Raw genomic sequence first — 115,343 nt, forward strand, 5'->3', positions numbered from 1 at the left:
CCGTTGATACAGAAATGCCTAGAGAATTTGAATGTACGGCGAAGTTCCGCTATCGTCAAGAGGATATACCCGTTAAAGTTGTGTTAACGGGTGACGGAACGACAGCTAAAGTGATTTTTTCTGAACCTGTACGTGCAATTACTCCAGGACAAGCCGTTGTCTTTTATGATGGTATGGAATGTCTTGGTGGTGGCTTGATTGATCAAGCTTACCAAGAAGAAAAAGTACTACAATATATCTAAAAAAAGGAGTAGGGAGAAATTCCTACTCCTTTTTTTGCTTACTGTTTTGAATATAAGCTCTAGATTCTGGTGAAATAACCAGATAAAGCATCGAAACAAATTCAAACACACGAAATGCTAACATAATCATTTTAGGAAACATGCTGACCATTATCGGTGGGTAAAAATACATTAGAAAGATGAATGGGATAAAGAGCACTGAGGCGATGTATCCTTTTTTACCACCTATCATTAATCCGGCAATCACAATAATATAAATGAGAAAAACAAAAATCTGATACCAAACATCCGCTCCAAAAGATCCATGTCCTTCCACTATCGCTTTTAACGACATGATCAACGCAATAATGAGCAAAATATTATTATATAATAGTAAATAAATAGCAATTGAGTTCCAAAATACAGGTTTTTTCATAATAAGAAACGTTCCTTTCTATTCTTTCCATATTTTAGCAAAAGGCTATTCTATACGCAATGAAATAAAGATCAATTTAAATTTATTCTTCTGTTTATTTCAACTTATGGTAAAATTAGAAATAATGAAGGTTTGAACAAAAAACTATTTCACAAGCACTTAAGTTGAAAGTTTCACGCTAAGTGACTAGAATAGCTCTTGTAGAAAGAATTGGAGTGATCGATCAATGTACCAAGTTGTTATCATGTACGGCGATAATGAGCCATGGTGGTTTTTTGAAGACTGGCAAGAAGATATTGAGGAAGAAAAGTCATTTGACCGTCTAGAAGATGCAGAACGTTATTACATAAAAAAATGGCAAGAACTTTCTTCAACATATGAATACATAAATACAAAAGTGAATTACTTAGCAGCGTTCTGGAATGCTGGGGATGAACGCTGGTGTGAAGAATGTGATGAAGATCTGCAGCAATATAAGGGACTTGCTTTACTGAAAGACCAAAAAGCAGTGACGTTTGAAAGTGGCGATGATTTTCATGAACGGCACAACGATTGTGCGAAGCCGAAATGCTGTAAATCGAGTTTGGTTTAGAAGGATAGAAAAAAGTCAGAGTCGCTTAGCTCTGACTTTTCTTTGTCTTATCTTTTTTTTCATGCACGTATATATTTTTGGGTAGGATGATTTCAGTATTATTATCTTTCGTTAAAAAGACGAAATCACTTTTTTCTTTAAAAGTTTCTTGAGTAATAGTGGTATTATTTTCAGGTGGTGTTGGTGATGGAGTATTATATTCATTAGTCATGTAAAACGACCTCCTTTTTATAATTATACCCTAAATAATCATAAAAAAGAATAACTGCTTCTTTTCAGCAAACTTGGAACAAAAAATTTAGATAAAGGATGAGAGTAGAAGCAACTCCTGCAGTAGCGTCTTGGCTTTCCAAAAAGATTACTTACTCTTTGCAGACCCACTTACCGTCTTCCATATTACAAGAGCCATCCCCAGAATCATTGTTTTTAATAATTTCAATAACTGGGCTTTCTTTTTCCTTGATTATCTGAATCGCTTGGATGATTTGCTCCATTGGCTGTGCACCGTTGATGAGATATTTTCCATTCACAATCAAGGCAGGTACACCAGTGAGTTGGTAAGCATTCGCTAAATTAAAATCCTCTTCAACTAATGCTAAAGTTGCTGGATCTGTAAAAGCGGATTGCCATTTTTCAAAGTCAATTGAGCAATTTTTTATAATTGCTTCAAGCACATCAAGATCATCAATATTACGGCTATCCATAAATAGTGCTGCTTGTAAAGCATCAAAGACATCCCAATAGCTATCCTCACCGACGACTATACCTGCAGCTTTTGCGGCAAGTAAACCGTTCATAGAAGTCGGAAAAAGAAAATCGGTTTCGCGCATTCCTTCAATATTAAAACGATGAAGCTCATCATTTTGGTTAGCATGAAACCAATGGGATAAAATTTCTTTTTTAGCATTTTCTCGAGAACCAAACATTCGATCGTGGTCTTGTGATTCTCTTGCCAAAGCAAAAGAGCGGTGGATAACCTTGATTTCAGGCATTTCTTTTTTGACTTGTCTCATTCTATAAGACATAGGAAAACAAAAACTGCAAATAACATCGTGAAAAAATTCAATTGTGATCATAGTTTCTCCTTAATAATGAGTGTTTTTTAACTTACTATTAGTAAGGATACAGTTCTTCTGTTTACATTTCAATTAAAATGCTTGAATAAGAGGCGAAAACAGTATGCAGAGTGTGGTAAAATCAACCTATTGACGTTTTGGAGATGAATTCAATTTACATAAGAAATTCAGAAAGTGAGTGAAGTAAATGGGGAAACAACTAATTATTGCTGAAAAACCTAGTGTTGCTAAAGATTTAAGTAAAGTTCTTGGCGCAAATCAAAAAAATAAAAGTTATTACGAAGGACCTAATGTTATTGTGACATGGGCGTTAGGACACTTGTTAGGATTAAAAATGCCGGAAGACATCAATAAAGAATGGCAATCCTGGCAAATGGAGACTCTACCAATGGTACCTAAGAATTTAGGAATAAAACCGTTACCTAAAACAGGCCATCAATTAAAAGCGATCAAACAATTAGCAAATCGCAAAGATGTTACCGAAGCAGTTATTGCAACAGATGCAGGACGTGAAGGGGAACTAGTTGCTCGTTGGATCTTAGAATATGTCCATTTTAATAAGCCAGTAAAACGGTTGTGGATTTCATCCCAAACGGATAAAGCAATCAAAGATGGTTTCAAAAAGTTAAGACCAGCTAAAGAGTACGACAATTTGTATTATTCCGCTTTAGCGCGTGCAAAAGCAGATTGGTTAGTGGGATTAAACGTGACAAGAGCGTTGACTGTCAAGTACCAAGACAGCTTGTCAGCTGGACGGGTTCAAACACCAACCCTATCTTTGGTCCGTCAACAAGAAAAGAAAATAGAAAGCTTTAGACCACAAACCTATTTTTCAGTAGAGTTGCAAGTTCAAAAAGAAAAAGCCAAACTTGTTCAAAGTAATCCCTACGCTTTTAAAGAACGGAATGAGGTAGAGGCCTTTGTGAAACAATTAAGTGAAGGTAAAGGCAAAGTAACCGATATCCAAGAAAAAGTCAAAACAGAACAAGCACCACTACCGTATGATTTAACAGAAATCCAAAGAGAAGCCAATCAGCGCTATCAATTTTCTGCAAAGAAAACTTTGTCATTAGTACAAAGTCTCTATGAATTTCATAAAATCGTGACGTATCCAAGAACGGATAGTAAATATTTAACAACAGATATGAAAGCTACTATGAAAGAACGCTTGCAAGCAGTCAGCGATTTTTCACCAGAAGTTAAAACCTATATCAAAGACGGCGGTCAAGTCAAACTGACAAAAGTATTCCAAAATGAAAAAGTCACAGATCACCATGCGTTGATTCCGACTGAACAACGCCCGCGTTATGAAAAGTTAAGTGGCGATGAACAAAAAATCTATAACATGATCGTCACTCGTTTCCTAGGGATGTTTGCAGAATCTCATCGTACAAAACAAACAAAAGTAACCGTAAGTTTTGGGAAAGAACAATTTGTCTTCCGCCAAAGTAAAGTTGAAGTTACGGGGTGGAAGCAAGAAAAAGAAGCAGTAGCGCCAAGTTTTGATTGGAAATTGGGCATGATCATACCACCAAATTTCACTATTAATAAAGAACTAACTGCACCACCAAAGCCGCTGACCGAAGGAACCTTGCTAGGCTTAATGGAAAAGCATAGTTTGGGAACACCAGCTACACGAGCTGAAATCATTGAAAAGCTGATCAAGTCAGAGCTGATGGAACGGACAACAAATGGCTTAAGCGTGTCACCAAAAGGGAAGCAACTCCTTGAATTAGTCAATCCCTCGTTAGTCACACCTGAACTAACAGAAAAATGGGAAAAAACGTTAGAAGCTATCGCCAAAGGCAAGCAAAGCAGTACCGTTTTTCTAAAAGAAATCGAACAAGATACAAAAAAACTTGTCAATGAGATCAAACAAAGTGAAAGCAAATACCAAGACTTTTCTATTACGCAAAAGAAATGCCCAGAATGCGGCTCAAACTTGCGTGAGAAAAACACGAAAGACGGTAAAATCTATGTGTGCTCTAACCAAGACTGTAGTTATCGCCGCAGAAAAGACCCGAAAGTTTCTAACCACCGTTGTTCACAATGTCACCGTAAAATGGATATCATTGATGGGAAAAATGGTTCATATTTTAAATGTAAATATTGCTCGATTACTGAAAAAATGCAGGATAAAAAAGAGCGTAACAAGAAACTGACGAAACACGAAGAACGTAAATTGATGAAGAAATACTCACAAAAAGAAGAACCAGAAGAAAGTGCATTGGCACAAGCGTTAAAAGCGGCAATGAAACAAGATTGAGTTTAAATAAAGACACTGGTCATCAATAAATAAGATGATCGGTGGCTTTATTTTATTATTTGTTTGGAAGATATTAAGCGAAGAGTCAGTGGGTTTTAATTTATGGTATAATTTTGAAGATAAGAGTATCGGTTGTGAGTTAGAAAAGTATGGTAAATAATGCACCAAAGAAGAAAGGAGCATAAAAATGAGAAAAAATGAATATTTAACCTTAGTAGCAATGGAAGAATGTGCAGAAATTCAACAAGCATTATCAAAAGCAATCAGGTTTGGGTTTGATGATCATCACCCTTCTAGAGCAGATGAAACGAATGAAGAACAACTTTTGACAGAATTTTATCAATTAACTGCAATGATCGAAGAATTGCAAAATCAAGGGATCATTGAAAGCTTTATTCGAGAAAAAATAGCTGAGGTGAAACAAAATAAAATTAAGAAGGTTTATCAATACATGGATTATTCAAAGAAGCAAGGATTGTTGGACTAAAGATATTTGGCAGACGTAATTCAAATGTAGATTGGATTCGTCACGTTGTTTTAGTTTGATGAAAAAAATTTCATTTTTTTCTTTGGGGAAGTCGTCTATTGAAAAACAGAAAAAATAAAATAATATATTATAGTAGAATATGAATAACATATTCTACTATTTATGCATTAGTAAAATAATGTTCTTTTGATCTTTGAGTTTTTTTAAAGGTTCTTATTGTTATTTATTTCAATCCAATCACTTTGTTTTTTATTTTCTGACATAATCAACTTTTTTAAAATGAAGGGGAATTACATAGAATGATGAAAAAAAATTTATTAGCACACTTTTTAATACTACTAGGACTGTTTTTTTTTGCTCAAAATAGCTATGCTGAAACAACAACGCTAGAAGTTACTAGTTTGGAGCAACCAAATTGGATATTTAAAACAGGGATGTCTCGAGCCAAATATCACGATAGGCAAGATTTAGGGATTGTAGTTAATGGAGGTTCAACCATAAAAATTCGCAGGACTAGCGTGAATGATGGGTACAATAATTTAACATTATGGTTACTTGGAAATAATCGAACACAAGAGAAATCTGTGCCCATAGCGAATGAATGGAAAACAGTACCTGTCGAACATAGTGCTGTGCCATTTATCAACACGCCTTATGGGGAAAATGATGCTGAAGTTGAGTATGAAATCGATGGTGTTAGTGTAGCATTACCAGTTTACGAATCAGGCTCAAATGAACAAACCTTTTTTTCAAAGTGGAGAGACACAAATGCAGCGTTTGGTTTGGTAAAGGGGGAACAATTTCAATTATTAATCCCTAATAAAGAAAAAGAGCAAGCAGAGAGTTTAAAAGATTTTTCTGATTTAGATCAATACATTACCTATCAGAACAGTATCATTAATTACTACGATGAGCTAATGGGACTTTCAGAAACGGTGAGTGGTGTAAATAAAAAACCAGAAAACCGCTTTTTCTTAAAAGCTGATGGTGGAACAGGACCTGGAATCGCCGCATATTATCAAGATAACTATTCTTCAAATGGGAAAGACACGGTAGTGAATCGATGGATGACAAAATGGGACTGGGGGACACTCCATGAGATTGGACATGCTTATCAACCATCATATAACAATAGAGACATGTATACCGCAGAAGTTTCTAATAATGTATTAGCCGTTTTTTATACGTATGATTTTAGAGGGAAAGCGATCGTAGAGAAAAACTCATGGTTATATAATTTTGGGAATAAAGCAACTGTAGAATCAGGGTTATACAGCCGTTTAGTTGAGCAGCAAATCGGGTATCCTGACTTGGATCATAGAGGACGGCTAATTCTCTTAAACGATCTGACCCAAAGTGTTGGAAAAGAGAATTGGACAAAACTGAATGTCATGTATAGAGAGGCTGTAAATAATGGGGACGAGAACATTAAAAATATGTCATTACCTGATTTATTTAATCTATTTTACAGTAGTCAAATGCAAAAAGATTATAGTCCAGTCCTGCTTAAATGGGGCTTACCTTTAACAGAACAAAGACAACGAATAGTAAATCGTGGGAAAAGTTATTCAGCAGTTACTTCTCTCGTTGATGTCGTTCCTAAGGAAAAGTTAAAGGATGCGGTCTCTTTATTAAGTCCTTCATTGATGGTTGATTCCCAGTTTAGCCTTGTCACAAATCAAGAAATAGCTGCTTTAAATTTACCAGGAGGGGCCTTGACTATTCATCTTAATATACATGATTTTGCCCAAATAAAAGGGAAGAAAATAGGTATAAAAGATGGGGATCAGTTAGTTAAAGAAGTTGAAATAAATGAACCAGATATTGTCATTCCTAAGTTGGAAAACGGTGTTTATACCCTGCAACTTCCTAAAACGGAGGGATTTTATGAAGCGGATAATTATTATGCGTATGTTCGTGATGCACAAAATAAAACAACTGTTAATCTAACTGAGATAAAAGGAAGTAGGCTATACGATGAAACGATTCAGTTTAAAGGTCTATATGATAGGGTTTTCGGTGTCATTCAAACAGATTTTATGAATCAAAAGATGATCATTGATGTAACCTCTACTACACCTCACACTTATTTTAAAGGGCAACTTTATGCTTCAATAGAAGTTTTTGATGAATTTGATCAGTTGATTTATCACAAGGAAATGGAAGGAACAGATGTAGTAGTAGAAAAAAGTGAACTTCCACTGAAAGAAGGGTATAAAATTAAGTTATACCATGCAGAGACAACAAATCGATTAACTGCAGCTACTGAAACGTTAATTGATCCAACGCTTAAAAGCAATGTGCTGCTTGTGAAAAATGGTTACTTGGTAAACGAAAATAGAACATCTGGAATAGCAGTAGCAAAAGAAAAAATTACCTCTGCAATTGATACAATAAAATCAGATGCTGAATGGGCAAGTGTAGATAATAATCCAGAGAAAACACAAATAACTGTTGCAATTTTATCATTACCAGAAGCAGAGAGAGATGCTTTGTTAGAACGGCATCAAGATTTTTTAGAGATTCATCCTGGGACTATAACCATTCAGTATGTAGACAATAAAGGCGTAGAATTAGACAAATCAGAGATATTTACAGGTCGGTTTGGTGAAAAAATCACAGTCAATGCAAAAGAAATCAAAGGATATGAGTTAGATGTGAGTTCACCTCTAATAGAACTGAATTATCAACTTAAACCTCAAGTTGAAAAGTTTATCTATAAAAAAGATTACACCTCAATAAGTCCTGTAAACCCAGAAGATCCTGACAAGATAATGATACCGAATGAAATGAGTGTCAAGCCAAATAACAACCCACTTAAGATTTTACATGTTTCTAATTTTCATTTTGGACAGCAAGCAATGACACTTAATGCACAAACCTACAATGCAATTTTAGAAAACGGAAAAAATGAAGCGGGGCTAACGGAGAATTTTGCAAACTCAGTTCAAATCTCTGATGAGCGGGAGACAAATGCAGGTTGGAGACTTCAAGTAAGACAAGAAGAGCAGTTTACATCCGTTATCACAAAGAAAGAACTAGTGGGAGCACAAATCATTTTAAAAAATCTAACTATGAGTAAAGGGAAAAGTAATTCGGCAGGACTGGCAACTGTTTCAGAAAAAGAATTGGAGTTAATACCAGATGGCATGACAACTATAGATGTTGCTACAGCCGAAGCTAAAACGGGGATGGGGACACAAGTAGTGAGATTTGGTGATAAAGGGTCAACAGCTGAAACAAGTATACAATTAGACGTTCCAGCACAGCCACAATTAGTGGCAGAAAAATACACGACGACATTAACGTGGATTTTAACTGATTCTCCCATATGAAATCAGAGACGTATAGCATTAAGTTAGTATAGGGAGGCAGTATGACTAAAAAGATGATTAAACCATATCTACTATTATCAGTAATTGCTTTTGTAATGTGTCTGATGGGTTCATTCAACGTAGTTGGACAGGCAGATAATAATGAGCAGAATGAAGACGCCATAGCGGGATCTCTTGAAGTGAAAACAATCATCCCCGAAAATCAAAGAGACAAAACAAAAACGTATTTTGACTTACTAATGTCTGCAGGAACAGAGCAAGTTATTCAAGTAGAGTTGAAAAATACATCCCAAAAAGAAGATATAGTAGCTGTGATTCAAATTAATGATGCAACCACTAATAATAATGGCACAGTAGAATATACAAAAAGTGAAAAAAGAGATTCAACGTTAAAAGTTGGAATTTCAGATCTAGTGAGAACAGATTCAGAGGTTGTTATTCCTGCAAATCAGACTAAGACGCTTTTTATACAGATTACAATGCCAACTGAAAAGCTTGATGGAGTACTCCTTGGGGGAATAGTGATAAGCGAAGAGAAGCAAAGAGCATTAAATGAAAAAAAAAGCACTGGTACTACTGTAATTAATAAATTTGCGTATACAATTGGTCTGTTATTGACAGAAAATGAAAAAGAAGCAGAGGCAAAATTGAAATTAACAACAGTGACGATTGGCAAAGTCAACTATCGAAAGTTTATCAAGGCAAATATTCAAAATACTCAACCTGTCATTATTAAGGATATGATGATTGAAGCTAAAATCTATTTAAAAGAAGGAAAAGAAATTTTTTTCACTCAAACATCAGAGAATATTAACATGGCCCCAAACTCAAATTTTGACTACTTAATAAGTATGGAAAAAAATGAGTTTCCAGCTGGAAACTACATTTTAGAAGTGAAAGCCAAAAATGGTGAAAAAGAGTGGACTATGGAAAAAGAATTTACCATTGTAGAAAAAGAGAATAAGAAATTAAATGAAACAACGAATCAACTAGAGGCGACTTCCTCAAGGAAGCTGATTTTTTATATAGTGTTGCTACTATTTATTTTGTGGTCAATTAATTGGAAAAATAGAAATAGAAGAAAAAAGTAACGGTTTAGATAGTTAGTGAAGACCAGAGTATGAATAGAAAAGTGGGAAGCTAAAGTAGTCATCTTCTCACTTTTCTTATTTTTCCCCAAGAACAAAGGAATATTTTGATGAAAATAGGACAGAAACATTTGTATTTTGTAAATAAAAGAGTATACTTTAGATTGGAATCATTCTAAAATTAATAAAAAGAGTTTCCACGCACATATTGTATTTAGGTTTATTTTATTCTGGGTTTTGATTCATTTTGGCAGCACCAACCAACTGCGCAAATGGATAATTACAATGGATAAAATCAGCTTATTCTTTTTGTGGAAACAGTAAAAACAAGGGGGATTATTGATGTTTGATATTGTAACATTAGCAAGATTCCAATTTGCAATGACGACTGTCTTTCATTACTTCTTCGTACCGTTTTCAATAGGATTAGCACTTGTAGTCGCAGTCATGGAAACGATGTATGTTGTGAAAAAAGATGAGCGTTATCGCAAAATGGCGAAGTTTTGGGGCAACATTTTTCTATTAAGTTTTGCAGTAGGCGTTGTAACAGGAATTATTCAAGAATTCCAGTTTGGAATGAACTGGTCAGATTATTCACGCTTTGTCGGAGATATTTTTGGTGCTCCACTAGCAATTGAAGCGTTACTTGCATTCTTTTTAGAATCAACATTTTTAGGTTTATGGATATTTACTTGGGATAAAGTCAGTCCTAAACTACATTTAACATTTATTTGGTTGGTCGTATTTGGTTCAATGATGTCGGCTTTCTGGATTTTAGCGGCAAACAGCTTTATGCAACATCCAGTGGGCTATACTTTAAACAATGGTCGTGCTGAATTGATCGATTTTGGGGCCGTAATTGGCAATCCAAAAGTTTGGTATGAGTTTACACATGTTCTGTCTGGCGCAATTGTGATGGGCGGGATGATCGTTGCAGGTTTAGCTGCATTCCAAATTTTGAAAAAACGTGATATGAATTTCCACAAAACATCTATGCGTGTTGGTTTATGGATCGCTTTATTTGGGTCACTATCTGTTTTATTTACAGGGGACTTGCAAATGAAAGCCTTGATCAATGATCAACCAATGAAATTTGCGGCAATGGAAGGGGATTATGAAGATTCTGGCGATCCGGCCGCTTGGACATTGATTGCTTGGGCAGATGAAGCGCAACATAAACAAGTATTTGGGATTCAAATTCCTTATATGCTAAGTATCCTTTCTTATAACAGTTTATCTGGTTCCGTTGATGGAATGGACACTGTGAATGAACGTTTGAAAGAACAGTATGGTGATGATAAAAATTATTATCCACCAGTCAACACATTATTCTGGAGCTTTAGAGTCATGGCTGGCTTTGGTGCATTGATGCTTTTAGTTTCAGCTTTAGGATTATTCTTTAGTCGCAAGAAAAAACCTTCACTTTATGAAAAACGTTGGATGGTTTGGATATTAGCATTGTGTACATTTGCTCCATTCTTGGCAAATACAACAGGTTGGTTGATTACTGAGCTTGGTCGTTATCCTTGGACTGTTTATGGTTTATTTACGATCGAAGACAGTGTGTCGCCAAACGTATCAGTGGCTTCACTGTTAACATCGAATATTATTTACTTTATTCTCTTTGCAGGTCTAGGTTCAGTCATGGTTTACTTGATTACGGTCGAACTTAAAAAAGGCCCAGATTATGAAGAAAAGAAATTAGCAGAGGCAAACTCTACTGATGTAGATCCATTTGATAAGGAGGTCTTTGGCGAATGAGTACGTTGCAATTACTTTGGTTTGTCCTAATTGGTATTTTATTCTCAGGCTTCTTCTTCCTAGAAGGTTTTGACTTTGGCGTGGGGATGTCCGTTCAAACATTAGCGCACGACGAAGAGGAAAAAGAACAAATCATCCAAACGATTGGACCGGTTTGGGATGGTAATGAAGTCTGGTTATTAACAGCAGGTGGGGCGATGTTTGCTTCTTTCCCATACTGGTATGCTTCATTATTTAGCGGATTCTACTTGATTTTGTTTATTATTTTAGTTGGTTTGATCATTCGTGGAGTGTCATTTGAATTCCGTCACCGTATGCCAGATGGCAAACGTCGTAGAATGTGGAACTGGACATTATCGATCGGTAGTTTTATCGTGCCATTTTTCTTTGGGGTTTTATTCATTGATTTAGTTCAAGGAATGCCGCTTGATGTGAATGGCAATATGATGGCTTCATTTACTGACTACATCAATGTATTTTCTGTTGTCGGTGGGGTTGCTTTGACATTATTGTGCTACCTACATGGCTTGAATTATATTACGCTTAAAACAGAAGGTCCTGTGAGAGAGCGTGCACGTAATTATGCGTCATTCTTTTATTGGGTTTTATATGTTGGCTTAGTTGTCTTTGCCGCTTTGTTGTACTTTAAAACAGATTTCTTTGATAATAACTTTTTAGTGACATTATTACTTGTTGTAGCAATTGTAGCATTGACAGTTGTTGCCAACGTCAGTGTCTTTAAGAAAAAAGAAATGTTGGCGTTCCTTGCTAGTGGTTTGACGTTGATTCTTCTAGTGGCATTATTATTTAGTGGTTTATTCCCACGAGTGATGATCGGTAGTGAAGGGTATTATGACATCTTGATCAAAGATGCTTCAAGTTCTCCTTACACATTGAAAACAATGACATGGTTATCATTAACGATTTTACCATTTGTATTAGCCTATACAGGCTGGTCTTATTATGTCTTTAGAAAACGGATCAAACATCCAGCAATCGCTGCTGTGGGGTATGAAGGATGATCGATAAAGCCATCTTAAAAATGCCGAAAATCAAAAATATCATGATCTTGCTTGCAGGTTTTTCTTTCCTGCAAGCAGTATTTATTATAGGACAAGCATTTTATTTAGCGAAAGCCGTTGTTGGGTTATGGGAAGGTGGTCTGCTACAAGACCAGCTGTTGAATATTTTGGTGTTCTTTTTGTTTTATACTGGCAGACATGTCGTGACGTATCTTCGTGAGAAAATGTTAGACACCTTTAGCTATGAGCGATCACGTGAATTAAGGGAAGCCTTGTTGCAAAAGGTTTTCCGCCTGGGACCAACGGTGGTTCAGAAAAATGGTACGGGAAATATGATCACGATGGCACTTGAAGGAATCAGTCAGGCAGAAAATTATCTGCATCTGATTTTGATGAAAATTATGAATATGATGATCATTCCCTGGATCATTTTGATTTTTGTCTTTACATTGGATATTCGTTCTGGAGTCGTTTTATTAGTGGTGTTTCCTATGATTATTATATTTATGATCATTTTAGGATATGCGGCTCAAAGTAAAGCGGATAAACAATACAAAGCATTTCAGATTTTGTCTAACCATTTTATCGATTCATTACGAGGCTTAGACACTCTAAAGCTATTTGGGTTAAGTAAAAAGTATGCAGGCAGCATTTATAATACCAGTGAGCGTTTTAGAGAAGCAACGATGAGTACTTTGAAAATCGCGATTTTATCAACGTTTGCCTTGGACTTTTTTACAACATTATCAGTAGCTGTTGTAGCGGTATTTTTAGGTTTGAGTTTGTTAGAAGGTGGGATTTTACTATTTCCTGCATTGACGACCTTGATTTTAGCACCAGAATTTTTCTTACCAGTGCGTGATTTTGCAAGTGATTATCATGCGACTTTAGATGGTAAAAATTCATTCCAGGCAATCCAAGCTGTTTTGGATTTACCAGAAATGACTGAAACGGATCGTCTTACTTTAGGAGATTGGACAGCGTTGAGTGAATTAACTGCAGAACAATTAACATTCCAATATGAAGAAGCCACTCAGCCAGCATTAAAAGGATTAGATTTTAAAGCAAAAGGGTATCAAAAAATTGGGATCATTGGCGCAAGTGGTTCGGGAAAATCAACCTTGATCAATGTATTGAGTGGATTTTTGGAACCGAATGCTGAAATGACAAAAATCGAAGTCGATGGACAAGAGATCCCACATTTTCTGCAAAAGCAATGGCAAAGTCAAGTACTCTATATTCCGCAGTCTCCTTATATTTTCCAAGATACCTTAGCCAATAATGTCCGTTTTTATACGCCAGAAGCGTCAGATGAGCAAGTGATGGCTGCTGTTCAGTTAGTAGGACTAGAAACGCTTGTAACAGGTCTAGGGGACGGTATCAATACGGTAATTGGCGAAAGCGGGAGAATGCTAAGCGGAGGCCAAGCACAGCGTGTGGCGCTTGCTAGAGCTTTTTTAGATCAAGAACGTCGGATTTTACTATTTGATGAGCCGACTGCTCACTTAGATATTGAAACTGAGGTAGAATTGAAAGAAAGAATGTTGCCTTTAATGGAAGAACATCTTGTCTTTTTTGCCACGCATCGATTACATTGGATGGCAGAAATGGATTATATTCTAGTGATGGATAAAGGACAGTTGGTTGAAGCAGGCACCTTAGCTGAGTTGACTGAAAAAAATGGCTACTATGTAAAATTAGTCAATCAAATGAGGGGGACAGAATAATGGAAAATACCCCAACAAATAAAGAATTATATGAAAAAGATCAATGGGTTAAACCCTTCTTGAAAAAGTATAAAGGCTTATTGTACTTAGCCCTGATTTTAGGCTTTTTAACTTTCTTCAGTGCGGGTGCTTTGATGTTTAACTCGGGTTATTTAATTAGCCGAGCAGCATCACTTCCAGAAAATATTTTGATGATTTATATTCCCATTGTATTAACACGCGCCTTTGGGATTAGTCGTCCAGTTTTCCGATATATTGAGCGTCTAGTCAGTCATAATTGGGTTTTGAAAATGACATCTGATTTGCGTTTGAAACTTTACCTGGTTTTAGAGAAAGATGCGATTTTCTTTAAATCGAAATACCAAACGGGTGATATTTTAGGTTTATTATCTGAAGATATCAATCACTTGCAGAACTTGTACTTGCGTACGATTTTCCCAACTGTGATCGCTTGGTTGTTATATATCTTTATTATTATTGGACTAGGTTTGTTTTCATGGTGGTTTGGTCTGTGCATGTTATTGATGTTAGGTGTAGTGATTTTTCTTTTGCCAATGCTCTCAGTTTTAGTAAATGGTGCGAGACAAGAGAAACAAAAAGTTTCTAAAAATGAATTGTATAAAACATTGACAGATAATATCTTAGGCGTTTCTGATTGGGTGTTTAGTCAACGTGGACAAGAATTTGTTCATTCATATGAGAAAGAGGAAGCAAAATTACGCCAGTTAGATGAAAAGATCAAACGTTTCAATCGTTTTCGTGATTTTGTTTTACAAGTCGCTTTTGGGGTCATTACAGTTGCCATTTTAGCTTGGACGAGCGTTCGTTTTCCTGGCAACCATGGTGGAGCGGCTAACTGGATTGCAGCATTTACTTTAACGGTGTTTCCACTGATCGATGCATTTGCTCCCCTACCTGATGCGGCGCAAGAAACAAATATTTATAAAGATTCCATCAAACGATTGAATGATTTACCAGAGCCAGATGAGACAAATCAAGTCGTGAACGATGTAACGGTTACTGATAGTGAAATCAAGATCACGGATGTATCATTTTCTTATGAGGGAACAGCTAAGAATGTACTGGAAAATTTAAGTTTAACAATCCATTCAAAAGAAAAATTAGCAATTTTAGGCCGTAGCGGTTCAGGGAAAAGTACTTTAGCAACCTTGATTCGTGGGGATTTACGTCCAGATAAAGGTTATATTACGCTAGGCGGGATTCCTACAGCAGAATTTGGTGATCAAATTACCCAATCGATTGGTGTGATTCATCAAACACCTTACTTATTTAGAACGACGATTCTAAATAATGTTCGAATCGGACGAGAAGAAGCCTCAGAAGAAGAGGTTTGGCAAGTATTGAATAAGGTTGGTTTAAAAGAAATGATTGCAGCGTTACCGGAAGGGTTACTGACGATGGTGGATGAAGCGGGGCTGCGTTTTTCTGGCGGTGAACGCCATCGTTTGGCTTTAGCACGGATTTTACTTCAAGATACACCAGTTGTACTGTTGGATGAACCAACGACAGGACTGGATCCAATCACAGAACAACAATTATTGGAGACGTTTTTTGAGACATTGAAAGATAAAACGATTATTTGGATCACACATCATTTGCAAGGGGTTCACATGATGGACCGGGTCGTTTTTATTGAAGATGGTCAGCTAGAAATGAGTGGTTCTCCACAAGAGCTACTGGCGACAAATCCGCATTATCAACAATTATATGCAATTGATCGTGGTATGAATAAGCACTGAATGAAATAAAAAAAGCTGAGGCAAAACGCAATGAGCGTTGCCTCAAGCTTTTAAAAGGATCGTTGTAATAATAAGTGCGTTAATTGAGTTAGCTGTTCTTTACCTAAACAATCAGGTAGTCTTTCAATATCGGTCAAAGCCTTTTCTGTTACTCGTTTAGCAAATGCTTTTGCATCATTTACGCCCTCTAGTTCGTAAACAAGTTGAGCAACTTCACTTGCTTGGGTAGTTGTTATGGCCGCCCCCTTTTCTAAATAATTGTTAAAGCGCTCTGGTGATTTTTGCATCGCAAAGAGCAACGGTAATGTGTAAACACCTTGAGCGAGATCTTCTAAGACGGGCTTTTTTAAGGTTTTGACATCTGCGGTGTAATCTAAGATATCGTCATAGACTTGAAAGGCAATCCCAATATGGCGACCAATCCGTCTTGCCAGACGCTGGACCTCAGCACAAGCAAAGCCAAAATGAGCACCTTCTAAACAACTTAATGAGAATAGTTCAGCTGTTTTGCCATTAACGCTGCGTAAATAATCGGAAATCGTCATGTTCTTTTTATAACGTGTGTGCATTTGATCTAATTCACCGAGTAGTAATCGTTTCATCGCAGAAGCGTTCGTATGTAAGAAATCTGAACCATTCATTGTATCAGCAAGTAATTCAAAGAACTCTGTGAATAATAAATCTCCTGTATAAACGGCAACATCTTTGCCATAACGAGATTGAATCGTAACAGCTCCTCTTCGAAGAGGAGAATCATCGATGATATCATCGTGGACAAGTGTGGCCATGTGTAAAATTTCGATTGAAGCAGCAATTTTTATTAGTTGTTGATGGTCTTGTTTTTGTTCATCGCCAATTTGAGTAAATAAAAAAAAGAAGGCAGGGCGCAATAATTTTCCACCAGAACACGTTAGCTCGACTAAAGCTGCTTCAATTTCTTTGTTTCGTATTTTTACTTGATGTTTGATCAATTCACAAGTTTCGTTTAGTTGTTGTTGGATAATAGGAAATTCCTTCCAAAAATCATTCATAACACAATAGTCCTTTCAGTAATTCAATACTATTGATTGTATACGATGTTGGTGAAGAAATACAAGTAAATTATTCTGTGAGCATAAAACTAAATAATGTAAGGAGAGAAGAGTATAATTTGAATAGAGAAGTTTTTTTTGAATTAGTTGAACTAAAAGCAAAGACAGCCAGTGTTTTACCCTTTCTTTTAGGAATTTGTTTTAGTTGGTATCATTATGGAAGTTTACATTTAGGTTATGTTCTTATTTATTTTATTGCGATGTTTATTTTTAATATGGCTGTTGATATTTTAGATAACTATAATGACTACCACCATGCCAAAGAAGGGCATGATTATAAAGAAAAGACGAATATCATCGGGCGGGAGAACCTGTCACTATCAATGCTTCGTCAATGGATCATTTGGATGATCATCATCTCAGCATTGATGGGAATCGGTTTATCTATGATTGTCGGTTGGCCGCTATTATGGTTGGGGCTGTACTGTTATTTGATTGGAATCTTTTATTCTTCTGGACCCAAACCATTATCAAGTTTGCCTCTGGGTGAATTCTTTTCAGGATTTACGATGGGCTTTATGATCATGTTGATTTGTGTCTATATCAATACATTTGATTCTTTTCAATGGACAGCGGGCAATCTTGGCAGTATCTTCTTAGTATCACTACCCAATACTTGTTTGATCGCTAATTTAATGTTAGCAAATAATATTTGTGATTTAGAAGAAGATGAAATGAATCATCGCTTCACCTTAGTTCACTATTTAGGGAAGAAAGCATCGATTGGTTTGTTTGTCGGATTGATCGTGATTGCATTTGCATCGATTGTGTTGAGTGTTGTTTTGGGCTTAACACCGATTACGATGTTATTGACGTTACTTGTTTTGCCATTTATTTGGAAACAAACGAAGTTATTTTTAAAGGAGCAAGTCAAAACAAAGACATTTATTTGCGCTGTTAGAATTTTAGCAGTCGGAGCACTAGCACAAGTTGTATTTTTCGCCATAGGATTGTGGCTTAAATAATAAATAAAAAGGTTAAGAGGGGATTTTAAAAATGAGTAAGCATGTCGTTATTTTGGGCGCTGGCTATGCCGGATTAAGAGCGCTCCATGAATTACAAAAAGGAAACAATGAGTTGAAAATCACATTGGTTGATCAAAATGATTACCACTTTGAAGCAACAGATATCCACGAAGTTGCAGCAGGAATCCAAACGTCAGAAAGAATTACTTATCCAATCAAAGATGTTGTAAAATCAGCATGTACGACGTTTGTACAAGGTAGAGTGGAAAAAATCGATAGTGAAAATCAACTTGTTCATTTGAAAGATCAAGAAGCGATTTCTTACGATTATTTGATCGTAGCTTTAGGTTATGAATCAGAATCATTTGGTATTCCAGGTGTTGAAGAATTCTCATTAAAAATGGTCGATATTCCGACATCAGAAAAAGTCTATCAACATTTAACAGAACAAATGAAAGCATACAAAGAAACAAAAGATGAAAATTACCTAAAAATCGTGGTTTGCGGTGCAGGTTTCACTGGGATCGAATTATTAGGTTCATTGCATGAAGGCAAGAAAAAACTAGCTGAAATCGCAGGTGTTGAGCCTGACAAGATTCAATTGTATTGTGTTGAGGCTGTGACTCGTTTATTGCCAATGTTTAGTGAAAAATTAGGTGGTTACGGAATCGATCATTTGAAAAAATGGGGTGTTAATTTCTTAGTTGGAAAGCCAATCAAAGAGATCAAACAAGATACGGTTGTTTATTTAGATAATCAAGAAACAAATGAATTAAATGAATTAACAGCAAAAACAATCATTTGGACAACTGGTGTCAGTGGCAGTCATGTTGTTGGTGATTCTGGTTTTGCAGCAAAACGTGGACGTGTGATGGTTAAACCAGACTTAACAGATGCAGATCATGAGAATGTCTACATTATCGGTGACTGCTCTGCTGTGATGGATAAAGAATCAAATCGACCTTATCCGACAACTGCACAAATTTCACTTAAAATGGGTGAACACGCAGGTAAGAACATCAAAGCCCAGTTAAAAGGAGAACCTACGAAAGAGTTTACGTTTAAATCGCTAGGTTCTGTCGCTTCTATTGGCAATAGTCATGCGTTTGGTGTTGTTGGTAAAATGGAAGTCAAAGGCTACCCAGCTTCATTCATTAAAAAAGCAATCATGGATCGTTCTTTATTTGAGACAGGTGGAGTGAAAGAAGTGTTAGCTAAAGGTCGTTTTGATTTTTACCGTTAAAGAGAAAATTGTAGTATAATAAAATCAATCGAAATGCAACGAAGGGTTCCAAGTAGAAAGTTGTTTTGAAATGACAGAAAGTCAACGGCTGCTGGAAGTTGGCCAAAACAACATTTTGAATTACAAATCTGGAGCATGGTGTTTATTCGGGTGAGATCCGTTAACGTCTTTTGAGAGGAAATTATTATTTAATTTCAACTATGGGTGGTACCGCGTGTAAGGATACGTTCAAGACAAAATCATAGGATTTGTCTTGTCGTTTATTCGTCCCTGACAGTCTATTTTTGATTGTCAGGGACTTTTTTATTTTTAAAACGTCAAATTGACAGGAAAAAGGGGATTTTAGATGAACAAAGAGTTAAGCGTCAAAGAAGCATTTATTGTATTTCTATCATTATTATTGATTATTAGTATTTGTGTGATCGGCATCGGTATGAGTCCGATTTTCCCAGTGTTATGCGCTTTAGGCTTATTAATAGCTTGGAGTAAGTGGCGGCAAGCTTCCTGGGATAAGATTCATGAAGGGATCATTGAAGGGGTTAAAACAGGAATCGTTCCGATGGTCATATTTATTTTGATCGGTGCCTTGATTGCAGTTTGGATTGCTAGTGGTGTGATTCCAACCATGATGTACGCTGGATTTTCTGTGATTAGCACCACGATTTTTTTACCATCGGCCTTTGTTAGTTGTGCAGTAGTGGGGATTTCGATTGGCAGTGCCTTTACTACTGTTTCAACAATTGGCTTGGCTTTAATGGGGATGGGAATCTCAATGGGGTTCAATTCTGCGATACTAGCCGGAGCGATCATTTCAGGTGCTGTTTTTGGTGATAAAATGTCGCCGCTCTCTGATACGACCAATTTAGCTTCTGCGGTTGCCGGAGCAGATTTATTTAAACATATTCGAAATATGATGTGGACGACCGTTCCAGCCTTTATTCTTTCGTTTATGCTATATGCAATTATTGGCTTTCAAACAAAAATTGGGCAAACAATGATTGAAACAAACCAATTTTTAGAAGTCTTACAAGAAAATTTTTCGATTAGCTGGTGGGCGCTTTTACCGATTCTGCTGCTAGTTTTTTGTTCAATCAAACGGGTTCCAGCTATTGCTTCATTATTGGTCACGATTTTAGTTTCAAGTGTGATGTATTTGTTTCAAGAAAAGACGGTTGATTTAAAACAATTGAGTACGATAATCGAAAATGGGTTTGTTTCAGAAACAGGAATGGAACAAATTGATGCTTTGTTGACTAGAGGGGGGATTCAAAGTATGATGTGGTCAGTCTCATTGATTCTTTTAACATTGTCATTGGGCGGGTTATTGATGAAAATGGACGTGATCACTGTTTTGATGGCGCCGCTTGCTGCTAAGTTGAAATCAACAGGTAGTTTAGTAGCTGCGACAGTTTTCAGTGGTGCCTTGGCTAATTTAATGATCGGAGAGCAGTATCTATCCATCATTTTACCTGGCCGTGCTTTTAAAGAAAGTTATGATAAATCAGGTCTTGCCCCAGAAGTTTTGTCACGCGCCTTGGAAGATTCTGGAACAGTTCTAAATTCATTGATTCCTTGGGGAGTAAGCGGAGTATTCATGGCAAGTACACTGCAAGTGGCTACATTAGATTATGCACCATTTAGTTTCTTTATTTTATTCTGTCCGATTTTGTCGATTTTTTCTGGTATAACTGGAATTGGGATTCGTAAACAAGCATCTTTGGTAGAATAAGTAATGCGAATAAAGGCGTGTGTTTATTCAAAATCATTAAAATTTTAAGAGAAACAATGGGGGTACTTTTGTTCGGCTCTATTTTTAGGTATAATGGATACTGATTGAAAAGAGGGATGTTACATGGCACAAAAACGGAAAAGTGCAAAAAAGAAAAAAACTAAAAAGCAACTACAACAGCAGGAGCATCTTAATTTCATTTTTCTCGGTATCTTTTTTATCTTCTTTGGATTATTTGGATTATTAAAATTAGGATTCCTTGGCACATTGATTGCCAACGGTTTACGTGTGGTCATAGGAAATACTTTTTCAATAGCAGCTATTTTACTCATGCTTTATGGGCTGTCATTAGTAATCTTTGGGAAAGAATTTCCAATTAAAAAAAGTCGCCCAATCATTGGTGGGTTGATCATTTACTTAGGGGTTTTACTATTTTTACATGCTTACATGTTCCGCAATGTAGGAACTCAGTCACCTGATATTATTGGAACTACTTGGGATTTTCTTCGAATTGACTTAAAGAGAAGTACCGTGGCTGAAAATGTTGGCGGTGGAATGATCGGTGCGCTCTTGTATAGTGGGACATTTTTCTTAGTTGCTCAATTTGGTAGTTATTTAATTGCGGGATTACTTGTATTGTTTGGGGCATTTTTAATCAGTATGCTCGATTTTCAGCAAGTGATGAACGGCCTACAGATTGTCAGAGAAAAAATTAGTGGCATAACAGCTAAAAGTAGTGAAAGACAAGCAGAAAAAGAAGCCAAACGAGCAGAAAAACGTGCAGCTAAACAAGTAAAAATGGAACAAATGGCGCAAGAACGTTTAAAAAATGATGTACGAGAATTAACACCAGGTGAAAAATTAGCGCATGAAGCTCGGGAACAAGAAGAAAAAGATTTACAAGAACCGGAGCAATTAACACTCGTTCCAATCGATAGCTTCCAAAGTCAGGCACAAGAACCACTAACTCAGCCTAAAACAACGACTACTTCTGAACTAGAAGAAAGTGGCGAGTTAGATTTTGAGATTTCAGAAGAAGCCGAAGATCGTGACTATGAACTGCCACCTTCAACCTTATTAGATTCGATCCCAGCCGCCGATCAAAGCGGAGAGTATCAAAAAATCGAAAAAAATATTGGCGTATTAGAACAAACTTTCAAAAGCTTCGGCGTAGATGCAAAAGTTGTCAAAGCCAGTCTGGGACCAGCTGTAACGAAGTTTGAGATTCAACCAGCTGTAGGAGTTAAAGTCAGTAAAGTAGTTAGTTTGACGGATGATATTGCCTTAGCGCTCGCGGCAAAAGATGTCAGGATGGAAGCGCCGATCCCAGGGAAATCATTGATCGGGATCGAAGTGCCCAATAGCACAGTTAGCACAGTATCATTTAGAGATATCATCGAAGCAGCTCCCAGCCATCCAGATAAATTACTAGAAGTACCACTTGGCCGCGATATTTCTGGTATGGTGCAGTCCGCAGATTTGGCAAAAATGCCTCACTTGCTGATTGCAGGATCGACCGGAAGTGGGAAATCAGTTGCGATTAATGGGATCATCTCCAGTATTTTAATGAGAGCAAAACCTCATGAAGTGAAACTGATGATGATCGATCCAAAAATGGTAGAATTAAATGTCTACAATGGGATTCCCCACTTACTTACACCTGTTGTGACAAATCCAAGAAAAGCAGCTCAGGCTTTACAAAAAGTTGTACAGGAAATGGAATTCAGGTATGAAAAATTCGCCGCTGCAGGTGTCCGAAATATTTCTGGGTATAATGAATTAGTTATTCAAAAAAACCTTGAAGATGGCGAAAATCGTCCGATTTTACCATTCATTGTTGTAATCGTTGACGAGTTAGCCGATTTGATGATGGTAGCGAGTAATGAAGTGGAAGATGCAATCATCCGTTTAGCCCAAATGGCACGTGCGGCTGGGATCCACATGATTTTGGCAACACAAAGACCAAGTGTCGATGTCATCACAGGAATCATCAAAGCAAATGTTCCGTCAAGGATGGCATTTGCCGTTTCAAGTGGAACCGATTCTAGAACGATCATCGACAGTAATGGAGCGGAAAAACTATTAGGCCGAGGGGACATGTTGTTCCTACCAATGGGTGAGAACAAACCGATTCGTGTTCAAGGAGCGTTTATTTCAGATCATGAAGTTGAACGTGTTGTGGCATTTGTGACCGAACAGCAAGAGGCTGATTACCAAGAGAGCATGATGCCGACAGAAGAAGATACAATGAGTAACGGTTCAAGTGATACACCACAAGATGATTTGTACGAAGAGGCGAAAGCATTGGTGGTAGAAATGCAAACAGCCAGTATTTCATTATTGCAAAGAAGATTTAGAATTGGTTACAACAGAGCAGCTCGTATAGTAGATGAATTAGAAGAGCATGGTGTGATTGGACCATCAGAAGGCAGCAAACCAAGGAAAGTCTTTCTTGAACCGATGCCAGAAGATGCACCAATCGATCATGGATCAGAGTAAGAATGTTGAAAAAGTGGGGTGAGCAGAAAAGCTGACTCCATTTTTTATTTATTAAAGACGAAACAATGGATGCTATATGTACACAGTTTCTCTAAAGAGGTTTGCCATAAATGTAAACTTTGGTATAATGTACAAAATACTATAGAACAGATGGATAAATTGCTAATTAAAGTATAAATGCGATTAGAATTAAGGAATTCGCAATACAAGACGAATAAACTAAAATAAAACGATACACTAATAAATTATATAAGGATGGAGAATATGAGAAGAAAAAGCGTATTATATCTAGACGTGGCAGAACAAATCAAATCAGATATCATGAACGGCACATATCCTGTAGGTTCCTTGTTACCAACAGAAGCAGAGCTTGAACGATTATTTGATGTAAGCAAGATAACGGTTCGTCGAGCGATTGAATTATTATCTTCAGAAGAGTTAGTTGAAAAGAAAAGTGGTAAAGGAACAACTGTTTTGAGTAATCGTCCTTATAATAAATTGTCAAAAGCAGGAACATTTACAGAATATTTAAATGACTCAGGGCAAAAAGTAGCTAAGAAAATTCTGAAATTAGAGAAAGTAACTTTAGAGATTGATTCTCCAATCTATGCTTGTCTTGGAGCAGAGGCGATCAAGGTCGCTCGTCTTTACACGTTAGATGATCGTCCTTATATCTTTTTTAATTATTATCTCCCAACAATTATGGCTGATGTGCCAGTAGAAGATTTTGAACAGGAGTCCTTATATCGTTTGATGGATCAACATGGCATCGAAATCATCAAGTTTGAGGATAGTTTTCAAACAGTAGAATTGACTAGTGAACAGCAAGAAACTCTAGCAACTTCCGAAAAAAATGGACTAAAAAGAATTCGTAAATCAGTTGGTCTTTCTGGTGAAATCGTTGAGTTCTCAGAAGCAATTTATAATACAGCTCTTTATCCGTATGTTATTGAATATGAAGCTTAAAGAAATAACAGATTACTTACAAAAGTGTAAGCAATCTGTTATTTTTTTCTATGGTGTGTTCGTTGTAATTGGATTAGACTAAAACAGTAGAGAAAAGGAGCGATGATGATGTTACAAGTAGAAAATTTAACGAAAACATATGGAACTGAAATCAAATATGAAGCACTAAAAGGATTGGATTTAACGGTAAATGACAGTGAATTTATCGGAATTATGGGTCCTTCTGGAAGTGGAAAGAGTACTTTTTTGAATCTTTTAGCAACAATCGATCAGCCGACATCAGGACAGATTTTAATGAATGGCAAAGACCCTAATCAACTAAATCAAGAAGAAATTGCGAAATTCAGACGAAGAGAGCTAGGCTTTATTTTTCAAAGTTTCAATTTGATGCCAACGTTGACTGTAGAAGAGAATATTATTTTACCATTAACCTTGGATGGGGAAAAAATTTCAGTGATGAAACGACAGCTCAATCTTTTAGCGGATCGCTTAGGAATTGCACCGTTGCTGAAAAAACGCATTGCAGAAATTTCAGGAGGCCAAGCTCAACGTGTGGCTGTCGCTCGTGCAATGATCCATCAACCCCAACTATTATTGGCAGATGAGCCAACAGGAAATCTAGATACAAAATCATCAAAAGATGTCATGCAATTATTACAACAATTAAATGAAGAAGAAAAAGCTACGATTTTAATGGTAACCCATGATCCTTTAGCTGCCAGTTATTGCAAGCGAATCGTTTTTATCAAAGACGGTGAATTGATCGATGAGATCCATCACAATGGAAATCAAAAGATGTTTTACGATGAAATCATGGTGAAACTATCTGAGATTGAAGGTGTTGATAATGAGTTTTAGTCAATTTGTCATTCGAAATACTTTAAGAAATAAACATTTATACATGGCATATTTTTTAAGCACACTTTTTTCAGTGATGGTCTTCTTCACCTTTACCGTGTTTGCGTTTCACCCGTCATTAGCTGATGGCTTGAATGATAAGGCACAAATCGGTATGTTAGCAGCTGCAATCATTATTTATGGCTTTGCCTTTTTCTTTGTCCTATACTCCATGGATGTCTTCATCCAGTCTAGAAAAAAAGAATTTGGTCTATTAATGATCCAGGGAATGAGCCCGAAGCAACTAAAAAAAATGGTTTTTATTGAGAATTTAGTTATTGGTTTTTTTGCTACGATCATTGGTAGCTTGGCTGGAGTTGGCTTTTCACAGGTGATTTTATGGTTGAGTAATAAATTGATGCATGTCAGTTTCGGTTTCTATTTTCCAACACAAGCACTAGGGTTAACGATTATTTCTTTTGCAGCCTTATTTTTAGCTATTTCGTTTTTCATTCAGTTTCGTTTACCAAAGTTAAGTTTACAAGAATTGTTAAAAGCAGGTGACTTGGGTAAAGGCACGATCCAAAGCTCGCGAGTTAAAACGATGTTAGCGATCGTTTTGATCGGTGCAGGTTATGCAATTGCTCTATTAGTTAAAGGCATGTTAGTTCCCTTTGTCATGATCCCTGTGATTTTTCTAGTAGTTGCAGGTACGCGTTTTTTATTCAATCAATTAAGTGTTTCAGTTATTGAGCGTTTAAAAAAGAAACAAGCTATTTTTTGGAAAAAAACGAATATGGTGGTTTTTTCAGATTTAGCTTTCCGTATGAAAGACAATGCCCGCTCTTTTTTCTTAGTATCGATTATTTCGACAGTGGCATTTGCTGCAATCGGAACGCTATATGGGTTTCAAAATATGATCTTAGATGGAATGAAGCAAGTGCCATATGAATTTCAACTCACTGGAACAGCTGAGGAAACAGCTGGGATAAAACAGACCTTTACCCAATTGTTAGCGGATAGAGGGATACAAGTGGATGAGGGAGAAGCAACGATTTATACAAATGCTGAGCAAATTGATGTGATCAAAGAATCTGACTATAATCATCTTGCAAAATTAGCGAACAAACCAACGATTCAAACCCAAGGGAACGCTGTTCAATTGCGACTAGCGAATGAAATCGGCATACAAGAAGTAACAATAAATGAAGTGAAACTGCCAGACGAGGTAACGTTACCTGTCACTAAAACAGAAAAATCGGCGGTCGTCTCAGCCTATGCCACAACGGTCATCGTACCAGATGAGACTAAGCTACAAAGTTTGGAAAATACGATAACGACTGTTTGGCAGCCTAAAAATGCTAGTTACGATGAACTGGTTTCTGTGGGTAAGTTCCAAGAGAAAAATCCACTTTTGATGGCCAAAAGTTATTCGCAACAAACGATTACAAATGAATATGCACCAATTTTATTTGTGGGAATCTTTATCGGAATTGTCTTCTTTGTTTCTGCCGGCAGCTTCTTATATTTCAGATTATATAGTGATATGGACGCCGACGTTGAGAAATTCAAGATGATTTACAAAATGGGGTTAGCGAAAAAAGAATTGAAGAAAATGATTTATCAGCAAGTGGGAATCCTGTTCTTTACACCGATTATTGTCTCGGTGATTCACGGAGCTGTGGCTTTGACTGCGATGTATCATATGTTTAATCAAGGGATGCAAATAGCTGGTTGGCAAGTATTAGGGATGTTTATCGTGATTCAAATCATCTACTATCTAATTGCTCGTGTCTTTTATTTCAAAAAAGTTTATCGATTGGTTCAAGCTTAGAAAAAAGAAAACCTCTGCAAACGAGTGAAGCGTTTGTAGAGGTTCTTTTCAATAAGTAGTAGTTTCAAAACTATAGAAACAAAGTGCTGTATAACCTAGAGAACATATGGACAAATCGTGGACAATAAGTTATAGTATGAAGCGAATGTTTAGAAGAAATGAGGAAGAGAACTAGTGGAAAAAGCATCCATTTATGGTTTAACAAAAGAAGAACTGATCGCATGGTTCATCGAACATGACGAAAGAAAGTTCCGGGCCACTCAAGTATGGGAATGGCTATATATCAAACGTGTCATGGCATTTAATGAAATGACAAATTTGTCAAAAGAGGTTATTGATTTATTAGAAGAAAACTTTATTATCAATCCATTGCGCCAAGTAATTATTCAAGAAGCGAAAGATGGTACTGTGAAATATCTTTTTGAGTTACCCGACAAAAATATGATCGAGACAGTTTTAATGCGTCAAGAATATGGGATGTCTGTTTGTGTGACGACTCAAGTTGGGTGTAATATTGGCTGTACCTTCTGTGCCAGTGGCTTGCTAAAAAAACAACGTGATCTGACAGCAGGAGAAATCGTCGCCCAAATCATGTTAGTTCAACATTATTTTGACGAACGTGGACAAGGTGAGCGAGTTAGCCATATTGTTGTAATGGGGATCGGTGAACCGTTTGATAACTATGATAACTTAATGAATTTCCTACATACGATCAATGATCCAAAAGGCTTAGCAATTGGCGCTCGTCATATTACAGTTTCAACAAGTGGATTAGTACCAAAAATCAAAGAATTTGCGAATAATGGCTTGCAAGTCAACTTAGCAATTTCTTTACATGCGCCAAATAATGATGTTCGTACATCGATCATGCGCATCAACCGTAGTTTTCCTATCGAAAAATTGATGGATGCAGTCGATGAGTATTTGGAAAAAACAAATCGTCGAATTACGTTTGAGTATATCATGTTGAGTAATGTGAATGACCGTCCAGAACATGCCCAACAATTGGCTGATTTATTGAAGGATAAGAAGAAGTTAACCTTTGTTAACTTGATTCCATATAACCCAGTTAGTGAACATGACCAATATAGCCGTAGTGAAAAGGCAGATGTATTGAAATTCTATGATATTTTAAAGAAAAATGGTGTCAACTGTGTGATTCGAAAAGAATATGGCACAGATATCGATGCTGCGTGCGGACAATTGAGAAGTAAACAAATAAAAAAAGCTAAACGATAGAAAAAGGCCGAGACAAAACTGATTTTTAGTTTTGTCTCGGCCTTTTTTTTCTATTCGTCATTTGAAATAGTAAATCCATAATCAATAATGTGTTCTTTTAAATAACGTAAGTATTCGTTACCCATTGGTGACAGAGACATCTGAGCCGGATGGATCCAGCCGATTTCCATTGTTTCATCCACTTCTAGAGGTAAAGCAACGATATTCTCATCATTCAATTCACGGCTTAAAACACCTGAGCTAATCGTGTAGCCATCCAGCCCGATCAAGAAATTGAATAATGTTGCTCGATCGCTTACACGAATACTTTTTTTATGATAAAGAGTACTCAAAATCTCTTCAGAAAAGTGAAAAGAATTAAACTGTCCTTGTTCAAAAGAAAGATAGGGGAAGTTCTCCAAATCATTTAGAGTGACTGATTTTTTCCCGACCAAAGGATTCTTTTTGCTTACAAAAACATGAGGATGGGCAGTAAACAATGAATGAAATGTTAGCTGTTTTTCCTTTAATAGTTTACGAATCACATTTTCGTTGAAGGAATTTAAATAGAGAATACCTAATTCGCTTTGAAAAGTGCTGACATCTTCAATTATATTATTCGTTTGCGTTTCACGAAAAGTAAATTCATATTCATTCTTTTCATAAGATTTGATTAGTTGAACAAACGCATGAACCGCAAAAGCATAGTGTTGAGCAGAGACGGAAAACAATCTTCGACGTGTTTCTTGTCCCTTATATTTCCCCTCCATTAATTCCACTTGTTCTAAAATCTGTCGAGCATACGATAAAAATTCAGTTCCTTCAATTGTTAAAACCATTCCTTTTTGTGTACGCCGAAAAATTTGAATGCCCATTTCCTGTTCGAGTTCCTTAACAGCACTTGAAAGACTTGGTTGGGTAATAAAAAGATGCTTTGCAGCTTCATTTACTGAACCTAATTCAACGATTTTAACGATATAATCCAATTGTTTGATCCGCATGATATCAGACCTCCTTAATATAAAAGCGGTATGGACTGGTTTGGCTCGGTGGAGAGTAATGCCCGCCTTTTAATAGCATTAGAGTTCAACTTGAATCACTTGTACTCCTTGTTTTTCGATTGCTCGAATCACTTCAGGAGAAGCAAAAGTATCTGTAATTAAATAGTTGATATCTTTAATTTTACCACTAGTAAAATTAGAAGAAAAACCAATCTTACGATAATCGGCAACAACAATGACTAACCCATTTGTTCGCTCAATAATCAAAGAATTGATTTTAGACTCGTGTAAGACAGGCGTGGTAATACCATTTTCAATACTCAGTCCAGAACAGCCGATAATTGAAATATCAGAAGACATTTTTGAAAATGAGTCGATTGCAATATCACCAACTAAAGCTTCTTTTGGAAATCGAATTTCACCACCAGATAAAATAACGGTAGAATTTGGATTGTGGTCTAAATTAGCTACTTTTACATTGTTCGTCACGATCGTTACACGTTTATTCTCTAAGTTTTTTAAAGAAGATAAAGCAGTTGAGCCGGTATTGATAAATAAAGTATTGCCATCTTTAACAAACTCAGCCGCTTTTTTAGCAATCGCATTTTTTAAAATTTCAATTTCCTCATTGTAATCCTCGGTCCCGGTTTTTTGAACAATTTTGGCTTTACCATGAGTTCGTTGAACTAAGCCCATCTTTTCTAACGCCGTCAAATCACGACGAATGGTTATTTCTGAAACAGCAAGCTCAAGGCTGATTTCTTTCACTAATAGACTTGTTTCTGTGGTCAATAGTGCGAGTAGTTTGTCTCGCCGCTCTTTGATCATTTGATGCGAGCTTTTCATATGTGCTCCTCCTTTTTAACTCAATTGAGCTATTGCAAGTGTTTTTCCTATCTCTTTGGCTTCTTTCAATAAACGATGCCCAGTTGATTGATTGTTTAGTTTAAGTAAACATTGACCTTTTAGATATAAAAGATAGGTCAATTCACGATTATTTAGTCGATTCTGATCAACTAAATCTAATTCACTTAAGCATTTTTTAGTTCTATTTTGATGGAAATACTTGATTCCAGTAATTTCATGCCATGAAAATAATCCGCGAATTTGCTTTTTTTTACTATTTTTTAACTTGAATAGACGATCTAGGCAAAAAGTCAAATTTTCTTCCTCTTCTAAAAAAAAATAGCAGTACATTTGCGTATGATAATAAATGAAGAGGTAATCCAAAGTAGAATGGAAAAATTTTTGATTGTTCTGTAGATGTTCCAAACATGTAACGTACTTTCCAGCATCTAATAAAAGTAAACTGTCAAAAATAATAATAGACTGTTTGAAGCCATTAAACAAATCTTTTTCCTTCAATTTTTCTTTTAGGGTTATTGCTTCAGGCAAATTACACTTAACGGTCAAAGCGTAAATCATTTTTTCATAGATCGTTTTTAAATATTCAAAAAGTATCACAATACCTAATGCTACAACTCCGACAACACCAAAAAACACTTTAGCACCAAGTGCTTGGGAACTGACAACAAGAGAACTAATATAAATCGCAAATAATAAATAAACAAACCATAAGAGTACTTTTTTTCCAAAGTAAATCCCTTTCCAAACTGAATGTTTCATGTTTATCACCTCTTTATCACTATATCATACAAATGATTGAATGAACATAAAAATAAGGTTTTTATAATTTCGTGACGATAATTTTTGTTGATTCGCTCTTAAAAATGATTAAACGATCATAAAAATTGATTGAAAACGGTTTAAAATATTGTAGAATGAAAAGTGTAAATAGATTGAGAAAAGGTGGAGAGATGATATGGCGACGATTCATGATGTAACGAAAGAAAGTTGGATTTTAAGTACTTTTCCTGAATGGGGAACGTATTTAAATGAAGAAATCGAACAGGAAGTAGTAAAAGCTGGGACAGTTTCACTGTGGTGGTTAGGTTGTACAGGAATTTGGCTGAAGTCTCATGAGGGAACGAATATCCTATGTGACTTGTGGTGCGGCACAGGAAAACAAAGTCATGGTAATGGCAAGATGAAAAAAGGACATCAAATGATGCGTATGAGCGGTTGTGAGAATATGCAGCCGAATTTACGAACTCAGCCGTTTGTTATTGATCCATTTGCCATAAAAGATGTGGATGCTTTGGTTGTAACACATATCCATTCAGATCACTTAGATATCAACACAGCGGCAGCTGTTCATCAGAATTGTCCAAATGCGCGTTTTATTGGACCAAAAGAAGTCGTTGCTACGTGGTTGAGGTGGGGGATTCCGGAAGCTAAGACGATGGTTGTAAAACCGGGTGACCACGTCTCAATCAAGGATGTGGATATTGTTGCTTTGGAGGCTTTTGACCGAACTGCACTAGTGACTTGTGAAGACCCAGAAGTAACATTACGAGGGAAAGTACCACAAGATATGGATGAGATTGCGGTGAATTATTTATTTGAAACAAGTGGCGGTAATATCTATCATGCAGGAGATTCCCATTATTCTAATATGTTTGCAAAACATGGAAATGAACACAAAATTGATGTTTGTTTAGGTGCTTATGGTGAAAATCCTCGCGGGATTACTGATAAAGTGACCTCAGTTGATATGTTAAGAATGGCAGAATCATTGAATGCCCAAGTTGTGATTCCAGTTCACTACGATATTTGGGCAAACTTTATGGCAGATCCTAAAGAAATTACAGAAATTTGGAAGTTTAAAAAGGATCGCTTGAATTATCAGTTTAAGCCATTTATTTGGCAAGTTGGCGGGAAGTTTACGTATCCGAATGATAAAGATCAGCTTGAATTTAATTTTTACAGAGGGTTTGATGATGTCTTTACAAAAGATAATGACACACCGTTTCCATCATTTTTATAAGAAAGGAGTAAGTGCATGCTAAAGTATTTTTATGATAATGAATTGATTCGATTTTGTGAAGAAACGCCTTCTGATTGGAAGGCTGCAATCGCTCTTAGTTGTCAGACACTACTGGATAAAAAGATCATCACACAACAATATATAGATGAGATCATAGAATGTGTGCAAAAATATGGACCATATATCGTGATCGTTCCAGGTGTGGCGATGCCGCATTCGTCAGAGGAGAGTCAGGGAGTTTTAGGTACAGCCATTTCATTTACAAAAATGAAGCAAGATGTAGTGTTTGAAGAAGGTAATGTTGAAAAAAATGCCAGTTTATTTTTCACATTAGCTGCTAAAAATAGTGAAGAGCACGTCGAAAATATTTCAAAACTATCAGAAATGTTGATGACTGAAGGCGTGATCGAGGCATTGATGACAGTAGAAACGATGGCAGACTATCAAAGAGTGATGACTACTTTTGATCTATAGAAAGAAGGGGAGTAAATGACGCAAATATTAGATTTTTTAATGGGGGTTTGGGATTATTTTGCTGCAAATATTTTAACTCAACCAGCATTTTTGATTGGGTTTATTGTACTTTTAGGATATGTTTTATTAAAAAAACCATTATATGAAAGTATCGCCGGTTTTTTAAAGGCAACTGTTGGATATCTGATTTTAACTGTGGGATCAGGAGGATTGGTGAATAATTTTCGTCCGATTTTAGTTGGCTTAAAAGAACGATTTGATCTAGATGCGATGGTCATTGATCCTTATTTTGGCCAAAATGCTGTAACCGCAGGTATCGAAGAAACGTTTGGACGAACGTTCAGTGATACGATGATTTTACTGTTGATTGCGTTTGTCATGAATATTTTATTAGTTCGTTTTAAAAAATATACGAAGTTACGAGCAGTTTTTACAACTGGAAATGTTCAGATACAGCAAGCCGCAACAGCCTTTTGGATTTTGTTATTCTGTTTTCCTGACTTAGGACAAATTCAAATTCTATTGATCATGGGACTTATTTTAGGCTGTTATTGGGCTGTGGGCTCTAATTTGACCGTTGATATTACACAAGATTTAACGGAGGGAGCAGGTTTTGCGATTGCACATCAACAGATGTTTGGCGTATTCATTTTTGCGAAGTTAGCTGAAAAAATGAAAAAGGATAAAAACAATCGGAAACTTGAGGATGTAAAACTTCCAGGATTCCTATCTATTTTCAATGAAAATATGGTGGCAACCTCAATCCTAATGCTATTCTTTTTTGGAATTATATTAGTTGTATTAGGACCAGCATATTTGATTGAGGCAGGTTTTATGGCAGAAGGACAAAGTTTCTTTTTCTATATTTTACAGACTGCATTATATTTTGCTGTCTATCTAGCCATTTTACAATTAGGTGTTCGAACATTCGTTTCAGAATTGACAGAATCATTCCAAGGAATTTCCAATACATTGTTGCCAGGGGCAGTTCCTGGGATCGATGTCGCTGCGACATTTGGATTTGGTTCACCAAACGCAGTAACGATTGGTTTCTTATTTGGGGCGCTAGGACAATTTATAACGATTGGTCTATTGATTTTATTTAAATCGCCAGTAATTGTTATTGCAGGTTTTATTCCACTATTTTTTGATAATGCAGTAATTGCAGTTTACGCAAATAACCGAGGTGGATTTAAAGCTGCATGTATTTTCCCATTTATTTCAGGGGTGATCCAAGTTCTAGGGTCCGCTTTGATAGCAGCTTTCATTGGTTTATCTCAATATGGCGGTTATATCGGAATGTTTGACTGGGCAACTGTTTGGCCAATCATGACGGTGTTAATGAAATATTTAGGTTATTTAGGTGTAGGTTTAGTCGTTATTTTACTACTAGCAATCCCGCAATTGCAATATCGGGCAAATCCTGAAGGCTATTTCTTGATTACGGAAGACTATGATGCATATGTTAAAAACATGGCAGCTAAAGGAGCTTGATTATAGAATAGTCTCTAAAAAAGCCCAGCCGATCCTGCTTCACTTTTACATTTACTTAGCTTTAAGAGCTAGCCTTTCAGGAAAAAGTAAAAAACAGTAGAAAGAATATACTGTTTTTCTTTCTATTTTTGGCAAGGCTAAAAATGAGTTCTTTGGGCTTTAAAACTTTAGGAGGAAATAAAAATGAGAGTATTAGTATCTTGTGCAAATGGTTCAGGAACAAGTTTAATGATGAAAAAAAGTGTAGAAAAGGCATTGAAAGAACTTGGTTTTACTATTACCAATATCCATCACTGTGCGATTTCGGAAGGGAAAAGCACAGCTGGACAATACGATGTAGTTTTTTGTCCAATGAATTTTCTCAATATGTTTGATGATGCAAAGAAAAAAGGAATTACAGTTGTAGGTGTGAGGAATGTTATGTCGGCAAAAGAGATCAGTGAGCGGGTACAAGAAACAGAATTAGCCGCAAAATTTAAATAATTCTGCTTATAGGATTCAGACTAGATAGCTAGTTCGTCCTCAATCAATTGGTAAAGGAGAGAAATAAATGAGTAGACCTAATTTACAAGTAGCATTAGATCATTCAGATTTACCTAGTGCAATCAAAGATGTCGCAGCAGTCGGTGAGATTGTAGATATCGTAGAAGTTGGTACGATTTTATGTTTACAAGCTGGAGCGCAAGCTATACGCTGTATTCGTGCATTATATCCAGATAAAAAAGTAGTTGCAGATACTAAATGTGCAGATGCTGGGGGGACTGTTGCAAAAAATTGTCGAGAAGCAGGAGCAGATTGGATGACTGTTATCTGCTGTGCCACGATTCCAACCATGAAAGCTGCAGCGAAAGAAGTTGAAGAAGTTCAAGTTGAATTATATGGGGATTGGACATATGATCAGGCCCAAAGATGGTTAGAGGCTGGGATTTCTCAGGCGATTTACCATCAAAGTCGAGATGCGCTTTTGGCAGGAGAAACATGGGGCGAAGCCGATCTGACAAAAGTAAAAAAATTGATTGAGCTGGGATTCCGTGTTTCTGTTACCGGTGGGTTGGATGTTGAATCGTTAAAATTATTTGCAGGTCTTGACATCTATACATTCATTACAGGTCGAGGTATTACGGCTGCTGTAGACCCTAAAAAAGCAGCACAGGATTTTCAAGATGAAATTAAACGTATTTGGGGGTGAGACTGTTGACCACAATAGGAATTTACGAAAAAGCACTCCCAAAAAATAGTAGTTGGAAAGAACGCTTATTGCTTGCCAAGCAATTAGGCTTTGATTTTATTGAACTGTCAATCGATGAAACAGACGAACGTCTAAAAAGGTTAGATTGGTCAAACGATGAGCGTAAAGAAGTAAGAGAAGCAATTCATGAAACCGGTATAAAAATATTATCGATCTGTTTAAGTGGGCATCGGCGCTATCCTTTCGGCTCTAAGGAACAGGTGAAAAGAACAAAAGCGCTAGAGCTGATGGAAAAAGCAATCAATTTGGCATCGGATCTAGGAGTACGTACAATTCAATTAGCTGGCTATGATGTTTATTATGAATCAAAAACAGCGCATTCAAGGGAGTATTTTATTAGAAATTTAAAGAAAGCGGTAGCGATGGCAGCAGCAAAAGAAGTCGTTTTATCGGTAGAAATCATGGATGATCCTTTTATGAGTTCAATTTCTAAATTTTTAAACATCAAAAAACAGATTCCTTCACCATACTTGCAAGTGTATCCAGATATTGGAAACTTATCAGCATGGCCAGAAAATGATGTTGGCTATGAATTAGAAAAAGGGATTGATCAGATTACAGCTATTCATTTAAAAGATACTTTAGCAGTAACAGAAGACTTCAGCGGGAAATTTAAAGAAGTTCCTTTCGGTACGGGATGTGTTGATTTTTTAGGGTGTTTCAAGACATTGAAACGTTTGGATTACAGTGGTCCTTTTTTGATCGAAATGTGGAGCGAAAATAGTAAGACACCGGAGAATGAAATTGAAAAAGCAAAAGAGTTTCTATTTCCTTATTTAAAGGAGGCGGGCTTTAGTGTTAAATAAACGATTGCTACAAGAGATGAAAGAACGAGTATTTACCGCAAACTTAGCATTACCAGATTCTGGATTAGTGAAACTTACTTGGGGAAACGTTAGTGAGATCGATCGAGATGCTGGAGTCATTGTCATCAAACCCAGTGGAATCCCTTATAGCAAGATGAAAATTTGTGATATGGTGGTGACAAATTTAAATGGTGACTTGTTGGAGGCAGGATTAAAACCATCTTCTGATTTAGCAACTCACATTGAATTATATAAAGCATTTAAAGAAATTAATTCAGTTGTACACACGCATTCAAAACATGCTGTAATGTGGGCGCAGTCTGGTCGAGAAATCCCAGCGTATGGTACGACTCATGCTGATACTTTTTATGGTGGGATTCCTTGTACGCGGCAGTTGACATCAGAAGAAGTAACCTCTGCATATGAATTAGAAACAGGCAAAGTGATCATAGAAACGTTCAAAGAAAAAAGTATTGACCCTTTGGCTGTGCCAGGAGTATTGGTGTATGGACATGGACCATTTACATGGGGGGAGACACCTCAAAAAGCAGTAGAAAACAGTGTGGTTTTGGATGAAGTAGCTGAGATGGCTTGTATGACAGAAATGGTAAATAAGACTGTTCAACCAATCCCACAGTATCTTTTAGATAAACATTATTTTAGAAAACATGGTATAAGCGCTTATTATGGACAAGTATAAAAAATAGTAAAGATATTACATCGTGCAGGGAAAGTCAGTTTTAGACTTCTCTGTACTTTTTTATTTTATAAAAATACTTGAATTAAAATATAGAAAAGCTATACTAGAAAAATAACTTAAAAAAGAGAAAGAGGTTGAGCATGGGGGAGAACAGATTAAAACGGGAGATTTCTTTATTTGGTGCCTTTTCAACAGTTATGGGGACTGTTATTGGGGCGGGTGTATTTTTTAAAACAGCAAGTGTAGTTAGTTTTGCAAAATCGCCCAGTCTAACGGTTTTTGCTTGGGTACTAGGAGGGCTATTGACTTTGTGTGCTGGATTGACTAGCGCTGAGTTAGCAACAGCGATTCCAAAAACTGGTGGGGCTGTAAAATATATAGAGTACACTTATGGAAAGCTTCCAGGTTTTTTATTAGGGTGGGCACAAAGTGTTATTTATTTTCCTGCAAATATTGCGGCATTATCTATAATTTTTGGGACACAATTTATTCACTTATTTCATTTATCTACTAATTTGTTATTACCGATAGCTATCGGTACTGGCTTAAGTGTGACACTAGTCAACTTGTTAGGGACTAGAATGGCTGCGAATTTACAATCGTTTACTTTGGTGATTAAAATGATCCCAATTGCTTTGATTGTGTTGGTGGGACTTTTTATGCCAGCTAGTGTAGAAGTTTCATTATTTCCTGTAAGAACTGGAGGAGACGTTGGTTTTATTCATGCACTTAGCGGAGCTTTATTGGCGACTATGTTTGCATATGATGGATGGTTGGGCGTTGGAGCAGTAGCGGGGGAAATGAAGCAGCCAGAAAAGGATTTGCCTAAAGCGATTTTTTTAGGCTTGACGTTCATTACGATCGTCTATGTTTTAATTAATTTTGTTTTTCTTAAAACGTTATCGATCGACCAACTTTCTGGTAATCTGAATGCAGCATCAGAAGCATCTAATCAAATTTTTGGATCGATGGGCGGTAAGTTAGTAACGATTGGTATTTTGATTTCTGTCTATGGAGCATTAAATGGTTATACTATGACAGGTATTCGCGTTCCCTATGCATTGGCATTAGAGGAAATGATTCCATTCAGTCAACAATTTCAAAAATTATCGAAACGCTTTGTTGTTCCTTATATTGCTGGGATTTTTCAATTTTTAATTGCGGCTGTCATGATGTTTTTAGGTAGTTTTGATTTGTTAACAGATATGTTAGTTTTTGTGATGTGGTTGTTTAGCCTATTGATTTTTTCGGCAGTATTTATTTTAAGAAAAAAAGAACCCGAGCTTAAACGTCCATATAAGGTACCGTTTTATCCTGTAATTCCTGCAGTAGCTATTTTAGGTGGATTATTCATTTTGATTACTACGTTATTTACACAAACAGTTTTAGCAAGCATCGGTATAGGAATCACTTTGTTAGGAATTCCAGTGTATCTGCTAAATCAAAAAATAAAAGGATTAAAGAAAAAATAATTTTGCTTTATTGTTTGAAAATACTTACTTTATATTAAGAGCTTAATAAAAATATTAAGCAATTATTAGCGTAATTGGTTTTAACTAGATCTTCGTCATTAGATTTAAACGATACTATTTTCTAAGCTTTTGATTAAGAGTGGCTTTTTCTCAAAAATTTTAATAAAATTAACAATTTCTGAAAGTTATTCTGGTCAGTTCTTTAGTATAATGAATATATCAAAACGATAAACTATTTTGGGGAAGATAGTGCATCAGAACTCTTAATAAAGCTGTAAGTGTTGTTCTTTCAACATTTACGGCTTTATTTTTTGTTTTTAAGGCTAAGAATAAATGACAATCAGAAGCAGAACGGTTTTTTTATGAACATAACTAGTGTTAGATAAAGGATCTAACAACAATTAATTAAGTTCAGAAAGTCGGAATATAAGTAAGATATATTTTGATTAAACAAATGAACTCTAAATGATCTATATTTAAATCGGTTTAGTTCAATTTTTCTGAGGTGAAACCTAAAACAAAACAAAGATGTTTTGTTTTAGGTTTTTTTACATTGTTTTCTTATTTAATTGCGTATATTACTTTAAGGGGGGAAGAGTATGGATATTAAAGAACTTTCTTTGAAATTGATTGAGTGGGGTGTGGCAGAATATCTTCAAGACATCTATATTTTACCGATTGAAGATAAAGTCCGAATATTCACAAGAAAAGGCAGTCGCCAAGTTATTTTTAAAGAGTTAGATACATGTGAAGGGGAAAAGTTGATTTTTCATTTCAAATTTATTGGTAGTATGGACGTTGGTGAGAAAAGAAAAGCGCAAGTTGGTGCTGTAACTTATAAAATTAATCAAGAGGAAATCCGGTTACGCTTATCAACAGTAGGAGATTTTAGGCAAAGAGAAAGTTTAGTGATCCGCTTTTTACATGTTTTTGGAAACAGTCGCGAAAATTATTTTTTGCCGAAACAACTAACAATTATCCGAAGTCAAGTTAAACGTCGGGGGCTTCATTTATTTTGTGGACCGGTTGGATCTGGAAAAACGACCTTAATGTACAAGCTAGCAAAAGAAACAGATCAATTTCAGCAAGTGATCACGATAGAAGACCCAGTAGAAATTGAAGAAGAGGCATTCTTACAATTACAGACCAATACTAAAATTGATTTGACCTATGATGTACTGATCAAAGCTTGCTTACGTCACCGACCAGATATTTTGATCATCGGGGAAATTAGGGATGGACTTACTGCACAAGCTGCAATCAGAGCTGCACTTACAGGTCATACTGTGTTTGCAACGATTCATGCAAGGAGTATTAGTGGTGTATATGAACGTTTGGCTGAACTAGGGATTCAGTTAAGCGAGATTACTGAATGTGTAGCCAGCATTATTTATCAAAGGTTGTTGCCTTTTAGAACGAATACTAATGAAGAAATCAGCGGCTTACTTATTGACTATAGCTTCTCTAGAGAGACAACTTCAAAATGGTCGAAAGAATTAAGAAAGGTTTGGGCATATGGATTTATTGATAATCAAACATTTTATGCAGAAAAAGAAGAATAAATTATCCAATCAGCAACAGCAGTTGTTTATTCAATTACTTGCAGACTTGTTAGGTAATGGATTTACGATTCAAGAAAGTTTATTGTTTATGAAAAAATCTGGTTCAGTTTCTGGATTAATCATTGATGACTTGCTCGAGGGTATGCATCAAGGCGATTCTCTACAAAGTGGGTTAGTACAATTAGGATTTCAGTTGACGGTTATTACTCAGATTGAATTTGCTCAAACCCATGGAGATTTAACAGGAACATTATACAAAATCAAAGAACACATGATAATTGTTGCTAAACAGCGACAAAATTTTTATAAAGTAATTAGCTATCCTGTGCTGTTGCTCTTATTTTTAATGGTTGTTTTGACAAGCATTCGTCAAATTTTGCTACCACAATTGATGGCAAATGGAACAATCAGAGCAGATAATATAGGAATTCTATTTATCCAACAAAGTCCTTATTATTTACTAACAGTGATACTTATCATACTAACACTAGTTGTACTGATCAGTTGTTATTTGAAGAAGAGGACATTTTTACAAAGAGCTATATTTATTTCAAAACTACCACTTTTAGGAAATTTCTATAAAGAATATAATTCCGCTTTTTTTGCGCTAGAGTGGGGAAAGCTATTTTCTCAAGGTTTGGAAATCAAAACAGTTATCTATTTAATGAAAACGATCAATCAAAGGTCCTTAATGAGTGAACTTGCTGAACGGATCGAAGAACAATCGATGCTAGGAACCACGTTTTATGATCAATTGCCCAAATTTCCTTTCTTCTCTCCAGAACTATCTTTGATTATTCAACAAGGGCAGATCAAAGGTAATCTTGGAAAAGAGTTGATTTTGTATAGCCAACTTTGTTGGCTACGTTTTTTTAAGCGTATGGAAAAAATGATTCAATGGATTCAACCGATTATTTTTTTAGTTGTTGCGTTGCTAGTCGTTAGTATTTATGCCGCAATGTTGTTGCCGATTTATGGTGGAATGGAGGACTTTTTATGAATAGTAAAAAGAAAAAAGAACGAATAAATTATGCTGGTTTTACTCTTTTAGAAATGTTAGTTGTGTTGTTAATAATTTCGGTTTTGATTTTGTTGTTTGTTCCTAATCTATCTAAACACAAAGAGGGCGTAGATAAAAAAGGGAATGAAGCAATTGTAAAAATAGTGGAGACACAAATCGATCTTTATACTATGGAGAAAAATCAAATCCCAACCGTAGAGCAGCTAGTAAAAGAACAGTACATTACGCAAGATCAATATGATAAGTACCAAGCGAATAAGAAGTAACCATGAAGAATATGAAAGGTTTTACGCTGATAGAATCTTTGCTGGTACTATCTATCTGTATAACATTTATATTACTACCAACACTCGCCATAAAAAAATGGAAGCAGGTATTGTCAGCTGAACAATTTTTGTCATCTTTTGAGAAGAGACTATTGTTTACACAACAAATGGCGATTGTAAATAGGCTTGATACTCAGATCATATTTTATGAACAAAACCAGTCTTTTAATTTTCTGATTCCTAGAGATGGACGAAAAGCAGAGAAAACAGTATTAGAGATTCCAACGGTTTTAAGGGCTACGGGACCCCAAAAAATCATTTTCAAAAAAGGCTCAGGTAACAATGGGAACTTATCAAAATTTTCTTTTTCATGGTCCGAAAAAGAGCAATTAATTGAATTTCAATTTCAATTGGGGAGTGGGCGCTATGTTAAGAAAATTAAATAATTATAAGGCCTATATCTTATTTGAAAGTTTGATTGCACTGAGCTTATTGTGCATGATTGTTGGGAGCTATCTTTCATTGAATACATTTTTATTTAAAAAAAACAAACAAGCCATAGACAGGTTGCAACTTCATAGAGTTTTATATGAAGAAGTAAATCATTACGAAAATTATAAAGTACGCTCAGAAAATGATAACTATCAGGTACATTTTTACGAAATAAATAATCAGTTGAATGAAGTGGTGATTACAGATGGAAAAGAGACAGTTAGCGTTAAAAAGGAGTAGTTCCTATGATAAGTATTTAGGTTTCACGCTGATAGAGTGTTTACTTGCACTGCTGATCCTCTCTAGTATTTGTCTGCTCTTTTCAGCATGCATTAAGAATGTAGCGGTAGTTACGAAACAATTGAAAAGTGAGCGCGAAAAAGAGTGGCATATATTCTTGATTCAGTTGGAAAATGAATTAGTAAATTGTTATTATGAAAAAACGCAAACGAACAAAATTGTCCTTAAAAACAAAAAAAATGGAAATGTTGTTTGGATTGAATATAAGCTAGGAAAGATTGTAAAAGTGGAAAATGGTGGATATCAGCCGCTTTTAACGGAAGTCAAAACGGCAACCTTTAATGAGGAGGGGAAAACGATAGTGATAAAAGTAAGTTTTGAAAATAATTTAAATCAAACGGCAAAATGGATCATAACTCAGGAACATAAGCATGAGTAACAGATATAAAGGAGGTATTTTGCTTACAACGTTATTACTTGTCTTTTTATTCAGTTTCATTTTCATCTTGGTGCTGGAAGACTTTCAACTGACGCAACGATTTACACAAGAAACCAAAGATTATTACATCGCTAAAACAATGGTCAGCATGTTTCTCACTGATATTAGACAAGAGACACAACCACTGGGAAAAAGAGGTCAACAACATTTTTCATCAGGAACATTACAATACGAATATGATCAAAAAACAATTAACTTTGTTATTCAATTAAATCAAACTAGATATAGATTCCAAATGAACTATCAAGCAGTTGAAAAAGCCCAAATCAAAAAATAACAGATCAAGTACTACAAATAACACGAATAAATTATTTGTGAAACGTGTATCAAACTAACATAGAAAAAAACTGATACAGAGATTCATTTTAAAAAGAAAATACGTTAGAATGAGTTAATAAATTTTATGGAAATGAGAATAGTTCAGGGATTTACAAATAATATTAGGAAATTGATTGATTATTGTTAGGTTTTTCGTTAAAATAGAACAGGTATGAAAATTGTTATATTTTAGATGGAAATTGAGGTGTTTCTTTTGTTCCCAGAGAAAATAGAAAAGGCTTTCGGGTTAATGGAACAAGCCATCGGATTGCTTAAACGTTCTTTAGATACTTCTTTTTTGGATGCATATACTGAAAATGGTGAAAATATCATTGATAATTTTCAAGTACGTGTCTTAGATGGAGTACCAGATGAGCAAACCGTTCAAAGGTTAAAAACCATTTATCAACAACTACAAGCAATAGAATTGGAACCAGAAGAAATTAGGCGTTTATCTCAGTTGATTTTACTTAAAGGGAATAAAGTAGAATCCTTACAGGCAAATCATCAATTAACACCAGACAGTATCGGGTTTTTGTTTGTTTATTTGATCGAACAGTTATATAGTCCAGAGAAACCGCTAAAAATATTAGACATAGCATCAGGTATGGGAAATCTTCTTTTAACGGTAATCCTTAACTTGAATATAGCGAAGTATACTGTTCAAGGTTTTGGTGTGGATATTGATGATACGCTGCTTTCAGTATCAGCTACTAACAACGAATGGACAAAAGCCGCAATACAGCTATTCCATCAAGATGGGTTACAAGACCTACTTGTTGATCCTGTTGATGTAGCTATTAGTGATTTACCGATCGGCTATTATCCAAACGATGAAAAGGCCAAAGAATTTGCTTCAGCAGCAGATGAAGGCCATACTTACGCACATCATTTATTGCTGGAACAAGCGATGAAATTTGTTAAACCTGATGGATATGGATTGTTCTTGATTCCAACTGATATTCTAGAAACAGAGCAAAGTTCTTTTTTCAAAAATTGGCTGCAAAAAAATGTTTATCTACAAGGAATGATTCAATTGCCAGATGAGTTGTTCAAGTCAGTGCAATCAAGGAAAAGTATTTTGTTTGTCCAAAATAAAGGTGAACATAGTGCGCAAGTAAAAGAAGTTTTAGTTGCAAAATTAGGTTCCTTAAAAGATCCTGCAAAAGTGACACAATTTTTTCAACAATTTGAGGCTTGGAAGTCTTCAAATTTAAAATAAAAACAACTGATTAAAGAGGAGAGTATTATGTCTAAAACAATTGCAATCAATGCTGGAAGTTCAAGTTTAAAATGGCAACTATATCAAATGCCGAATGAAGAAGTAATCGCTAAAGGAATCGTTGAACGAATCGGTTTAAATGATTCTATCTTTACAATTAAATATGGCAACGATGAAAAATATGAAGAAATCGTTGACATCAATGATCATGATGTTGCTGTAAAAATGTTATTAGATAAATTAACTGAGTTGAAGATTCTAGCTTCTTATAACGAAATTACGGGTGTTGGACACCGTGTAGTTGCCGGTGGGGAAGACTTCAAAGATTCAGTTGTTATTGATGCCGAAGTTTTAGCAAAAATCGAAAAATTAGCAGATCTTGCACCATTACACAATCCAGCAAATGCAATGGGAATCAAAGCATTCAAAAAAATCTTACCAGAAATTATCAGCGTTGCTGTTTTTGATACAGCTTTCCATACGACAATGCCGAAACATAACTTTTTATATAGTATTCCAACTGAATACTATGACAAATATGCCGCTCGTAAATATGGTGCACATGGAACAAGCCACAAATATGTAGCTGATCGTGCAGCTGAAATGCTAGGTCGTCCGATTGAAGAATTGAAAATCATTACTTGTCACTTAGGTAATGGAGCCTCAATCACTGCTGTCGATGGTGGTAAATCGGTTGATACATCAATGGGCTTCACACCACTTGCAGGTGTAACGATGGGAACTCGCTCTGGTGATATCGATCCTTCATTGTTAGCTTACTTGATGGAAAAACTTGAACTAACAGATATCAAAGACATGATCAATATTCTAAATAAACAATCAGGTTTACTCGGTTTGACGGGTATCTCTAGTGATATGCGTGATTTAGAAGCAAACATGGACAAAGAAGCAGTTCAAGTCGCTTACGATATCTTTACAGATCGTATCCGTAAATACATTGGTAGTTATGTAACTGTTTTGAACGGTGTAGATGCGATTGTCTTCACTGCTGGAATCGGTGAAAATGACGCTCATGTTCGTAGTGAAGTAATCAAAGGTATGACGTGGTTTGGTTGTGAACTAGATGATGAGAAAAACAATGTTCGTGGCAAAGAATCAGTAATCTCTACAGAGGATTCTAAAGTTAAAGTATTATTGATTCCAACAGATGAAGAGTTAATGATTGCTCGTGATGTTGAACGTTTGAGAAAATAATTATAAATAAAAGCAACCTGAGAAAATCAGGTTGCTTTTTTATGTTCAAAATTAGTTGTCCTCATCTTGTTGAATAGGGATTTTGTTAGCTAAATCAGTTCTTACCACTAATACATCACAAGTTGCATTTCGGATAACGTATTCAGAAACAGAACCAATGAATAACCGCTCCACAGCGTTCAGACCAGTTGCACCTAACATGATCAAATCCACTTCATGATCTTGAGGTAATTGTTTTGCAATCAAAGGTTTTGGAGAACCATATTCAATGAGGCTAGTTACTTTTTCACAACCATGTTCTTTTGCTTGCTTTTTGTAACCTTCAAGTGTCTGTTTTGCCATCTCTGTTGCTTGCTCGGCTAAGACTCCATCAAAAGAAGAAACAGATTGGAATGCTCGTGTATCAATGACGTGTGCTAAAAGCAACTCTGCATCATTTCTCATTGCAACATTCATTGCTTTTTGAAAAGCTAACTCAGCTTCGGATGATCCATCAACAGCCACCATGATTTTACGATAATTTTGTAACATTATGCTCACTCCTTTTCAAACAATTAGAAATATATTGTTCTTGATACCTTAATTGTAGAACAAAAGTGTAAAAAAAGGAAATAAAAAAAGAAGATACGTTTATAGAATCTTCTTGGCGAACATCACAGTGAATACAGCTGAAATTACAAGCAAGCTAAAAATATAGAATAACGAAAAAAATGTTAAGTTAAAGATGCCAACTAAGACACCAATGGCAGCTAAAATCAGATAAAAAACACCAAACTGATGTAAAAACTGTTTATTTTCGTCAGGTTCACCATTATGCATCAATGGTAAAAAGACAGTCGCTTTTTTTAATAAATAAATTCCGATAATAACTAACAATGCCACAGATACAAAAATAAGTACTTGAATCATGAATTGAACCTCCATCAAATAAAAAACAATTTGCACTACGCAAATTGTTTGGTAATCAAATAAAAATGGTAAAATCCGTTGATGCCGTTATTCGTCCTATAGTATTGAACCCGCAAACAAAGCAGGTGGGTTCCACGACTGACAGCTTCGAACTACCAAATGAAAAGGCATGTTACCAGCTTAGGTACCAGAAGGATCCCTAGATATCAATAAAATGTTCGGTCAACACACAAAAAAGACAACGCGTACATCACAGATTTACCATCTTTATAATAGCACATTCTCATGCAAACAGCAACGAGGGTGCTTAAATTTGAAAGCGGATTACTCTGTCGTTTTCTTGTTTTTTTTCCACTCTTGGATCCGTTGATGCTGCTGATGTAATGCTTGTTCATATTTCCCCGTATCAATGGGCTCATAATAATGAGCATTTTTTATTTTATCGGGAAGATATTGCTGATCGACCCAAGCGTTTTCAAAATTATGAGGGTATTTATAGCCAATGCCTCGGTTTAACTCCTTGGCACCAGAGTAATGGCTATCACGCAAGTGGTCAGGAACATCACCTGCTTTTCCTTCACGAATATCGGCTAAGGCGGCATCGATTGCACTAATAGCAGAATTTGATTTTGGAGATAGACACAAATCAATCACCACACTGGCAAGGGGGATGCGCGCTTCAGGAAAACCTAATTTTTCGGCGGCTTGAACTGCTGTGATCGTGCGAGCTGCAGCCGGTGGGTTGCCTAATCCAATATCCTCATAAGCAATTACCATTAAACGACGACAAATAATTGGTAAATCGCCAGCTTCAACCAGTCTAGCTAAATAATGTAACGCAGCGTCTACATCACTACCGCGAATCGATTTTTGAAAAGCCGAAATCACATCATAATGAGCATCACCGTTTTTATCATGAGTCAAGGCTTTACGCTGAACGCATTCTTCAATAATCGAAAGAGTGATTTCAATTTTTTTTTCTTGATTTTCAGGAGTGGATTTGACCGCTAGCTCTAATCCATTTAAGGCACTACGTAAATCACCATTAGTTGCACGGGATAAGTGCTGCAGAGCTTTTTCTTCCAAGACAACTGGAAATTCTCCTAACCCACGCTCGTTGTCAGTTAAAGCTTCTTTGATTGCTTTTTGAATATCCGTTTCCGTTAATGGTTTGACTTCAAAAATTTGAGATCGGCTTCGAATAGCTGGATTGATCGTAATGTAAGGATTTTCAGTTGTTGCCCCGATCATAATGATTCGACCACTCTCAAGATGAGGTAGTAGAAAATCCTGTTTTGTCTTATCCAAGCGATGAACTTCATCTAGGAGTAAGATTACAGTCCCACTCATTTTTGCTTCTTCTGCAACAATCTGCAAATCTTTTTTCGTATCAGTTGCTGCATTTAACAATCGAAAAGCGTAATTTGTAGAACCCGCAATGGCACTAGCAATACTCGTTTTACCAGTTCCTGGCGGACCATATAAAATCATGGATGAAAGCATACGAGCTTCGACCATTCGACGGATAATTTTTCCTGGTCCTACTAAATGTTGTTGTCCAACGACTTCATCTAAATTACGTGGCCGCATACGATAGGCTAATGGTTTTTGCATCGTTGGCCCTCCTTTTTTCTTTATCTTATCTATTATACCATAAAGAACGTATGTTTGTATCTCGCTGAGTTTGATAGGGAAATTCATTGATTAAACGGCTGTTTTTTGTACGGTTCATTTGTTATTTCAATGGATAATAGGCTTTGATTCGTGTATTATAGAAAGTGGTGAAAAATAATGAATGAGACAATAAATTTTTTTAAGACAAAAACAACTGAAGAAATTGCTCAGTTTTTGTTAGGTATGTATTTAGAACACGAAACAGAATCGGGGATACTTGCAGGCTATATCGTTGATACCGAAGCTTATTTAGGACCAGAAGATGAGGCTGCTCATAGTTTTGGCTTGCGCAATACACCACGTCTAAAAGCGATGTACGATAAACCCGGAACGATTTATTTATATACGATGCACACACATTTGATTTTAAATATGGTGACTCAAGAAAAAGGCACACCCCAAGGAGTTATGATTCGTGCAATTGAACCCATTGAGGGAATCGAAAAAATGGTAGAAAACCGCAATGGTCGTCAAGACATCGAATTATCTAACGGGCCAGGTAAGCTGGTATCAGCTTTAGGAATTAATCAAGCGTTATATGGACAATCAATTTTTGATAGTCCATTACGATTAGTACCAGAAAAAAGAAAAACACCAAAAAAAATCATTCCACTTCCTCGAATCGGTATTCCCAATAAAGGTATTTGGACAGAATTACCATTAAGGTATATTGTTTCAGGAAATCCTTATATATCCAAACAAAAAAGAAGTGATATTGATCAAAAGGCCTTTGGCTGGAAGGAAGAAAATAAATGAAAAAAGCAACAATGTTAACTTATTTAGACCAACAAATAACCAGAAAAATCATGGAATATGATGTAGCTCTTGATTGGAACGCTAAAAACCATACAATTGAAGTTGTTTTTCGATTATTTGCCGAAAATACAGCACATGAACAGATCGATGATGCACAAGGAACGGTTTCAGAAGAAGAAATCATTGAATTTGAAGATGGGATTTTGTTTTATAATCCTGAAAAGTCTTCTGTAGATAAGGCAGAGTTTCTAGCGACTATTTCTTATGAGGGCAAAAAGGGAATCAAACAGTCTGTGTTAGATGGTTTCATTGATTACTTAAATGATGTTTTAACTGAAGGACAAAGTGATTTATTAGACTTTTTAACGGATGAGGGACAAGCCGTATTTGAGCTGAAATGGTCACAAGAATTATTTGAAGAAGCTGTTAAAAAGTATCAAAAAGTAGAGAGCGATACCTATATTGCGTACCCAAGCTATTAAAAAGAGTAAAGAGGTGATCATATGAAATGGATAGAAGTAAAAGTTGAAACAGCTAGTGAAGCAATTGAAGCAATCTCAAATATCATGATGGAAGCTGGAGCGAGTGGTGTTGCGATAGAAGATGCTTTAGATGTAGAAAATTTTCAAAGTGATTTATATGGTGAATTACTAGACAAAGAACAATTTACGCACATTAAAGAAGGTGCATTGGTTATGGCCTATTTTCCCGAAACGACCTTTTTGCCGGAAATCTTACCTTTTATCAAAGAGAGCATTACCCGCTTACCAGAGTTTGGTCTTGCTATTGGGAAAAATGAAGTGAGTGTTAGTGAAGTAGCTGAAAGCGATTGGGCAACTGCTTGGAAAAAATATTATCATCCAGTTCGTGTGACACGGTTTCTAACAATCGTTCCAAGCTGGGAGAAATATGAAGCGCAAGATGCGCTTGAAAAAATCATTACCTTAGATCCAGGTATGGCTTTTGGAACTGGAACCCATCCAACAACCCGTTTGACTTTACAAGCCCTAGAAACTGTTTTACGTGGTGGTGAAACACTGCTTGATGTTGGCACAGGTTCTGGTGTGTTAAGTATTGCGAGTAAATATCTAGGTGCTAAAGAAATCTATGCCTATGATTTAGATGAAGTTGCAGTGACGGCTGCTAAAGAAAATATGAATATGAATCCAATTGCTAATGATGTTCAAGTCTCGGCAAACGACTTGCTGAAAGGGATAACGGTCGAAGCAGACGTGATCGTGGCAAATATTTTAGCCGATATTATTACGTTGATGATCGAAGATGCTTGGCGTTTATTGAAAAATGATGGTACTTTGATCGTTTCAGGAATCATTCAGGAGAAAAAAGCAATGGTTATAGAAAAAATGACTAGCGTAGGTTTCCTTGTAGATCAAATTTTCCAACAAGGGGATTGGTATGCAATGATATTAAAGAAAACAGAGGAAGAGTAAGATGCAGCGTTACTTTTTAACGGAGCCTTATGCAGCGCAGGATCATTATCAGATCAGTGGAGAAAACTACCATCATATCGTACGAGTGATGCGTATGACACCTGAAGAACAAGTTTTCTTAGTGTTTAATGATCATACTGCGATCATTGCAGAAATCACGGAAATCACAGAAACATCTGTTTATTTGAAAGAGCTTAGTAAAGAGACTGCTGAAAAAGAGTTGCCAATCGATGTTACGATTGCCTGTGGCTATCCTAAAGGTGATAAGTTGGAATGGGTCGTTCAAAAAGGGACAGAACTTGGCAGTCACAAGTTTATTGGTTTTCCTGCTAAGACATCGGTTGTAAAATGGGATCAAAAAAAGCGAGTTAAAAAAACTGAGCGCTTGAAGAAGATTGCCACAGAGGCTGCTGAGCAATCTCATCGCCAGTTTGCACCGGATATCGTATTATTAGAAAGAGAACAAGCATTGATCGATGTTTTTTCTCGTTATGATAAAGTGTTGATTGCGTATGAGGAATCTGCAAAGATCGGTGAACGTAGCAGCTTTGCAACAGTACTTTCTGAACTAGAAACTGGGCAATCGCTTTTGTTTATTTTTGGTCCAGAAGGTGGGTTTTCATCTGCCGAAGTCAGTTTATTTCAAGAAAATGGCGGGATTCTTTGCGGTTTGGGGCCACGAATTTTACGTGCGGAGACAGCGCCATTATATGCCTTAGGTGCAATTAGTTACCATTTTGAATTAATGTAAATTATAGGGGGTTGTTTATGGAATTAGAGTTACAAAGACTTTCAATTATGTTAATGGATCCATCGTTTACAGACCGACAATTCACAGATGAGCTTCTGTTTTTAAAAGAATTTCCTGTTCGATCTATTTTTGTGTTACCTTATAATGTTGCAAGAGCCAAACAATTATTGACAGGAACCAAGATTCAAATCGGTAGTCTGGTTGATTTTCCCTTAGGCGGTGGAACATTGGCAAAAAAAGCTTTTGAAACAGGACAATTATATAGAGAAGGTGCTTCAGATGTTTTTGTGACGATGGCACCTGAACAGCTAGAAAGATATGGGAATGAAAGTTATCAAGCATTAGAACAATTGTCTTTTGGACGAAATGCTCTAGGTTTCTTTTTAGATAGTCGGCAATTAACAGATGGTCAAAAGCAAGTATTGGCGATGGATATCGCAGAGGTAAATGTCAGTGCTATTTCTTTAGGCTTGAATTTGACGATGGAACAAGCGATCTATGATATGAGTATTTTTAGAACAGGTCGTAAAAAGCAGATGACGTTTCAAGTAAATGTCAAAGCACCAACGTTGCTTGAAATTGAGTTACTTTTTCAAGCTGGAGCTTCATATATTGGTATCAGTAATGGCCGTGAGATATTGCCATTGATTTCTAAATGGAATTAAAACGCGAGGAATTGAAAATATAGAAAAATGTTAGTATAATAAAAGTTGTTGGAAGTGCTACTGTTTCAAGTGGTGCTTTTCTTTTTTTGAACGATCGATCATATACATATATAGAGGGATGTTGGTACATAACTAAAAGGAGTACCACTATTCTAGGAAGCGAAGCTGACATAGAGATAGCGGATAACGGACCAAAAAGTAAAAGGAGTACCACTATTCTAGGAAGCGAAGCTGACGTAGAGATAGCGGATAACGGACCAAAAAGTAAAAGGAGTACCACTATTCTAGGAAGCGAAGCTGACGTAGAGATAGCGGATAACGGACCAAAAAGTAAAAGGAGTACCACTATTCTAGGAAGCGAAGCTGACGTAGAGATAGCGGATAACGGACCAAAAAGTAAAAGGAGTGAGAAACATGCCAAAAGAGGAAATTATGACGGGCCCTGGAGTTATGAAGCTCGTGTCAAAATACATGGCGCCCCAGCATGTTGCTTTTGTTCAAAAAGCCTGTGATTATGCTGAGAAAGCACATGATGGTCAAGTTAGACAGTCAGGTGAGCCTTATTTTATCCACCCAATCCAAGTTGCTGGAATTTTAGCAGAACTACGGATGGACCCACATACAGTTGCCACAGGATTTTTACACGATGTGGTAGAAGATACAGACGTCACGCTTGAGGATTTAGCAACTGAATTTGGTGCTGATGTTGCAATGTTAGTGGACGGTGTGACCAAACTTGGAAAAATAAAATATAAATCTCATGAAGAACAACTGGCTGAAAATCACCGAAAAATGTTATTAGCAATGGCTCAAGATTTACGCGTGATTATGGTCAAATTAGCCGATCGTCTGCATAACATGCGGACATTAAAGCATTTACGAGAAGATAAGCAACGCAGAATTGCTCAAGAAACAATTGAAATCTATGCTCCGCTCGCACATCGTTTAGGGATTAGCCGTATCAAATGGGAATTAGAAGATACAGCCTTGCGCTATATCAACCCAAATCAATATTACCGTATCGTTAATTTAATGCAAAGTAAACGAGATGAACGTGAAGCGTATGTGGAAGAAGCTGTTGAAGATATCCGCCTAGCAACGGAAGATTTAGATATATACGCTGAAATCTACGGTCGTCCCAAACATATTTATTCCATTTACCGCAAAATGAAAGATCAAAAAAAGCAATTCAATGAAATTTATGATTTGTTGGCGATTCGTGTAATCGTTGATTCAATCAAAGATTGTTATGCTGTTTTAGGTGCGATTCATACAAAATGGACACCGATGCCAGGACGTTTTAAGGATTATATTGCAATGCCCAAGGCAAACATGTATCAATCCATTCATACAACCGTTATCGGACCCAAAGGTAATCCTGTAGAAGTTCAAATCAGAACTCATGAAATGCATCAAATTGCAGAATTTGGGGTTGCTGCTCATTGGGCTTATAAAGAAGGGAAAACTGAAAAAGTCGATGAAGACACGGATAATAAGCAATTAAGTTGGTTCCGTGAAATTCTTGAATTACAAGATGAAAGCTATGATGCTTCTGAATTTATGGAAAGTGTTAAAGGGGATATTTTTAGCGATAAAGTGTATGTATTTACGCCAACTGGCGAAGTAACGGAATTGCCTAAAGGCTCTGGACCACTTGATTTTGCGTACAGTGTGCATACTGAAATTGGCAATAAAACAACAGGTGCCAAGGTCAATGGGAAAATGGTTCAGTTGGATTATACACTAAAAAATGGCGATATCATTGAAGTTTTGACCTCACCAAACTCCTTTGGACCAAGTCGTGACTGGTTGAAAATGGTTGCGACAAGTAAAGCGCGTAATAAAATCAAACGATTTTTCAAGGTCCAAGATCGCGAAGTTAATATCATCAAAGGACATGATGCAATCAGTAAATACCTGATCGAACATGGATTTACACCAAAGGAATTTTTAAGTAAAGCTAAAATGGCAGAAGCGCTGGAGCGTTTTAATTTTCAAACAGAAGACGATCTATATGCGGCTGTTGGTTATGGTGAAATCAGCGCTCAAGTGGTCTTTAATCGCTTAACTGAAAAGGAGCGTAAAGAACAAGAAATTGAACGCCAAAAACAAGAAGCTGAAGAATTGATGACGCAACCAGTCAAAAAAGAATCAGATAAAATGAAAGTTCGTCATGAAGGCGGGATTGTGATTCAAGGCGTTGAAAACTTGCTTATTCGCATCAGCCGTTGCTGTAATCCTGTACCTGGAGATGAAATTGTTGGATACATTACGAAAGGACGCGGTGTGTCCATTCATAGAGCAGATTGTCCAAATGTGCAGCATCAAGAAGAACTTGCCCAACGATTGATTGAAGTCGAATGGGAAGATACGGATAACACGAATAAAGAATACGATGCTGATTTAGAAATTTATGGCTATAATCGTAGTGGTTTATTGAATGATGTCCTACAAGTCATTAGTTCAATGACTAAAAATTTAGTCAGCGTGGAAGCGAAGCCGACGAAAAATAAAATGGCCATGATCCATGTAACAGTAAAAATCCAAAATCTAGCCCATTTAAAAACAATCGTAGATAAAATAAAGAATATACCGGATGTTTATAATGTTCGTCGAACCAATGGCTAGGAGGTAGCAAGTATGAGAGCAGTTATCCAGCGAGTGACTCAAGCAGAAGTTACAATCGATCAAAAAAGTGTTGGGAAAATCAATCAAGGGTTTATGATTTTACTCGGCATCCATGAATCAGATAGCGCAGAAGATGTAGCTTATTTAGTCCGTAAAATCAGTAAGCTTCGCGTCTTTGAAGATGAAGCGGGCAAAATGAATTTAAGTATTCAAGAAGTTCAAGGGAGTATTTTGAGTGTTTCTCAATTTACATTATATGCAGATACCAAAAAAGGGAACCGACCTAGTTTTATAGAAGCTGCTCGACCTGAGAGGGCGATTCCTTTGTATGAGCTTTTCAACAAGCAGTTTAAAGAGCTAGATATTCCCATTGAAACTGGAGAATTCGGTGCTGATATGGCCGTGTCATTGACTAATGATGGACCAGTAACTATTATGATTGATACCAAAGATAAATAAACAAAAAAATGACTGAGATGAAGCTCTTTGCGCTTTATTTATGTCACTGTGAATCCGAGAAAACGGTGTGAAAAAGTCAGGCTCTTCGGCAATATCCTAAAAACCGTACAATGCGCTTTATGCATTGTGCGGTTTTTAGTCCAATCGCTCGAGCCTAAACGACTTTTAATCACACCCTCTTTTTTTAATAAGTTCTTCAAAAAAGGTATATTCGTAGTAAATGCTTGGTATAATGAACTATAAAGTGAACGTTGAGGTGTAAGATGAAAAAATATCAAGAAGAATTATTACCAAAATTGAAAAAGTTACCTGTGCCGGCATTACGTGAAACGATAGCTCGTTTAAGTGACTGGGTGAGTCCGTTACTGACGACAGAAGTATTACATGATTTTCAGGAAAAAGCTTCAACATTTAGTACTTCTGAGGGGCTAGTATTGCAAAAGAAATTAGTTGATCATGCGAACAAAGGAGCAGGAAGTTGGTTAGCACCTGCTTGGGAAAAAAGCTATTTAAAAAGCCGGGGTTATTTACAAAGTGAATCAAATTTTGCATTGATTATAGCAGAGCGCTACTATGAGCACATTAACTCTAAAGAAGCCCGAGCCGCTCAGCTTATATATCAAATGAGTACCATTTATCTTAATTTAGCTGAAGGAACCTATCCAATCGAATATACAAACAAGCAGCAAAATGTCGACATGTCTTTTTATTCGAATTTTTTCAAAAGCTGCAGAATACCTGGAAAAAATCAAGATTCCTTTCATAAAAAAGAAACACAGACACCAGAAAATTATATTGTGATTTTTGTAAACGATCTCTATTTCCGTTTAGATGTTACAAATTCACTAGGTGAACGGTATTCTTTAAAACAATTGCAAGAAAATTTGACGTATCTCTTAGCTCTTGAGCAGGACTCTACACATGGAGAGGAACTCATTTCATATCTAACAGGTGTTGAAAGAGCGCGCTCATCATTTATTTATCAACAGTTAATCAAAGAAGAGTCAACTAAACAGAGTCTACAACAAATCGAAGACGCCTTATTTATTTTAAGTTTTTCAAGTGGAAACGATGAAACAACAGAAGATCGAATTGCTGAAGTTTTATTAAATACAAGCCATCAATTTTTATCAAAAACAACACAGGCTGTGATCACAAAAAATGGATATATTGGCTTTAACATGGAGCATACGGCGATCGATGGCGTACCAGCGTTGAATCTATTTACTAAAATTTTTGAATCTTTCAATACTCAGATACAAGAAACAACTGAAAAGAGTTCTTCTGATTTAGTCAAAAAACTGGAATGGACACTGGCTGATTCAATGATTGATATTCTGGAAGAAGCAAGAAGCCTAGCAGAAATCGACAATAACTCGTATACTATCAAACATCAAGTTGTTTCAGCTGTTGGTAAAGAGCGAATGAAAAAAGCGCAAGTGAGTCCAGATGCTTTTTTTCATATCGCGTTAGCACTAGCACAGCAGAATGTTTTTGGACAGTTAAGATCTGTTTATGAACCTGTTGCGATGCGGATGTATTATGAAGGACGAACAGAGTCTGCCCGTTCGATTAGCCAAGAGAAAAAGCAGTTTGTAGAAGCTTTTTCTAATAGAAGTGAGCCAATTTCTAAGGAAGAATCTCTAGCCTTATTCTTAGAAGCTGCTAGTGCTCACTCTGCTCGAATCAGTCAATGTCAAAATGGCCAAGGAGTCGAACGTCATCTATTTGGTCTTCAAAATATGGCGCTTAATGGAGAGGAAGGACCGAATTCCTTTTTAACAGACGCATTGACCATCTTAGGGGATGACTTTATATCAACTACTGGGCTTCCTTATGATATATTAGAGTCCTTTAGCTTTGGACCAGTCAATGAGACTGGGTTTGGTCTTTATTATGGCATCTTAGCGGAGGAAGTAATTTTGACGATATCGGCTAAGAAAATATATGAAAATGAAGCGATGCAACTGCTTGAAGCAATTTCTGAAGCACTGATAGCACTAACAAATCTTTTAGAGATCTAGTCATAAGATCAATAAAAATACTGAGAATAATGAGCAGACTCTTTCTTGGGTCTTAGCGTTATTTTCAGTATTTTTTGTTTTTGAAAGAGTCTGGGACATGAATCTACGAGTTATCTCTCAGACTCAAGGAATCCGTATAAACGGTGGGAACAGAAGCAATCACTACGCTTCGATCACATCAAATTCTAAGTGCTAAAGCACTAAGATTTGAAGGCTTCTTATTTCTTGGGATTAAACACTCCTGCCCCAACCTCTTTACTCATAAGATTTCTTAATGTATATATTTTAGCAAATGGTTTCTTCAATGAGAAGAAGCTACTTTTTTATCAACTAAACAAGCTATCGATTCGTTGATAATCCTCTGCTGTCAAATGTACAGTCAAAGCTTTTACATTATTCCTTACTTGTTCTGTTTTTTTAGCACCAGGAATCACAACATCCACAAAAGGATTCTTGATGTACCAAGCAAGTACAATCGCTGCAACACTGGTGTTATAATCGGCCGCAATCAATTTAAGTTGGCTAACTTTATCGATAATTGTTTTAAAACGTTCCCCTTGAAAGTCTGGTTTTTTACTGCGTAAATCTTCAGGTGGAAAAATTACACCTTGTTCATATTTTCCAGTTAATAAGCCAGAAGCCAACGGAAAATAGGGCACAAAAGAAATCTGATTTTCTTTTAAATAAGGGAATAATTCGATTTCTGCTTCACGATGGATCAAGCTATATTCATCTTCGACAATATCGACATAGCCCTCTTGATTTGCTTCTTTAATTTGTGCCAAGCTAAAATTAGAAACGCCAATCGCTTTGATTTTACCAGCTTCCTTTAGCTTTTGCAAAGCAGCCACAGCTTCATTTTTAGGCGTCGCTTCATCTGGAAAATGAATGTAAAAAATATCGATATAGTCTGTTTGCAAACGTCTTAATGCTTCGTCGACAGAGTGTGTCAAAAACTCGGGTGTATTATTAAAGGCACCCCCGTTAGCTGGATCATGTGCAGCTTTTGTAGCAATCACTACTTGATCACGGTCAAAATCTTTTAACACCTCACCAATCAACTCTTCTGAACGCCCCATTCCGTATGCAAAGGCAGTATCCAATAATGTGATACCGTTTGTTAAAGCAACTCGGACGATTTCTTTTCCAGTATCATCGTTTAAGTTTGGAAACAAATTATGACCGCCGACAGCATTTGTTCCTAAACCGATTGGGGTTGAATAAACTTCCGTTTTACCAATTCGTACGTTTTTTGTCATGATGATTCCTCCTGACTTTCTATAATTAGTGTAGTTCATTAAAACGAAAGAAGAAAGTTATTCCACTTATGGCTAGAATTTTTGTAACAAAATGTCTCAAAAAACAGAAAGCTAAAGATTTCTTGATTTTCTATAGTATAATAGTTGCAACTGAATGTATCAGTGAGTAAATAGTTGGAGGATGGAAGCAAATTGGGAAAAATTAGAATCAATAATATGAAGTTTTACACTAAAAATGGTGTTTTACCAGAAGAACGAATTTTAGGACAACAATTAGAAGTTGATATCGAATTAAGATTGCCGTTAGATCAGGCTGGTAAGACGGATGATGTCAATGACACCGTTAGTTATGCGGAAGTGAATGATCAAATTGCTAAGCGTTTAACCACTCATTCTTACAACTTAATAGAAGCTGTCGCTTCAGCTATCTTGGATGATATTGAAACAGAACATGGCAAAAAGTTAGAAAGTGCTCTTGTTCGTGTGAGAAAATATAGTGTACCAATGCCTGGAGTATTTGATAATATCGAAATCGAAATGGAAAGAGACTTCGTATGACAATCGGTTATTTAGCATTGGGGAGTAATTTGGGAGATCGTCTTAGGACATTACAAGAAGCAATTGAGTTACTCAATCAAGATGAGGATATTCAAGTTTTGAAAAAATCAAAATTGTATGAAACATTACCATATGGGGATGTTCCGCAAGAAAATTATTATAACGCCGTGATTCAAATCAAGACAACATGTGAACCTCTGCAATTATTAGATAAAACACAAGCGATTGAAAAGAAACTAGGTCGTGAACGATTGATTCATTGGGGCCCAAGAACCTTAGATATTGATATTTTGTTGATGAATGATGAAAAAATAGCAACAGAACGTTTGACAATTCCACATAAAGAAATGCTTAAACGCTCTTTTGTATTGGTCCCATTAAAAGAGGTCTATCCTGAAGCTGCATTTCAAGGGAAATCTTTCGATGCTTGGATCACAAGTACAGGGAATCAAGCCGAAGTTTGGCTTAGTAAAGAAAGTTGGTAGGAAGATGGACGAAAAACAACTAGCGATGATCGAGCAGGCAGTAAAACAAATTCTGCGTGCAATTGGCGAAGACCCAGAACGAGCGGGAGTTAAAGATACACCAACACGGGTAGCTAAGATGTATAACGAAGTATTTTCTTCATTGAGAGCGCCAGAATTTGATGATTATGCACTTTTTGATAGTTTGAATGAAGAGGATATGGTTTTGGTCAAAGATATTCAATTTTATTCTATGTGTGAGCATCACTTATTGCCATTTTATGGAAAAGCCCATGTGGCCTATATTCCTGATGAACGCAAAGTGTTAGGCTTAAGCAAGTTGCCACGTTTAGTAGAGTATTGTGCCAAACGTCCTAGCGTTCAGGAAGATTTAACCATTATGATTGCAAATAAACTGGTTGAACATGTACCGGTTAAAGGTGTAGCCGTGGCAATCGAGGCAGAACATATGTGTATGACGATGCGTGGCGTAAAATCACCAAACAGTTTAACGAAAACATTTCATTATCAAGGGGTTTTTAAAACAGATCGGGAATGTAAAGATGATTTTTTAAGAGCAATCGAGGCATAAAGGATGACAGAAATGGAGATTATTGTAGGTACGAATAATCAAGGAAAACTACAAGAAATGCAGTCTGCTTATCTCAAGGATCAAATTACATTTGTTCCATATGCCAACGATACAAATAAAGAGTATGAGATAGCCGAAACGGGCAAAACGTATGCTGAAAATGCATTACTCAAGGCTCGATTTTATGCAAAAATTGTTGGGAAACCAGTATTGGCAGACGATGGTGGTTTGGAAATCAAAGCTTTTCCTACTCTGTTAGGCGTTGAGACAGCGCGCTTTTTTGAAACTGGCATGACCGATTCAGAAAAAAATCATCAGCTTTTTGAGCTATTTGAAGGACAACGATCGTTAAATCGAACAATTAGTCTGCATGCCGTATTAGTTTATGCTTGGCCAGATGGAGAGTACCTTATTTCAGGACAAGAGCTGACAGGTGAACTGACAACAAGAGAAATAGGGGAAATGGGCTATGGTTTTGACAAAATTTTCTATTTACCGAAAAAACATAAAACCCTCGCTCAATTACCAAAAGAAGAACGAAATGATTTCAGTCCAAGAGTGTCGGCATTGAAGCAAATGATCGAACAATTAAAGGAGCAACAAAGATGACGGAAGAGGGATACTTTACTAAAAATGCCACTCAAATCATGGGAATTTTAAATGTGACCCCCGATTCATTTTCAGATGGTGGGCATTTTAATGAGTTAGATAAAGCAATCGCCCATTGCGAAGAGATGCTGGCAGCAAACGTTGACATTATCGATATCGGGGGACAATCTACACGACCAAACTATCAAGAAATTTCAGCTAAAGAAGAAAAAGAAAGAATCTTGCCTATAGTAGAAGCCATCAGAAACAGGACGGATAAACCTATTTCGATCGATACCTATTTTCCAGAAGTTGCAGATGCAGCATTAGCAACAGGTGCCAACATCATCAATGATATCAAAGGTTTGGATACAAATGGAATGATCGAAGTGGCACAAAAGTATCCTGATAGTGGCTTAGTGATCATGCATTCACGTAAAAGACGGACCGAATTATCGGTAGTTGAAGATATCCAACAATTTTATCAGGAAAAAATAGAACTTTGTCACAAAGCTAGGATTGCTTCAACACGGATTTGTTTTGATCCTGGTATTGGGTTTGGAAAAACACAAGCAGAAAATATAGACATTCTAAAAGATCCTGAAGCTTTTCGTTACATAGATTATCCTTTACTGTATGGCGTATCAAGAAAAAGAACGATAGCAACTTTAACAAATGAATCTGACCCATTGGCACGTGATTTTGGTTCAATTACAGCTTCATTATTTGCTGCAAATAAAGGTGTGGAAATTGTTCGAGTTCATCAGGTTAAAGGAATGCGGGATGCGTTGAATGTTTGGGAATCATTGAACCATAAGTAATCACAATTGTTAGCTCTTTACGAGAGCTATTGTAAAGCTAATTGAAATTCTACTTGACTTTATTTCCATTCTTTAGTAATTTATAGATACTATAAAAAAATCGATGAAAGAACGAGTAGATTTCAAACTGATCGTAGAAGAGAAAGTTGCCTTGGCTGAAAGCAACTTCGTTAGAGAGATCGAAAGACATTCTGGAGATGAACGGAGGAAAAGCCGTTCCGTTACGAGCGTTAATCGTTAGAGGAAAGAGCAATCTTTCGAACTTAGGTGGTACCGCGTGTGTCTATTCACTCGCCCTTGTATTTATACAAGGGCGATTTTTTGTTGTGAATCACCCCGATTGGCTCTGCCAGAGTGGATGATGAACAATACTTGGCGAACGAAGTGAGCGAAGTTACCATACTAGAGAATCACCCAATTCCTGAGACAGAAGAAGTGCAGACGATAGTTTGATTTGATTATTAGGTCCGAAAGTACCCCGATTGGCTCTGCCAGAGTGGATGATGAACAATACTTGGCGAACGAAGTGAGCGAAGTTACCATACTAGAGAATCACCCAATTCCTGAGACAGAAGAAGAAGTGCAGACGATAGTTTGATTTGATTATTAGGTCCGAAAGTACCCCGATTGGCTCTGCCAGAGTGGATGATGAACAATACTTGGCGAGCGAAGTGAGCGAAGTTACCATACTAGAGAATCACCCAAAGCCATGATCCAAACCAACAGCTGAACAATCGTTAAAAAATTCAATCAGCTCTAAAGTGAATTCAAACCAACCAACCTTTACCAAAATAAAGTACAAACAATGAACAATAACTAGGAGATGAAACAATGAGTTATCAAAAACCAAAAGGAACCAATGACTTATTACCGGGAACGTCAGAAAAGTGGCAATTTGTTGAAGAAACAGCTCGTTTGATTTTTCGTGACTATCAGTATGAAGAAATCCGTACCCCTATTTTTGAACATTACGAAGTAATTTCTCGCAGTGTAGGGGATACGACAGATATTGTTTCAAAAGAAATGTATGATTTTTACGATAAAGGCGATCGTCATGTGACATTGCGTCCAGAAGGAACAGCCCCGATCGTTCGTTCTTTTGTCGAAAATAAATTGTTCGGACCTGAATTTTCGAAACCTTATAAAACCTACTATATGGGACCAATGTTTCGCTATGAGCGCCCACAAGCAGGACGTTTGAGACAATTTCACCAAATCGGTGCTGAAGCTTTTGGCAGTGTGAACCCAGCGGTGGATGTTGAAAGTATGGCGATGGCCTTAGACTTTTTCAAACAATTAGGAATCAATCAAATTCGTTTAGTGATCAACACTTTAGGAGATAAAGAGACAAGAGCTGCATATCGCCAAGCATTGATCGACTATTTAGAACCAAAAGTAGCTAAATTAAGCGAAGATTCAAAACGTCGTTTACATGAAAATCCTTTACGTGTGTTAGACAGTAAAGATAAAAAAGATCAAGCAATCGTAGCTGATGCACCATCGATTTTGGATTATTTAAGCTCGGAGTCAAAAGAACATTTTGACACTGTCAAAACGATGCTGAACGAATTGAATATTCCATTTGAAGTGGATAGCAATATGGTAAGAGGATTAGATTATTACACAAACACAATTTTCGAAGTGATGAGTGAAGCACCAGGTATGGGCGCACAAGCGACGATTTGCGCTGGTGGTCGTTATGATGGATTAGTTGAGGAACTTGGTGGACCAACAACACCTGGCTTTGGGTTTGCAATGGGCATTGAACGTGTCTTGATTACGATGGAAGCAGAAGGCGTTGCGGTTCCAGTGATCAATGAAATCGATGCTTATGTTGTTGGAATCGGTGAGCAAACAAATGTAGAAACACTAAAACTGGTTCAAGCAATTCGTAATTTTGGCTTTTCAGCTGATCGTGATTTTATGGATCGAAAAGCAAAAGCTCAATTTAAAACAGCGGCTAAATTAAATGCTAAACTTGCTCTGACTTTAGGTGAAACTGAATTAGCTGAAGGCATTGTAAATGTAAAATCAATGGCTAGCCGTCAGGAAAAAGCATTCCCACTATCAGATATTTATGAACGATTCGATGAAATCTATGATGAAATGATGACAGTGATGTTTGATTAAATAAAAGTAAAAAATGAAGAGGAGTAATCATCAATGGCAAAAAGAACAGTATACTGCGGAGAAGTTTCAGCAGATTTAGTAGGACAGATCATCACATTAAAAGGCTGGGTGCAAAAGCGCCGTGATTTAGGAGGGGTCATTTTTATCGATTTACGTGACCGTGAAGGAATCGCTCAAGTCGTTTTTAACCCTGCGCATTCAAAAGAAGCATGGGAAATTGCAGACAAATGTCGTAGTGAGTATGTGATCGAAATTACAGGCGAGCTGACTTATCGCGACAAAGAAGCGGTCAACCCTAAAATGAAAACAGGCGAATTTGAAATAATGGCAACAGATATCACAATTTTGAATACAGCTAAAACACCACCGTTTTTAATTGAAGATGAAAATAATGTCGGCGATGAAATTCGTATGAAATATCGTTATCTAGATTTACGTCGTCCAAAAATGACAGCAAATTTAAAATTACGTCATGAAATAACGAAATCGATCCGTCATTATCTAGACAATACCGATTTTATCGATATTGAAACACCTTATTTTGGTAAATCAACACCAGAAGGGGCACGCGATTATTTAGTTCCTTCACGAGTTCATGCAGGTCATTTTTATGCATTGCCGCAATCACCACAAATTTTTAAACAATTATTAATGAATGCTGGTTTTGATCGATATTATCAAATTGTTCGTTGCTTCCGTGATGAAGATCTACGTGGTGACCGTCAACCTGAATTTACTCAAATCGATATGGAAACAACGTTCTTAACACCAGAAGAAATCCAAACGATGACAGAAGAAATGTTAGCGAAAGTGATGCGTGATACAAAAGGGATCGAAGTAACAGTACCTTTCCCTCGTATCAGCTACGATGAAGCAATGGCACGTTATGGAAGTGATAAACCAGATACACGTTTTGAGATGGAATTGATCGATATCGCAGATGTCGTAAAAGATGTTGACTTCAAAGTGTTCCAAATGGCTTTAGAAAATGGTGGACAAGTCAAAGCGCTAAATGCTAAAGGGGCGGCCGATAAATATTCAAGAAAAGATATGGATAATTTAGGTACGTATGTTAGCCAATTTGGTGCCAAAGGTTTAGCTTGGTTAAAAGTTGAAGAAGATGGACTAAAAGGACCGATTGCGAAATTCTTGACAGAAGTTTCTGATGATTTGATCAAAGCAACGAATGCAGAAGTTGGTGATATCTTAATGTTTGGAGCGGATAAACCAGAAGTGGTTGCAGCAGCTTTAGGGGCGATTCGTTCTCGATTAGGGAAAGAATTAGGCTTGATTGATGAGTCTAAATTCAACTTCTTATGGGTCGTTGATTGGCCATTGTTTGAATATGACGAAGAAGCTGGCCGCTATGTTTCTGCTCACCATCCATTCACGCAGCCAAAAGAATCTGATATCGAATTACTTTCGACAAATCCAGCAAAAGTCTATGCCGAAGCTTATGATATTGTCTTGAATGGTTATGAGCTAGGTGGAGGTTCATTACGGATCCACAAGCGCGACCTGCAAGAAAAAATGTTTGAAACTTTAGGCTTTACGAAAGAATCCGCACAAGAGCAATTTGGGTTTTTATTGGATGCTTTAGATTATGGATTCCCTCCACACGGTGGAATTGCTTTAGGATTAGACCGTTTAGTGATGTTATTAGCTGGCGAAAATAATATCCGTGAAGTAATTGCTTTCCCTAAAAATGGAAAAGCTGCAGACCCAATGACAAATGCGCCAAGCGTGGTGTCACCATTACAATTATTTGAATTAAACATTGATGTAACAGCAATCGATGAATAACGATTGACTTAGTCAAGATAAAACAAGTTTTCAGTAAACTACGTTAGTTTATTGGAAACTTTTTTTACGTTTTTATCAACAAACAAAATAGTCCTTTCAATAAAAAGGCTGTTCCTCTATACTTTAACTAGTAGACGGATTAAAGGGGTGAGTAAATTGAAGAACAAGAATCGGGCGTTTTTTTTGACTATTATTGTTGTATTATCGAGTTTTACAGCATTATTTTTTTACGTGAGCAGACCAACAAGTATTGAAACATATAATAAGGAAATCAACGAGCTAGAAGACGCAATACAAAGCGAGAAAAAAGAGGAAGCGGAGCCGCCAAAAGAGCCAACGCAAAAACAGACGGATGTATTAATCAAGGGTGAAAAGGTATATGTTACGTATGATTCGGGCGAGAATTGGGTAGAAGTTCCTGAGCGTTTAGAAGAGATTCAATTTGGTGAGTATACCCCTTCTTATGAGAACGGTTTGATGGAGCAAAGCTATTTTATAACAAAAGAAAATACGTCATTCCTCTATGAAAATCTAGGCTTAAAGCTTCTTCAAACGGTCGATCAAGGAAAAACATGGCAAAAATATGATATTTCCCAAGAAAATGCAGGTATTCGTTTTCGAAAAATCGCTTTTTTAAGTAAGGATTTTGGCTATGTGATTTATTCTGGGGGTCGCGTTGTTCGTCAAGAAGGAACGGTAGCGTATTTGACACAAGATGGTGGAAAAACGTGGGAGGAGACCGCAGGTATCGATCAAACGTCATTAATCCAAGACGGCGGTTTTATTGATGAAAGAACAGGCTTCTTATCTTTTGGAACAGCAGCACCTAATCTACGCATTACGAAAGATGGAGGAGCTAGCTGGCAAGCTGCGACAATTCAGGTGCCTGAAAAGTATAAAGCTATTTTTTTAGTCGCTGAAATGCCCTATAAAGTTGGAGAACAATTAGAGGTTTTACTAAATCAAGGAGAAGTCGGTGATTATCAAGGTGGTTTAGTAAAAGGAAAATTTATTTCAAAAGATAATGGAGAAAATTGGGTATTTGATCGTGAGGTAGAACCAGATGGAGAGTAAAAAAAGAATAAAAAAAATTAGTGGGATCATCTTTTTGATTTTGACTATATTGTGTCTGCTGTTTTTAGGCGGTTTTGTACTTGTGTCTTCGAAAGGGATCGAATTAATAAGTGATTGGTTTTTGCTTGCTGCAATAATAGGTAGTTTTCTATTTTTAGGTTTGACGCTATTATGTCTAATGGATCTGGATAAAAAAAGAAAAATCTATATAATTTTGCTCCAAATTGCGGCAATCATCACAGTGAGTGCTCTTTTCAGTTTTGTAAAGCCGAAAGAAAAAGCGATAATAAGTCTTTCACCTGATGCAAAACATGTTTTTTTAGTCAAAGAAACGAGTGACGATCAAGGAGTGTATTACTTCAATAATTACTACCTGATTTTAGCTCGCTTAAAAGAAAAACTCCCTACTAATGGGATCACTGATTATCGCTTAACTTGGCTAACCAATGAGACGTGTGTACTGACTTATCGTTCAAAAGATCAAGCGGTCCATCAATATATTGGAACCTACGGTGGACGAAAGATAGCCTATTCTTACGTTTTATCAGCTCTGATAGGTGTTTGGGAATCGAAAGATGGAGATACCAGTCTAACATCTAGTGCTTCTGAAGGAATTGTTATCCAAGAGGTTGGGGAGAGAGAAAAATATTCATTCGAACAAACCGTGCAATTTGGTACAACAGCATTGACGATAAACGATGATACGAATGCGCGTTGGTCGATTAGTTTAGATTCAGAAAACAAGTATGATGAATATGGGGATATCGTCCAAAATGCTCAGACAAAAATTATTTTATTAAAAGCAGGATTTGATGACCCACAAAAAATCGAGCTATATTTTAAGCGATCAAGTGAATAAAAAATGGGGAGTACTGCATCTAGGCATTGCTCCTTTTTTCAGCTCAGGTGAAACTGTAGAAATCAATGAAAGGGTTCAACTTTTGAATTTTAGTAGTAGCAAATTATCAGTATCACTAATACTCATAATAATACCTTAGTCAAACGCTTTATGATTAATAGCTCTCATTTATATCAAGACTCAAAACCTGACCTATAATGCTGCGTTAGCCTCACAGCTTTCAACTGCGGCTCTAATTGAACACTTGATTGCTTTTTGTTTCAACAAGGGATAAGTCCATTTCATTCTGAGTACGAAGAGTGTTTATAGTTTGTTTATATTTATGTTCTATACTAAATATAAACACTGCTAAAGGAGAATAATCATGAATAAGAAAAAAATTTTGTTAGAGATAGCATTGCTCGCTTCATTTTTACTTATTTTTTCAGCCTGCCACTCTAAAAAAAATGATACAAATCACTCAATAAAGGAGAGTACAAGCATGACTACGGATAAAAATAATACCAAGCAATCAAATGAATCCAAAGAATCAAACACAATGAACACAGTAAAAGCAGCTAGCCAATCATTTCCAGCCGGTACATTAATACAGGCTGTAAATAATAATGATTTTGCACAAGTCCAAGCCATACTAGTAGATGAAAACTATTCGATCGATGAAGTCAATGCACAAGGTGAAACACCTCTTTTGATCGCAACACATCAAAACTTCATCGGAATCGCAAAACAGTTGATTGATGCGGGAGCCGATATTAACGTGCAAGATCATATTTCGGATAGTCCATACCTTTATGCAGGAGCCCAAGGAAAAACCGAAATTCTGACTTGTATGCTAGAAAAACAAGTACCAAATCAGCAAAAAGTGAATCGTTTCGGAGGAAATGCACTGATTCCAGCGGCTGAAAAAGGACATCTTGAAAATGTGAAGCTATTATTAAAAGATGGCCGAGTAGCAATCAATCATCAAAATAATTACGGGTATACAGCCTTGATAGAAGCTGTTGCATTGAGAGATGGTTCTGAAATCTATCAACAAATCGTTGACGTTTTATTGGAAAGTGGAGCTGACAAAACGTTGAAAGATAATACTGGACGGACAGCTGAGGATTATGCTAGAAGTTTAGGCTACACTGAGATGTTGAATAGCCTAAATGCCTATTGAAATCGAATTATTTAGAGGCTTGATCATTGCGATGATTAAGTATTTTCTGCTATTCTGAAGATTGTCCTTTTTTTCCGAACCCAAAGCACGTATAATGAGAACCAAATGAATCAAATAAAGTGAGGCTGCTCCTACATGAAAAAATTCTTTGAAAGTTTACCCGTCCATGATTACACGACCAAACTTTCCGTGTCGATTGTCTATGCAATCTTGGCATCGGTTGCGATGAACTTCTTTTATCAACCAGGAAATATCTATTCCAGCGGGATTACTGGACTTGCGCAAATATTAACGACTTTATCTACGAATATTGTTGGGTTTAAAGTGCCGGTCTCGATCACATTATATGCGTTGAATATTCCGTTATTTTTTGTTGCTTGGCGTAAAATCGGGAAAAAATTTACAATTTTCACCTTTTTGACGGTGACTCTAACTTCAATCTTTATGCAGATCGTACCGCAAACAAGTTTGTCTAATGATCCAATTATCTGTGCAATTTTCGGTGGTGCAGTGATGGGTTCTGGTATTGGTTTTGCGTTGAAAAATGGTCTTTCTTCGGGGGGGTTGGATATTTTTAGTATCACGATTCGTAAGAAAACTGGACGTTCTGTGGGGTCGATTTCAATGTATTTTAATGGGCTGATTATCTTTGTTGCAGGTTATTTATTTGGTTGGCAGTATATGTTTTACAGCGCATTGTCGATTTTTGTGAGTGGGAAAGTGACAGATGCTGTTTATACGAAGCAAAAGAAAATGCAAGTCATGATCATTACCAAAAATCCAGATGCTGTGATCGATGGAATCCAACAAAAAATGAGACGAGGAATCACAATCATTCATGAAGCAGAAGGTGCGTATCGTCATGATAAACAGACATTATTGTTAACGGTTGTGACTCGTTTTGAATTGCCATCATTGGAAGCTGCGATGAAAGAGTCTGATCCGTCTGCTTTTGTGAGTATTTCGGATAATGTCAAAATTCTTGGTCGTTTTTATGAAGAGGATTTATAATGTGTAATAGGAAGCTAAAAAATCCAGCATAATAGCTGGATTTTCTTATTCGCTTTGAATTTTTTAACAAGAATTTTAAAATACAAGTGATTCAAAAGAGGCATCTTGCATAATGAATTTCAAAGAGGAGATAGCGAATTTCAAAAAATAATCTCTTTTTCTTGAAAAAAGCAATGAAAACTGTTAGACTATGTGTATAAGATTGAGGGACGCTTTTAAGACTGTTAAAGAATTTAACATTGAAAAAGAAGAACGCCAATCCTATTTTTTTAAAGTTCATAGGTCGTTTTAAGTCTTACTTGGACGTTTTTAGACCAACGAAGGAGCGCATCATGCTAGATGAATTAAAAATGATTGAAGCAGTTGCTCCAGATTTGCTCGATGTAATGCAGGAAAGGTTTCATATTCTTCGTAATATTTACTGGATGCAGCCTATTGGACGCAGAAGTCTATCTGATAGTATGGGGATCACAGAACGGGTTTTGAGAACTGAAACCGATTTTCTGAAAAACTTACAACTGATAGAAACTTCTAAAAGTGGAATGACATTAACTGAAAAAGGCTTAGGAGTTTATCAAGGATTAGAGACAGTAATGAATCAACTACTCGGTATGCATCAAGTCGAAAAAGAAATCAGCCAATATTTTGGGATCAAGCGTTGTATCGTTGTAGCAGGCAATAGTGACAATCAGGAGAAAGTACTTTATGAATTTGGCGATATTTTGACCGATTCTTTGGATCTACTCTTACCTGATGGTGATAATATCGTTGCCGTTATGGGTGGCACGACCATGGCCTTGACCGCAGAACATATGGGGACCCTAGAAACGGAAAAACGACATATTTTGTTTGTTCCAGCTAGAGGCGGCATCGGTGAAGCAATGACCGTTCAAGCCAATTCAGTAAGTGCTGTAATGGCAAGTCGAACTGGCGGTCACCATAGAGCATTATATGTTCCAGAGCAATTGAGTCTTGAAACGTATAACTCGCTGCTGCAAGAACCATCGATCCAAGAAGTATTAACACTGATCGAACAAAGCAATTGTGTTGTTCATAGTATTGGACGCGCGTTGCATATGGCAGCACGCCGTAAAATGTCAGATGAAGAAATGGTCATGTTAAAGCAAAATAATGCTGTAGCAGAATCTTTCGGGTATTTCTTTGATGAAGAGGGCGAAGTCGTTTATAAAATCCCTCGCATCGGACTTCAGCTTAAGGATGTACAAAAAATACCAAATGTCGTTGCGATTGCAGGCGGCAAGACAAAAGCCAAAGCAATTCGGGCATATATGAAAAACGCACCAAAACAAACGTGGCTCATCACAGATGAAGCTGCCGCAAATGAGATTTTAAAAGGGGTAACCCTTTAAAATAAAAAATTTTTGATTTTCATAAGGAGGAAATCTTTAATGACAGTTAAAGTAGGTATTAATGGATTTGGACGTATCGGACGCTTAGCATTCCGTCGTATCCAAGATGTAGCAGGAATCGAAGTAGTAGCAATCAATGATTTAACAGATGCTAAAATGTTGGCTCACTTGTTAAAATATGACACAACTCAAGGACGTTTCAACGGAACTGTTGAAGTTCATGATGGATCTTTCAACGTTAACGGTAAAGAAGTTAAAGTTCTTGCTAACCGCAACCCAGAAGAATTACCATGGGGCGACTTAGGCGTAGATATCGTTCTTGAATGTACTGGATTCTTCACTTCAAAAGAAAAAGCTGAATTACACTTAAAAGCTGGTGCTAAACGTGTTGTTATCTCTGCTCCAGGCGGAAATGACGTACCAACAATCGTTTACAACACTAACCACGATATCTTAACAGGTAAAGAAACAGTTATCTCAGGTGCTTCATGTACGACTAACTGTTTAGCTCCTATGGCTAAAGCTTTACAAGATAACTTTGGTGTGGTTGAAGGTCTTATGACTACGATCCACGCTTACACAGGTGACCAAATGACTCTTGATGGACCTCACCCAGGTGGAGACTTCCGTCGTGCACGCGCTGCAGCAGAAAACATCGTACCTAACACTACTGGTGCTGCTAAAGCAATCGGTCTAGTTATCCCTGAATTAAACGGTAAATTAGACGGAGCTGCTCAACGTGTTCCTGTAGCAACTGGTTCATTAACTGAATTAGTAACTGTTCTTGACAAAAAAGTAACAGTTGAAGAAGTAAACGAAGTGATGGCTAAAGCTGCTAACGAATCTTACGGATATAACGAAGATCAAATCGTATCTTCTGATATCGTAGGTATGACTTTCGGTTCATTATTCGATGCTACTCAAACTAAAGTAATGACTGTTGGTGATCAACAATTAGTGAAAACTGTTGCTTGGTATGACAACGAAATGTCTTATACTGCACAATTAGTTCGTACTTTAGAGTACTTCGCTAACCTATAAGATCAATTCTTATCATTAGTGAAATTTGAACAACTGTGAAATAATAAGCGGGGAAGCAACGCGCTTCCCCGCTTATTTTATAAGTTCAAGAAAAATCATTCTTTTCAAAATCCAAAAATAGATAGGAGTACCTTTTAATGGCTAAAAAGACTATCAAAGATGTAGACTTAAAAGACAAAAAAGTTCTTGTACGTGTTGACTTCAACGTGCCTTTGAAAGATGGCGTGATTACAAATGATAACCGTATCGTAGCAGCACTTCCAACAATTAAATACGTGATCGACAATGGCGGGAAAGCAATTTTATTCTCTCACTTAGGTCGTGTTAAGACAGAAGAAGACAAAGCTGGCAAATCACTAAAACCAGTAGCAGAACGCTTAGGCGAATTATTGGGTAAACCAGTAACATTCGTTCCTGAAACACGTGGTGCTGAATTAGAAACAGCTGTTAACAACATGAAAGACGGCGACGTTTTAGTGTTTGAAAACACTCGTTTTGAAGATATCGACGGTAAAAAAGAAAGCGGAAATGACGCTGAATTAGGTAAATACTGGGCTTCTTTAGGCGATGTATTTGTTAATGATGCATTTGGTACGGCTCACCGTGCACACGCTTCTAATGTAGGGATTGCGTCAACTGGTATCCCAACAGTTGCTGGATTCTTAATGGAAAAAGAAATCAAATTCGTTGGTGAAGCAGTAACTGCACCAAAACGTCCATTTGTAGCAATTTTAGGTGGCGCAAAAGTTTCTGACAAAATCGGTGTTATCGAAAACTTGATCTCTAAAGCAGATAAAATCCTTATCGGTGGTGGAATGACTTATACATTCTACAAAGCCAAAGGTATGAACATCGGTAACTCTTTAGTTGAAGAAGATAAAGTAGCATTAGCAAAAGAATTAATCGAAAAAGCAGGCGATAAATTAATCTTGCCAATCGATTCAATCACGGCTGCAGAATTCTCAAACGATGTACCAACAGAAGAACATAGTGGTGATGTTCCTGATGGACAAATGGGACTTGACATTGGACCTGAAACAATTGCTTTATTTGCCCAAGCATTAGAAGGTGCAAAAACAGTTGTTTGGAATGGACCAATGGGCGTATTCGAAATGAGCAACTTTGCCAAAGGAACAATCGGTGTTTGTGAAGCAATTGCTAACTTGGCGGATGCAACAACAATCATTGGCGGTGGAGACTCTGCTGCTGCAGCTATTCAATTAGGCTTTGCGGATAAATTCACGCACATCTCAACTGGTGGGGGCGCAAGCTTAGAATTATTAGAAGGTAAAGAATTACCTGGTCTAGCAGCAATCAACGACAAATAGAAAAAGTTGAACAAGTTATTTATCCATTAATGACGATAGGTCTAGCTTGTGAAACGGGCTGGATAAAACTATTTCACCCATAATTTACCATAAAAAGAAAAGGATGTGCTTTTCCATGCGTAAACCAATTATCGCTGGTAACTGGAAAATGAACAAAACTGCTTCAGAAGCGAAAGCTTTTGCAGAAGCAGTAAAAACAAAAATTCCTGCCAATAGTGCTGTTGATTCAGTAATCGGTTCTCCTGCTTTATTCTTACAAGAATTAGTAGAAGCGGCTAAAGGAACTGAATTAAAAATCTCTGCACAAAACTGTTACTGGGAAAACTCAGGTGCCTTCACTGGTGAAACATCTCCAGCAGCACTTGCTGATCTAGGTGTTGACTATGTAATCATCGGTCACTCTGAACGTCGTGAGTACTTCCACGAAACAGACGAAGACATCAACAAGAAAGCCAAAGCAATCTTTGCAAACAACATGACACCAATCTTTTGTTGTGGTGAATCTTTAGAAACATACGAAGCAGGCAAAACTGCTGAATGGATTGAAGGCCAAATCACAAAAGGCTTAGTTGATTTATCTAATGAGCAAGTATCTTCAATGGTTATTGCTTACGAACCAATCTGGGCCATCGGAACTGGTAAATCTGCTGATGCGAATATCGCTGATGAAATTTGTGGCGTTGTTCGTGCAACAGTTGAAAAATTATACGGCAAAGAAGTATCAGAAGCTGTACGTATCCAATACGGCGGTTCTGTAAAACCTGAAAACATTGCTGAATATATGGCAAAAGAAAACGTTGATGGTGCTTTAGTTGGCGGAGCGAGTCTTGAAGCTGACTCTTTCTTAGCTTTACTTGATGCTGTTAAATAATCACGTCTTATAACAATATACGCAATTAATCAAAGATTCATTGAATATTCTATGAATTATGCAAAAAATGTTTGCATAGCACACGGTTATTCACTACAATCATAATTAAGGGAATCGAATCCCCTTAGTATAAAACAAACTCAAAGGAGAGACAAAACATGTCAATTATTACTGATGTTTACGCACGCGAAGTCTTAGACTCACGCGGTAACCCAACAATCGAAGTAGAAGTATACACTGAAAGCGGTGCTTTTGGTCGTGGAATGGTTCCATCTGGTGCTTCAACTGGTGAATACGAAGCGGTTGAATTACGTGATGGCGACAAAGCTCGTTACTTAGGTAAAGGGGTTGTTAAAGCAGTTGACAACGTAAATAACATCATCGCTGAAGCAATTATTGGCTACGATGTACGTGACCAAATGGCTATTGATAAAGCAATGATCGATTTAGATGGAACTCCTAACAAAGGTAAATTAGGCGCAAACGCTATTCTTGGTGTTTCAATCGCTGTAGCCCGTGCTGCTGCTGATTACCTAGAAGTACCTTTATACCACTACTTAGGCGGATTCAATACTAAAGTATTGCCAACTCCAATGATGAACATCATCAATGGCGGATCTCATGCTGATAACAGTATCGACTTCCAAGAATTCATGATCATGCCTGTAGGCGCTCCTACATTCAAAGAAGCTTTACGCTACGGTGCTGAAGTATTCCACGCGTTAGCTGGAATCTTAAAAGCGCGCGGTTTAGCTACTTCTGTAGGTGACGAAGGTGGTTTCGCTCCTAACCTTGGTTCTAACGAAGAAGGTTTTGAAGTAATCATCGAAGCAATCGAAAAAGCTGGCTATGTACCTGGTAAAGATATCGTTCTTGCGATGGATGCTGCTTCTTCTGAATTCTACGACAAAGAAAAAGGTGTTTACGTTTTAGCTGATTCAGGCGAAGGCGAAAAAACAACTGAAGAAATGATCGCATTCTACGAAGAATTATGTGCGAAATACCCAATCATCTCAATCGAAGATGGATTAGATGAAAATGACTGGGATGGTTTCAAAAAATTAACAGTTGCTTTAGGCGACAAAGTTCAATTAGTTGGTGATGATTTGTTCGTTACAAACACAACTAAATTAGCTGAAGGTATTGAAAAAGGAATCGCGAACTCAATCCTAATCAAAGTAAACCAAATCGGTACTTTAACTGAAACATTTGAAGCAATCGAAATGGCTAAAGAAGCTGGCTATACTGCAGTTGTATCTCACCGTTCAGGTGAAACAGAAGATTCAACAATCTCTGATATCGCTGTTGCAACAAACGCTGGCCAAATCAAAACTGGTTCATTAAGCCGTACAGACCGTATTGCCAAATACAACCAATTATTAAGAATTGAAGATCAATTAGGCGAAGTTGCTGAATACAAAGGCTTGAAATCTTTCTACAACCTAAAAAACAAATAATTTTAACTGATCATAAAGCAAAAAGGGACAATTGATCGTCAGATCTTTTCTCCTTATACTCCTACGTAAAACCTCCTTTTGTTTAGGCAAGAGGAGGTTTTTTATATATATTTAATAAACCCGTATACTCAGTTATACTGAATAGAGCAAAATATTTTTTTAAGGAGATGAGGAAAAATGAAAGAAATAGGTAGGGTGGTTTCCTTATGTTGGGCTTCAATCGTTTTAGCTTCATGCAATTCCCCAAAAGTGCCAATAGAGGATTCACAAAAAGGAATTGATGAAAGCTTAATACAAAGATTAGCTGGCTCATGGGTAGCAAATAATTATGATTACGGTAGCTATGAAATTGTTTATGATGAAAAAAAGTTGATATTCAATTCAGAGAAACTAGAAATCGAGTACACTGAAGATAGTAGAGTGTTTACACATCAAGTAAAAGATAAAACATTTCATTACATATTTGAAGTAAACGAAGAGGAAATTATTGTTTATCCTAAATATGAAGTCAAACAAAGTGGGGATGAACTAGTATCAGGTGGAGATTTAGCGCCAATTGAGTTGAAAAAGACTCGAACAATATCTCAAGAAAGCATTTTAGGCCGATGGAAGTCTACAGAACCAGACTTTCCAGCATTTATTCAAATAAACGCTACTTTTGATCCTAATAAAGTGGAGTTACTAATTGCAAAAACTGAAAGCTTAGAGAATAGTGAAGCAATCCCATTGACCTTCGAAACTGGAGAAACTGAGTTGATTTACTTAAACAAGGATAAGACGCTTAGATATAGCTTTTCTTATTATAAAGAAACGCAACTGATTCTGAGTTCTTCGACAAATAAGAATGGTGCAAAAGGCACAGCGCGATCATGGATTTTAGAAAGACGTGTTGATTGATAAAATTATTCAAAAGAAAAAATCGATGTTATACTAAAAAGAAAAATAGGAGGATATGCTATGAATCAATCAGATCTTCAAGCAATAATGCAAAAACAACGTGCTTTTTTTAATTCAAACCAAACTAAATCAATTTCTTTCAGAAAAGAAAAGCTTGAACAACTACTAACAACTATACAAAAACACGAAGAAGATTTTTATTGGGCTTTTGAAAAAGATTTAAAAAAACCTAAAGCAGAAGTTTATGCAACGGAGTTAGGGTTAGTTCTTTCTGCCATCAAAGATATGCTGAAAAATCTTGATAAATGGACGAAGCCGGTCAATAAACCCAGAGCGATTTCCTCTTTACTGAACAAGAATACAGTTTTTCTAGAACCATTTGGAACCGTTTATATCATCGGTCCGTTTAATTATCCGCTTCAATTGACCTTAGTTCCTTTAATCGGTGCACTTGCGGCGGGCAATTGCGCGCTCGTAAAACCATCGTCAAAAACGCCGAATGTTGCTGCAGTGATTGGTGCTGTTATTGGTGAAACCTTCGACGAAGAGTATGTCAAGATGCTTTCCCCACATTCAATTGATAATGCTTCAGTGTTAAAAGAACGGATGGATTTCATTTTCTTCACAGGTAGCGCCAAAGTCGGGAAAATTGTAATGGAAGCTGCAGCAAAACAGTTGACACCAGTTGTCTTAGAACTTGGTGGTAAGAGCCCGGCAATCGTTACAGAGCAGGCCGATATCGAGTTAGCTGCTGAACGAATTATTTGGAGTAAGCTATTGAATACAGGCCAAACATGTATTGCTACAGATTATGTTTTAGTTGATGAAAAAGTTAAAAATCAACTAATTATCGCTTTAAAAGAAAAAATCATTGAGTTTTATGGATCAAATATACAAGCCAATAATGATTATGGTCGGATTGTTCAGGGACCTGCAATTGACAAGTTTATTCAGCTGATTGAGGAAAATCAAGATGTACTAATCTACGGTGGAGAGTATGATCGTGCTACAAGGTTTGTCGCGCCAAGTTTATTCGATATTGACTTAAGCCGAGAGAATAGTCTGATGAAAGAAGAGTTATTCGGTCCTCTATTACCGATTTGTGCATATCAACAATTGGATGAAGCAATCACGTTTGTCAAAGAAGGGGAAAAGCCATTAGCGGTTTATTTATTTTCAGATGATAGGGATGTTCAAAAACGAATTTTATCTGAACTTTCATTTGGTGGTGGTGGAATCAACCAAACGATCCTTCATGTGGCCAATGATGATCTACCTTTTGGTGGAGTAGGGGCATCGGGAATGGGGAATTATCATGGAAAATACAGTATTGAGACTTTTTCGCACAAAAAATCAATTGTTTACGGTAGAAAAGACACCATGGCAAAACTAATTTATCCACCATATAATCAGAAAAAATTCGATTGGTTGAAACGTTTATTATAAAATGAAGAATTCCAACGATCACTATTGACTAACAATAAGCCTCAAAAAGCACAGTTTGAAAATAATTGTGCTTTTTGAGGGTTATGAGGATCAATAACTATTTTTTGTTTCGAATGCTATCAATGATAAATCGGATACCTGTAACTAAAAATACAATTAGTCCAGCTATAATGAATAAGAAACCTATAGGTAAAAGATAAAAATTTTCATGTAAAATACCTGAAGTATCGATATATTCTACTGAATTTGTTTTGATGAAAATACAAGCGCAGCCAAAGAGTAATAGAAAGGCACCAATCAATGTTGTGATCATGTTTAATTTTGCTTGTCTTGTTTTGCTGCCATCTTTGATTAGTTTCTCGGTCATATTATTCACATTATTTTCTCCTAGAATCAATTCATCAAGTGAAATATGAAATATGCTAGAAATTAGAATTAGTAATTCAAGATCTGGAAGATTGCGGTTATTTTCCCAGTTTGATACGGCTTGTCTAGTTACATTTAAGCGGATTGCAAATTTTTCTTGTGTCAGTTGATTTTTTGTTCTTAGTTCTTTGATTTTATCTCCAAATTCCATAGTATTAATTCCTTTCATTGATGTATCTTAAGCTTAAGAAAATAGCGCAGTATATTCAAGAAAGCATTACTTGCAGGCGGGTATGTAGGGGACAGGGCTTCTTGCTTGAGCCATTTATCGTAGTTGAATTATAGCATCCCTTAATGATAAATAAAAATTAGATTCTCTTATCAAATAAACAAGTTATGAAGGATCGATTACGTCAAAATAATATATTTAATGAAAAATTGGTTAGTATGACGAATGAAAGTGGGCGTATGTTTTTTTCAATACTGATTTATTTGTTATACTGATTGTACTAAATAGAAAGGAGGATATTTATGAAAACAAGTGCTGAATTAAAAAATGAAGCAAAAGCAGTCTTACGTGGGCGCTGGAAAGATAGCGTGTTGATGTGCCTAGTTCCAACCTTGATTTCGATTGCAATTGGGTTAATTTTGTTTTTCTTACTGCTTATCCCTGCAATTACATTCTTTCAAAATAATCCGGATTTATTAAACAATACCGCAAGCTATGAAGGGAATTCTGGAGGCGGAGGCGGTAGTTTTGTTGGAGGAATTTTAGGTGCGATATTTAGTGCCGGTATTTCTTGGACTTTTCTTGATCTTATAAGAGGTAAAAAACAAGAAATACGTCCATTCTCAGATGTATTTCGTGGTTTTGCAGGCCCTGTAGTCTTAGGCTTGATCGGTCTTTACGTATTAATGGTGATTTTTATTTCTTTATGGTTACTGTTATTGGTTATTCCAGGAATTATTAAAGGTTATTCTTATTCGCAGGCTTATTTTGTTTATTATGATGCGTATGAAGAAAATGGCGTGCGTCCAGGTTTGCTAAAATCTATCACACGTAGTAGACAACTGATGAAAGGCTATAAAGGTCAGTTATTCTTATTGGATTTGAGTTTTATAGGATGGCACATCTTAGCTATTTTAACGTTTGGGATCGGTTATCTATGGTTAACACCTTACATCTCAGCAACCAAAGCGGCTTTTTATGAAAATTTACTAAAAACAACAACAGTTTAAAACAATGAATGTTTAAAGTTGGGATAGAAGAAGCTATATTTTCTCCCACCATTTATTCGGATTTCTTGAGGATGTGCTATCACTCTTAGAGTGGTGGCGCATCTTCTTTTTTATTGTTTATAATTTGTTTATACTCTTGTTAGAGCCTGTTTACAACTATTACTTATAATAAGGTATGCGGTAAGAAATCACACGAAGGAGGAACAATATTATGAACACAAAAAAAATTATGATAGGTATATCAAGTTTAGTCTTATTACTAGCAGGTTGTAGCGTAGGGACAGAAGAATCAATCGGAACCAAAGCAACTGAACAGAAACAAACAGAACAAACCAATCCCCAAAAAAATAATGAAGGGGATAAGCAAACAGAAATTTTAGGGAACACGAATTGGCAAGGAACCAAAGTCTACGATCAAGAAAATAATGATCTAACGACAGAAAATGCTAACTTTATCGGTTTAGCAAAATATGATAGCGAAACAGGACGTTATGAATTTTTCGATGCACAAACGGGTGTAAGTCGTGGGGATCGTGGCACTTTTTTTATTACAAATGATGGAACAAAACGAATTTTGATTTCAGAAACGATGAACTATCAAGCAATTGTCGAACTTACTGAACTTACAAATAAAAAATTCACGTACACAAGAAAAGGGAAAGACAAAGCAGGAAATGAAGTAGATGTTTTTGTTGAACATATACCGTATAATGAAAGCGAGCTGACTTTCACAGAAAAAGAAAAGCCTTTAGAGACAACAACTGGAACCATCAACACTAAAAAAGACGGTGCTGAATTATTAAGCCAAACGTTATGGAACGGAACGAAAGTTCTTGATGAAGCTGGTAACGATGTAAGTGACTATAATAAAAATTTTATTAGCTTAGCAAAATTTGCGGCTGACACAAACAAATACGAATTTTTCAATTTAGAAACAGGCGTTAGCCGAGGTGATTTTGGTTATTTCGATGTTCTAAATCATAACAAAATCCGTGCCCACGTATCGATTGGTCAAAATAAATATGGGGCGGCTTTAGAATTAACAGAATTAAACAATAAAAAATTTACTTACAAGCGTTTGGGCAAAGATCAAGCGGGCGAGGACATCACAGTCTTTGTAGAGCATACACCCTATGAGGGTGAATTTACGCCAGAATTTAGTTTTTAAAAAACTGAGAACAAGTAGTCAAGAACGGAATAGCTACCACTAAAAAATGAAGTAAGGGAGAAAAAAATGACAATAAAAAAACGATTTCTCATCTCATATATTGGTGGCATAGCAATTGCTTTTCTTTCACTCTTTTCAATTATTTGTATTGTTTTTTATGTAACAACTGGAAAGATTCCTAGTCCAGCAACCTTGTACAAAACATTTACCCAACAACGTTCACTGAGTCCAGAAGAGGAATTAGCTTATATCAAACTGCGCAGTATAGCGAAATCAGATCCGGGTCAATTATTAAACCCTCGTAGCGAATTAAAAGAGACGATCAGCCAGTTTGAAAGTGACGCGTTAGGTGTGGTTATTCGCAAGCAAGCAGAGATTGCGTATTACTCAAAAGAGCTAGTAGAAAAATCATTGATCGTTCACTTTCCCAGCTTTGATGCAAATAATATTGAAACCAGAGGGACGATCGACAATGCTGGGCGCTTATATCGTTATATGAAGTTTGATTTCTATTTTGATAATCAAGTTCCTGGCAGTTTGTTGGTTTTAAAGAAAGAAAATAATTTTCTTGAATTCATGACCAAGTGGGGGTTGCTGATCATTGTCACTATCGTGATTGTAGCTGTTGGCGGATTGCTCTTTTTAAATCATTTACTCAAAAAAACAATCATTAGACCGCTGGAAAAGCTCGGTGCTGGGATGTCTGAAATAAGTGATGGACATTTAGAAAATGGAATGATCATTTCTCAAAAGCAAACGGCAATGGAAGTGAAACAACTGACTTCTGATTTTGAAAAGATGCGTACAGCCTTGGTTCATTCAACGCAAGAACAAGCGAAACTTGAAAATAATCGTAAAGAACTTGTTGCGAGTATCTCTCATGATTTGAAAACACCGATCACATCGATCATTGGATATGTGGAAGGCTTACTAGATGGGGTGGCAGATTCACCTGAAAAACAAGCGAAATATTTACAGACGATTCATAAAAAAGCACTCTCGCTAAACGAATTGATCGAAGCTCTGTTTCTTTATTCAAAACTTGATGCTGCAGCACTTTCGTTTCATTTTGAGCGAATCAATAGTCAAGCGTTTTTAGAACATATCATGGAAGAATTTCAGTTACAAAACACTCATGTTACGCTTCAATTAACGAGTTCACAACCAGTCAGCTATGTGTCAGCAGATCGAATGCAGCTGAACCGTGTTTTTATCAATTTACTTGAAAACAGTTTGAAGTTTAAGGCAATTGATCGTCCTTTAACGATTCAAATCGATGTTTCAGAAAAATCAGGTATGATCGAAATTCGTCTAGCTGATAATGGACAAGGGATTTCAGCAGAGCAATTGCCTTTTGTGTTTGATCATTTCTATCGTGGACAAGAAGCACGACCAACAAATACTGGTGGCAGCGGCTTAGGTCTAGCAATCGTCAAACAGATTATTGAGAAGCATGATGGACACGTTATGATCGAAAGTTCGCCAAATGTTGGAACGACTGTGACAATCCTATTAAAAAAGCTTGAGGAGGACAGCTGAATGTCAAATGAAGTATCACGTGTTTTATTGATCGAAGATGATGTGAGTATTGCGGAATTACAAAAAGATTATCTAGAAATCAATCGTATCGAAGCTGAGATTGCTAATGATGGACTGATTGGGTTAAATCGAGCCCTAAATGAACCATTTGATTTGATCGTGATCGATATTATGTTGCCTTCAATGGATGGCTTTGAGATTTGTCGCAGGATTCGGGAGCAGAAAAATATTCCTTTAATGATTGTTTCAGCGAAAAAAGAAGATATCGATAAAGTCAGAGGATTAGGATTAGGTGCAGATGATTATATGACCAAGCCGTTTAGTCCAAGTGAATTAGTCGCCCGCGTGCAAGCTCATATCAAACGCTATCAACAATTGACTCGCTCTGATCAAATCAACGATATCATAGAAAGGGGGCAGATCATGATTGATAAACAGGCTCGTCGTGTATTTGTCCTAGGAAAAGAGATTCTTTTTCCTACAAAAGAATTTGATTTATTACTCTTTTTTATGGAACACCCAAATCGAGTTTGGATGAAAGAACAACTATTTCGACAAGTTTGGGAGCTAGATGAGTTGGATAGTGATATTTATACTGTTGTGGTACATGTTGGACGGATCAGAGAGAAACTGAAAAAAGGGAAGTTATCAGAAATTCCGATAGAAACAATTTGGGGTAGTGGTTATCGTTTTAATGCTTAAAACTAAATAAAAAGGAGAAACGCTATGAAAAAAAGTCATCTACTCGTTGTCCTTTTTCTTGGCAGTATAATCGGACTTGTTGGCTGTAAACCAGATCAGAAAAAGGCTACAGAGCAATCTAGCGCAGCCTCCAGACCAGCACTTTTTACTCCGTCTTCATCCGAGCCTATTGCTTCAAGTGAAGACGTAAAGGAGCAAAAAGAGAATGAACTGAGTTTTGAAGGCACATCGTACAACTATGATGTCGTCACTGGAGCGACTCAAACAACATTTGGCTCAAATCCAAAACCACTTTATACATACGAAGAAAAATTAAAGCAAATGTTTTGGTCAAATCAACCGCCTTTAGGATTGATGACAGGAAATTATTATACAAATGAAGGCTATTTTGATGTAGGCAATAAAGGGATCGTGGAAATCATTACCGATGATACAAGTAAAATCATCAATGTTGAATTTAATGAGTACGGAGCAGAAAATTATTATGAGTCAAAGTATTCTGGCGCGAACAAACGTCTGTCTGACTATGCTTTTTTCCAAGCCCAAAATCCAAGAACAGATTCAACCTTAGTAACGGTCGTTAATGGTATCACATTTGTAGAAAAACAAATGCGGGAAGAAAATCGGATCGTTGGCAATTTTGAAACGGTAAGAGGCTCATCAACCACTGCTAGACAAGGCTTGATGACGATTGCTGCAGAATTAGAAGAAGACATCAAGCAACCGTCAAAGACAAAATATATTGGCTATGCCGAAGATTTTGGCAATGGATTGATCGGTAGATTACAGTTGACTGTGACAGGTGGGAAAATTGATAGCGCCCGTTACGATGAATACTTTGCGGATCAACCTGAAAAAATCAGTGAGGATCAATTGAAGCAGTATTATCGACAGTCAAAATATTTTTCATTGACTTACAATGAAGCAACGAATGATGATTTTATTCGTTTTGCGGATGCCTTGACCAAATCGATTGTTGATAAACAGACGTTAGCAATCGATACACATGAATTAACACAACATCCCTCATTTTCAAACTATCAAAAGTTGAGTGAACAGATAGATCTTTAAGCGCATCAAACAACTAAATGAGACAGCGATTTTTTTGACACACTTTTGACATATTTTTCTTCTATACTGAGTAAAAATCAGTGAGGAGTGATTATTATGGGCTATTGTTCAAATGTTTTCAGCGGAAGTCGAGGAATGATGAGAGGTGGGATGTTTGGTATGGGGTTTCTTTGGTGGATCGTGCTGGCTATCGTGATTATTGGTGTAGTTTATTTTTTAAGAAATCGATCAAATCAACAAACGATGTCAAGTCCATCAACGTATCAAGACACAACCAGTCAAGCCTCTCACTTTTCGGTGTTGGATGAAGAATTTGCAAAAGGAAATCTTACAGAAGAAGAGTATTTGCACAAGAAAGAAGTATTAAAAAAATAGAAAAAGCCGAAAAGCTGCGAATCAATATGCAGCTTTTCGGTTTTTTCTAATGAGAATTATAGAAATTTTCCAGTGATTGATGTGCTACAATTTACAGCCTGAAGCGGAAGACCTTCAAAGATGATCTGGCCCCCTTTTTTTCCGGAACCTGGTCCAAACTCAATCATCCAATCTGCGAGGCGAATCAACTCTGTATTGTGCTCAATGACTAAAAGTGTGTTGCCCTTTTGAAGTAAGGTATCAAAAACATTGAGTAACGCTTGAACGTCTTGCCTACTCAGTCCTGTTGTTGGCTCATCTAAAATGATATACTTGTTTTCACATTCAAGATGACATGCTAATTTCAAACGTTGTAATTCTCCACCAGACAAGGTATCTAGCGTTTGCCCCAATGTGAGATAACCTAAACCAATCGCACGCAGCCAACCGAACTGTTTCGAAATGTTCGGTTGATTTGCAAAAAAAGCACAACCATCTTCAATAGATAGTGCAAGTAATTCTACGATGTTTTTTCCTCTATAAGTATAAGCTAAGACATCTTGGTGGTACTTCGTTCCTTGACAGGCTTCACAAGTACTGCGGATTGGATCGAGAAAAGCCAGTTCTGTTTCAATAAATCCTTTCCCTTTACACGTAGGACAAGCGCCTTTACCATTGAAACTAAAATAACTTGCCGCAATATGATTTTTTTGACTATATAGTTTACGAATCTGATCAAACAAGCCGATAAATGAAACCACAGTCGACCGGCGACTAGTACGTAGACTTTTTTGTGTAACGTAAAAAATGTCTTCCTCATATTTTTCCTGCACAGCGCGAGCAAATGAACTTTTTCCAGAGCCTGCCACTCCTGTGATAGCAATTAACTGTTGCTCAGGTAAGGCTACTGAAAGATGGTCCACATTATTCTTTGAAATATTTTCTGCTAAAAAAAACGTATCTGTCAAAGTAGTTTGGCTATTTCGCATCAATGGTTGTTGTTCTTTTTGCTTTTGTGACCATTGCTCATAATTACTAACACTGACTAGTTCTCCGCCATATCGACCAGCTTTAGGTCCTAATTCAAAAACGGTATCCGCCAACTCTATCATAGCAAGATCATGATCAATCAATAACACTGTATTCCCCTTTTCTTTGATTGCTCGAATCAATTGACCGATTGTTCCTATGTCTTTTGGATGTAAGCCTACACTGGGTTCATCTAAAATATACATCAGGTCGGTCAAACTACTGCCAATGGAACGAATCAATTTGATTCGTTGTGATTCACCACCAGAAAGTGTACCTGTTTCTCGCGCCAAACTGAGATAATCTAAACCGACCTGACAAAGATAATCTAACTGTTGCAAAACAGTTTGGACGATTTGTTTAATCCCTTCTTCTGTTAAACTACGCAAAAATCCACGTAATTCACCTAATTGCATCGCCAAACATTCACCAAGATGGACGCCGTTGATTTTACAAGATAAAGCCTGCTGATTTAAACGATAGCCTTGACAGGTAGGGCATTGTTTCTGTGTTGTCACACGTTGAACTTCTGGTAAATAACGACGATAACTTTTTGAAGGATTCTCAATAAAGGTCTGAGTGATCCGCGGAATCAATCCTTGATAAGTCGCTGATTTGTACCAACCTGAACGTGGCTTAGGAGGTTTGAATTCTTCTGAATATAACAACAAGGATAGCTCTTTTTTTGTGAAATCTTTCAAGCACTTATCATTATCGAACAATCCTGAATCGACATAACGTTTCCAACGATAACTACCAGGCTCAAAAGTAGGAAAACAAATCGCACCATCATTTAAGGAGCATTTATAATCAAGTAACTCATTTAAATGAAATTCAGTAACAACGCCTAAACCCGAGCAGGATTTGCACATACCGGTAGGACTATTAAAAGAGAACAGATCTGAAAAACCAACAAACGGCTGACCAAACCGAGAAAATAGTAAACGTAAGGTGGGGTTGATATCGGTTGCTGTGCCAATTGTTGAACGCCGATTTTCTCCTAAAGCTTTTTGATTGACAATCACAGCAGGTGAAAGCTGTTGAATTGAGTCAACAATGGGTGCTTCTAAATGAGGCATTCGATTGCGGATATAGCTTGGATACGTATCATTCATTTGGCGCTGCGCTTCAGCCGCGATGGTATTAAAAACCAGTGAAGATTTTCCAGAACCAGAAACACCGACAAAAGCATTGATGTTGTGTTTATTGATTGTGAGATCGATATTCTTTAAATTCCTAGTGCGAGCGCCGCGAATTTTGATTTGACTCATGTTCATTCCTCCTTTACCATAAGTATAAACATTTAATATGACATAATTTGTCAGTTTATAGAAAGAAGTGAGAAGAATAAAAAAAGAAGCGCTCTTATATAATATGTTATGGTATATTCAAAACAAAAAAGAATTTACCGCACAAGAATTGGCTGATCAGTTCCAGTTATCCGTCCGTAGTATATATCGGTATATTTCTGATCTAGCTGATTTAGGTTTGTATATTGAATCAAAGAAAGGTCGAAATGGCGGATTTAGTGTATTAGAAAATCAGATTTTACCCCCTGTTCTTTTCACCGAAAATGAACTGTTTTCGTTGTATTTTGCAATCCAGTCGTTGGCGGATTATGGTGACTTCCCTTTTAAGGTCAATACGATTACAGCAAGAGAAAAGTTAGTAGAAGTTGTCTCAAAAAGTGTGCAACAAAAACTACTTAAACTGTCCGATCATTTTCGAATTGCAGTACCGAAACAAGCTGTTTCTACGCCCTATCTAAATGAACTGATCACAGCAGCTTTAGATTATCAAGTGGTTCGAATCGAGTACCATTCAATTAAAAAGGTTTCTAAAAAAACGATAGAACCAATCGGAATTTATGCTAGTAATGGACTTTGGTATTTATTTGCTTTGGATCAGACAATAAAGGAAGCAAGGCATTTTCGTATTGATCGCATTAAGAAGCTGGAAATTACGGAAGAATATTTTGACCCTTCTATTCGGCTAAAAGAAATCGAAACCGAATACCTACCGCAAAAACCATTGAAACTTGTGGCGCATTTGAGTGACAAAGGAGCAAAACAATGTTTAGAAAACCGTTATTTACACAGTGGTGTTCAAAAAAATGAAACGGGCGGATCAGAGCTTTCAATGTCTATCAGTCAATCAGATATTGAATTTACAGCAGAATTTTTTCTGTTATTAGGAAAAGAAGCGCAGGTAAAAGAACCAGCAGAACTTGTAATGTTGCTTAAAGAAAAAATAGAAGAATTACGTAAACTCTATAACTAAAGGAGGAGCTGGAATTTAACGATACAGATAGAATAAAAAAGATTATGGACTAGTAAAGGAAAGTCTAGGTATGTTTGGTGTTATAATAAAAGTAAAAGGAATGATTTTCATGGACCCACTATTAAATAGTCTAATTGCTGTGATTTTACTTGCGTATCCAATCCTGTCTATCCCTTCAATTGTTAAATCAAAACGAGACAAGGGAAAATTTTTTTCTGACTCTCGTTTTTTTATTCCTAAGCGTGTTGGCTACGGCATTGGGATAAATATGCATAATATTTATGGTTTTTTTACATTACTTTTTATTGGGGTATTATTTTTAGCTTTAGGCTGGTTTAGAATTTAAATAAACGAAAAGCCAATCACCAAACGTATTTAAGAAACAAATTCTTGTTCTTAGCGGATTGTTCTGTTTCATAGAATTGTTAGTTTGTTTCATTTTACTTATTGTTCATACATTCTTTTTTTAATTTTAAACACATGCTTTTCTCATTTTTTTCTTTTTTTTTAGTGGATAATAGATTATACTATAAGGATAATAATTATCTTTTTAGACCTAAGCTCGTTTGAATTTTTTTCTGTAACGAGTTAGGAACTCTGATGAAGCTATATGTTGGAGTTGAACATTGTCGTTCAGAGGAACCAAAACGAGCCCTTATCGCTTTTATTATTATCTAGCTATATGGGCTAAGTTCTCGGAAAAAAGATAAAAATTGAATGCGACAAAAAAGCGTCACAGTCAATTTTTCCTATTTTTCAGAGGAACCAAAACGAGACCTTATCGCTTTTATATGAAGGAGGACACATGGAGAAAAAGGAAACAAAGAAAACTGGGTTGTTACTAGTTGCATTATTTTTAGGGTATACTATGGTTTATATTGATAAGCTTTCGGTGGGGTATTCACTGATTCCAATTTCAACAGAATTTGGGTTAGAGCCTGCGGCAAAAGGGATGATCATGAGTGCTTTTTTCTTAGGATATGCTATTATGCAGATTCCGATGGGCTTAGTGATCAATAAGGTTGGTTCACGAATTGTTTTAATAGGTTCTGTGTTAGGAATGGGCTTATTTTCATTCTTATTTGGATTTGGCACCTCATTAATTATGTTTATGTCGGTGCGTTTTTTAACGGGATTCTTGGCACACTCAGGTTATGCTTCGTCTGCTAGTAAAGAAGTCACGATGAATTTTCCACCTGAAAAGCGCACCTTTGCGCAAGGAATCTTACTTTCTTCTTCTGGAGTAGCAGGGTTTATCGGACCATTAGCTTTATCACCGATCATTACTAATGCAGGATGGAAAAATGCGTATCTGATTTTAACCGTATTAGCTGTTGTGATTGCTATTTTCTTAATTATCGCTATACCTAGAAATGAAAAAAAACAAGAAAAAGCAGAAGCTATTGCAACAAAAACAGATAAAATTTCAATTTTAGTGATTTGGTCTGATATACGGGTTTGGATTTTATTTTTAAGTTCATTTTTCATCAACTGTTTATTATATGGACTTTCAAGTTGGGTGCCTAGTTTCTTGACTGGAGAACGTGGGTTGGACTTAAATGGTGCGGCTGTAATCAGCAGTGTTGGTGGGTTGTTTATGTTGATTGGCTCAATCGGCGGTAGTTATGTTGTCGGACGTTTTTTCCAACATAAGGAAAAAGCAGTTGTGGCGATTACAGCTATTTTAGGCACATTTTCTGCATTTGGGTCCTATTATATTGGAAACCTGGTCTTACTATCGATCGTTATGGGCTTAGCGAATTTCTTTTTAATTATTTCATTTGTCACTATGATGAGTATTCCATTACGAATTTTCGAAGGAGCTAAATTTGCTCCAAGTTATGGGACACTTGCAACAGGAGGGATTCTTGGTGGATTTGTTTCACCAACGCTGATTGGAAAATTAGTTGAATTGTCTAATGGGCAATACATTTCAACCTTTATTTTCTTTTTAGTTGTCGGCTTGTTGACAGCTGTGACGATAATGTTTATCAAACAAAAATAAGCGATCTAGTTATATAGACTCGTTTTAAAATGAAGGAGGAAATACAATGACAACTATTCAAGAACAAATGCCTCAGGCAGATATGGTAAAATGGCGGAGACATTTGCATCGCCATCCAGAATTATCCTTTCATGAAGTGGAAACAGCGAAATATATTCAAAAGGTACTAGCGGATTTCCCAAATTTAGAAGTTAGCTCGCTAACCGAAAATAGCGTGATCGCCGTATTAAAAGGCGATAAGCCAGGTAAAACGATTGCTTTAAGAGCGGATATTGATGCGTTGCCAATCGAGGAAGAGGCAGATGTAGATTTCCCATCTGAAAATCCAGGTGTGATGCATGCTTGTGGCCATGATACACATACTGCCATGCTATTAGGTGCAGTTAAGGTATTGAGCACAATGCAAGACAAAATTGCTGGAACGGTGAAATTTATTTTCCAACCAGCTGAAGAAGAGCCACCAGGTGGGGCAAAATTATTAGTTGAAGCGGGTGTAATGGATGATGTAGATATGGTTTTTGGTCTGCATATTGCACCGAATATTCCAGTGGGGATGATCGGGACAAGAAAAGGCGCAGCAAGTGCAGCGTCGGATGTCTTTACATTGAAAATCCAAGGGAAAGGCTCACATGGTTCAACTCCTGATCTTTCTGTTGATCCCATTATGATCGGAGTAGAAATCATTAATAATTTGAATAATATTGTTTCAAGAAATATAAGTCCATTTGATAATGCAGTTATTTCAATCGGTGAGTTTAATGCGGGGAAAACAGCAAATGTTATTCCTGATACAGCCCAAATTCAAGGGACTGTTCGGACGAATAATAAAGAGGTTCGCTCATTCATCCAAAAGCGGATTGAAGCAATCATTGATAATGTCTGCAAGATGTATGATGCAACATATGATCTAGATTATTTACTTGGTTATAGCGAGGTAAACAATGATAGTGACGCGACAGATTTAGTCATAGCTGCAGCTGAAAAGGTTGTTGGCAAAGAGCGAATGTTTGAAGCACCTAAAATGATGGGTGGGGAAGATTTTTCTGCGTATACTGACGTTAAGCCAGTTTCATTCTTTATTTTAGGTGGTGGAACAGCAGCAGAAGGCTGCGGCTATATGAATCATCATCCAAAATTCAAAATTATGGAAGAATGTTTCTCAGTGGGTTCAGCGATGCATGCTCAAATTATTTTAGATATTTTAGGACAAAAATAATCAGAAGAGAACCTTAACGAATCGGTTAAGGTTCTCTTTCTAGTTAAGGAAGAGAGAGGGCACTTCATGCAGATAATCATCATTGGAGTCTTGCTATTTTTCTGTCTAATCTTAATAATAGATAAAAATAAGAATAAACAAAAAAATAGAAATATCCAGACAAAACCAGCTAAAAAAGTTCTTTCTTTAGATGAAAAAATCGAACAAGAAAAAAAGGTTGAGGTTCAGCAAGTAACTTCTTTAGTGACACAAATAAAAAAACAAAAGGTAAGTGAACTTCTCTTCGTATTAAATCAGGTGCAGCAAAAAAAATGAATGCATTTCCTATAAATACGAAAATTTAATAATGTTTTAATAAGCAGCTTCCATAAAACAACTTCTTGAAAATCAGGTAAATAGAAAATTTAAATTCAGCGAAAGATGAACTTTTACAAAAATGATGACTTACGACAATAAGTAGGTCGTCTTTTTATTTTTGCCTCAGTTCTAAAATAGCCCTGTTTTCCTCACACCAATTTCCAATTACTTCATAAACAGGCAGAAGGCTCCTTCCAAGTTCTGTAAGTAAATACTCTACTCTAGGTACAATTTCATCGTGTTCTGTCCTATAAATAAGCCCGTCTTTTTCTAAATCTTTCAATTGAGCTGATAGTATTTTATGACTGATTTCAGGAAGTTTTCTTTTTAGCTGCCCATATCTAATGTTATAGTTTCCACTTAAGTGATAAATGATCTGTATTTTCCATTTGCCGCCTATCATAGTTAACAATTTTTCTATGTTTTCAAAACCATAATCTTCAACGGTACATTTATCTTCTTTTTCTGATTTCAAATCTCAACCTCCACTAGGTACTTACTTTTTTGTGCGTAATTGTTTTATTTATCTTATTATTATATACTCAAACCAGTTAAGAATAAAAGGAGAACGTAATGAATTTAATTAAAAACAGTAATATCGCAATTGCATTTTTACTGGAAATATTTGCTATATTTATTTTAGGATATTGGGGATTTACTCTTCAATCTAATAAAATTATACGTATTACAGTCGGTTTGTTAGCACCTATATTAATGATTGTTATTTGGAGCATTTGGTGTGCTCCATCTTCAAGTCATCGCCTTGATGGTTTGCGGCTTGTAGCGTTAAAATGTTTAATTTTTGGAATTGTGGCATATTGCTTACTTAGTATGAATAGAACTTCTGTAGCAATTGTTTTTGGTGCTATTGTTGTCATTAACCTTGGACTTAGTAGTTATTTTGGAACACTTTATTCTTACTAATATGTATAATTTACGTTTAATAAGGTATTTTACTGAATATGTTTTAAATAGCGGTATAATAAATAAAATAGTGAAACAACCAATAAAGGATGGAAAGCGAATGGAAGCGAAAAAGCCTAAAATAGTTACAATGTCTTTTGCTAGTGTCTATGTATTATATAATCAAAAAGTAGAACGAAAAGGAAAAACGAAAGCAGAAGTGGATGAAATTATTTGCTGGTTAACAGGATATGATGAAGCTGGGTTACAAAAGCAGATCGATGATAAGGTTGATTTTGTAACGTTTTTTGAAGAAGCTCCAGCAATCAATCCTAATGTTTCTTTGATCAAAGGCGTGATCTGTGGGTATCGTGTGGAAGATATCGAAGACGAACTGATGCAAAAAATTCGTTATATGGATAAGCTGATAGACGAATTAGCAAAAGGGAAAGCCATGGAGAAGATTTTGAGAAAATAGCCGAGAAACTTCAAAAAGAGCTTGCTCAATTTAACTTATGTAATCATTATATTATGTGAGGGGAATTGGGCTATTTTTTTATAAATAAGTCTAAAAAATGAGACAAACCTACCAATATAGTAAAAGGTAACATCAAAATTGCTTTTTAAATCATTTCTAGTATGTGATATTTAAGATATCTTAGACAAATAGTATAGACATGAAGAAAGTCTTTTTTTACTATTGTTGAGGAAATAGTTTATTTGGTGAAGGTAGGTTGACAGGTAATGAGGATCGGTAACTTATTAAAAAGAAGCAGAGAAGAAAAAAGATTGACACAACAGCAAGTAGCGAAAAAATTTCATGTAACAAGACAAACGGTTTCGCGTTGGGAAAATGATCTATCGTATCCTAATATCGATACGTTAGTCGAATTAAGCTTCTTTTTTGATTTTTCTCTGGATCAGATTTTAAAAGGAGAGGAGCTTGCTGGAAGTATAATAGATGAACAACAGGATGAGAATTTCAGCGGATAGCGAAAAAAATCTGGATACATAAGGAGGGACTATGAATCAAGAGTCCCTCCATTGGTGTGATAAAAATTAAGTGTGTTCCTTCCTAAAGTTCTTTTCTATCGTTCTATTGTTCGTTATTAGTACACTTATAAGGCATTTCATTATATTAGCAATGATCGAGCTTAAATAGCATAGCGAAGCTTCAAAAACCACATTTAATTCATTTTATAACTGAAAACGATCGATTAGTCCGAGCTAAATACCCTCGTTAATAGTGAAATAATATAAAATAACAAAATGTTACTACCTTATTTGTTGAATAAAAATCATAAAGTCTATTCTAAGGAAGTTGAGGAAGTCATATTGAAGGTCATTCAGGCAAAGTAAAGTTAGTGTTTATTTGAGTGCAGAAAAATAGCTAAGTGAATGAGTTGAAAAAAGCCGTTAAGTTGAGACGGCTTTTTTAATATTATAGCCAGAGGTGTATAAAGAAATAAATAAATTTTACTAAAATGGTGTTATTTTACCTTTTTTACAAATTAGTTGTTGATAAGATTGTATTGTAAATCTAAAATTTTGGAATAAGTTTTATAATGGCAGGAAGCATTACAGATGAAGGGATTGTCAATGACCTTACGAATCAATTTACTAGTAGCCTATCAGATATTTTGTTTATAGATAATCGGTCTATCAAATCCAAACACTCGTTTATCATCATTAAACAGTTCCTCTTTTATGACCAACGCTTCATCAGATAGTTCTTGCTTCAAAATAAACGCTGTTTTTTCGTAAATATATTATGTGATTCACCAATAAACGTACCCTCATGTTCCTTATAATGCAATGGAACAAATTTGTCAGATTCTGAGAGATCAGAAAAATCAATGTCTTTTAGCGTATCAAATTTCGCGTTCATTAATTCTTTTGGCACAATGATCGATTTTAACACCCCATCGAAATCCTTTGGACGATTCACAATCAGATCATTTAAAAGCATATTGTTGTGTATTGCAACGGGAAACTTCTCTTGTTCTTCTTCTGACAGAGAATGAAACTGCTCACTATTATCGAAACGTCCACTTAACAGTTGAATAACTCTCTTCAAATTTTCCATATCGCTCACTCAGCTTTCTTTATAGTTGCCGTTATAGAATCATTACTTCTTTTCCATTTTATCAAAAAATTGAAAGAGAAAAAAGAGACGAGAAAATAATCATTAGTAAAATGATTAAGACACAAAAAATAAATAGAAAGAAAGCTACTCTCTCACTTTACAAATTCTTCCTTTGAAAAGCTCGATACGTCTCATTTATAGCATAACGGTCGTTCTATTTTTAAGTTGAAATCTTGTCATCCGTACTTAAAATCCACAGATTCCATACCATTTCTTAACATCAATTAACTTATAATTTACATAAAAGTGCGGATAAATTTACATTCAATGGGTAGTATTATCAGTGTAATAACAAAAAGGAGGAAGAAAATCAACATGAAAAAGAACGTTCTATTTGGACTCACACTATTGGCCTCAATTGGATTCATGACTGCCTGCGGATCAAACAAAACGGTTTCTGCTAAAGCAGATGGTATGCCAGAAAAGATAACGATTGTCACGATGCCAGATGAAAATAATCCTGAAGCTGGCGGTAAAAATAAAAAATTTCAAGAAGATATGAGTAAAGCATTAGGCATTGAAGTGGATGTAATGGAAGGGGCAGATTACGCAGTAGGGATCGAAGCGATGAAAAATGAAAAGCTAGATATATTGTTAGTATCCCCTATGAGCTATTATCAAGCCAAAGAACGCGTAGAAATAGAACCAATCGTTACAACATCATCCGCCGGAAAAGAAGCTTATCGTACGGTTTTTATCACAAAAAACGACAATGATAAAATTAACAATTTGAAAGATTTGAAAGGAAGTAATTTCGCTTTTGTTGATCCCGCTTCCTCTTCTGGTTATCTCTATCCAAAGTATGAATTGGTCAAAGAACTTGATTTAGAACAGGAAAAAGTCGAAGAACCAAATTATTTCTTTAAAACAGTAGCCTACTCTGGCAAACACGATTCAAGTGTCATGGGGGTTGCTAAAGGAGATTATGAAGCGGCCGCAGTTGCTGCACAAGTCTTACAATCTATGGATGATGCAGGATTAGTCAAAAAAGATAAGCTAAAAATCATTGGTGAAACGCAAGAAATTCCTAATGCAGCATACGTTATGAGAAAAGATTTACCAGAAGAATTGAAGAAAAAAATCAAAGATTTCTATTTGAACTATGATGATAAAGAATACTTTAAAGCTTTTTACAAAGACGATTCGGTGAAGTTTGTTGAGGCTCATGACACAGACTATGAATCGATCAAAGAGATGATGAAGGTCTTGGAAATAGAGGGAGAAAAATAATGACATTAGTAGAAATTAAAAATGTTAGCAAAGAATACAAAACGGGGCAAAAAGCATTAAATGATATTTCACTTTCAATCAATAAAGGTGAATTTGTTGTTGTTATCGGTCCATCTGGAGCAGGAAAATCAACACTGATTCGTGTAATCAATCAATTAGTTTCTCCAAGTTCGGGAGCTGTTTTGTTTCAGCAACAAAATATCACGACAGCAAAAGGAAAGAAGTTAAGAAAATTACGTTCACATATCGGGATGATTTTTCAGCATTACAATTTAGTGGAGAGAACAAATGTGCTGAAAAATGTACTTCATGGAAAACTAGGACAGGTCTCTTTTTTTACAAGTGCATTTGGTCGATACACACAAGAAGATCGGCAAATAGCGATGGAATTATTAGCACAAGTTGGGTTACTGGATCAAGCCTATAAACGTGCAGATGAACTCTCAGGAGGACAGATGCAGCGAGTGGGTATTTGCCGAGCGTTGATGCAAAATCCTGCACTGATTTTGGCAGATGAACCGATTGCCTCTCTTGACCCAAAATCATCAGAGATCGTGATGACTCAATTAAAAGAGATAACCGAGTCAAGAAATATGACAACGATTGTCAATTTACATCAAGTTGATATTGCTAAAAAGTATGCAACGCGCATTATTGGCGTAAAAAAAGGGGAAATTGTATTTGATGGAACGCCAGCCGAGTTGACAGAAGAAAAAATCGAACAGCTTTATAACAACGAGGCTATTCCAGCTATAAATATGGAAAATCCTACTATGATCCTAGCACAACAAGAGGAACATGCGTATGGATAATCTAGGATCAATCGCCTTAGCGCATCAAAAAAGTTTGAAAAAACGCGTAACAGTTGCATTGTTAAGCGTTATCGGAATATATTCCTTCGTTTATTTGCAAGTAGATCCTATAACACCGCTTTTGACTTTACCTAACGTTTTTCTATTTTTTGGTGAAAATTTTTTCCCGCCAAACTTCAATGGTTTTTCTAGCTATATCACATTGATTGTGCAAACGTTGCTATTTGCGGTAGTAGGAACCTATATTTCCGCAGTCTTATCTTTTGTTTTTGGATTGCTAATGGCTGAATCAATCAATCCGATTGCACCATTAAGAATTGCTGTTCGATTTATTGTCTCATTTATTAGGAACATCCCCATATTGGTCTGGGCCTCGTTGTTAGTCTACATCTTTGGGATTGGAAACATGGTTGGATTAATTGCGTTGATTCTTGCAACATTTGGTTTTTTGACGCGTTCATATGCAGAAGAAATGAATAATATTGCAGATAGTAAATTAGAAGCATTAAAAGCAACTGGGGCAACACCTGCACAATTACTTGTTCATGGAATTATTCCTGCTTTTTTCCCTGCCTGGATCAATTGGACATTCTTCTCATTTGAAATCAACATTCGGGCATCAAGTATTTTAGGGATGGTAGGTGCTGGAGGGATTGGTATCATGATTCAAACGAATATTCGTTTGTTTAAATATCAAGAAGCAATGGCGCTAATTATCATTTTAGTCATACTAGTATTGCTAACGGAATTTTGTGTAAATAAACTTAGAAAGTGGATATTATAGGGGGAATGGGCGAATGAATAGAATTCCTTTAGTAAAGCCAAAAGATAAAATAAGAAACCTTGTGATTTGGGTAGTTGCTATCTTATTATTTGGGATTAGTGCATCATTATTAGATTTAGACATGGGAACTTTTTTATCGAGATTGGGTCAATCTGGTGAGGTGATTCGTCATTTTTTAACACTGGATATTTCAGATATTGGGACAATCTTGAGTGAATTAGTGCTATCTTTATCAATGGCCGTAGCTTCACTGATCTTAGGGGCAATCTTATCCTTTACAGTTGCTTGCGTGGGTGCTGATAACATTGCGCCAGCACATTTTCTGTCAGTAGGTATAAAAGCAGTCATATCCATTATCAGGGCGATTCCAGCACTTGTGTGGATCTTAATGATTGTCGCAAGTTTAGGTTTTGGACCACTATCTGGTGTTATTGGAATGATGTTTCCAACAGTCGGTTACTTAACAAAATCATTTATCAGCAGTATAGAAGAAATTCCAGTTCAGGTCATTGAGACCATGCGATCAACAGGAGCGAATTGGTTTCAATTGATACAAGAAGGCATTTTACCGAATGTATCAAAATCTTTCCTTAATTGGTTAGCGATTCGTCTTGAAGGAAACGTGGCTGAATCAATATCACTTGGAATGGTTGGAGCAGGAGGAATTGGCACACTACTGACACGAGCAATTGGTGGTTATCAGTATGGAAAAATCACGTTTATCTTTTTGGTGATTTTTGGCACGATGTTCACAATAGAAATGCTTGTGACAAGAGTCAAAAGAGCAATTTAAAGAAAAGGGGACAAAGCATGTATTATCAACGATTGCCTTTAGAAACAACCTATAATACGAGAGATTTAGGTGGTATACCAACTATAGATAGTTGATGCGGCGTCATCAGCTGATTGCTGTCAGATGGTGAAGTGCCTTATTACTTTGCACCACTACATTCCACTTCGATCTCATCAATTTCTAAGAGCTAAAGCTCCAAGAATTGAAGGACTACGACTGACCAAAAGGTAGAGTGAATGAGGTGAACGAAATGAATGTTGTCTCCTTGTGTTATATCTATCATTGATTATTTGCTTTACTTTGAATGAACCCTTTTTTTTTTAGATTTGCAGAACAGAAAAAAACGATATCAGATAACATCACCCAATATCGTTCACAGTAGTTCAAAGAATCATCTACCACTTTTTCGAAGTAAGCCAAAAAGCATCCAAGAAAGCTATAGAAAATAGGCAAACTTTAGGTACAATAAAAGAAGCTAGTGCTTTTATGCTAGCAATTGGCAACTTGTTTGGGCAGGTGGTACTGTCTTTACAAGGCTTCAAATGCTTGGTTGCTGCCAGTCTTTGAAGTACTAATTTATTTTATATTCTAATTTGAACAGTTCATGCCAACATGAGCTGTTTTTTAGTGCACATCACAGTGATTACTTGAAGAGCAAATGATGCGCACTATTTGGCAACCGAAGAGAGAGAAGTTCACTCGTTCTATTCTACCCCTTAAGTATGTCCGAAAAGAATACGAACATGCAACATAATTTTTCTTACGAATACCATTAAATAACACTAAAAATTGCTCCCTTATATATAAAGAAAAATAATAAAAAAATTCTTTCAAGATACGTAATTTATCAAAACAAAGAATGCAATATGAAGCGGGTAGTATATATAGAAAAAATACTTATTCGGTCCATTTCCACGTTGTCCATTATAGAATAAAATAAATAATGGAAGTAGGAGAGCAGACCACATTGAGCCAGACAAACCATTACTTAAGAGGTCAATAATAGAATTAGGTAAAACAAAAAGTAGTGCGATTAAAAGAATAATTTTCTTATTATTTCTGAAAATATGAAATAGTAATCCCATCAGTGGCAGGATCGGAGCACCTTCAACAACTACAGGAACGATATCCATTCCAATTTTCAAGTACATTGGATTACTTACCGAACTCATCCAAAAAAGAGAACTTAGAAGTAACACTAGCAAACAAATAAGAAGAATTGCAATGATTCGTTTCTTTTCTTTGAAATGCTTTACAATAGAATCGTACAAGTACATGGCCAAAACTGCTTGAAAAATTCCTCCAAAAATATTCATAAATAGCAAATTTTCATAGTCTACGCTTAAATTTAATAAATGAGTTAATAAGAATTTAACAAGAGACATTCCCCAAAATCCAAGTAATAAAGTAAATAAATATTTTTGTTTATTACGCGTATAATAATACCCCTCTGAACTTAGAAAAATAAATAAAGGAGCAACTGCTGGACCGGCAAACAATACCAAAAAATTAAGCCAAGGTATGTGTTCAAGGTTAGGGTAAAACAATAGATCTAGATGGTTGATAGTCATTAAAACAATTCCTATTATTTTTAATTGGTTTCCTGATAAACCTTTCGTTGTGTTCATTTTAATCATCTCCTCAAAATTTATAAATTAATCTTACTATACAAAGCGAAAATAGTAACTTCCACTTTAGAAAGGTTACATTACTAAAATGTAATATGTGTGTGATTTAACACAAAGTTGCATCCATGGTATTTTTTCAGTCCGTAATATCTCATAGCATAATATATAAACAATCTCAATCTGTAAAAAGGATAGTAAAAATTTTTGCTGATTTTTACAATTTTAGGAACTTTTGTTTTAACCTTTTTTGTTTTCTAAAATTGTATTTTATCTAAATACCCGTTAGACAAATAGCAAAACAGTATAAGTAGCTTATTAATAATGGCTACTTACACCGTTTGTTTCAAATTCAAAATCTGTAAAGCAGTTTCGTACAGATAAAAAACAAATGAAACAATAGAGGAGGGATGAGCGAAAATGATTGATCATGATGGGATAGAAGTTTCTAATACAGAGCAATAAGAAATGATTACTTCTATCGTTTATTCGAATTACAAATGACGTAAAGACTCATTCCCCACCTTAAATCAGCTATTATTGATTACTTAACTATTATTTCTTATTCAAGGCTATTTTCTAGTTCTTGCTTAGAATCCGTTTATAGATGATCGGTCTATCAAACCCAAACACTCGCTTATTGCCATTAAACATTTCCTCTTTTATGACCAACGCTTCATCAGATAGTTCTTGCTTTAAAATAAACGCTGTTTTCTTCGTAAACATACTGTGTGATTCGCCAATAAACGTCCCCTCATGTTCCTTATAGTGCAATGGAACAAATTTATCCGATACTGAAAGAACCGTAAAATCAATTTCATTTAGTTCATTAAATTTAGTGTTTATTAATTCTTTTGGCACAGTGATCGATTTTAACACAACATCGCCAGATTCATCCGTTGAAAAAAGAAAAATATCTGATTTGAATTTCTCCTTATTATTCAACGTATAGTAACTTTCTTCATGCAAAAATACCCCATCGAATTCTTTTGGACGATTCACAATCAAGCCATTTAGAATAGTATTATTGTGTATGGCAAAGGGAAACGTCTGTTGTTCTTCTTCCGATAGAGAGTGAAACTGCTCACTATTATCGAAACGTCCAGTTAACATTTGAATAACTTTCCTAAAATTTTTCATACTGCTCACTCAGCTTTCTTTTCAATTGGTAATTAAAGTACAATCGCTTCTTTTCTATTTTATCAAAAAAAAATAGAAAAAAGCGACTCAAAAATAATAAATAGATATTAATACGATTTTCAGTTCGCTAAAAAATGATCAACTAGCTTAAATAGCGACGAAGTTCTTTTGCTAAATTCATCCATTCCATTTCACCAGGGATTGACGATATTTGAATTGATTTGATATTAGAAAGGTCTTCAGGAATTGCAAAATTAGCAACAACAATATCAATATGTAGAAATCGAATTAAATTTTCAGTGACCGGTTGGTTTATTATAAAGTGGATTTGAACCTCTTTAGGTGCTACAGATGCTGCAATATTCTTTAGGTATTCTGAAATTATTGGAGTACTAGATATGGCAAATAAAATAATATGATCTCTTTTCAAATTAGTTTCTGTCAATAAAGTTAACGAAGTGGCTATATCCTGTTTGAAATGAAAATCAGAGTATTTTTCTAGATAATATAACCAATTTTCATATGTTTTGGGGTATTCATGTATAGCGATATTTTTTAAATCCTGTTGTTCCGTTTGAAAAAGAGGAGAAAATTTGCTTAACATGTCTAAATTAGACAAATAAGATTTTAAAATCAGATTGAGTTCAACGTTTGCGGAAAAATTATAATGTAAATCCTTGAAGAAGTTATCAACTATCGTATTAAAGGTTTTTAACATCGGTAACAAATCATCGAGAATGTAAAAAGAATCTTTTCCATAAACAACAGAATTTATAGCAATGATGTAAAGATAGATAATTTCAGAATCAGATAAATCAGTATAAAGAGTATCGTTTCTTGAAACCCAATCAATGGCGCTATGAATCGATTTGAAACCAGCATGAGTGCTATAGGTTGAAATAAGGGAACTGTCAAAAGAGACCTGGTTATTTTGAGCAATTCTATTGCGAGAAATTTTGATTAACTGAGCGAATCTATAGTAATCAATAGTCAATATCTGTTTATAATTGTCTCTAATATAGTTTAAAAAATTGTCTATTAGTTTAAAATCTGCATCTGTAAATGTATTCATCCAATTTCTGTGGTTATTGTTAAAATAATGAAAAAAGAAGTGGCGAATATCTATTTCATTTCCGATAAGTTCAAATGGGTTCGTATTTAACGTTAAATGATAATCAGCTAATACATCTTTCAATAAATCAATATGTTTTCTTAAGGCTGACTGAGAGATAAAGTGATTTTCAGCAAAAGTTGCAACCTTTTCTTTTTTTCCTTCATAGAGTGAATCCACTAATATAAAAATAGGATTATGTTGTATTAAATCATACATGTACGTTTGGATAGCTTTGGGTGAAGCTATTTTCCTGATGGACCAATTACTAGATTTGGTTAGTTCCACAGTTGAAGAAAGAGCATTTTCAATGGATAAAAAATCTTGTTGTAATGTTTTAATGGATACATCGTAATTCTTTTGTAAATCAAAAACAGATATAGGTTCATTTGAGTCTATTAATAAAGATAAAATATGTAGCTTACGTTTTAGGATGTTATCAAATATTAATCTTTTTTCTATCTCATTCATTTAATTTATCACTCCTTATTTGCATTATAATGCAAAATTTATCTTGAACATGTTCTAAAAATTCTAAATTGCAGAAAGAAATAAAGCGAATAATACGCTCAATTATAATCTATGAGAAGTTATTCCCTCTCAAAATCGCTCTATATATATAGGAAGAAAAAGAAAAAATATTTTTTTTTTTTTTGCATTTTAAGCGAAAAAAAAAGAATTTCAAATAGAAATATTTGTTGTATATTCAATAAGGACAAAAAATAAAAGTAAGGATGAATAACAATGACATATAAATCTATTGCTATTACAGATAGAGAAGAGAGCCGATTAAAAGACATACTATCTTCTTTTGACTTATTAGATTTAACTTTTACTACAGAAACAAACATAGATATTTCTCACTTAGATGCAGACCTCATTATTATAGAAGAAATCAAAGCGATTAGTTCAATCAATATACTAAACATATTATTTGAACTGAGAAAGAATTTTTCTGGACTAATTTGGGTGCTATCAGCTAACTATGAAGAAAAAAATGAAATTTTATATTACAAAATGGGTGTCGATGGAATTTCATACAGTGATAGATCCTCTGAGTTGATCCAGTTACAAATTACAAGTGTACTTGAACGTAATTTCAAAAAAAGAGTAAATATTTCTAATATGAGTAAAAATAAAGTTCCTTCTTTAAATTTAAATCCAATAAATTTGAGCGTACATAAAGAAAATGGAGAAGAAATTTCACTGACCCGAAGTGAGTACAATATTTTGAGCTTATTAATGGAAAATCTCAATAGTACAGTTACTTATGAAGAAATATTGTCTTTAATCTGGAATGACGATAAAAGAAGCAATAAGTATAAAATCAGTAATCTGATTTTTCATTTACGAAGTAAAGTAGAGAGTGATTTGAAAAAACCAAAATATATAAAAACAGTTCGATCAAAAGGGTATATGTTGAAAAATTCGTAAGTTGTTCTATTTAGAGATAAGCCTTAAAAATAAACTGAAGTAGATAGGAGGTAGAATGAAAAATGACAGAAAAAAAACCTGGGTTACTTTTTTTGGGGATATTAGTTGGTTTTCTGTTTTTTCCAAACTATACAGAAGCTACAGAAGAAATTGATAGTGTACCCGTAGATACTATTTTTAAAGTCCCTCAAGGAGCAAACAGTTATGTAGATGGAAATGAAATTGTTATAACAGATAATACATCAAATCAAATTGGCAGTATCTATTCTACTGAAGAAAATAAGATAGATCTTTCAAAAGATTTTTATGCTGAAATGTATGTAAAAATTGATGGTAGTGGTGACGGAATGACGTTTGTAATGCATAATGATCAACCTAAAACCCAAAATTTTTCAGGTTTAACTGGTCAGGGTTTAGCGGTCTACGGATCGTATTGGTATTTACAGGGGGTTTATATGTTGATAGGACCATCCCAATTAAAAAAAAGTCTGGCTATTGAATTTGATACTTATTACAACTTCGGATATGATCGATTTTTAAATACAAATTTAGGTAATGGACACATCGCATACACGACTCCAGATAGTTATGATGGTTATGGATTTTATGCAGACAGAACGGTTGCATCAGTTAAACACAATGGAGTGCAATATCCTTCTTTTAAGCTTGGTGATGGTAAGTGGCGATTATTAACATTAAAATGGACTGCTTGGAATGCTAGTAATATTGGGAATTTAACGTATCAATACGAAGGATTAGAGCCTATTTCAGCATCAGTTCCTAAGTATACATTTGGTGGAACAGATAATGTTTATTGGGGATTCACTGGGTCAACAACTAATGTAACTGAAAAAGCAAGCGTTCGTTTTAAATCTTTACCAGGATTTGTAGATTACTCTGAAAATGTTGATTTCATTGATGCTGAAGGAAATAGCATTCAAAACATTACCCAAGATTCCGAGGTGACAGTTCACTATGTTGGTCAACATGTGGGAGGGAAACAAAACCTAATGGAACCAACTTATAAGTTCACTTTATCACCAAATCAAGAGTATCAACAAGGATCGTTTAAGCTCAATGGTGTTGCGGTTACACCAACATACGTTAATAATGAGTTGGAAATTCCTTTATCAAAAGACTTATCATCGACAGATAGTAAAGTTGATATCCAGTTTAAAGTAAAAGATAGTGAGGTGACCCAAGATACAGACTTAACACTGACAGCACATGTAAAAGCAAAAAATTTCCTGTCAGATAACGATTTCACATACAAAATAACCTACGACAAAGAAGCACCAACAGGAACAGGTAAATTAACATTTATTGATGCTGGTGATGAACAAGCACTTTCCAATGTAACAGATTACCGTCCATTTTTATCAGAATATCAAGATAACTACTCAGCAAAAGATAAAATCAGGGTTGAATTAAAACCTGGACAAGACATCGCTGCTTTAGTCAAAACAGTTGGTCCAAGTAGTGTTCAACTAACGCTTACCGATGAAAAAGGGAATGCACGTGATGTGACGGTTCCACTCTTTATTCAAAATCAGGATGTTGTCAAAAGTAGTCAGTACATTATCTATGGGAAAGACTTTAGTGTAAATTCAAGAAATTATCCTACAACAAATGCAGCATTGCGCTCTCTAATTTTTGAACAAACAGAGTTGAAATTATGGCAGTATGACGACGTATCTGTAACGGCAATGAATAATACTCAATTAAATCTATCAATGGATAAACTACCTCCAACGTCCAATACTGCTCAAGCAGGTGTCTATGAAGCAACCGCTTCTTATGGAAGCGGGACAGCTAAAGTAGCTAAGCCAGTTAAAGTGACGGTGATCCCAAGTATTGCGCCAGTATCGATTCAATTCGTAGATGAGAATAATCAACCTATTGTGGATGAAATTACGTTTGAATCAAATGTTGAAGAGTCGATTGACCTAACCAAAAACGAACAAGTCCTCGAAAAGCTTAAAGCGGTCAAAGCATTGAACTATGTTTTAGATGCGTCTCCTACAGATGAACAAAACCTGTTGGTCGTACCTGAAGGTGTCACACGAAAATATACGTTTAAAGGAACGCTATTTATTCAATCAGCACCTAAGACCATTAATTTTGGGGATCAAAATGTGAGTGCTTTTGATAAAACCTATGCCAATCCAGAGTATGATCAAGATTTAATCATATGGGATAATCGTCAAACGCTAGGCACATGGAAAATAACATTAAAACAATCACAAGATTTTAGTATCCCAGGAGAGCCATCTCAGAAATTGCCGGATGTGCTGAGCTATCAGATTTCAGGTGAAGAAAAACTGATTTCCACAGATGCTCAGGAAGTTTTTCGCTCCAAACACCAGTTCTCAGGGAAATATGATATTAGCGAAGAAACATGGGGACCAGAAAAACAAGGGCTGCGTCTGAACGTTCCGGTCGGTTCAGTGAAACAAATAGGGAAATATGAAACAACACTGACTTGGCAAATAGAAGAAGCTTATTGATAAAGTGTGCTTAAAAAATGAGCTGGGTAATAGATTGAAACAAATAAGTAATCAGTTTTTATCCCTGTTCACAAAATAATTTTAACCGTTGGATTTGATTTTTTATAAAGTAGAAACAACATTAGGATATACATCTCTTAGATTTATCCATAGTCAGCAATCTTTTAATCTCTTGAATATGGATGAATTAGAAGTAGAAAGGAGGTGAGAATAAAATGATAAGTAAAAAAAAGGTGTTGTTTTTTCTTGTAGCAACGATTGGTTTTCTGATTATGCCTAAGTATGCAGAAGCAGCTGAGGATATTATGAGTGTTTCGTTGGATAATATTTTTAAAGTACCTCAAGGTGCAAATAGTTACGTCGAAGGGAATAACGTTATCATTACCAATAACGAGAAGAGTCAGATAGGTAGTATTTTTTCTACGGATGACAACAAACTGGATTTGACGAAAGACTTTAACGCAGAAATGTGGATCAATATAGACGGGACAGCAGATGGTGTTACTTTTGTCATGCATAACGATTCAACTAAAACCACTAACTTTTATGGAAATGTTGGAGGGTGGTTGGCAGTGTACGGAACAGCTGTTACACCGTATGCTCCTCAAAAAGTAACGGGATCGCAACTTAGGAATAGTTTTGCTATAGAGTTTGATACTTGGTACAACGGTGTAAGTGGAGATAATTTTGATGGTAATGTAGATACAAACTCTGGAAAAGGCCATATTGCGTATACTTTTCCTGACAAGGCTTCTTCTTATGTGGCCCCATACTCTAGCAGCTATAAAACAATAAAGGTTAATCATCTTGGTTTACAGTACCCTAGTTTCTATCTTGGAGATGGGCAATGGCGATTGCTAAAAATTAAATGGAAAACTTGGGACTCAAATAACAATGGTCAGCTAACGTATCAATACGGGGACCTCGATCCTGTAACAGCAACGATTTCAAGAGATACATTTGGAGCGGATAGTGTTTATTGGGGATTTACTGGCTCAACAGGTGGAGAAGTTGAAAAAGCAATGGTTGCTTTCAAATCTGTGCCAGGGTTAGTAAATTATGAAGATAGTCTTACGTTTACAAATGCTAATGGAGACAAGATACAAAGTACTACTCAAAATTCTGAGATAACTGTCGATTATAGTGGCGAATATATGGGTGGTAAACAAAACATGCTACAGCCAACCTATACATTTTCTTTATCTCCTTATCAAAAGTATCAATACGGCACATTTAAGTTGAACGGTGTATCTGTAACACCAACTTATACGAACAATGAATTGAGTATTCCATTATCCAAAGACTTAACGGTAGAAGAGGGCAAAGTTGATATCCAGTTTAAAGTAAAAGATATCGGCGTGAGTCAAGATACCGATTTAACACTAACTACACATTTGAAAGCACAAAATTTCCTATCAGATAACGATTATACGTACAAATTAAACTATGACAAAGAAGCACCAACAGGAACAGGTAAACTAACGTTTATTGATGCAGATGATGCTAAAGCGATAGAAAATGCAACAGATTATCGTCCATTTTTATCAGAGTTTCAGGATGATTATACACCAAAAGATAATATCAAGATTGAACTGAAATCTGGACAAGACATCTCGACTCTAGTCAAAACAGTTGGTCCAAGTAGTTTCCAACTAACTCTTACCGATGAAAAAGGGAATGCACGTGATGTGACGATTCCACTCTTTATTCAAAATCAGGAGGTTGTCAAAAGTAGTCAGTACATTATCTACGGGAAAGACTTTAGTGTCGATTCAAAAGAGTATCCTACAACAGATGCGGCATTACGCTCCTTGATTTTAGAAAAAACTGAGTTGAAATTATGGCAGTATGACGACGTATCTGTAACGACAATGAATAATACTCAACTGAATCTTTCAATAGATAAACTACCTCTAACGTCAGCTTCTGCTCAGGGAGGCATCTATGAAGCAACCGCTTCTTATGGTAGCGGGACAGCTAAAGTAGATAAGCCAATTAATGTGACGGTGGTACCAAGTATTGCGCCAGTAACAATCCAATTTGTTGATGAAAATAATCAACCCATTGTGGACGAAATTACGTTTGAATCAACTGTTGCAGAGTCGATTGACTTAACTCAAAATGCACAAGTCCTCGAAAAGCTTAAAGCGGTCGAAGCGTTGAACTATGTTTTAGATACGCCTCCTGCAGATGAACAAAATCTGTTGATCGTACCTGAAGGTGTCACACGAAAATACACGTTTAAAGGAACACTATTTATTCAATCAGCACCTAGTAGCATTAATTTTGGGGATCAAAATGTGAGTGCCTTTGATAAAACCTATGCCAATCCAGAATATGATCAAGATTTAATCATATGGGACAATCGTCAAACGCTAGGTACTTGGAAAATCACGTTAAAACAATCACAAGATTTTAGTATCCCAGATGATCCATCGCAGAAATTGCCAGATGTGCTAAGTTATCAGACTGCTGGGGAAGAAAAAATGATTTCCACAGATGCTCAGGAAGTTTTTAGCTCCAAACACCAGTCCACAGGGAAATATGACATTAGTCAGGAAACATGGGGACCAGAAAAACAAGGGCTGCGTTTGAACGTTCCGGTCGGTTCAGTGAAACAAATAGGGAAATACGAAACGACACTGACTTGGCAAATAGAAGAAGCCTATTAATGGAGAGGAGACCACGATGAAAAAACAGCGAATGATTTGTTTTGTTCTAACTCCTTTAATTTTTCTTGCCGTGTCTTTCGGTACGATCAATGAGGCCACAGCTGAGGAGGGTGGACAAGTACAGACAAATGCAGGAATCGTCTTTAAGGAATCAGATTCCTCAACAGCTCAAACGAATGAATCAACACACAATGATTCTTCAAGTAATAAACTTCCAAACACTGGCAAGAAGCCGACAGGACGATTGCCAAATACTGGGGATTTAATAAAAGTTAGCATGCTCTTCACAGGAGGCGCACTTATCCTAATTGCGTTGATCGTCTTCTTTTGGAAGAAGCGAAAACGCGTAAAAAGGGAGTGTGAATAAGATGGGAAGAAAATTACTCATCTGCTGCTTACTGTTTCCCCTTCTGTTAATGACTCCAGTGACGAGTCAAGCAGAAGAGTCGAATTACTCTGGTGAAGGAACAATCCGATTTAGTGGGAAGCAACCATTACAAGTGATGGACCCTGAACATCCAGAAAAACCTGCTGATCCAGGGGGCAGCCCTCATACTGATAACCTATTGAGGATTGATTTTGTCCCTAAAATTACCTTTTCGGATGCAACGATGTCTGAACAGGATCAAACCTATTACGGAAATGCCCAACTTTTCAATGATGATACCGGAGCGAGAGGAAACTTTATTCAAGTATCCGATTTTAGAAACGACAGCCAAGGCTGGACTTTACAGTTAAAGCAAGAAACGCAGTTCCAGAATCAATCGGCGAAAAGCAAGGAGTTAAAAGGCGCAGTGCTGTCCTTTGACAAATCATGGGCAAACTCCATAAATGACCAAACAACCGCACCTACGGTTTCAAAAGAAGTGATTCGTCTTTCGAATATTGGTGAAGTCTATAACTTAGCTGAAGCCAAGCCGAAAAAAGGTGAGGGAACCTGGGCAATTGCCTTTGGAGCATCTGTTACGAATACCAATCAACAGGCAGATACATTAAGGCCTAAATTGGACGAAAAGAATAATCCAATCGTAGATCCAGCGTTTAATAATCAACCAATTTATGAGAATCAAGCAATTTCTTTATTCGTACCCGGTAAAACAGAAAAAGAGCCGGGCAACTACCAAACGGTGTTAACTTGGATTTTATCCGAGCTACCATAAATTATAAAAACTCTAGGAGGAAACACAAATGAAATTAACACACAAATTATGCGCAGCTACGCTATTAGCAGTATTAGGAGCAGCAGTAGCAGTGCCAAATGCAGTACAAGCAGCAGACGAACCAGCATCATGGAGCGGAAAAGGTTCAATCAACTTTGTAGAAGATACTGGGGTAGACCAACCGACAGATCCAACTGATCCAACAAAACCAGTTGATCCAGAAAATCCAATTGTCACTCCGCCAGTCAATCCAGCAACAGGACCATTAAAAGTGATTGCAGTAACGGATTTAGATTTTGGTACAGATAATAAAGTTACGCCAGCATCTGGAAGTGGTTGGGAATATTCAGCAAAAGCTGCTCAAATTGAATACAAAGACGGTACTAAAGTTGCTAGTCCAAATTTCGTTCAGTTTAAAGATACACGTGCAGATAACAAAGCAAATAAACACACAGTAACTGCTAAAGCAACTGCGTTCACAAATTCAGAAAATCAAGAGCTAAAAGCAGCGCAATTGAACTTTAGCAATGTGAAATTGGTTAATGGAGCCGATCAGAATCAAGTGAATGAAACTGGCGTTAAAGCAGTACAAACGGTTGAAACGGATGGTACAACACCTGCAACATTTGTGACACAAGATGCAGATGACAAAGGTTTTGGTCAATTTACCTTGCAATTCGGAGATACGGCAGATAATACGGCAGATGATTCAGTTAAATTATGGGTACCAGCCGAAGGGAATAAATTATCAACAAGCAGCAGCTATACTTCAACAATCACTTGGACAATTGCTGACGCACGATAATTCAAGTAAAAGATAAAAAGTATTGATGAAAGAGATTAAACAAGTCCGCCTATATTAGGCGTACTTGTTCCTCTTTTTAAGAAAGGGCAATCATGATGAAAAAAACGAGTTTAATGTGCTTAGCAGTTATTTTATACATAGGTTTGATAATCGGTATTTTACCCACAACAGGACAAGCAGCGCAAGAAGATGGAAGTGGGTTCACATATAAAGTCATTCAGCCTGAAAATCAACACAATAAAGATGTCGGCTATTTTGATCTCCGAATGACACCAAGCCAAGAACAAACGGTCACCATTAAAATGAACAATAGTTCAGCTGAAGAAATCACAGTAGATGTAGCGATTAACAGTGCAAAGACGAATACAAATGGTGTAATCGAATACGGTCCATCCAAATTAGAAAAAGATGCCTCACTTAAGTATGATTTTGCTGATTTAGTAAAAGGTGAAAAAACAGTTAAGATCCCTGCAAAACAAAGTGTAGAATATAAATTAAACATAAAAATGCCAGGTTCCCAATATGATGGCGTCATTTCTGGTGGTATCTACATGATTCAAAAAGGGCAGACGGAAAGTCAAAAAGCGATGATCAAAAATGAATATGGCTACATGGTTGGAATGATTTTGACCGAAACAGATACTGCGATGAAGTCTGAGCTAAAACTTAATAAAGTTTTCGCTGATCAGCAAAATTACCGAAACGCAGTGTTCATCAATTATTCAAATACACAACCTGCCTACATCGATGATATGACCGTTGATGTTCAAGTCATGAAAAAAGGGTCGAGTGAAGTTCTTTATGATACAAAACAAAATAAAATGAGAATGGCGCCTAATTCACAAATTAATTTTCCAGTTCCAATGAATGGTGAAAAGATGGTTGCAGGTGAGTATGTGGCTCATGTTGTAATCACAACAGAAAATGATGGTAAATGGACTTGGGAACAGAACTTCGAGATCACAAATGAAGAAGCAGATAAGTTTAACCAAGAAGATGTTAGTTTATTACAGGAAAGTCGAGTAGACTGGTCGTTGATCATTATAGTGGTCGCTAGTGCGTTAGGGATTATATTGATTATATTCTTTGCGGTTCGTTTCTTGAGAAAAAAGAATCAAAAGAAAACAAAAAAGAAAAAGAAATCAAGCAAGAAAAAAAGGTAGTGGCATAAAATGGGGATTAAAAGTGAAAATGTAAGGGTATTGAAATAGAGTAAATAATTAATTATTTTTGGAGGATAGAAACATGTCGATATTAGATTGGCTATTCATTGGGATACTTTCAACGGCAATCCTCTGTATTATTTTTGCAGTTGTTTTCCTAATTTCTTATTTTTTAACGAAGAAAAAGAGACTAGCATTAAAACAACGTCGAATAAAAAATAAAAAGAAACGCAGAGTTTTAAAAAAGAAAATCCATTTATTGAAGCAAAAAGGTAAAAAACAGATGCAATCAGGAATGATCTTTTTGATTTTAGGTTTGATATTAGCAGGCGGAGCCGTATTTTCCCGCTATCATCAAGCCACCAATCTAGGAAATCGTGACTCTGACGCTATCGTAGAAGGGTATTATTTATTAAACAAAACATCTGAGCAGTTAGGAACAATTGAAGGAACCACAAATGTTGAAAAAACAAGAAAAAATTTGCGTGAGCTAGCAGCTAAATTGTCTGGTTTTGGGGTTCGTTACGCTGATCCAAGATTAACGGTAGACGGACAGCAACTATTAAATCGATATTATACGCAAATGAAAGAATTAGGTCTTAACTTGAACAATCAATCGATCGAAAGTCTACAGGAAAAAACAACCTACGACAATTATTTAGCAGATATAAAAAAAGTCAAAACGATTCAAAAAAAGGTTTTCACGTATTTTAATGTGAATGAATCAGCGTTAAGTCAAAAGAAATAACATGTTAAGAAATGGCTGTGAAGCTAAATGACGAAAAAGAAAGTAATTACTAAGAATAAAAAAAGAAGAAAGAAAAATAAGAAACAAAGACTTCTTCAAGAACTCAGTAAAGAAGTAGGCATAACTTTTTTGATTGTATTGTTATGCTTATTTTTACTTTCCAGAGTTGTTTTTGTATTGCCCAAAAATGAAGGGTATGGGATGCGGGAAGCGTTGAATGATGGCGATCGTGTATATGTGGATCGACTTGGTACCCCAAAACGTTTTTCATTAATTTATTTCAAGCAACCTGATGGAAATGAAACCTCAATACGGCGAGTCATTGGGTTGCCAGGGGAACGAATACTCTATTCCAAGGATGAACTTTACGTCGATGGACGACTTGTTGTAGAACGTTTTTTACAGAAAAAGTTAGCGCAAGCTAAAATAGATGATGAAATGATTACCGAAGATTTTGACTCCATTGCTATTTTAGGAACAACAGATGGCATTATTCCAAAGGGCAAATACCTTGTGCTTGGGGATAACCGTAACTACGCCACAGATAGTCGTTATTATGGTTTAGTTGATCAACGAGATGTGATTGGGATTGTAAAACTACGATTGTTACCTTTTTATCAGATTGGTATCCAATGAAGTGATAAAAAAACGGTGGGTAACGTATTGAGATAAAAAAGTGAAATGAGCAAAGTAAAAGTTAACAGCTTATAAAATCGTTGAAAAGAGAATTAGAATAATGAACTATTGAAGTCTATTGAATGAAAAAAATGTTTATTTTTTATGAAAAAAGAGATATAATGGATTGTATTTTGAAGAAAGAAGGATGAAAAAATGAAAAGAAAAACACTCTCTCTATTACTTTTAAGTTTTACAGCCGTTTTAGCTGTTGGCTGTACATCAAACAAAAGTGCTAGTGACGCATCTGATAAGAAAGAAGCTAAAACAGAATCGACAACACATGCAAAAAAATCTGAACATATCGATTATGATGATCAAGAAGAGTGGGAATTCTCTGCTGGGAAGATGCAGTCACCAATTGATATTGTTACTAAAAAAGCAGAAGTGATGACACCAGATACTGGAACAATCACAATTGATTACGGAAAAGATATTACGAAAGCTGAGAATAATGGTCATAGTATCCAAATCACAGATGGTGGTACATCCGTGATTAATGGACGAAACTTTACCTTAAGTCAGTTTCATTTTCATGCGGAGAGTGAACATACTGTTGACGGTAAACATTATCCGATCGAAGCACATTTTGTCAATACTGCCCAAGATGGACGCATTGCAGTGATTGGAGTATTTTTCAAGGAAGGTATTGAAAATAAAGGCTTCCAAGAAGTTTTAGATGACGTAAACAATGATAAAAACGATCCAATAACTGACTTAAATGATATGATTCCATCTAATAGAAGCTATTATCATTATCTAGGTTCATTGACTACACCGCCACTAAATGAAAATGTGGAATGGTATGTGATGAAAGAACCTGTGGAAGTATCTTCAGCTCAAATCGAAGAATTCAAAAAATTGTATTCTCATAATAATCGAGAAGTTCAACCATTGAATGATCGATCAATTTTAGAACATGATGAATAATTAGAATACTATTTTTAATGATTATAATTTGAGATCACTATTTATGACTACATCGATTGTCATAAATAGTGATCTCAAATTTTTTAGCAATCAGATAATTGAAAATTACATATAGAACTAAACAATAAAGGGACAAATGTTAACTTTAATTGAAATAATGTCGAAATTTTTTTGAGCTAAAATAGTTTGCTATTATATTAAAAAGACAAAATAAAACATATTGAAAAAATGGTTTGATTTTTCAATATGTTTTATTTTTTTACATTTAAAGAGTATTGTCTATTTTTTTTAATAAAATTAGATGTTATTCTGTCGATGATTTTATAACGTTTCATTATTAAAAGTAAAAATATGACCTTAAAACGTAACGGAGTAAATATATTTATTTTCTTTTGTATGTATGAATTTGTTATGTAATAAAGAATTGATTGTTAGTTAAGTGAAGTTAATAGAGTTATTGGAAAATTATGAGGATAAAATGTTTTTTTACAGGTATTTTAATTGGATAAATTAACAAAAAATATTTTTAATCATTTTTTTATAATCATTTTTTGAAATGTGTCATATTAAAAAAAGAAACACTTGTTGTTCTAACTTAATATATACTGTTGATATCTTGCAAGTATGAAAGGAGAATTTAGTGATGAAAAAAAAAAATAAAAGTTTCGTAACGATATTTATGATTTTTGAAATGATAATGGGAAATCTAGCACCAGTTGTTTCATTAGCTAGAAATGAAAATTCAAAAGTTAATGATACTGATTTGAAAAATACTGTGACAGTTACGGATCAAAGCTTAGCAGATTGTAGAAGATTACTAGAAGGAGAAGCCTATTACACGTTACCATTAGCAGAAAAAGAACCTGTCGATTTAGTTGTAATTCAAGATGCGAGCGGGAGTTTTGAAGAAAATTTTCCGAAATTGAAAGAAGCTATTAAAGAATTGTTACCAGAAATGCCGAGTCAAGATAGAGTAATGCTGACTTCTTATCAAGGGGGACAATTTTATCAATTAGCAAATGGAAAGGTAATTGATAATTCACCAGGTGATTCACCAATAAATATTAAAACTGTTACTCCTTTGACAGATGATAAAGAAGTATTTATGGATGGATACAACTCTATACGTCCTAAAGGTACGACACCGACAGCACTTGGACTGCAAGAAGCGTTAAACTCCTATAATAAGGCACATGGAGATTTATCGAAACGTAAAACCTATTTCTTATTAATTACGGATGGTGTTGCAAATGTTCAATTAGATGGGAAAATTCATAAATTGAATAATGCTTTACTTGAGTATCCAGCGGGCATGTTTGGCGGCACAAGTGTTGAATATAGCAGTGACTATAAATCTGCTGCAGCTGAAGTGTTGGATTTGAATCAACAGATAAAGTCACAAGGATACACAATGATCAATGCTTTTTGGGAAAGTGTCAATCATCTTAGTGCGAGCAATTCTTACTATGATCGATATAAAGAAATTGGTCCTTATGTTAAGGAAGAACTTGAAAAAGGGGCAAGTTCACCAGAAGATTTTATTGTAGGGAATACAATTGATGATTTCAAAAATCAAGTGAAAGAACTTTTGGAGCAAAAAATTCATCAAATGCCAGATGCAACTTCTTCATTGTTAATTAATGATAAATTTGATATACAATCAGTTTCTGCTACAGATCAAGATGGAAAGCAATTAGATACGAAAGTTAATGGTCAGACAATAAAAGTAGTTACACCAGGCACGTATACCGGAAGCGTTAAAATTAAGTATCAGTTGAAAGAGAATGCACCAATTGATACAGAAACTATCGTTAGTTCTGGGAATTTAGTTCAAGGCGAAAGTAAAGTTGAATTTCCAGAAGCTTTAATAGAAGCAAACGAGCATGCTCATGATTGTGATATAAAACCAGTGAACCCAACAATTGAAAAAGATATTGAAGGAAAAAATCACTTAGAACTGACAAATCGTACAGACGAATTCGAATGGCATATCAACGCACAATTTGGTAATGAAACAAGCCAATGGACCCAAGCGGCGCTTGTCGATCAAGTCAATGACTTACTTACGATCAAAGACGTAAAAGTAGTAGATGAAACTGGAAAAGACGTAAGTGGGAATGGCCGTCTTACAACGGAAAAGAATAAGGTGCAGTTTACCCTAGCCAAAAAAGACGGAAGCTACAGTTACTTATCAGGTCATACGTACACAATGACCATCAAAACCACGATCAGTGAAGAAGCAACGGAGGAAGCTTTAGCG

At 36.0% G+C, this 115,343-nt stretch carries 108 protein-coding genes, 1 other RNA gene, 1 pseudogene and 1 other annotated feature (2 of these 111 running past the window's edge); of the genes and pseudogenes, 91 read left to right on the top strand and 19 right to left on the bottom strand.

All coding sequences use genetic code 11. The annotated features are described in order from the left end of the window. Positions 1 to 242 carry the final stretch of a tRNA 2-thiouridine(34) synthase MnmA gene (mnmA, locus tag BCR24_RS10975; protein WP_069640567.1) on the top strand. It extends 883 nt beyond the left edge of the window, so only the last 242 of its 1,125 coding nucleotides appear in the window; its start codon lies off the left edge, out of view; its stop codon occupies positions 240 to 242. Positions 243 to 264: 22 nt separating this feature from the next. On the opposite strand, the gene BCR24_RS10980 is transcribed toward mnmA, so the two are convergent. Further along, positions 265 to 657 carry a hypothetical protein gene (locus BCR24_RS10980; RefSeq protein ID WP_069640568.1) on the bottom strand — a complete coding sequence of 131 codons (393 nt, stop codon included), beginning with the start codon at positions 655 to 657 and terminating at the stop codon, positions 265 to 267. 226 nt (positions 658 to 883) lie between these two features. On the opposite strand from BCR24_RS10980, the gene BCR24_RS10985 reads away from it, so the two are divergent. Beyond that, entirely contained in the window at positions 884 to 1,249 is a 366-nt protein-coding gene (locus tag BCR24_RS10985; RefSeq protein WP_069640569.1) for a DUF1033 family protein, read from the top strand. Positions 1,250 to 1,274: 25 nt separating this feature from the next. Here BCR24_RS10985 and BCR24_RS10990 read toward each other — a convergent pair whose 3' ends face one another. Together BCR24_RS10990 and BCR24_RS10995 are read right to left on the bottom strand one after the other, a co-directional pair. Further along, positions 1,275 to 1,460 (bottom strand): hypothetical protein, encoded by a 186-nt coding sequence (locus tag BCR24_RS10990; RefSeq protein ID WP_069640570.1) that lies wholly within the window; start codon positions 1,458 to 1,460, stop codon positions 1,275 to 1,277. Positions 1,461 to 1,611: 151 nt separating this feature from the next. After that, positions 1,612 to 2,325 (bottom strand): DsbA family oxidoreductase, encoded by a 714-nt coding sequence (locus tag BCR24_RS10995; RefSeq protein WP_100630378.1) that lies wholly within the window; start codon positions 2,323 to 2,325, stop codon positions 1,612 to 1,614. 187 nt (positions 2,326 to 2,512) lie between these two features. Between BCR24_RS10995 and BCR24_RS11000 the strand changes: the two genes are divergently transcribed. From BCR24_RS11000 to cydC, 8 genes are all read left to right on the top strand, one after another. Next, positions 2,513 to 4,591: a DNA topoisomerase III gene (locus BCR24_RS11000; protein ID WP_069640571.1), complete on the top strand. Its 2,079-nt coding sequence runs from the start codon at positions 2,513 to 2,515 to the stop codon at positions 4,589 to 4,591. Positions 4,592 to 4,778: 187 nt separating this feature from the next. Further along, positions 4,779 to 5,078: a hypothetical protein gene (locus BCR24_RS11005; RefSeq protein WP_069640572.1), complete on the top strand. Its 300-nt coding sequence runs from the start codon at positions 4,779 to 4,781 to the stop codon at positions 5,076 to 5,078. A 299-nt stretch (positions 5,079 to 5,377) separates the two neighbouring features. Beyond that, positions 5,378 to 8,413 (top strand): WxL domain-containing protein, encoded by a 3,036-nt coding sequence (locus BCR24_RS11010; protein ID WP_069640573.1) that lies wholly within the window; start codon positions 5,378 to 5,380, stop codon positions 8,411 to 8,413. A gap of 41 nt (positions 8,414 to 8,454) precedes the next feature. Beyond that, positions 8,455 to 9,504: a WxLIP family cell surface protein gene (locus BCR24_RS11015; RefSeq protein WP_069640574.1), complete on the top strand. Its 1,050-nt coding sequence runs from the start codon at positions 8,455 to 8,457 to the stop codon at positions 9,502 to 9,504. A gap of 339 nt (positions 9,505 to 9,843) precedes the next feature. Next, positions 9,844 to 11,262: a cytochrome ubiquinol oxidase subunit I gene (locus tag BCR24_RS11020; RefSeq protein WP_069640575.1), complete on the top strand. Its 1,419-nt coding sequence runs from the start codon at positions 9,844 to 9,846 to the stop codon at positions 11,260 to 11,262. Continuing rightward, positions 11,259 to 12,284 carry a cytochrome d ubiquinol oxidase subunit II gene (cydB, locus tag BCR24_RS11025; protein WP_069640576.1) on the top strand — a complete coding sequence of 342 codons (1,026 nt, stop codon included), beginning with the start codon at positions 11,259 to 11,261 and terminating at the stop codon, positions 12,282 to 12,284. Before BCR24_RS11020 ends, cydB begins: the two co-directional genes overlap by 4 nt. After that, positions 12,281 to 14,011 carry a thiol reductant ABC exporter subunit CydD gene (gene cydD, locus BCR24_RS11030; protein WP_069640577.1) on the top strand — a complete coding sequence of 577 codons (1,731 nt, stop codon included), beginning with the start codon at positions 12,281 to 12,283 and terminating at the stop codon, positions 14,009 to 14,011. The genes cydB and cydD overlap by 4 nt, the downstream gene beginning before the upstream one ends. Next, positions 14,011 to 15,771, top strand: a complete 1,761-nt coding sequence (cydC, locus tag BCR24_RS11035; RefSeq protein WP_069640578.1) for a thiol reductant ABC exporter subunit CydC — start codon at positions 14,011 to 14,013, stop codon at positions 15,769 to 15,771. The genes cydD and cydC overlap by 1 nt, the downstream gene beginning before the upstream one ends. Positions 15,772 to 15,821: 50 nt before the next feature. Here the strand turns inward: cydC and BCR24_RS11040 are convergent, their stop codons facing one another. Next, positions 15,822 to 16,802 carry a polyprenyl synthetase family protein gene (locus tag BCR24_RS11040; protein WP_069640579.1) on the bottom strand — a complete coding sequence of 327 codons (981 nt, stop codon included), beginning with the start codon at positions 16,800 to 16,802 and terminating at the stop codon, positions 15,822 to 15,824. Positions 16,803 to 16,921: 119 nt separating this feature from the next. Here BCR24_RS11040 and BCR24_RS11045 point away from each other — a divergent pair, with 119 nt between their 5' ends. The 8 genes from BCR24_RS11045 to rlmN all read left to right on the top strand — a co-directional run bounded on the left by BCR24_RS11045 (position 16,922) and on the right by rlmN (position 28,174). After that, on the top strand, positions 16,922 to 17,827 hold the full coding sequence (locus tag BCR24_RS11045) for a prenyltransferase (RefSeq protein WP_069640580.1): 906 nt from the start codon (positions 16,922 to 16,924) through the stop codon (positions 17,825 to 17,827). 31 nt (positions 17,828 to 17,858) lie between these two features. Then, positions 17,859 to 19,070, top strand: a complete 1,212-nt coding sequence (locus BCR24_RS11050; RefSeq protein WP_069640581.1) for an NAD(P)/FAD-dependent oxidoreductase — start codon at positions 17,859 to 17,861, stop codon at positions 19,068 to 19,070. Positions 19,071 to 19,416: 346 nt separating this feature from the next. Beyond that, on the top strand, positions 19,417 to 20,799 hold the full coding sequence (gene nhaC, locus BCR24_RS11055; protein WP_069640582.1) for a Na+/H+ antiporter NhaC: 1,383 nt from the start codon (positions 19,417 to 19,419) through the stop codon (positions 20,797 to 20,799). Positions 20,800 to 20,922: 123 nt separating this feature from the next. Next, positions 20,923 to 23,298 carry a DNA translocase FtsK gene (locus tag BCR24_RS11060; RefSeq protein ID WP_069640583.1) on the top strand — a complete coding sequence of 792 codons (2,376 nt, stop codon included), beginning with the start codon at positions 20,923 to 20,925 and terminating at the stop codon, positions 23,296 to 23,298. A 264-nt stretch (positions 23,299 to 23,562) separates the two neighbouring features. Continuing rightward, positions 23,563 to 24,264: a GntR family transcriptional regulator gene (locus tag BCR24_RS11065; protein ID WP_069640584.1), complete on the top strand. Its 702-nt coding sequence runs from the start codon at positions 23,563 to 23,565 to the stop codon at positions 24,262 to 24,264. Positions 24,265 to 24,372: 108 nt separating this feature from the next. After that, positions 24,373 to 25,122 carry an ABC transporter ATP-binding protein gene (locus tag BCR24_RS11070; RefSeq protein ID WP_069640585.1) on the top strand — a complete coding sequence of 250 codons (750 nt, stop codon included), beginning with the start codon at positions 24,373 to 24,375 and terminating at the stop codon, positions 25,120 to 25,122. Continuing rightward, positions 25,112 to 26,935, top strand: a complete 1,824-nt coding sequence (locus BCR24_RS11075) for an ABC transporter permease (protein ID WP_069640586.1) — start codon at positions 25,112 to 25,114, stop codon at positions 26,933 to 26,935. The genes BCR24_RS11070 and BCR24_RS11075 overlap by 11 nt, the downstream gene beginning before the upstream one ends. 174 nt (positions 26,936 to 27,109) lie before the next feature. Continuing rightward, a complete protein-coding gene (rlmN, locus tag BCR24_RS11080) occupies positions 27,110 to 28,174 on the top strand; it encodes a dual-specificity RNA methyltransferase RlmN (RefSeq protein ID WP_069640587.1) in 1,065 nt (354 codons plus the stop codon). Between the two features lie 50 nt (positions 28,175 to 28,224). Here the strand turns inward: rlmN and BCR24_RS11085 are convergent, their stop codons facing one another. From BCR24_RS11085 to BCR24_RS11095, 3 genes are all read right to left on the bottom strand, one after another. Beyond that, positions 28,225 to 29,154, bottom strand: coding sequence for a LysR family transcriptional regulator (locus BCR24_RS11085; protein WP_069640588.1), 930 nt, complete (start codon positions 29,152 to 29,154; stop codon positions 28,225 to 28,227). A 78-nt stretch (positions 29,155 to 29,232) separates the two neighbouring features. Continuing rightward, the gene (locus tag BCR24_RS11090; RefSeq protein ID WP_069640589.1) at positions 29,233 to 30,000 is read right to left on the bottom strand and encodes a DeoR/GlpR family DNA-binding transcription regulator; all 768 of its coding nucleotides are present in this window, start codon (positions 29,998 to 30,000) and stop codon (positions 29,233 to 29,235) included. A 15-nt stretch (positions 30,001 to 30,015) separates the two neighbouring features. Next, positions 30,016 to 30,780 (bottom strand): hypothetical protein, encoded by a 765-nt coding sequence (locus BCR24_RS11095; RefSeq protein ID WP_069640590.1) that lies wholly within the window; start codon positions 30,778 to 30,780, stop codon positions 30,016 to 30,018. A 196-nt stretch (positions 30,781 to 30,976) separates the two neighbouring features. Here BCR24_RS11095 and ulaG point away from each other — a divergent pair, with 196 nt between their 5' ends. From ulaG to BCR24_RS11180, 17 genes are all read left to right on the top strand, one after another. After that, a complete protein-coding gene (ulaG, locus tag BCR24_RS11100; RefSeq protein ID WP_069640591.1) occupies positions 30,977 to 32,041 on the top strand; it encodes an L-ascorbate 6-phosphate lactonase in 1,065 nt (354 codons plus the stop codon). A 15-nt stretch (positions 32,042 to 32,056) separates the two neighbouring features. Next, the gene (locus tag BCR24_RS11105) at positions 32,057 to 32,515 is read left to right on the top strand and encodes a PTS sugar transporter subunit IIA (protein WP_069640592.1); all 459 of its coding nucleotides are present in this window, start codon (positions 32,057 to 32,059) and stop codon (positions 32,513 to 32,515) included. Positions 32,516 to 32,530: 15 nt separating this feature from the next. Then, complete coding sequence (locus BCR24_RS11110; protein ID WP_069640593.1) at positions 32,531 to 34,009, top strand: PTS ascorbate transporter subunit IIC; 1,479 nt, start codon at positions 32,531 to 32,533, stop codon at positions 34,007 to 34,009. 183 nt (positions 34,010 to 34,192) lie between these two features. After that, entirely contained in the window at positions 34,193 to 34,492 is a 300-nt protein-coding gene (locus BCR24_RS11115) for a PTS sugar transporter subunit IIB (RefSeq protein WP_069640594.1), read from the top strand. A gap of 67 nt (positions 34,493 to 34,559) precedes the next feature. After that, the gene (locus BCR24_RS11120) at positions 34,560 to 35,198 is read left to right on the top strand and encodes a 3-keto-L-gulonate-6-phosphate decarboxylase UlaD (protein ID WP_069640595.1); all 639 of its coding nucleotides are present in this window, start codon (positions 34,560 to 34,562) and stop codon (positions 35,196 to 35,198) included. Positions 35,199 to 35,203: 5 nt separating this feature from the next. After that, positions 35,204 to 36,064, top strand: a complete 861-nt coding sequence (locus BCR24_RS11125; RefSeq protein ID WP_069640596.1) for an L-ribulose-5-phosphate 3-epimerase — start codon at positions 35,204 to 35,206, stop codon at positions 36,062 to 36,064. After that, on the top strand, positions 36,054 to 36,764 hold the full coding sequence (locus BCR24_RS11130) for an L-ribulose-5-phosphate 4-epimerase (RefSeq protein WP_100630376.1): 711 nt from the start codon (positions 36,054 to 36,056) through the stop codon (positions 36,762 to 36,764). Before BCR24_RS11125 ends, BCR24_RS11130 begins: the two co-directional genes overlap by 11 nt. 140 nt (positions 36,765 to 36,904) lie before the next feature. Further along, positions 36,905 to 38,236 carry an APC family permease gene (locus tag BCR24_RS11135; protein WP_069640597.1) on the top strand — a complete coding sequence of 444 codons (1,332 nt, stop codon included), beginning with the start codon at positions 36,905 to 36,907 and terminating at the stop codon, positions 38,234 to 38,236. Between the two features lie 599 nt (positions 38,237 to 38,835). After that, positions 38,836 to 39,798, top strand: a complete 963-nt coding sequence (gene comGA, locus BCR24_RS11140; protein WP_069640598.1) for a competence type IV pilus ATPase ComGA — start codon at positions 38,836 to 38,838, stop codon at positions 39,796 to 39,798. Next, the gene (comGB, locus tag BCR24_RS11145; protein ID WP_069640599.1) at positions 39,752 to 40,798 is read left to right on the top strand and encodes a competence type IV pilus assembly protein ComGB; all 1,047 of its coding nucleotides are present in this window, start codon (positions 39,752 to 39,754) and stop codon (positions 40,796 to 40,798) included. The genes comGA and comGB overlap by 47 nt, the downstream gene beginning before the upstream one ends. After that, entirely contained in the window at positions 40,795 to 41,085 is a 291-nt protein-coding gene (gene comGC / locus BCR24_RS11150; protein WP_069640600.1) for a competence type IV pilus major pilin ComGC, read from the top strand. The genes comGB and comGC overlap by 4 nt, the downstream gene beginning before the upstream one ends. Positions 41,086 to 41,087: 2 nt before the next feature. Next, complete coding sequence (gene comGD, locus BCR24_RS11155; RefSeq protein WP_069640601.1) at positions 41,088 to 41,531, top strand: competence type IV pilus minor pilin ComGD; 444 nt, start codon at positions 41,088 to 41,090, stop codon at positions 41,529 to 41,531. Beyond that, on the top strand, positions 41,512 to 41,817 hold the full coding sequence (comGE, locus tag BCR24_RS11160; RefSeq protein ID WP_069640602.1) for a competence type IV pilus minor pilin ComGE: 306 nt from the start codon (positions 41,512 to 41,514) through the stop codon (positions 41,815 to 41,817). The genes comGD and comGE overlap by 20 nt, the downstream gene beginning before the upstream one ends. Continuing rightward, the gene (gene comGF, locus BCR24_RS11165; protein WP_069640603.1) at positions 41,783 to 42,256 is read left to right on the top strand and encodes a competence type IV pilus minor pilin ComGF; all 474 of its coding nucleotides are present in this window, start codon (positions 41,783 to 41,785) and stop codon (positions 42,254 to 42,256) included. Before comGE ends, comGF begins: the two co-directional genes overlap by 35 nt. Further along, positions 42,249 to 42,593, top strand: coding sequence for a competence type IV pilus minor pilin ComGG (comGG, locus tag BCR24_RS11170; protein ID WP_069640604.1), 345 nt, complete (start codon positions 42,249 to 42,251; stop codon positions 42,591 to 42,593). The genes comGF and comGG overlap by 8 nt, the downstream gene beginning before the upstream one ends. 255 nt (positions 42,594 to 42,848) lie before the next feature. Next, entirely contained in the window at positions 42,849 to 43,856 is a 1,008-nt protein-coding gene (locus BCR24_RS11175) for a class I SAM-dependent methyltransferase (protein ID WP_069640605.1), read from the top strand. A gap of 27 nt (positions 43,857 to 43,883) precedes the next feature. Beyond that, a complete protein-coding gene (locus tag BCR24_RS11180) occupies positions 43,884 to 45,071 on the top strand; it encodes an acetate kinase (protein WP_069640606.1) in 1,188 nt (395 codons plus the stop codon). Between the two features lie 51 nt (positions 45,072 to 45,122). Here the strand turns inward: BCR24_RS11180 and BCR24_RS11185 are convergent, their stop codons facing one another. The 4 genes from BCR24_RS11185 to BCR24_RS11200 all read right to left on the bottom strand — a co-directional run bounded on the left by BCR24_RS11185 (position 45,123) and on the right by BCR24_RS11200 (position 47,594). Beyond that, positions 45,123 to 45,602, bottom strand: coding sequence for a universal stress protein (locus BCR24_RS11185; RefSeq protein ID WP_069640607.1), 480 nt, complete (start codon positions 45,600 to 45,602; stop codon positions 45,123 to 45,125). Positions 45,603 to 45,701: 99 nt separating this feature from the next. Beyond that, on the bottom strand, positions 45,702 to 45,980 hold the full coding sequence (locus BCR24_RS11190; protein WP_069640669.1) for a hypothetical protein: 279 nt from the start codon (positions 45,978 to 45,980) through the stop codon (positions 45,702 to 45,704). Between the two features lie 68 nt (positions 45,981 to 46,048). Then, positions 46,049 to 46,242, bottom strand: a non-coding RNA gene (gene ssrS, locus BCR24_RS11195) — 6S RNA. A gap of 62 nt (positions 46,243 to 46,304) precedes the next feature. Continuing rightward, positions 46,305 to 47,594 carry a replication-associated recombination protein A gene (locus BCR24_RS11200; protein WP_069640608.1) on the bottom strand — a complete coding sequence of 430 codons (1,290 nt, stop codon included), beginning with the start codon at positions 47,592 to 47,594 and terminating at the stop codon, positions 46,305 to 46,307. 177 nt (positions 47,595 to 47,771) lie between these two features. Between BCR24_RS11200 and BCR24_RS11205 the strand changes: the two are divergent. The 8 genes and pseudogenes from BCR24_RS11205 (at position 47,772) to BCR24_RS11240 (ending at position 56,388) form a co-directional block, all read left to right on the top strand. Then, positions 47,772 to 48,471, top strand: a pseudogene (locus BCR24_RS11205) (DNA-3-methyladenine glycosylase). Further along, positions 48,407 to 48,892, top strand: coding sequence for a DUF3013 family protein (locus BCR24_RS11210; protein WP_069640610.1), 486 nt, complete (start codon positions 48,407 to 48,409; stop codon positions 48,890 to 48,892). Before BCR24_RS11205 ends, BCR24_RS11210 begins: the two are co-directional and overlap by 65 nt. 21 nt (positions 48,893 to 48,913) lie before the next feature. Then, positions 48,914 to 49,861: a 50S ribosomal protein L11 methyltransferase gene (gene prmA, locus BCR24_RS11215; RefSeq protein ID WP_069640611.1), complete on the top strand. Its 948-nt coding sequence runs from the start codon at positions 48,914 to 48,916 to the stop codon at positions 49,859 to 49,861. Between the two features lies 1 nt (position 49,862). Beyond that, positions 49,863 to 50,612: a 16S rRNA (uracil(1498)-N(3))-methyltransferase gene (locus BCR24_RS11220; protein WP_069640612.1), complete on the top strand. Its 750-nt coding sequence runs from the start codon at positions 49,863 to 49,865 to the stop codon at positions 50,610 to 50,612. Positions 50,613 to 50,629: 17 nt separating this feature from the next. Next, entirely contained in the window at positions 50,630 to 51,277 is a 648-nt protein-coding gene (locus BCR24_RS11225) for a beta/alpha barrel domain-containing protein (protein ID WP_069640613.1), read from the top strand. Between the two features lie 414 nt (positions 51,278 to 51,691). After that, positions 51,692 to 53,905 carry a RelA/SpoT family protein gene (locus tag BCR24_RS11230; RefSeq protein WP_069640614.1) on the top strand — a complete coding sequence of 738 codons (2,214 nt, stop codon included), beginning with the start codon at positions 51,692 to 51,694 and terminating at the stop codon, positions 53,903 to 53,905. A 12-nt stretch (positions 53,906 to 53,917) separates the two neighbouring features. Beyond that, a complete protein-coding gene (dtd, locus tag BCR24_RS11235; RefSeq protein WP_069640615.1) occupies positions 53,918 to 54,364 on the top strand; it encodes a D-aminoacyl-tRNA deacylase in 447 nt (148 codons plus the stop codon). 263 nt (positions 54,365 to 54,627) lie between these two features. Continuing rightward, positions 54,628 to 56,388: a choline/carnitine O-acyltransferase gene (locus BCR24_RS11240; RefSeq protein ID WP_069640616.1), complete on the top strand. Its 1,761-nt coding sequence runs from the start codon at positions 54,628 to 54,630 to the stop codon at positions 56,386 to 56,388. A gap of 326 nt (positions 56,389 to 56,714) precedes the next feature. Here the strand turns inward: BCR24_RS11240 and BCR24_RS11245 are convergent, their stop codons facing one another. Then, a complete protein-coding gene (locus BCR24_RS11245) occupies positions 56,715 to 57,647 on the bottom strand; it encodes an aldo/keto reductase (protein ID WP_069640617.1) in 933 nt (310 codons plus the stop codon). 192 nt (positions 57,648 to 57,839) lie between these two features. On the opposite strand from BCR24_RS11245, the gene folB reads away from it, so the two are divergent. The 19 genes from folB (at position 57,840) to BCR24_RS11340 (ending at position 77,119) form a co-directional block, all read left to right on the top strand. Further along, the gene (gene folB, locus BCR24_RS11250) at positions 57,840 to 58,205 is read left to right on the top strand and encodes a dihydroneopterin aldolase (RefSeq protein ID WP_069640618.1); all 366 of its coding nucleotides are present in this window, start codon (positions 57,840 to 57,842) and stop codon (positions 58,203 to 58,205) included. After that, positions 58,202 to 58,690 carry a 2-amino-4-hydroxy-6-hydroxymethyldihydropteridine diphosphokinase gene (gene folK / locus BCR24_RS11255; protein ID WP_069640619.1) on the top strand — a complete coding sequence of 163 codons (489 nt, stop codon included), beginning with the start codon at positions 58,202 to 58,204 and terminating at the stop codon, positions 58,688 to 58,690. Before folB ends, folK begins: the two co-directional genes overlap by 4 nt. A 4-nt stretch (positions 58,691 to 58,694) precedes the next feature. Then, a complete protein-coding gene (folE, locus tag BCR24_RS11260; protein WP_069640620.1) occupies positions 58,695 to 59,261 on the top strand; it encodes a GTP cyclohydrolase I FolE in 567 nt (188 codons plus the stop codon). 12 nt (positions 59,262 to 59,273) lie between these two features. After that, positions 59,274 to 59,870 (top strand): non-canonical purine NTP pyrophosphatase, encoded by a 597-nt coding sequence (locus BCR24_RS11265; protein ID WP_069640670.1) that lies wholly within the window; start codon positions 59,274 to 59,276, stop codon positions 59,868 to 59,870. Continuing rightward, positions 59,867 to 60,670 (top strand): dihydropteroate synthase, encoded by an 804-nt coding sequence (gene folP, locus BCR24_RS11270; RefSeq protein ID WP_069640621.1) that lies wholly within the window; start codon positions 59,867 to 59,869, stop codon positions 60,668 to 60,670. Before BCR24_RS11265 ends, folP begins: the two co-directional genes overlap by 4 nt. A 94-nt stretch (positions 60,671 to 60,764) precedes the next feature. Continuing rightward, positions 60,765 to 60,972, top strand: a binding site (T-box leader). Positions 60,973 to 61,124: 152 nt separating this feature from the next. Beyond that, positions 61,125 to 61,268: a hypothetical protein gene (locus BCR24_RS16905; RefSeq protein ID WP_167351678.1), complete on the top strand. Its 144-nt coding sequence runs from the start codon at positions 61,125 to 61,127 to the stop codon at positions 61,266 to 61,268. A gap of 233 nt (positions 61,269 to 61,501) precedes the next feature. Then, a complete protein-coding gene (gene hisS, locus BCR24_RS11280) occupies positions 61,502 to 62,800 on the top strand; it encodes a histidine--tRNA ligase (RefSeq protein ID WP_069640623.1) in 1,299 nt (432 codons plus the stop codon). A gap of 33 nt (positions 62,801 to 62,833) precedes the next feature. Beyond that, positions 62,834 to 64,603, top strand: coding sequence for an aspartate--tRNA ligase (gene aspS, locus BCR24_RS11285; protein WP_069640624.1), 1,770 nt, complete (start codon positions 62,834 to 62,836; stop codon positions 64,601 to 64,603). A gap of 147 nt (positions 64,604 to 64,750) precedes the next feature. Continuing rightward, a complete protein-coding gene (locus BCR24_RS11290) occupies positions 64,751 to 65,677 on the top strand; it encodes a WD40/YVTN/BNR-like repeat-containing protein (protein ID WP_069640625.1) in 927 nt (308 codons plus the stop codon). Next, positions 65,667 to 66,536 carry a hypothetical protein gene (locus BCR24_RS11295; RefSeq protein WP_069640626.1) on the top strand — a complete coding sequence of 290 codons (870 nt, stop codon included), beginning with the start codon at positions 65,667 to 65,669 and terminating at the stop codon, positions 66,534 to 66,536. The genes BCR24_RS11290 and BCR24_RS11295 overlap by 11 nt, the downstream gene beginning before the upstream one ends. Positions 66,537 to 66,900: 364 nt before the next feature. Next, complete coding sequence (locus BCR24_RS11300) at positions 66,901 to 67,698, top strand: ankyrin repeat domain-containing protein (protein ID WP_069640627.1); 798 nt, start codon at positions 66,901 to 66,903, stop codon at positions 67,696 to 67,698. 135 nt (positions 67,699 to 67,833) lie between these two features. Further along, positions 67,834 to 68,709, top strand: coding sequence for a YitT family protein (locus BCR24_RS11305; protein WP_069640628.1), 876 nt, complete (start codon positions 67,834 to 67,836; stop codon positions 68,707 to 68,709). Between the two features lie 332 nt (positions 68,710 to 69,041). Then, positions 69,042 to 70,079, top strand: coding sequence for a sugar-binding transcriptional regulator (locus tag BCR24_RS11310; RefSeq protein WP_069640629.1), 1,038 nt, complete (start codon positions 69,042 to 69,044; stop codon positions 70,077 to 70,079). 39 nt (positions 70,080 to 70,118) lie between these two features. Then, positions 70,119 to 71,120 carry a type I glyceraldehyde-3-phosphate dehydrogenase gene (gap, locus tag BCR24_RS11315; protein WP_025872307.1) on the top strand — a complete coding sequence of 334 codons (1,002 nt, stop codon included), beginning with the start codon at positions 70,119 to 70,121 and terminating at the stop codon, positions 71,118 to 71,120. 137 nt (positions 71,121 to 71,257) lie between these two features. Next, entirely contained in the window at positions 71,258 to 72,448 is a 1,191-nt protein-coding gene (locus tag BCR24_RS11320; protein WP_069640630.1) for a phosphoglycerate kinase, read from the top strand. Positions 72,449 to 72,563: 115 nt separating this feature from the next. Then, complete coding sequence (tpiA, locus tag BCR24_RS11325) at positions 72,564 to 73,319, top strand: triose-phosphate isomerase (RefSeq protein WP_069640631.1); 756 nt, start codon at positions 72,564 to 72,566, stop codon at positions 73,317 to 73,319. Positions 73,320 to 73,477: 158 nt separating this feature from the next. Further along, entirely contained in the window at positions 73,478 to 74,776 is a 1,299-nt protein-coding gene (gene eno, locus BCR24_RS11330) for a phosphopyruvate hydratase (RefSeq protein ID WP_010771434.1), read from the top strand. A 177-nt stretch (positions 74,777 to 74,953) separates the two neighbouring features. After that, the gene (locus BCR24_RS11335) at positions 74,954 to 75,673 is read left to right on the top strand and encodes a hypothetical protein (RefSeq protein ID WP_069640632.1); all 720 of its coding nucleotides are present in this window, start codon (positions 74,954 to 74,956) and stop codon (positions 75,671 to 75,673) included. Between the two features lie 60 nt (positions 75,674 to 75,733). Beyond that, entirely contained in the window at positions 75,734 to 77,119 is a 1,386-nt protein-coding gene (locus BCR24_RS11340; protein ID WP_069640633.1) for an aldehyde dehydrogenase family protein, read from the top strand. A gap of 97 nt (positions 77,120 to 77,216) precedes the next feature. Here BCR24_RS11340 and BCR24_RS11345 read toward each other — a convergent pair whose 3' ends face one another. After that, complete coding sequence (locus BCR24_RS11345) at positions 77,217 to 77,696, bottom strand: DUF3955 domain-containing protein (RefSeq protein WP_069640634.1); 480 nt, start codon at positions 77,694 to 77,696, stop codon at positions 77,217 to 77,219. A gap of 320 nt (positions 77,697 to 78,016) precedes the next feature. On the opposite strand from BCR24_RS11345, the gene BCR24_RS11350 reads away from it, so the two are divergent. From BCR24_RS11350 to BCR24_RS11375, 6 genes are all read left to right on the top strand, one after another. Next, positions 78,017 to 78,724 carry a DUF975 family protein gene (locus BCR24_RS11350; protein ID WP_069640635.1) on the top strand — a complete coding sequence of 236 codons (708 nt, stop codon included), beginning with the start codon at positions 78,017 to 78,019 and terminating at the stop codon, positions 78,722 to 78,724. Between the two features lie 211 nt (positions 78,725 to 78,935). Beyond that, a complete protein-coding gene (locus BCR24_RS11355) occupies positions 78,936 to 79,892 on the top strand; it encodes a DUF4822 domain-containing protein (RefSeq protein WP_069640636.1) in 957 nt (318 codons plus the stop codon). 66 nt (positions 79,893 to 79,958) lie between these two features. Beyond that, a complete protein-coding gene (locus BCR24_RS11360) occupies positions 79,959 to 81,431 on the top strand; it encodes a sensor histidine kinase (RefSeq protein WP_069640637.1) in 1,473 nt (490 codons plus the stop codon). Next, positions 81,432 to 82,133: a response regulator transcription factor gene (locus BCR24_RS11365; RefSeq protein ID WP_069640638.1), complete on the top strand. Its 702-nt coding sequence runs from the start codon at positions 81,432 to 81,434 to the stop codon at positions 82,131 to 82,133. Positions 82,134 to 82,157: 24 nt separating this feature from the next. Then, complete coding sequence (locus BCR24_RS11370; protein WP_069640639.1) at positions 82,158 to 83,204, top strand: hypothetical protein; 1,047 nt, start codon at positions 82,158 to 82,160, stop codon at positions 83,202 to 83,204. A 96-nt stretch (positions 83,205 to 83,300) separates the two neighbouring features. Continuing rightward, positions 83,301 to 83,579: an SHOCT domain-containing protein gene (locus BCR24_RS11375; protein WP_069640640.1), complete on the top strand. Its 279-nt coding sequence runs from the start codon at positions 83,301 to 83,303 to the stop codon at positions 83,577 to 83,579. Between the two features lie 56 nt (positions 83,580 to 83,635). Here BCR24_RS11375 and BCR24_RS11380 read toward each other — a convergent pair whose 3' ends face one another. Beyond that, positions 83,636 to 85,858, bottom strand: a complete 2,223-nt coding sequence (locus BCR24_RS11380) for an ATP-binding cassette domain-containing protein (RefSeq protein ID WP_157804672.1) — start codon at positions 85,856 to 85,858, stop codon at positions 83,636 to 83,638. Between the two features lie 103 nt (positions 85,859 to 85,961). On the opposite strand from BCR24_RS11380, the gene BCR24_RS11385 reads away from it, so the two are divergent. From BCR24_RS11385 to BCR24_RS11405, 5 genes are all read left to right on the top strand, one after another. Beyond that, on the top strand, positions 85,962 to 86,867 hold the full coding sequence (locus BCR24_RS11385; protein ID WP_069640642.1) for a helix-turn-helix transcriptional regulator: 906 nt from the start codon (positions 85,962 to 85,964) through the stop codon (positions 86,865 to 86,867). 70 nt (positions 86,868 to 86,937) lie between these two features. Further along, positions 86,938 to 87,213, top strand: coding sequence for a hypothetical protein (locus BCR24_RS11390; protein WP_083244389.1), 276 nt, complete (start codon positions 86,938 to 86,940; stop codon positions 87,211 to 87,213). Between the two features lie 459 nt (positions 87,214 to 87,672). Then, entirely contained in the window at positions 87,673 to 88,872 is a 1,200-nt protein-coding gene (locus BCR24_RS11395) for an MFS transporter (protein ID WP_069640643.1), read from the top strand. A gap of 46 nt (positions 88,873 to 88,918) precedes the next feature. Further along, a complete protein-coding gene (locus BCR24_RS11400; RefSeq protein WP_069640644.1) occupies positions 88,919 to 90,088 on the top strand; it encodes an amidohydrolase in 1,170 nt (389 codons plus the stop codon). A gap of 66 nt (positions 90,089 to 90,154) precedes the next feature. Continuing rightward, complete coding sequence (locus BCR24_RS11405; RefSeq protein ID WP_069640645.1) at positions 90,155 to 90,403, top strand: hypothetical protein; 249 nt, start codon at positions 90,155 to 90,157, stop codon at positions 90,401 to 90,403. 154 nt (positions 90,404 to 90,557) lie between these two features. On the opposite strand, the gene BCR24_RS11410 is transcribed toward BCR24_RS11405, so the two are convergent. Beyond that, positions 90,558 to 90,920 carry a winged helix-turn-helix transcriptional regulator gene (locus BCR24_RS11410; RefSeq protein ID WP_069640646.1) on the bottom strand — a complete coding sequence of 121 codons (363 nt, stop codon included), beginning with the start codon at positions 90,918 to 90,920 and terminating at the stop codon, positions 90,558 to 90,560. A 98-nt stretch (positions 90,921 to 91,018) separates the two neighbouring features. Between BCR24_RS11410 and BCR24_RS11415 the strand changes: the two genes are divergently transcribed. The 3 genes from BCR24_RS11415 to BCR24_RS11425 all read left to right on the top strand — a co-directional run bounded on the left by BCR24_RS11415 (position 91,019) and on the right by BCR24_RS11425 (position 92,341). Next, positions 91,019 to 91,369, top strand: a complete 351-nt coding sequence (locus tag BCR24_RS11415) for a YrdB family protein (protein WP_069640647.1) — start codon at positions 91,019 to 91,021, stop codon at positions 91,367 to 91,369. A 100-nt stretch (positions 91,370 to 91,469) separates the two neighbouring features. After that, a complete protein-coding gene (locus BCR24_RS11420) occupies positions 91,470 to 91,826 on the top strand; it encodes a DUF2200 domain-containing protein (protein WP_069640648.1) in 357 nt (118 codons plus the stop codon). A gap of 266 nt (positions 91,827 to 92,092) precedes the next feature. Then, positions 92,093 to 92,341 (top strand): helix-turn-helix transcriptional regulator, encoded by a 249-nt coding sequence (locus BCR24_RS11425; protein ID WP_069640649.1) that lies wholly within the window; start codon positions 92,093 to 92,095, stop codon positions 92,339 to 92,341. Between the two features lie 745 nt (positions 92,342 to 93,086). Here the strand turns inward: BCR24_RS11425 and BCR24_RS11430 are convergent. After that, the gene (locus BCR24_RS11430; RefSeq protein ID WP_069640650.1) at positions 93,087 to 93,434 is read right to left on the bottom strand and encodes a hypothetical protein; all 348 of its coding nucleotides are present in this window, start codon (positions 93,432 to 93,434) and stop codon (positions 93,087 to 93,089) included. Between the two features lie 375 nt (positions 93,435 to 93,809). On the opposite strand from BCR24_RS11430, the gene BCR24_RS11435 reads away from it, so the two are divergent. The 4 genes from BCR24_RS11435 to BCR24_RS11450 are packed head-to-tail and all read left to right on the top strand — an operon-like array spanning position 93,810 to position 97,113. Further along, a complete protein-coding gene (locus BCR24_RS11435) occupies positions 93,810 to 94,724 on the top strand; it encodes a phosphate/phosphite/phosphonate ABC transporter substrate-binding protein (protein ID WP_239574262.1) in 915 nt (304 codons plus the stop codon). Next, a complete protein-coding gene (phnC, locus tag BCR24_RS11440; protein WP_069640651.1) occupies positions 94,724 to 95,536 on the top strand; it encodes a phosphonate ABC transporter ATP-binding protein in 813 nt (270 codons plus the stop codon). The genes BCR24_RS11435 and phnC overlap by 1 nt, the downstream gene beginning before the upstream one ends. Beyond that, positions 95,529 to 96,320 carry a phosphonate ABC transporter, permease protein PhnE gene (phnE, locus tag BCR24_RS11445; RefSeq protein ID WP_069640652.1) on the top strand — a complete coding sequence of 264 codons (792 nt, stop codon included), beginning with the start codon at positions 95,529 to 95,531 and terminating at the stop codon, positions 96,318 to 96,320. Before phnC ends, phnE begins: the two co-directional genes overlap by 8 nt. Before the next feature lie 13 nt (positions 96,321 to 96,333). After that, complete coding sequence (locus tag BCR24_RS11450; protein WP_069640653.1) at positions 96,334 to 97,113, top strand: PhnE/PtxC family ABC transporter permease; 780 nt, start codon at positions 96,334 to 96,336, stop codon at positions 97,111 to 97,113. Between the two features lie 830 nt (positions 97,114 to 97,943). On the opposite strand, the gene BCR24_RS11455 is transcribed toward BCR24_RS11450, so the two are convergent. From BCR24_RS11455 to BCR24_RS11465, 3 genes are all read right to left on the bottom strand, one after another. Continuing rightward, positions 97,944 to 98,741, bottom strand: coding sequence for a TraX family protein (locus tag BCR24_RS11455; protein WP_069640654.1), 798 nt, complete (start codon positions 98,739 to 98,741; stop codon positions 97,944 to 97,946). 576 nt (positions 98,742 to 99,317) lie between these two features. Beyond that, positions 99,318 to 99,878, bottom strand: a complete 561-nt coding sequence (locus BCR24_RS11460; protein ID WP_069640655.1) for a hypothetical protein — start codon at positions 99,876 to 99,878, stop codon at positions 99,318 to 99,320. Between the two features lie 142 nt (positions 99,879 to 100,020). Next, positions 100,021 to 101,460 (bottom strand): AcpB/EbpR/MafR family transcriptional regulator, encoded by a 1,440-nt coding sequence (locus BCR24_RS11465; RefSeq protein WP_069640656.1) that lies wholly within the window; start codon positions 101,458 to 101,460, stop codon positions 100,021 to 100,023. A gap of 273 nt (positions 101,461 to 101,733) precedes the next feature. Between BCR24_RS11465 and BCR24_RS11470 the strand changes: the two genes are divergently transcribed. The 11 genes from BCR24_RS11470 to BCR24_RS11520 all read left to right on the top strand — a co-directional run. Beyond that, positions 101,734 to 102,423 (top strand): winged helix-turn-helix domain-containing protein, encoded by a 690-nt coding sequence (locus BCR24_RS11470; RefSeq protein WP_069640657.1) that lies wholly within the window; start codon positions 101,734 to 101,736, stop codon positions 102,421 to 102,423. Positions 102,424 to 102,485: 62 nt separating this feature from the next. Further along, a complete protein-coding gene (locus BCR24_RS11475) occupies positions 102,486 to 104,930 on the top strand; it encodes a lectin-like domain-containing protein (RefSeq protein WP_069640658.1) in 2,445 nt (814 codons plus the stop codon). A gap of 215 nt (positions 104,931 to 105,145) precedes the next feature. After that, the gene (locus tag BCR24_RS11480) at positions 105,146 to 107,602 is read left to right on the top strand and encodes a lectin-like domain-containing protein (RefSeq protein WP_069640659.1); all 2,457 of its coding nucleotides are present in this window, start codon (positions 105,146 to 105,148) and stop codon (positions 107,600 to 107,602) included. A gap of 16 nt (positions 107,603 to 107,618) precedes the next feature. Next, on the top strand, positions 107,619 to 107,969 hold the full coding sequence (locus BCR24_RS11485; RefSeq protein ID WP_069640660.1) for an LPXTG cell wall anchor domain-containing protein: 351 nt from the start codon (positions 107,619 to 107,621) through the stop codon (positions 107,967 to 107,969). 1 nt (position 107,970) lies between these two features. Continuing rightward, a complete protein-coding gene (locus tag BCR24_RS11490; RefSeq protein ID WP_069640661.1) occupies positions 107,971 to 108,762 on the top strand; it encodes a WxL domain-containing protein in 792 nt (263 codons plus the stop codon). Between the two features lie 28 nt (positions 108,763 to 108,790). Continuing rightward, complete coding sequence (locus tag BCR24_RS11495) at positions 108,791 to 109,567, top strand: WxL domain-containing protein (RefSeq protein WP_069640662.1); 777 nt, start codon at positions 108,791 to 108,793, stop codon at positions 109,565 to 109,567. A 92-nt stretch (positions 109,568 to 109,659) separates the two neighbouring features. Next, positions 109,660 to 110,730, top strand: coding sequence for a WxLIP family cell surface protein (locus BCR24_RS11500; RefSeq protein WP_239574261.1), 1,071 nt, complete (start codon positions 109,660 to 109,662; stop codon positions 110,728 to 110,730). Positions 110,731 to 110,812: 82 nt separating this feature from the next. Next, entirely contained in the window at positions 110,813 to 111,478 is a 666-nt protein-coding gene (locus BCR24_RS11505) for a hypothetical protein (RefSeq protein ID WP_069640663.1), read from the top strand. A 27-nt stretch (positions 111,479 to 111,505) separates the two neighbouring features. Further along, the gene (gene lepB, locus BCR24_RS11510) at positions 111,506 to 112,114 is read left to right on the top strand and encodes a signal peptidase I (RefSeq protein WP_069640664.1); all 609 of its coding nucleotides are present in this window, start codon (positions 111,506 to 111,508) and stop codon (positions 112,112 to 112,114) included. A gap of 195 nt (positions 112,115 to 112,309) precedes the next feature. Next, entirely contained in the window at positions 112,310 to 113,083 is a 774-nt protein-coding gene (locus tag BCR24_RS11515; RefSeq protein WP_069640665.1) for a carbonic anhydrase, read from the top strand. A 643-nt stretch (positions 113,084 to 113,726) separates the two neighbouring features. Continuing rightward, positions 113,727 to 115,343: part of an isopeptide-forming domain-containing fimbrial protein coding region (locus BCR24_RS11520; protein WP_141707055.1), annotated on the top strand (this coding region is incomplete at its 3' end). 610 nt of the annotated region lie beyond the right edge of the window; the window shows 1,617 of its 2,227 annotated nt.

Origin of the sequence: Enterococcus ureilyticus, assembly GCF_001730315.1 — a bacterium.
Taxonomy (GTDB): Bacteria; Bacillota; Bacilli; order Lactobacillales; family Enterococcaceae; genus Enterococcus_L; species Enterococcus_L ureilyticus.

What these genes read in the sequence shown, in the direction of transcription:
- BCR24_RS11210 (WP_069640610.1), top strand. Translation starts at nt 48,407, where the DNA reads ATGAAAAAAGCAACAATGTTAACTTATTTAGACCAACAAATAACCAGA.
- BCR24_RS11135 (WP_069640597.1), top strand. Translation starts at nt 36,905, where the DNA reads ATGGGGGAGAACAGATTAAAACGGGAGATTTCTTTATTTGGTGCCTTT.
- BCR24_RS11265 (WP_069640670.1), top strand. Translation starts at nt 59,274, where the DNA reads ATGGAGATTATTGTAGGTACGAATAATCAAGGAAAACTACAAGAAATG.
- BCR24_RS11185 (WP_069640607.1), bottom strand. Translation starts at nt 45,602, where the DNA reads ATGTTACAAAATTATCGTAAAATCATGGTGGCTGTTGATGGATCATCC.
- BCR24_RS11085 (WP_069640588.1), bottom strand. Translation starts at nt 29,154, where the DNA reads ATGCGGATCAAACAATTGGATTATATCGTTAAAATCGTTGAATTAGGT.
- BCR24_RS11075 (WP_069640586.1), top strand. Translation starts at nt 25,112, where the DNA reads ATGAGTTTTAGTCAATTTGTCATTCGAAATACTTTAAGAAATAAACAT.
- BCR24_RS11300 (WP_069640627.1), top strand. Translation starts at nt 66,901, where the DNA reads ATGAATAAGAAAAAAATTTTGTTAGAGATAGCATTGCTCGCTTCATTT.
- BCR24_RS11245 (WP_069640617.1), bottom strand. Translation starts at nt 57,647, where the DNA reads ATGACAAAAAACGTACGAATTGGTAAAACGGAAGTTTATTCAACCCCA.
- BCR24_RS11375 (WP_069640640.1), top strand. Translation starts at nt 83,301, where the DNA reads ATGGGCTATTGTTCAAATGTTTTCAGCGGAAGTCGAGGAATGATGAGA.
- BCR24_RS11515 (WP_069640665.1), top strand. Translation starts at nt 112,310, where the DNA reads ATGAAAAGAAAAACACTCTCTCTATTACTTTTAAGTTTTACAGCCGTT.
- cydB (WP_069640576.1), top strand. Translation starts at nt 11,259, where the DNA reads ATGAGTACGTTGCAATTACTTTGGTTTGTCCTAATTGGTATTTTATTC.
- BCR24_RS11420 (WP_069640648.1), top strand. Translation starts at nt 91,470, where the DNA reads ATGGAAGCGAAAAAGCCTAAAATAGTTACAATGTCTTTTGCTAGTGTC.
- BCR24_RS11180 (WP_069640606.1), top strand. Translation starts at nt 43,884, where the DNA reads ATGTCTAAAACAATTGCAATCAATGCTGGAAGTTCAAGTTTAAAATGG.
- BCR24_RS11010 (WP_069640573.1), top strand. Translation starts at nt 5,378, where the DNA reads ATGATGAAAAAAAATTTATTAGCACACTTTTTAATACTACTAGGACTG.
- BCR24_RS11020 (WP_069640575.1), top strand. Translation starts at nt 9,844, where the DNA reads ATGTTTGATATTGTAACATTAGCAAGATTCCAATTTGCAATGACGACT.
- BCR24_RS10990 (WP_069640570.1), bottom strand. Translation starts at nt 1,460, where the DNA reads ATGACTAATGAATATAATACTCCATCACCAACACCACCTGAAAATAAT.
- BCR24_RS11065 (WP_069640584.1), top strand. Translation starts at nt 23,563, where the DNA reads ATGAGAAGAAAAAGCGTATTATATCTAGACGTGGCAGAACAAATCAAA.
- BCR24_RS11295 (WP_069640626.1), top strand. Translation starts at nt 65,667, where the DNA reads ATGGAGAGTAAAAAAAGAATAAAAAAAATTAGTGGGATCATCTTTTTG.
- folP (WP_069640621.1), top strand. Translation starts at nt 59,867, where the DNA reads ATGACGGAAGAGGGATACTTTACTAAAAATGCCACTCAAATCATGGGA.
- BCR24_RS11060 (WP_069640583.1), top strand. Translation starts at nt 20,923, where the DNA reads ATGGCACAAAAACGGAAAAGTGCAAAAAAGAAAAAAACTAAAAAGCAA.
- BCR24_RS10985 (WP_069640569.1), top strand. Translation starts at nt 884, where the DNA reads ATGTACCAAGTTGTTATCATGTACGGCGATAATGAGCCATGGTGGTTT.
- BCR24_RS11415 (WP_069640647.1), top strand. Translation starts at nt 91,019, where the DNA reads ATGAATTTAATTAAAAACAGTAATATCGCAATTGCATTTTTACTGGAA.
- BCR24_RS11365 (WP_069640638.1), top strand. Translation starts at nt 81,432, where the DNA reads ATGTCAAATGAAGTATCACGTGTTTTATTGATCGAAGATGATGTGAGT.
- folE (WP_069640620.1), top strand. Translation starts at nt 58,695, where the DNA reads ATGGACGAAAAACAACTAGCGATGATCGAGCAGGCAGTAAAACAAATT.
- BCR24_RS11340 (WP_069640633.1), top strand. Translation starts at nt 75,734, where the DNA reads ATGAATCAATCAGATCTTCAAGCAATAATGCAAAAACAACGTGCTTTT.
- BCR24_RS11000 (WP_069640571.1), top strand. Translation starts at nt 2,513, where the DNA reads ATGGGGAAACAACTAATTATTGCTGAAAAACCTAGTGTTGCTAAAGAT.
- ulaG (WP_069640591.1), top strand. Translation starts at nt 30,977, where the DNA reads ATGGCGACGATTCATGATGTAACGAAAGAAAGTTGGATTTTAAGTACT.
- BCR24_RS11370 (WP_069640639.1), top strand. Translation starts at nt 82,158, where the DNA reads ATGAAAAAAAGTCATCTACTCGTTGTCCTTTTTCTTGGCAGTATAATC.
- BCR24_RS11220 (WP_069640612.1), top strand. Translation starts at nt 49,863, where the DNA reads ATGCAGCGTTACTTTTTAACGGAGCCTTATGCAGCGCAGGATCATTAT.
- folK (WP_069640619.1), top strand. Translation starts at nt 58,202, where the DNA reads ATGACAATCGGTTATTTAGCATTGGGGAGTAATTTGGGAGATCGTCTT.
- BCR24_RS10980 (WP_069640568.1), bottom strand. Translation starts at nt 657, where the DNA reads ATGAAAAAACCTGTATTTTGGAACTCAATTGCTATTTATTTACTATTA.
- BCR24_RS11405 (WP_069640645.1), top strand. Translation starts at nt 90,155, where the DNA reads ATGCAGATAATCATCATTGGAGTCTTGCTATTTTTCTGTCTAATCTTA.
- BCR24_RS11380 (WP_157804672.1), bottom strand. Translation starts at nt 85,858, where the DNA reads ATGAGTCAAATCAAAATTCGCGGCGCTCGCACTAGGAATTTAAAGAAT.
- aspS (WP_069640624.1), top strand. Translation starts at nt 62,834, where the DNA reads ATGGCAAAAAGAACAGTATACTGCGGAGAAGTTTCAGCAGATTTAGTA.
- BCR24_RS11015 (WP_069640574.1), top strand. Translation starts at nt 8,455, where the DNA reads ATGACTAAAAAGATGATTAAACCATATCTACTATTATCAGTAATTGCT.
- BCR24_RS11450 (WP_069640653.1), top strand. Translation starts at nt 96,334, where the DNA reads ATGAATAGAATTCCTTTAGTAAAGCCAAAAGATAAAATAAGAAACCTT.
- BCR24_RS11120 (WP_069640595.1), top strand. Translation starts at nt 34,560, where the DNA reads ATGAGTAGACCTAATTTACAAGTAGCATTAGATCATTCAGATTTACCT.
- BCR24_RS11225 (WP_069640613.1), top strand. Translation starts at nt 50,630, where the DNA reads ATGGAATTAGAGTTACAAAGACTTTCAATTATGTTAATGGATCCATCG.
- BCR24_RS11335 (WP_069640632.1), top strand. Translation starts at nt 74,954, where the DNA reads ATGAAAGAAATAGGTAGGGTGGTTTCCTTATGTTGGGCTTCAATCGTT.
- gap (WP_025872307.1), top strand. Translation starts at nt 70,119, where the DNA reads ATGACAGTTAAAGTAGGTATTAATGGATTTGGACGTATCGGACGCTTA.
- comGD (WP_069640601.1), top strand. Translation starts at nt 41,088, where the DNA reads ATGAAGAATATGAAAGGTTTTACGCTGATAGAATCTTTGCTGGTACTA.
- hisS (WP_069640623.1), top strand. Translation starts at nt 61,502, where the DNA reads ATGAGTTATCAAAAACCAAAAGGAACCAATGACTTATTACCGGGAACG.
- comGG (WP_069640604.1), top strand. Translation starts at nt 42,249, where the DNA reads ATGAGTAACAGATATAAAGGAGGTATTTTGCTTACAACGTTATTACTT.
- BCR24_RS11495 (WP_069640662.1), top strand. Translation starts at nt 108,791, where the DNA reads ATGAAATTAACACACAAATTATGCGCAGCTACGCTATTAGCAGTATTA.
- comGE (WP_069640602.1), top strand. Translation starts at nt 41,512, where the DNA reads ATGTTAAGAAAATTAAATAATTATAAGGCCTATATCTTATTTGAAAGT.
- BCR24_RS11005 (WP_069640572.1), top strand. Translation starts at nt 4,779, where the DNA reads ATGAGAAAAAATGAATATTTAACCTTAGTAGCAATGGAAGAATGTGCA.
- BCR24_RS10995 (WP_100630378.1), bottom strand. Translation starts at nt 2,325, where the DNA reads ATGATCACAATTGAATTTTTTCACGATGTTATTTGCAGTTTTTGTTTT.
- BCR24_RS11095 (WP_069640590.1), bottom strand. Translation starts at nt 30,780, where the DNA reads ATGAAACATTCAGTTTGGAAAGGGATTTACTTTGGAAAAAAAGTACTC.
- BCR24_RS11505 (WP_069640663.1), top strand. Translation starts at nt 110,813, where the DNA reads ATGTCGATATTAGATTGGCTATTCATTGGGATACTTTCAACGGCAATC.
- BCR24_RS11455 (WP_069640654.1), bottom strand. Translation starts at nt 98,741, where the DNA reads ATGAACACAACGAAAGGTTTATCAGGAAACCAATTAAAAATAATAGGA.
- phnE (WP_069640652.1), top strand. Translation starts at nt 95,529, where the DNA reads ATGGATAATCTAGGATCAATCGCCTTAGCGCATCAAAAAAGTTTGAAA.
- BCR24_RS11475 (WP_069640658.1), top strand. Translation starts at nt 102,486, where the DNA reads ATGACAGAAAAAAAACCTGGGTTACTTTTTTTGGGGATATTAGTTGGT.
- BCR24_RS11320 (WP_069640630.1), top strand. Translation starts at nt 71,258, where the DNA reads ATGGCTAAAAAGACTATCAAAGATGTAGACTTAAAAGACAAAAAAGTT.
- BCR24_RS11345 (WP_069640634.1), bottom strand. Translation starts at nt 77,696, where the DNA reads ATGGAATTTGGAGATAAAATCAAAGAACTAAGAACAAAAAATCAACTG.
- BCR24_RS11360 (WP_069640637.1), top strand. Translation starts at nt 79,959, where the DNA reads ATGACAATAAAAAAACGATTTCTCATCTCATATATTGGTGGCATAGCA.
- BCR24_RS11310 (WP_069640629.1), top strand. Translation starts at nt 69,042, where the DNA reads ATGCTAGATGAATTAAAAATGATTGAAGCAGTTGCTCCAGATTTGCTC.
- BCR24_RS11200 (WP_069640608.1), bottom strand. Translation starts at nt 47,594, where the DNA reads ATGCAAAAACCATTAGCCTATCGTATGCGGCCACGTAATTTAGATGAA.
- prmA (WP_069640611.1), top strand. Translation starts at nt 48,914, where the DNA reads ATGAAATGGATAGAAGTAAAAGTTGAAACAGCTAGTGAAGCAATTGAA.
- BCR24_RS11385 (WP_069640642.1), top strand. Translation starts at nt 85,962, where the DNA reads ATGTTATGGTATATTCAAAACAAAAAAGAATTTACCGCACAAGAATTG.
- BCR24_RS11050 (WP_069640581.1), top strand. Translation starts at nt 17,859, where the DNA reads ATGAGTAAGCATGTCGTTATTTTGGGCGCTGGCTATGCCGGATTAAGA.
- BCR24_RS11040 (WP_069640579.1), bottom strand. Translation starts at nt 16,802, where the DNA reads ATGAATGATTTTTGGAAGGAATTTCCTATTATCCAACAACAACTAAAC.
- eno (WP_010771434.1), top strand. Translation starts at nt 73,478, where the DNA reads ATGTCAATTATTACTGATGTTTACGCACGCGAAGTCTTAGACTCACGC.
- BCR24_RS11230 (WP_069640614.1), top strand. Translation starts at nt 51,692, where the DNA reads ATGCCAAAAGAGGAAATTATGACGGGCCCTGGAGTTATGAAGCTCGTG.
- dtd (WP_069640615.1), top strand. Translation starts at nt 53,918, where the DNA reads ATGAGAGCAGTTATCCAGCGAGTGACTCAAGCAGAAGTTACAATCGAT.
- tpiA (WP_069640631.1), top strand. Translation starts at nt 72,564, where the DNA reads ATGCGTAAACCAATTATCGCTGGTAACTGGAAAATGAACAAAACTGCT.
- nhaC (WP_069640582.1), top strand. Translation starts at nt 19,417, where the DNA reads ATGAACAAAGAGTTAAGCGTCAAAGAAGCATTTATTGTATTTCTATCA.
- BCR24_RS11480 (WP_069640659.1), top strand. Translation starts at nt 105,146, where the DNA reads ATGATAAGTAAAAAAAAGGTGTTGTTTTTTCTTGTAGCAACGATTGGT.
- comGC (WP_069640600.1), top strand. Translation starts at nt 40,795, where the DNA reads ATGAATAGTAAAAAGAAAAAAGAACGAATAAATTATGCTGGTTTTACT.
- BCR24_RS11485 (WP_069640660.1), top strand. Translation starts at nt 107,619, where the DNA reads ATGAAAAAACAGCGAATGATTTGTTTTGTTCTAACTCCTTTAATTTTT.
- BCR24_RS11430 (WP_069640650.1), bottom strand. Translation starts at nt 93,434, where the DNA reads ATGGAAAATTTGAAGAGAGTTATTCAACTGTTAAGTGGACGTTTCGAT.
- BCR24_RS11190 (WP_069640669.1), bottom strand. Translation starts at nt 45,980, where the DNA reads ATGATTCAAGTACTTATTTTTGTATCTGTGGCATTGTTAGTTATTATC.
- BCR24_RS11500 (WP_239574261.1), top strand. Translation starts at nt 109,660, where the DNA reads ATGATGAAAAAAACGAGTTTAATGTGCTTAGCAGTTATTTTATACATA.
- BCR24_RS11470 (WP_069640657.1), top strand. Translation starts at nt 101,734, where the DNA reads ATGACATATAAATCTATTGCTATTACAGATAGAGAAGAGAGCCGATTA.
- BCR24_RS11390 (WP_083244389.1), top strand. Translation starts at nt 86,938, where the DNA reads ATGTTTGGTGTTATAATAAAAGTAAAAGGAATGATTTTCATGGACCCA.
- BCR24_RS11395 (WP_069640643.1), top strand. Translation starts at nt 87,673, where the DNA reads ATGGAGAAAAAGGAAACAAAGAAAACTGGGTTGTTACTAGTTGCATTA.
- phnC (WP_069640651.1), top strand. Translation starts at nt 94,724, where the DNA reads ATGACATTAGTAGAAATTAAAAATGTTAGCAAAGAATACAAAACGGGG.
- cydC (WP_069640578.1), top strand. Translation starts at nt 14,011, where the DNA reads ATGGAAAATACCCCAACAAATAAAGAATTATATGAAAAAGATCAATGG.
- BCR24_RS11425 (WP_069640649.1), top strand. Translation starts at nt 92,093, where the DNA reads ATGAGGATCGGTAACTTATTAAAAAGAAGCAGAGAAGAAAAAAGATTG.
- BCR24_RS11355 (WP_069640636.1), top strand. Translation starts at nt 78,936, where the DNA reads ATGAACACAAAAAAAATTATGATAGGTATATCAAGTTTAGTCTTATTA.
- cydD (WP_069640577.1), top strand. Translation starts at nt 12,281, where the DNA reads ATGATCGATAAAGCCATCTTAAAAATGCCGAAAATCAAAAATATCATG.
- BCR24_RS11400 (WP_069640644.1), top strand. Translation starts at nt 88,919, where the DNA reads ATGACAACTATTCAAGAACAAATGCCTCAGGCAGATATGGTAAAATGG.
- BCR24_RS11460 (WP_069640655.1), bottom strand. Translation starts at nt 99,878, where the DNA reads ATGAAAAATTTTAGGAAAGTTATTCAAATGTTAACTGGACGTTTCGAT.
- BCR24_RS11105 (WP_069640592.1), top strand. Translation starts at nt 32,057, where the DNA reads ATGCTAAAGTATTTTTATGATAATGAATTGATTCGATTTTGTGAAGAA.
- comGA (WP_069640598.1), top strand. Translation starts at nt 38,836, where the DNA reads ATGGATATTAAAGAACTTTCTTTGAAATTGATTGAGTGGGGTGTGGCA.
- comGB (WP_069640599.1), top strand. Translation starts at nt 39,752, where the DNA reads ATGGATTTATTGATAATCAAACATTTTATGCAGAAAAAGAAGAATAAA.
- BCR24_RS11305 (WP_069640628.1), top strand. Translation starts at nt 67,834, where the DNA reads ATGAAAAAATTCTTTGAAAGTTTACCCGTCCATGATTACACGACCAAA.
- BCR24_RS11090 (WP_069640589.1), bottom strand. Translation starts at nt 30,000, where the DNA reads ATGAAAAGCTCGCATCAAATGATCAAAGAGCGGCGAGACAAACTACTC.
- BCR24_RS11465 (WP_069640656.1), bottom strand. Translation starts at nt 101,460, where the DNA reads ATGAATGAGATAGAAAAAAGATTAATATTTGATAACATCCTAAAACGT.
- lepB (WP_069640664.1), top strand. Translation starts at nt 111,506, where the DNA reads ATGACGAAAAAGAAAGTAATTACTAAGAATAAAAAAAGAAGAAAGAAA.
- BCR24_RS11240 (WP_069640616.1), top strand. Translation starts at nt 54,628, where the DNA reads ATGAAAAAATATCAAGAAGAATTATTACCAAAATTGAAAAAGTTACCT.
- BCR24_RS11435 (WP_239574262.1), top strand. Translation starts at nt 93,810, where the DNA reads ATGAAAAAGAACGTTCTATTTGGACTCACACTATTGGCCTCAATTGGA.
- BCR24_RS11070 (WP_069640585.1), top strand. Translation starts at nt 24,373, where the DNA reads ATGTTACAAGTAGAAAATTTAACGAAAACATATGGAACTGAAATCAAA.
- BCR24_RS11490 (WP_069640661.1), top strand. Translation starts at nt 107,971, where the DNA reads ATGGGAAGAAAATTACTCATCTGCTGCTTACTGTTTCCCCTTCTGTTA.
- BCR24_RS11115 (WP_069640594.1), top strand. Translation starts at nt 34,193, where the DNA reads ATGAGAGTATTAGTATCTTGTGCAAATGGTTCAGGAACAAGTTTAATG.
- BCR24_RS11350 (WP_069640635.1), top strand. Translation starts at nt 78,017, where the DNA reads ATGAAAACAAGTGCTGAATTAAAAAATGAAGCAAAAGCAGTCTTACGT.
- BCR24_RS11110 (WP_069640593.1), top strand. Translation starts at nt 32,531, where the DNA reads ATGACGCAAATATTAGATTTTTTAATGGGGGTTTGGGATTATTTTGCT.
- comGF (WP_069640603.1), top strand. Translation starts at nt 41,783, where the DNA reads ATGGAAAAGAGACAGTTAGCGTTAAAAAGGAGTAGTTCCTATGATAAG.